Origin of the sequence: Pseudomonas sediminis (genome assembly GCF_039555755.1) — a bacterium.
In the GTDB taxonomy this organism is placed as follows: domain Bacteria; phylum Pseudomonadota; class Gammaproteobacteria; order Pseudomonadales; family Pseudomonadaceae; genus Aquipseudomonas; species Aquipseudomonas mendocina_D.
Genome location: NZ_CP154631.1, coordinates 4525881 through 4615908 on the forward strand (window position 1 = coordinate 4525881; position 90028 = coordinate 4615908).

The 90028-nt window shown below is 63.2% G+C and carries 83 protein-coding genes, 7 tRNA genes and 4 pseudogenes (1 of these 94 running past the window's edge); 26 read left to right on the forward strand and 68 right to left on the reverse strand.

What is annotated here, in order from left to right:
• Positions 1–57, forward strand: partial view of an META domain-containing protein gene (locus tag AAEQ75_RS21385; protein ID WP_343350414.1) — the 3' portion only. It extends 342 nt beyond the left edge of the window; 57 of the gene's 399 nt are visible here — the last part of the coding sequence; its start codon lies beyond the left edge, outside the window; the stop codon is at positions 55–57.
• A gap of 231 nt (positions 58–288) precedes the next feature.
• Here AAEQ75_RS21385 and dinB read toward each other — a convergent pair whose 3' ends face one another.
• Positions 289–1341 (reverse strand): DNA polymerase IV, encoded by a 1053-nt coding sequence (gene dinB, locus AAEQ75_RS21390; RefSeq protein ID WP_343350415.1) that lies wholly within the window; start codon positions 1339–1341, stop codon positions 289–291.
• Between the two features lie 136 nt (positions 1342–1477).
• Here dinB and AAEQ75_RS21395 point away from each other — a divergent pair.
• The 9 genes from AAEQ75_RS21395 to AAEQ75_RS21435 all read left to right on the forward strand — a co-directional run bounded on the left by AAEQ75_RS21395 (position 1478) and on the right by AAEQ75_RS21435 (position 6773).
• Positions 1478–1554 (forward strand) — tRNA-Met (locus tag AAEQ75_RS21395).
• A gap of 114 nt (positions 1555–1668) precedes the next feature.
• A tRNA-Met gene (locus AAEQ75_RS21400) sits at positions 1669–1745 on the forward strand.
• Positions 1746–1858: 113 nt separating this feature from the next.
• Positions 1859–1935 (forward strand) — tRNA-Met (locus AAEQ75_RS21405).
• A 135-nt stretch (positions 1936–2070) separates the two neighbouring features.
• Entirely contained in the window at positions 2071–2619 is a 549-nt protein-coding gene (locus tag AAEQ75_RS21410) for a cytochrome b (protein ID WP_273254000.1), read from the forward strand.
• A 97-nt stretch (positions 2620–2716) separates the two neighbouring features.
• Positions 2717–4039, forward strand: coding sequence for a 30S ribosomal protein S12 methylthiotransferase RimO (gene rimO, locus AAEQ75_RS21415; RefSeq protein WP_343350416.1), 1323 nt, complete (start codon positions 2717–2719; stop codon positions 4037–4039).
• Between the two features lie 102 nt (positions 4040–4141).
• Positions 4142–4852, forward strand: a complete 711-nt coding sequence (locus tag AAEQ75_RS21420; protein WP_343350417.1) for an rRNA pseudouridine synthase — start codon at positions 4142–4144, stop codon at positions 4850–4852.
• A 43-nt stretch (positions 4853–4895) separates the two neighbouring features.
• On the forward strand, positions 4896–5102 hold the full coding sequence (locus tag AAEQ75_RS21425; RefSeq protein WP_099525251.1) for a hypothetical protein: 207 nt from the start codon (positions 4896–4898) through the stop codon (positions 5100–5102).
• Positions 5103–5111: 9 nt separating this feature from the next.
• Positions 5112–5813, forward strand: a complete 702-nt coding sequence (gene tsaA, locus AAEQ75_RS21430; RefSeq protein ID WP_343350418.1) for a tRNA (N6-threonylcarbamoyladenosine(37)-N6)-methyltransferase TrmO — start codon at positions 5112–5114, stop codon at positions 5811–5813.
• A 186-nt stretch (positions 5814–5999) separates the two neighbouring features.
• Entirely contained in the window at positions 6000–6773 is a 774-nt protein-coding gene (locus tag AAEQ75_RS21435) for an SDR family oxidoreductase (protein ID WP_256834525.1), read from the forward strand.
• A 296-nt stretch (positions 6774–7069) separates the two neighbouring features.
• Here the strand turns inward: AAEQ75_RS21435 and AAEQ75_RS22090 are convergent, their stop codons facing one another.
• The 9 genes and pseudogenes from AAEQ75_RS22090 to AAEQ75_RS21475 form a co-directional block, all read right to left on the reverse strand.
• Positions 7070–7942 carry a methyl-accepting chemotaxis protein gene (locus tag AAEQ75_RS22090; RefSeq protein ID WP_372857949.1) on the reverse strand — a complete coding sequence of 291 codons (873 nt, stop codon included), beginning with the start codon at positions 7940–7942 and terminating at the stop codon, positions 7070–7072.
• Between the two features lie 33 nt (positions 7943–7975).
• Positions 7976–9019: pseudogene (locus AAEQ75_RS22095) on the reverse strand (methyl-accepting chemotaxis protein); the annotation flags it as partial.
• 304 nt (positions 9020–9323) lie between these two features.
• Positions 9324–10784 (reverse strand): sodium-dependent transporter, encoded by a 1461-nt coding sequence (locus AAEQ75_RS21445; protein WP_343350419.1) that lies wholly within the window; start codon positions 10782–10784, stop codon positions 9324–9326.
• A gap of 91 nt (positions 10785–10875) precedes the next feature.
• Positions 10876–11526 carry a maleylacetoacetate isomerase gene (gene maiA / locus AAEQ75_RS21450; protein WP_343350420.1) on the reverse strand — a complete coding sequence of 217 codons (651 nt, stop codon included), beginning with the start codon at positions 11524–11526 and terminating at the stop codon, positions 10876–10878.
• 82 nt (positions 11527–11608) lie between these two features.
• Positions 11609–12595, reverse strand: a complete 987-nt coding sequence (locus tag AAEQ75_RS21455) for a fumarylacetoacetate hydrolase family protein (RefSeq protein WP_343350421.1) — start codon at positions 12593–12595, stop codon at positions 11609–11611.
• A gap of 90 nt (positions 12596–12685) precedes the next feature.
• Positions 12686–13819 carry a homogentisate 1,2-dioxygenase gene (locus AAEQ75_RS21460; protein ID WP_343350422.1) on the reverse strand — a complete coding sequence of 378 codons (1134 nt, stop codon included), beginning with the start codon at positions 13817–13819 and terminating at the stop codon, positions 12686–12688.
• A 4-nt stretch (positions 13820–13823) separates the two neighbouring features.
• Positions 13824–14906, reverse strand: coding sequence for a 4-hydroxyphenylpyruvate dioxygenase (gene hppD / locus AAEQ75_RS21465; RefSeq protein ID WP_343350423.1), 1083 nt, complete (start codon positions 14904–14906; stop codon positions 13824–13826).
• Between the two features lie 224 nt (positions 14907–15130).
• Entirely contained in the window at positions 15131–15457 is a 327-nt protein-coding gene (locus AAEQ75_RS21470; protein WP_125834650.1) for an antibiotic biosynthesis monooxygenase family protein, read from the reverse strand.
• Positions 15454–16191: a CTP synthase C-terminal region-related (seleno)protein gene (locus AAEQ75_RS21475; protein ID WP_343350424.1), complete on the reverse strand. Its 738-nt coding sequence runs from the start codon at positions 16189–16191 to the stop codon at positions 15454–15456. The genes AAEQ75_RS21470 and AAEQ75_RS21475 overlap by 4 nt, the downstream gene beginning before the upstream one ends.
• A 94-nt stretch (positions 16192–16285) precedes the next feature.
• Between AAEQ75_RS21475 and AAEQ75_RS21480 the strand changes: the two genes are divergently transcribed.
• Positions 16286–17149: a LysR family transcriptional regulator gene (locus AAEQ75_RS21480; protein ID WP_343350425.1), complete on the forward strand. Its 864-nt coding sequence runs from the start codon at positions 16286–16288 to the stop codon at positions 17147–17149.
• A gap of 361 nt (positions 17150–17510) precedes the next feature.
• Here the strand turns inward: AAEQ75_RS21480 and AAEQ75_RS21485 are convergent, their stop codons facing one another.
• The 5 genes from AAEQ75_RS21485 to AAEQ75_RS21505 all read right to left on the reverse strand — a co-directional run bounded on the left by AAEQ75_RS21485 (position 17511) and on the right by AAEQ75_RS21505 (position 21857).
• The gene (locus tag AAEQ75_RS21485; protein WP_343350426.1) at positions 17511–19292 is read right to left on the reverse strand and encodes an ABC transporter ATP-binding protein; all 1782 of its coding nucleotides are present in this window, start codon (positions 19290–19292) and stop codon (positions 17511–17513) included.
• The gene (locus AAEQ75_RS21490) at positions 19285–19917 is read right to left on the reverse strand and encodes a DsbA family protein (protein WP_343350427.1); all 633 of its coding nucleotides are present in this window, start codon (positions 19915–19917) and stop codon (positions 19285–19287) included. Before AAEQ75_RS21490 ends, AAEQ75_RS21485 begins: the two co-directional genes overlap by 8 nt.
• A 2-nt stretch (positions 19918–19919) precedes the next feature.
• Positions 19920–20858 carry a rhodanese-related sulfurtransferase gene (locus AAEQ75_RS21495; protein ID WP_179576193.1) on the reverse strand — a complete coding sequence of 313 codons (939 nt, stop codon included), beginning with the start codon at positions 20856–20858 and terminating at the stop codon, positions 19920–19922.
• 196 nt (positions 20859–21054) lie between these two features.
• Positions 21055–21348 carry a BolA family protein gene (locus AAEQ75_RS21500; RefSeq protein ID WP_075746680.1) on the reverse strand — a complete coding sequence of 98 codons (294 nt, stop codon included), beginning with the start codon at positions 21346–21348 and terminating at the stop codon, positions 21055–21057.
• Between the two features lie 11 nt (positions 21349–21359).
• Positions 21360–21857, reverse strand: coding sequence for a DUF2059 domain-containing protein (locus tag AAEQ75_RS21505; protein WP_017677514.1), 498 nt, complete (start codon positions 21855–21857; stop codon positions 21360–21362).
• A gap of 275 nt (positions 21858–22132) precedes the next feature.
• Between AAEQ75_RS21505 and AAEQ75_RS21510 the strand changes: the two genes are divergently transcribed.
• The 3 genes from AAEQ75_RS21510 to AAEQ75_RS21520 all read left to right on the forward strand — a co-directional run bounded on the left by AAEQ75_RS21510 (position 22133) and on the right by AAEQ75_RS21520 (position 25254).
• A complete protein-coding gene (locus AAEQ75_RS21510) occupies positions 22133–23143 on the forward strand; it encodes a DUF2804 domain-containing protein (protein ID WP_343350429.1) in 1011 nt (336 codons plus the stop codon).
• A gap of 106 nt (positions 23144–23249) precedes the next feature.
• Positions 23250–24644, forward strand: a complete 1395-nt coding sequence (locus AAEQ75_RS21515) for a class II fumarate hydratase (RefSeq protein ID WP_343350430.1) — start codon at positions 23250–23252, stop codon at positions 24642–24644.
• Complete coding sequence (locus AAEQ75_RS21520; RefSeq protein WP_099525231.1) at positions 24637–25254, forward strand: NAD(P)H-dependent oxidoreductase; 618 nt, start codon at positions 24637–24639, stop codon at positions 25252–25254. The genes AAEQ75_RS21515 and AAEQ75_RS21520 overlap by 8 nt, the downstream gene beginning before the upstream one ends.
• Before the next feature lie 30 nt (positions 25255–25284).
• Here the strand turns inward: AAEQ75_RS21520 and AAEQ75_RS21525 are convergent, their stop codons facing one another.
• The 14 genes and pseudogenes from AAEQ75_RS21525 to phnC all read right to left on the reverse strand — a co-directional run bounded on the left by AAEQ75_RS21525 (position 25285) and on the right by phnC (position 37240).
• Positions 25285–26484, reverse strand: a complete 1200-nt coding sequence (locus tag AAEQ75_RS21525; protein ID WP_343350431.1) for an MFS transporter — start codon at positions 26482–26484, stop codon at positions 25285–25287.
• A 98-nt stretch (positions 26485–26582) separates the two neighbouring features.
• Positions 26583–27332 carry a phosphonate metabolism protein PhnP gene (phnP, locus tag AAEQ75_RS21530; protein WP_343350432.1) on the reverse strand — a complete coding sequence of 250 codons (750 nt, stop codon included), beginning with the start codon at positions 27330–27332 and terminating at the stop codon, positions 26583–26585.
• Positions 27323–27904, reverse strand: coding sequence for a phosphonate metabolism protein/1,5-bisphosphokinase (PRPP-forming) PhnN (gene phnN, locus AAEQ75_RS21535; RefSeq protein ID WP_343350433.1), 582 nt, complete (start codon positions 27902–27904; stop codon positions 27323–27325). Before phnN ends, phnP begins: the two co-directional genes overlap by 10 nt.
• Complete coding sequence (locus AAEQ75_RS21540) at positions 27904–29049, reverse strand: alpha-D-ribose 1-methylphosphonate 5-triphosphate diphosphatase (protein ID WP_343350435.1); 1146 nt, start codon at positions 29047–29049, stop codon at positions 27904–27906. The genes phnN and AAEQ75_RS21540 overlap by 1 nt, the downstream gene beginning before the upstream one ends.
• On the reverse strand, positions 29039–29755 hold the full coding sequence (gene phnL, locus AAEQ75_RS21545; protein WP_343350437.1) for a phosphonate C-P lyase system protein PhnL: 717 nt from the start codon (positions 29753–29755) through the stop codon (positions 29039–29041). The genes AAEQ75_RS21540 and phnL overlap by 11 nt, the downstream gene beginning before the upstream one ends.
• Before the next feature lie 164 nt (positions 29756–29919).
• Complete coding sequence (phnK, locus tag AAEQ75_RS21550; RefSeq protein WP_179576184.1) at positions 29920–30729, reverse strand: phosphonate C-P lyase system protein PhnK; 810 nt, start codon at positions 30727–30729, stop codon at positions 29920–29922.
• Positions 30726–31591: pseudogene (locus AAEQ75_RS21555) on the reverse strand (alpha-D-ribose 1-methylphosphonate 5-phosphate C-P-lyase PhnJ); the annotation flags it as partial. The gene phnK and the pseudogene AAEQ75_RS21555, both read right to left, overlap by 4 nt.
• Before the next feature lie 3 nt (positions 31592–31594).
• Complete coding sequence (locus AAEQ75_RS21560; RefSeq protein ID WP_343350439.1) at positions 31595–32671, reverse strand: carbon-phosphorus lyase complex subunit PhnI; 1077 nt, start codon at positions 32669–32671, stop codon at positions 31595–31597.
• Complete coding sequence (phnH, locus tag AAEQ75_RS21565; RefSeq protein WP_343350440.1) at positions 32671–33282, reverse strand: phosphonate C-P lyase system protein PhnH; 612 nt, start codon at positions 33280–33282, stop codon at positions 32671–32673. The genes AAEQ75_RS21560 and phnH overlap by 1 nt, the downstream gene beginning before the upstream one ends.
• Entirely contained in the window at positions 33282–33731 is a 450-nt protein-coding gene (phnG, locus tag AAEQ75_RS21570) for a phosphonate C-P lyase system protein PhnG (RefSeq protein WP_125878750.1), read from the reverse strand. Before phnG ends, phnH begins: the two co-directional genes overlap by 1 nt.
• Before the next feature lie 11 nt (positions 33732–33742).
• Positions 33743–34465 carry a phosphonate metabolism transcriptional regulator PhnF gene (phnF, locus tag AAEQ75_RS21575; protein WP_343350441.1) on the reverse strand — a complete coding sequence of 241 codons (723 nt, stop codon included), beginning with the start codon at positions 34463–34465 and terminating at the stop codon, positions 33743–33745.
• A gap of 20 nt (positions 34466–34485) precedes the next feature.
• Positions 34486–35277, reverse strand: coding sequence for a phosphonate ABC transporter, permease protein PhnE (gene phnE, locus AAEQ75_RS21580; RefSeq protein ID WP_343350442.1), 792 nt, complete (start codon positions 35275–35277; stop codon positions 34486–34488).
• A gap of 82 nt (positions 35278–35359) precedes the next feature.
• The gene (gene phnD, locus AAEQ75_RS21585; protein WP_343350444.1) at positions 35360–36361 is read right to left on the reverse strand and encodes a phosphonate ABC transporter substrate-binding protein; all 1002 of its coding nucleotides are present in this window, start codon (positions 36359–36361) and stop codon (positions 35360–35362) included.
• Positions 36362–36415: 54 nt separating this feature from the next.
• On the reverse strand, positions 36416–37240 hold the full coding sequence (gene phnC, locus AAEQ75_RS21590) for a phosphonate ABC transporter ATP-binding protein (protein WP_099525218.1): 825 nt from the start codon (positions 37238–37240) through the stop codon (positions 36416–36418).
• Positions 37241–37622: 382 nt separating this feature from the next.
• On the opposite strand from phnC, the gene AAEQ75_RS21595 reads away from it, so the two are divergent.
• On the forward strand, positions 37623–37949 hold the full coding sequence (locus AAEQ75_RS21595; RefSeq protein WP_003461866.1) for an Arc family DNA-binding protein: 327 nt from the start codon (positions 37623–37625) through the stop codon (positions 37947–37949).
• A 131-nt stretch (positions 37950–38080) separates the two neighbouring features.
• Here AAEQ75_RS21595 and AAEQ75_RS21600 read toward each other — a convergent pair whose 3' ends face one another.
• The 5 genes from AAEQ75_RS21600 to AAEQ75_RS21620 form a co-directional block, all read right to left on the reverse strand.
• The gene (locus tag AAEQ75_RS21600; RefSeq protein WP_343350445.1) at positions 38081–39505 is read right to left on the reverse strand and encodes an IS1182 family transposase; all 1425 of its coding nucleotides are present in this window, start codon (positions 39503–39505) and stop codon (positions 38081–38083) included.
• 134 nt (positions 39506–39639) lie between these two features.
• The gene (locus AAEQ75_RS21605; protein ID WP_256834560.1) at positions 39640–40776 is read right to left on the reverse strand and encodes a sodium ion-translocating decarboxylase subunit beta; all 1137 of its coding nucleotides are present in this window, start codon (positions 40774–40776) and stop codon (positions 39640–39642) included.
• A gap of 10 nt (positions 40777–40786) precedes the next feature.
• Positions 40787–42565, reverse strand: coding sequence for a sodium-extruding oxaloacetate decarboxylase subunit alpha (gene oadA / locus AAEQ75_RS21610; protein WP_343350446.1), 1779 nt, complete (start codon positions 42563–42565; stop codon positions 40787–40789).
• A 23-nt stretch (positions 42566–42588) separates the two neighbouring features.
• The gene (locus tag AAEQ75_RS21615) at positions 42589–42846 is read right to left on the reverse strand and encodes an OadG family protein (RefSeq protein WP_166432408.1); all 258 of its coding nucleotides are present in this window, start codon (positions 42844–42846) and stop codon (positions 42589–42591) included.
• A 245-nt stretch (positions 42847–43091) separates the two neighbouring features.
• Positions 43092–43499: an AraC family transcriptional regulator N-terminal domain-containing protein gene (locus AAEQ75_RS21620; RefSeq protein ID WP_343350447.1), complete on the reverse strand. Its 408-nt coding sequence runs from the start codon at positions 43497–43499 to the stop codon at positions 43092–43094.
• 130 nt (positions 43500–43629) lie between these two features.
• On the opposite strand from AAEQ75_RS21620, the pseudogene AAEQ75_RS21625 reads away from it, so the two are divergent.
• The 3 genes and pseudogenes from AAEQ75_RS21625 to AAEQ75_RS21635 all read left to right on the forward strand — a co-directional run bounded on the left by AAEQ75_RS21625 (position 43630) and on the right by AAEQ75_RS21635 (position 45180).
• A pseudogene (locus tag AAEQ75_RS21625) lies at positions 43630–44350 on the forward strand (SDR family oxidoreductase).
• A gap of 74 nt (positions 44351–44424) precedes the next feature.
• Complete coding sequence (locus tag AAEQ75_RS21630; protein ID WP_343352461.1) at positions 44425–44691, forward strand: Atu4866 domain-containing protein; 267 nt, start codon at positions 44425–44427, stop codon at positions 44689–44691.
• A 27-nt stretch (positions 44692–44718) separates the two neighbouring features.
• A complete protein-coding gene (locus AAEQ75_RS21635) occupies positions 44719–45180 on the forward strand; it encodes a nuclear transport factor 2 family protein (RefSeq protein WP_343350448.1) in 462 nt (153 codons plus the stop codon).
• Here the strand turns inward: AAEQ75_RS21635 and mgtE are convergent, their stop codons facing one another.
• The gene (gene mgtE, locus AAEQ75_RS21640; protein WP_099525211.1) at positions 45181–46623 is read right to left on the reverse strand and encodes a magnesium transporter; all 1443 of its coding nucleotides are present in this window, start codon (positions 46621–46623) and stop codon (positions 45181–45183) included. It lies immediately after the preceding gene.
• A 323-nt stretch (positions 46624–46946) separates the two neighbouring features.
• Here mgtE and bamE point away from each other — a divergent pair, with 323 nt between their 5' ends.
• Positions 46947–47441 (forward strand): outer membrane protein assembly factor BamE domain-containing protein, encoded by a 495-nt coding sequence (gene bamE / locus AAEQ75_RS21645; RefSeq protein WP_143504311.1) that lies wholly within the window; start codon positions 46947–46949, stop codon positions 47439–47441.
• A gap of 44 nt (positions 47442–47485) precedes the next feature.
• Here bamE and AAEQ75_RS21650 read toward each other — a convergent pair.
• The 29 genes from AAEQ75_RS21650 to gspE all read right to left on the reverse strand — a co-directional run bounded on the left by AAEQ75_RS21650 (position 47486) and on the right by gspE (position 74183).
• Positions 47486–47562: transfer RNA gene (locus tag AAEQ75_RS21650), tRNA-Arg, on the reverse strand.
• A 70-nt stretch (positions 47563–47632) separates the two neighbouring features.
• Positions 47633–47709 (reverse strand) — tRNA-Arg (locus AAEQ75_RS21655).
• Between the two features lie 74 nt (positions 47710–47783).
• Positions 47784–47860, reverse strand: a tRNA-Arg gene (locus AAEQ75_RS21660).
• A gap of 74 nt (positions 47861–47934) precedes the next feature.
• Positions 47935–48025 (reverse strand) — tRNA-Ser (locus AAEQ75_RS21665).
• A gap of 61 nt (positions 48026–48086) precedes the next feature.
• Positions 48087–48272, reverse strand: a complete 186-nt coding sequence (gene csrA, locus AAEQ75_RS21670) for a carbon storage regulator CsrA (RefSeq protein ID WP_003244478.1) — start codon at positions 48270–48272, stop codon at positions 48087–48089.
• 191 nt (positions 48273–48463) lie between these two features.
• On the reverse strand, positions 48464–49702 hold the full coding sequence (locus AAEQ75_RS21675; RefSeq protein WP_343350449.1) for an aspartate kinase: 1239 nt from the start codon (positions 49700–49702) through the stop codon (positions 48464–48466).
• A gap of 102 nt (positions 49703–49804) precedes the next feature.
• Positions 49805–52429: an alanine--tRNA ligase gene (alaS, locus tag AAEQ75_RS21680; protein ID WP_343350450.1), complete on the reverse strand. Its 2625-nt coding sequence runs from the start codon at positions 52427–52429 to the stop codon at positions 49805–49807.
• A 124-nt stretch (positions 52430–52553) separates the two neighbouring features.
• Complete coding sequence (gene ltaE / locus AAEQ75_RS21685) at positions 52554–53558, reverse strand: low-specificity L-threonine aldolase (RefSeq protein ID WP_343350451.1); 1005 nt, start codon at positions 53556–53558, stop codon at positions 52554–52556.
• Between the two features lie 159 nt (positions 53559–53717).
• Entirely contained in the window at positions 53718–54731 is a 1014-nt protein-coding gene (gene astE / locus AAEQ75_RS21690; RefSeq protein WP_343350452.1) for a succinylglutamate desuccinylase, read from the reverse strand.
• A gap of 92 nt (positions 54732–54823) precedes the next feature.
• On the reverse strand, positions 54824–55102 hold the full coding sequence (locus AAEQ75_RS21695) for a hypothetical protein (RefSeq protein WP_003461883.1): 279 nt from the start codon (positions 55100–55102) through the stop codon (positions 54824–54826).
• A gap of 26 nt (positions 55103–55128) precedes the next feature.
• Positions 55129–56475 carry an N-succinylarginine dihydrolase gene (astB, locus tag AAEQ75_RS21700; protein WP_343350453.1) on the reverse strand — a complete coding sequence of 449 codons (1347 nt, stop codon included), beginning with the start codon at positions 56473–56475 and terminating at the stop codon, positions 55129–55131.
• Positions 56475–57938: a succinylglutamate-semialdehyde dehydrogenase gene (gene astD / locus AAEQ75_RS21705; protein ID WP_343350454.1), complete on the reverse strand. Its 1464-nt coding sequence runs from the start codon at positions 57936–57938 to the stop codon at positions 56475–56477. The genes astB and astD overlap by 1 nt, the downstream gene beginning before the upstream one ends.
• A 63-nt stretch (positions 57939–58001) precedes the next feature.
• The gene (gene astA / locus AAEQ75_RS21710; RefSeq protein WP_343350455.1) at positions 58002–59018 is read right to left on the reverse strand and encodes an arginine N-succinyltransferase; all 1017 of its coding nucleotides are present in this window, start codon (positions 59016–59018) and stop codon (positions 58002–58004) included.
• 83 nt (positions 59019–59101) lie between these two features.
• Positions 59102–60118, reverse strand: a complete 1017-nt coding sequence (gene aruF, locus AAEQ75_RS21715) for an arginine/ornithine succinyltransferase subunit alpha (RefSeq protein WP_343350456.1) — start codon at positions 60116–60118, stop codon at positions 59102–59104.
• 172 nt (positions 60119–60290) lie between these two features.
• Positions 60291–61511, reverse strand: a complete 1221-nt coding sequence (locus AAEQ75_RS21720; RefSeq protein ID WP_343350457.1) for an aspartate aminotransferase family protein — start codon at positions 61509–61511, stop codon at positions 60291–60293.
• Between the two features lie 419 nt (positions 61512–61930).
• The gene (gene argR / locus AAEQ75_RS21725; protein ID WP_343350458.1) at positions 61931–62911 is read right to left on the reverse strand and encodes a transcriptional regulator ArgR; all 981 of its coding nucleotides are present in this window, start codon (positions 62909–62911) and stop codon (positions 61931–61933) included.
• 54 nt (positions 62912–62965) lie between these two features.
• A complete protein-coding gene (locus AAEQ75_RS21730; protein ID WP_099525199.1) occupies positions 62966–63730 on the reverse strand; it encodes an ABC transporter ATP-binding protein in 765 nt (254 codons plus the stop codon).
• 28 nt (positions 63731–63758) lie between these two features.
• Complete coding sequence (locus AAEQ75_RS21735) at positions 63759–64457, reverse strand: ABC transporter permease (protein ID WP_106733826.1); 699 nt, start codon at positions 64455–64457, stop codon at positions 63759–63761.
• A complete protein-coding gene (locus AAEQ75_RS21740; RefSeq protein ID WP_106733825.1) occupies positions 64454–65143 on the reverse strand; it encodes an ABC transporter permease in 690 nt (229 codons plus the stop codon). Before AAEQ75_RS21740 ends, AAEQ75_RS21735 begins: the two co-directional genes overlap by 4 nt.
• A 178-nt stretch (positions 65144–65321) precedes the next feature.
• Positions 65322–66095: an ABC transporter substrate-binding protein gene (locus tag AAEQ75_RS21745; protein WP_099525196.1), complete on the reverse strand. Its 774-nt coding sequence runs from the start codon at positions 66093–66095 to the stop codon at positions 65322–65324.
• A 546-nt stretch (positions 66096–66641) separates the two neighbouring features.
• Complete coding sequence (locus AAEQ75_RS21750) at positions 66642–67163, reverse strand: type II secretion system protein M (protein WP_343350459.1); 522 nt, start codon at positions 67161–67163, stop codon at positions 66642–66644.
• Between the two features lie 5 nt (positions 67164–67168).
• Complete coding sequence (gene gspL, locus AAEQ75_RS21755) at positions 67169–68308, reverse strand: type II secretion system protein GspL (protein WP_343350460.1); 1140 nt, start codon at positions 68306–68308, stop codon at positions 67169–67171.
• Positions 68305–69279 (reverse strand): type II secretion system minor pseudopilin GspK, encoded by a 975-nt coding sequence (gspK, locus tag AAEQ75_RS21760; RefSeq protein ID WP_343350462.1) that lies wholly within the window; start codon positions 69277–69279, stop codon positions 68305–68307. Before gspK ends, gspL begins: the two co-directional genes overlap by 4 nt.
• Positions 69276–69944, reverse strand: a complete 669-nt coding sequence (gspJ, locus tag AAEQ75_RS21765) for a type II secretion system minor pseudopilin GspJ (protein WP_343350463.1) — start codon at positions 69942–69944, stop codon at positions 69276–69278. The genes gspK and gspJ overlap by 4 nt, the downstream gene beginning before the upstream one ends.
• Positions 69941–70327: a type II secretion system minor pseudopilin GspI gene (gspI, locus tag AAEQ75_RS21770; protein WP_343350464.1), complete on the reverse strand. Its 387-nt coding sequence runs from the start codon at positions 70325–70327 to the stop codon at positions 69941–69943. The genes gspJ and gspI overlap by 4 nt, the downstream gene beginning before the upstream one ends.
• The gene (gspH, locus tag AAEQ75_RS21775) at positions 70324–70833 is read right to left on the reverse strand and encodes a type II secretion system minor pseudopilin GspH (RefSeq protein WP_343350465.1); all 510 of its coding nucleotides are present in this window, start codon (positions 70831–70833) and stop codon (positions 70324–70326) included. Before gspH ends, gspI begins: the two co-directional genes overlap by 4 nt.
• A gap of 91 nt (positions 70834–70924) precedes the next feature.
• The gene (gene gspG, locus AAEQ75_RS21780) at positions 70925–71311 is read right to left on the reverse strand and encodes a type II secretion system major pseudopilin GspG (protein ID WP_343352465.1); all 387 of its coding nucleotides are present in this window, start codon (positions 71309–71311) and stop codon (positions 70925–70927) included.
• A 43-nt stretch (positions 71312–71354) separates the two neighbouring features.
• Entirely contained in the window at positions 71355–72572 is a 1218-nt protein-coding gene (gene xcpS / locus AAEQ75_RS21785) for a GspF family T2SS innner membrane protein variant XcpS (protein ID WP_343350466.1), read from the reverse strand.
• Between the two features lie 123 nt (positions 72573–72695).
• Positions 72696–74183 carry a type II secretion system ATPase GspE gene (gene gspE / locus AAEQ75_RS21790; protein WP_343350467.1) on the reverse strand — a complete coding sequence of 496 codons (1488 nt, stop codon included), beginning with the start codon at positions 74181–74183 and terminating at the stop codon, positions 72696–72698.
• A 243-nt stretch (positions 74184–74426) separates the two neighbouring features.
• Here gspE and AAEQ75_RS21795 point away from each other — a divergent pair, with 243 nt between their 5' ends.
• Entirely contained in the window at positions 74427–75062 is a 636-nt protein-coding gene (locus AAEQ75_RS21795; protein WP_343350468.1) for a type II secretion system protein N, read from the forward strand.
• A 4-nt stretch (positions 75063–75066) separates the two neighbouring features.
• Entirely contained in the window at positions 75067–77004 is a 1938-nt protein-coding gene (gene gspD / locus AAEQ75_RS21800) for a type II secretion system secretin GspD (RefSeq protein ID WP_343350469.1), read from the forward strand.
• Between the two features lie 125 nt (positions 77005–77129).
• On the opposite strand, the gene AAEQ75_RS21805 is transcribed toward gspD, so the two are convergent.
• Positions 77130–78830 carry an amidase gene (locus tag AAEQ75_RS21805; RefSeq protein WP_343350470.1) on the reverse strand — a complete coding sequence of 567 codons (1701 nt, stop codon included), beginning with the start codon at positions 78828–78830 and terminating at the stop codon, positions 77130–77132.
• A gap of 215 nt (positions 78831–79045) precedes the next feature.
• On the opposite strand from AAEQ75_RS21805, the gene AAEQ75_RS21810 reads away from it, so the two are divergent.
• Entirely contained in the window at positions 79046–79411 is a 366-nt protein-coding gene (locus tag AAEQ75_RS21810; RefSeq protein ID WP_343350471.1) for a DUF7079 family protein, read from the forward strand.
• Between the two features lie 111 nt (positions 79412–79522).
• Positions 79523–79912 carry a GFA family protein gene (locus AAEQ75_RS21815; protein WP_343350472.1) on the forward strand — a complete coding sequence of 130 codons (390 nt, stop codon included), beginning with the start codon at positions 79523–79525 and terminating at the stop codon, positions 79910–79912.
• Positions 79913–79918: 6 nt separating this feature from the next.
• Here the strand turns inward: AAEQ75_RS21815 and AAEQ75_RS21820 are convergent, their stop codons facing one another.
• Positions 79919–80623, reverse strand: coding sequence for a class I SAM-dependent methyltransferase (locus tag AAEQ75_RS21820; protein WP_343350473.1), 705 nt, complete (start codon positions 80621–80623; stop codon positions 79919–79921).
• Positions 80624–80779: 156 nt separating this feature from the next.
• Between AAEQ75_RS21820 and AAEQ75_RS21825 the strand changes: the two genes are divergently transcribed.
• Both AAEQ75_RS21825 and AAEQ75_RS21830 read left to right on the forward strand, forming a co-directional pair.
• Positions 80780–81841: an AI-2E family transporter gene (locus AAEQ75_RS21825; RefSeq protein ID WP_343352468.1), complete on the forward strand. Its 1062-nt coding sequence runs from the start codon at positions 80780–80782 to the stop codon at positions 81839–81841.
• 1302 nt (positions 81842–83143) lie between these two features.
• Positions 83144–84244, forward strand: a pseudogene (locus AAEQ75_RS21830) (diguanylate cyclase domain-containing protein).
• A 165-nt stretch (positions 84245–84409) separates the two neighbouring features.
• On the opposite strand, the gene AAEQ75_RS21835 reads toward AAEQ75_RS21830, so the two are convergent.
• Positions 84410–86083 (reverse strand): sensor domain-containing diguanylate cyclase, encoded by a 1674-nt coding sequence (locus AAEQ75_RS21835; RefSeq protein ID WP_343350474.1) that lies wholly within the window; start codon positions 86081–86083, stop codon positions 84410–84412.
• A gap of 328 nt (positions 86084–86411) precedes the next feature.
• Between AAEQ75_RS21835 and AAEQ75_RS21840 the strand changes: the two genes are divergently transcribed.
• The gene (locus AAEQ75_RS21840) at positions 86412–88463 is read left to right on the forward strand and encodes a TonB-dependent receptor (RefSeq protein WP_343350475.1); all 2052 of its coding nucleotides are present in this window, start codon (positions 86412–86414) and stop codon (positions 88461–88463) included.
• A 256-nt stretch (positions 88464–88719) separates the two neighbouring features.
• Here the strand turns inward: AAEQ75_RS21840 and AAEQ75_RS21845 are convergent, their stop codons facing one another.
• The gene (locus tag AAEQ75_RS21845) at positions 88720–89859 is read right to left on the reverse strand and encodes a DUF1624 domain-containing protein (RefSeq protein WP_343350476.1); all 1140 of its coding nucleotides are present in this window, start codon (positions 89857–89859) and stop codon (positions 88720–88722) included.
• Positions 89860–90028: the final 169 nt, after the last annotated feature.

Genomic DNA, 90028 nt, shown 5'->3' on the forward strand with positions numbered 1-90028 from the left:
GGCCAACTGCAACTGTGGCCGGCCAGCGGCAAACCGATTCGCCTCTGGCCGCAATAATCGAGCCGCATGGATACTCTGTGGGAGGCGCTTCAGCGGCGACGTCTTTATCGATGATCGCGGCTAAAAGGCCGTTGAAAAACGTAGGCGAGGCAGCCAGTGCAAGGCAAAAACAGGCGAAAAAGCGGAGTTTACGATCTGTAAATGAGCATTTTGAGCCTGTTTTTAACGCAGCAGTGGCAACGCAGGTAGTTTTTCAACAGCCTGCTAAAGCCCCTCCCACAACAGCACCTACGCAAACAGCTCCAACTGCTCCTGCCGCCCGCGCAGATCATGCAACCTGACGCCCACCCCGAGCAGCCGCACCGGCTTGCCGCCCCGGGCGAAGGCGTTGCTCAGCAACAGGCGATAGCTTTCCAGATCCCGACTGGCCCCCGCCTGCTCCAGGGTGGTCTGGGTAAAGTCGTGAAATTTGACTTTGACGAAGGGTTTGTCCGGTCGATAGCTGGCGTCCAGCCGCTGCAAACGACCGTTCATCTCCTCGAGCAGCGCCGGCAGCTTCTCCAGGCAGGCCTCCAGGTCGGGCAGGTCCTGATCGTAGGTATTCTCGACGCTCAGTGATTGGCGACGGCTATCCACCTGCACGGCGCGCTCGTCTATGCCATGTGCCAAACGCCACAAGCGCTCACCAAAACTGCCGAATTCGCGCACCAGCGCCAGCTTGTTCCACTCTCGCAGATCCAGACAGGTGCGAATCCCTAAGCGCGTCAGCTTGTCGGCCGTGACCTTGCCGACGCCGTGCAGCTTGTTCACCGGCAACTCGGCAACGAAATCGTCGACCTGATCCGGGGTGATCACGAACAACCCGTTGGGCTTGCGCCAGTCGCTGGCGATCTTGGCCAGGAACTTGTTCGGCGCCACCCCGGCCGACACGGTGATGTGCAGCTCCTGCACCACGCGACGGCGAATTTCCTGGGCAATGCGCGTGGCGCTGCCAGCAAAATGTGCCGACTCGCTGACATCCAGATAGGCTTCGTCGAGCGACAACGGTTCGATCAAGTCGGTGAACTGGCGAAAAATGCCGTGAATCTCGCGGGAAACCGAGCGGTATACCTCGAAGCGTGGCTTGACGATCAACAGGTCCGGGCACAGCTTCAGCGCATGCCGCGAGGACATCGCCGAACGCACGCCATAGGCACGTGCCTCGTAATTGCAGGTGGCGATCACCCCACGGCGGTCAGCCGAACCGCCAACGGCCAGCGGACGATTGGTCAGGCTCGGGTCGTCACGCATCTCGATGGCGGCGTAAAAGCAGTCGCAGTCAACGTGGATTATCTTGCGCACAACACCCTCGAAAGCCTTACCAGGTCTGGTCGAACTCGCTGAAGTCTAACAGTTGTTTGAGGCTAACCATCTGAGTTGAAAACAGTTTTTTGAAGATAATAGTTGACGCAAAGCTATCTACCGGTAGAATGGCCGCCGCGGGATGGAGCAGTCTGGTAGCTCGTCGGGCTCATAACCCGAAGGTCGTAGGTTCAAATCCTGCTCCCGCAACCACCTTCCGAAAAGGCCACTCTAACGAGTGGCCTTTTTGTTTGCCTGTCGATTAGTATTTTCGATCAAAAGCAAGAAACCGATTGACAACACTCTCTCCCTGAGTAGAATGGCTGCCGCGGGATGGAGCAGTCTGGTAGCTCGTCGGGCTCATAACCCGAAGGTCGTAGGTTCAAATCCTGCTCCCGCAACCACCTTCCGAAAGGCCACTCTAACGAGTGGCCTTTTTGTTTGCCTGTCGATTAGTATTTTCGATCAAAAGCAAGAAACCGATTGACAACACTCTCTCCCTGAGTAGAATGGCTGCCGCGGGATGGAGCAGTCTGGTAGCTCGTCGGGCTCATAACCCGAAGGTCGTAGGTTCAAATCCTGCTCCCGCAACCACCTTCAGATAAAGGCCACTCAAACGAGTGGCCTTTTTCGTTTCCGAGTATTGATCTTCCTCAGCTTCACATAAGCCAAGCGGGCCTATGCTGGAGACACCTGCCACAGATGCAGGACATTACCGAGGAAGCCTGTATGAACTGGAAGAACACCCCACCACGTTATGGAAGCCTGTCCATTGGCCTGCACTGGCTGATGCTGATTCTGATAGCCGCCGTCTACGCCTGCATCGAACTCAAGGGCAATTTCCCCAAAGGTAGTGATACCCGCGAGCTGCTCAAGCAATGGCACTTCATGCTCGGTCTGAGCGTCTTCGCCCTGGTCTGGTTGCGCCTGCTCGCTCGTGCGCTGAGCCCTACCCCGGCCATCCAGCCCGCGCCACCGAGCTGGCAAAACCTGCTCGCCAAGCTGATGCACCTGGCCCTGTACGCCCTGATGATCGGCGCGCCGCTGGCTGGCTGGTTGATTCTCAGCGCCGCCGACAAGCCCATTCCCTTCTTCGGCCTGGAGCTGCCAGCACTGGTCGGCCCGGACAAGGCACTGGCCGGGCAGATCAAGGAACTGCACGAACTGGCTGGCAGCGCCGGCTACTGGCTGATCGGCCTGCACGCGGTCGCTGGTCTGTATCACCATTACGTGGTGCGCGATAACACCCTGACGCGCATGCTGCCGGGGCGCAATTGAGGTGAAGACGCCTCTGGTCAAGTGCCCGATCCGCCGCTAGAATTGCGCACTTTTTGATCAGAGGCGCCCACAAGGCGCCCGTTAGAGGTTAGCCCGCATGTCCACCGCCACCCCGAAAGTCGGCTTCGTCTCGCTCGGCTGCCCGAAAGCGACTGTCGACTCCGAACGCATCCTGACCCAACTGCGCATGGAAGGTTACGAGATCGTGCCGACCTACCAGGATGCCGACGTGGTGGTGGTCAACACCTGTGGCTTCATCGACAGCGCCAAGGCCGAGTCGCTAGACGCCATCGGCGAGGCGCTGGCCGAGAACGGCAAGGTAATTGTCACCGGTTGCATGGGCGTGGCCGAGGACAGCATCCGCGACGTGCACCCGAGCGTGCTGGCCGTCACCGGCCCGCAGCAATACGAGCAGGTGGTCAATGCCGTGCACGAAGTCATCCCGCCGAAGACCGAGCACAACCCGCTGATCGACCTGGTGCCGCCGCAGGGCATCAAGCTGACCCCGCGTCACTACGCTTATTTGAAGATTTCCGAAGGCTGCAACCACAACTGCAGCTTCTGCATCATCCCGTCGATGCGCGGTAAGCTGGTCAGCCGCCCGGTGGGCGATGTGCTCAGCGAAGCCGAGCGCCTGGTCAAGGCCGGCGTGAAAGAGCTGCTGGTGATCAGCCAGGACACCAGCGCCTACGGCGTCGACATGAAGTACAAGTTGGACTTCTGGAACGGCCAGCCGGTGAAGACGCGCATGCTCGAACTGTGCGAAGCGCTGTCGTCGATGGGGGTGTGGGTGCGCCTGCACTACGTCTACCCCTACCCCAACGTCGATGACGTGATCCCGCTGATGGCCGCCGGCAAGCTGTTGCCGTACCTGGACATCCCCTTCCAGCACGCCAGCCCGAAAGTGCTCAAGTCGATGAAGCGCCCAGCCTTCGAAGACAAAACTCTGGCGCGCATCAAGAAGTGGCGCGAGATCTGTCCCGAGCTGACCATCCGTTCCACCTTCATCGTCGGCTTCCCTGGCGAGACCGAGGAAGACTTCCAGTACCTGCTGGACTGGCTGACCGAAGCCCAGCTCGACCGCGTCGGCTGCTTCCAGTATTCCCCGGTCGAAGGCGCTCCCGCCAACGACATGGGCCTGGAAGTAGTACCTGACGACGTCAAGAAGGAGCGTTGGGAGCGCTTCATGGCCCATCAGCAGGCGATCAGCTCGGCGCGTCTGCAGGCCAAGATCGGCCTGGAGATGGACGTACTGGTCGACGAAGTGGATGGCGAAGGCGCCGTGGCGCGCTCCTGGGCCGACGCCCCGGAGATCGATGGCAGCGTGTTCATTGACTCCCCCAACGTCAAGCCGGGCGACAAGGTGCGTGTGCGCATCGTCGATGCCGACGAGTACGATATGTGGGGCGAGCTGGTCTGAGCCAGATCCCTGCATGACGGGCCCCGCAGCATGCGGGGCTTTTTCTTTCCGGCAGCGCAACGCCTTGTCGGTACAATGACCTTCTTTTTGTCGAGCGCCGTCATGAGCGAAGCCACCCGTCTGTCCAAGCGCGTCATCGAGCTGTTCGGTTGCTCGCGCCGTGAAGCCGATCTGTACATCACTGGCGGCTGGGTAACGGTGGACGGCCAGGTGGTCGAGGCACCGCAATTCAAAATCGAAGATCAGCGCATCGAGCTGCATCCGGATGCCACGCTTGAACCGGTAGAGCCCGTCACCTTGTTGGTGCATGGTGCGGCTGGCTGTAACGCCGCGCAGTTGCAACACCTGCTGGTGCGCGAACGACACTGGGAACAAGACCCACACGCCCAGCGCATCCTGCATGGCCACTTCCTGCGCCAGGAGCAGAGCCTGCCATTGCAGACCGGCGCCAGCGGCCTGATGGTGCTCAGTCAGGATTGGCGCACACAGCGCAAGCTGCGCGAGGATGCCGCCAAACTGGAGCAGGAATACCTGGTCGAGGTCGCCGGCGAGGCGCCCGCCAGCGCGCTGGAACGCTTGAAGAAAGGCTGGTTGTACAAGGGCACGCAATTCCCATCGTGCAAGGCCAGTTGGCAGAGCGAACAGCGCCTGCGCTTCGCCTTGAAGAATCCGGCTCCTGACCTGCTGCGGCAGATCTGCACGGCGCTGGGCCTGAAAGTGCTGAGCATGAAGCGCATCCGTATCGGCGGCGTACCCATGGCCAAGCTGCCTTCCGGGCAGTGGCGCTATCTGGGTGAGAAGGAACGTTTCTGAGGCCGTGTTAGGCTGTGTCCGTCACGCTCTGGAGACCACCCTCATGCGTACCCTGTTACTCACCGCCCTACTTGCCCTGAGCCTGCCCGCCCTGGCCGCGCCAGCACCCTTCTTCCTCTGGCAGAGCAAGGTCGACGGCCACCTGACCTGCGCCCAGGTCAGCCCTGGTGACGGCTGGATTCGTTTCACTGGCCCCTTCCGCGATGCCGGCTGCCGGGTAGCGCACGACGCGCCTGTGCGCAGCCGCTAAGAGGACGCCATGCAGCATCTGGTTTCGCCTGTCGGTATCGTGCGTTCCTGCTTCAAGGAAAAATTCGCCATCCCCCGTCAGCCGCAACTGGCGCCTGCCGCGCGCGGGGTACTGGAAATGCTGCCGCCCTTCGATCAGGGCGAAGCCGTGCAGGGCCTGGAGCAGGTCAGCCATGTCTGGCTGCTGTTTCTGTTTCACCAGGCGCTGGAGGACAAGCCACGGCTGAAGGTGCGCCCACCACGCCTGGGCGGTAATCAGTCGGTGGGCGTATTCAGTACCCGTGCAACCCATCGCCCCAATGGCATCGGCCAATCGGTGGTACGCCTGAACAAGGTCGAGCCGGGCCGGCTGTACCTGTCCGGCATCGATCTGCTCGACGGCACGCCCGTGCTGGACATCAAACCCTACGTACCCTACGCCGACTGCGTGAGCGATGCGCACAACGCCATGGCCGATGGCGCGCCAAGGCTGATCCCGGTGGAATGGCATGCCGATGCATTGCCGTCGGCGCGCCAGCATGCGCTGCGCCTGAACGAACCGCTGGTGGAGCTGATCGAGCAATGCCTGGCGCAAGACCCACGTCCGGCCTACCAACAGCCAGAGCCGGAACGCCGCTATGGCGCGCGCTTCTGGGATCTTGACGTGCACTGGCACTACCCCGAGCCGGGGCGCATCCGGGTGCTGGATGTGCAGATGGCGAGTCGCGGCTAAAGCCCCACCCACAAATGCGCGAGAGCCTCTGCATGAGCAAAGCCCACACAGGGCGCTGATTCCCTGGGAGGGCTTCAACCGCAACCAGACAAAACGCATGAAGCGTCATTTCGGCCGGCAATGATGCCTGCATTCCCCGCTGCCAGGCCCTAGGGTGAAGCCCTCACCATCTCGCGAGGCCTTTCCATGCATCCTTACTTCTCCCTTGCCGGGCGCACTGCCCTGGTCACTGGCGGCACCCGCGGTATTGGCCTGATGATCGCCAAGGCCTTCGTCGAAGCCGGCGCCCATGCCTATGTTTGTGCCCGTGACGGCGAAGCCTGCGCGCAAACCGCCGCTGAACTCTCGGCGCTGGGCCAGTGCACCGGCATCGCCGCCAACCTGGCCAGCGAGGAAGGCGTGCAGGCGCTGGCGCGCGAGCTAGGCGAACGTATCGAGCGCCTGGACATTCTGGTCAACAACGCCGGTACCACCTGGGGCGCGCCGCTGGAGAACTACCCGGCCAAGGGCTGGGAGAAGGTCATGCAGCTCAACGTCACCTCGGTGTTCGGCTGCATCCAGCAACTGCTGCCTCTGCTGCGCAGGGCCGGCTCGGCAGACTGCCCGGCGCGGGTGATCAATATTGGCTCGGTGGCCGGCATCAGCGCCATGGGTGAACAGGCCTACGCCTACGGGCCGAGCAAGGCCGCGCTGCATCAGCTGTCGCGCATGCTGGCCAAGGAACTGGTGGGCGATCACATCAACGTCAACGTGATCGCCCCGGGGCGCTTCCCGAGCAAGATGACCCGTTTCATCGCCGAGGATGAAGCGGCGCTGGCCGCCGATACCGCAGTGATCCCGATGAAGCGCTGGGGGCGTGAGGAAGAGATGGCCGCACTGGCGCTGAGCCTGGCCGGCAGCGCCGGTGCCTACATGACCGGCGCCATCATCCCCATCGACGGCGGTTTTCACCTGGGCTGAGGGGCAGCGCTGTAGGGCGTATTCGCTAAGCAGTACGCCGTCAGGACTTTTGCCACACCGAAGACGGCGGACTGTTCGCTGACGCTCCTGAGTCCGCCCTACGCCCGTCCGCAGCCGCGTACCGGCTCGCCCTAATCAGGTGCGGAACTGTCGCACCAACTCCCACAGCACTGTAGGACGCACTCGCTAAGCAGTACGCCGTCAGGACTTTTGCCGCGCCGAAGACGGCGGACTGTTCGCTGGCGCTCCTGAGTCCGCCCTACGCCCGTCCACAGCCGTGTATCGGTCCGCCAGCGTCAGGTGCGGAACTGTCGCACCATCCCCTGCAGTTCCACTCCCAGGCGAGCCAGCTCGGCGCTGGACGTAGCGGTCTGCTCGCTGGCAGTGGCGCTCTGCTCACCGATATCGCGCACGCGGGTGACGCTTTCGTTGATCGCCTCGGCCACCGCACTCTGCTCCTCGGCAGCGGCAGCGATCTGCTGGTTCATCTGCTCGATGGTGCTCACCGCCTGGGTGATACGACTCAGGGCATCGCCGGCTTCACCGGCCAGCTCGACAGTACGCCGGGTCAGATCGCGGCTGCTGTCCATCTGCTGCACCGCGCCTTTGGCCATGCGTTGCAGGCCGGCGATCAGGCTTTCGATCTCCTCGGTGCTCTCCTGAGCACGCTTGGCCAGCGCCCGCACCTCATCGGCGACCACGGCGAAACCACGGCCCTGCTCGCCGGCGCGCGCCGCTTCGATGGCCGCGTTGAGTGCCAGCAGATTGGTCTGCTCGGCGACGTTGCGAATCACCTCCAGCACACTGCCGATACGCGCGCTTTCCTGATTCAGGTCGGCGATGGCCTTGGCCGACTGTTCCACTTCGCTGGCCAGGCTGTCGATCTGATCCACCGCCTGCTGCACCACGCGATTGCCCTGCTGCGCCTCCAGGTCGGCATCGCGCGCGGCCAGTGAAGCCTGCTCGGCGTTCTGCGCCACTTCCTGCACGGTGGCGGCCATCTGGTGCATGGCGGTAGCGGTCTGTTCGGTTTCCAGTTTCTGCGTCTGCACCCCGGCGCTGGTTTGCGCGGTGATTGCAGACAGTTGCTCGGCAGCCGCAGCGATCTGCCCGACACCACCGCCAATACGGCCAACCAGATTGCGCAGGCTGACGGTCATGTCCTGCATGGCGGCAAGCAACTGGCCCACTTCGTCACCGCGGTCCTGCGGGATGTCCTGGCTGAGGTCACCGGCGGCGATACGCTGGGCGAAGGTCACGGTCTGGCGCAGCGGCGCGACGATCAGACGAGTAATCAGCAGCGAGGCACACAGGCCCAGCACCACGGCAGCCAAGCCCATGATGCCGAGCATCACCAGTGCGCGCTGAGTGTCGGCGAGCATCCGGGTCTCGGCGCCGGCCTGGGCCGACTCGGCCAGGTCGACGACCGAGCGTGCACGCTCGATCATGGCCTTCTCGGTGGCCTGGTTCTGCTCACGCAGCTGTTGGTAGTAGAGGAAGGAGCGCTGGTAGAGAGTCAACGCCTGCAGGGCAGTTTCGATGGAGGCTTTCTGATCATCGTTGAGCCAGACGGTCAGGCTGCGGGCAACGGTCTGCAAGTCTTCGCTGACGTACTCCCACTCTTCCAGCGCTTCGGGCGAGCCATCGATGATGTACAGGCTTTCCTGGCCGCGCAGGTCGAGCATGCGTTTGCTCAGGCCGGATGCGGTTTCCGCCAGGGTCAGGGGGTCGCTACCCCGCAGACGATCACCCTGCAGGCGCAGCTCACGCACGGCGTCATACATGTCCAGCTCGATCACCTCGAACTGGTCACGGGTTTCTCCAGCAGCAGTGCGCATGTCCTGGCGAGCCTCACGGGCCTTACCCTGCTGCTCGACATAGTTGTCGAACTGCTTCAGGTACTCGGCAGTGGCCTGCTGCATGGTCTGCACACGCGTGCTTTCGGTTGCATCCTTGCCCAGGTGCTCCAGCATACCCTGTACCTTGAGCAAGCTTTCGCGCACACGCTCTGCGCTCTCCTGGGTCTGTTCGATGGCGAAACTGCGTTCCAGACGACGCGCCTGGAGAATCTCCTGGTTTACCTGCGCCAACTGCCCAACCTGCTCATGCCCATGTAGTACCGCTTGAACCGCCAGATAGCCACTGACCGTCATGGCAGCGGTAAGCAACAGCACGAGGCCGAAACCGATAAAGAGTTTCTTGCCGACGGCAAGATTGGCGAAAAAGCGTGCGGCAGGCTTGAACATAACGGCGACTCCAGATTCTTCTTATACAGCCGCGCATCGTGGGCGCGACCTGGTCGACTGACTACGCAACTGCTGTGCCATGTCGAGTCCGGTTTATCGGCAAAGAGTGCCGCCGCTTGAGTGCTGGCAATTAGCCAACCCATGGTTATCAGCATAGCCAATGAAATGGCCAAGACAGGCAACTATCCGCTTATTGACGCCGAATAAATGGCGAAATACCGCCTGCTGAGGCGCCGTTTCTGGCTTATCGCAATAAAAAAGGCGCAGCTTCTGCCGAAGCTGCGCCTCTGGATTCGAGCCGCGATCAGCGCCCGGCAAGCGCCGGTACTACCCTCGGCCGCAGAACCTCCCCTGCCACAGCCAGCAGCCCGATGGCACCGGCAATCCAGTACCACTGCGCCACCGGGTCGAACATCAACCAGCCCAGCGCATGCAGAAACACCACCAGGATCAGCACAGGACTGACGTAGCGCACCATGAACAGCCACAGCGCATACCCCGCAGGCGGTAGATCCAGCTCGTCACGCATGATCTCGCCGCGCAGTGCGTAGCCTGCGAGTACGACCATGAAGATGCCACCCAGCGGCATCATCCAGCGCGAGGTGAGGTAATCCAGCCAGTCGAAGAAGTTCTTGCCCAGCGGCGTCCAGCCCGCCAGCAGGTTGAACGACAGCATTGCCAGCAGGCTGATCACCAGCAGCACCGCGCCGGCCCCGATGGCAGCGCGCAGGCGGCTGATGCCGTGCTTTTCGTTCAGGTAGGCCACGCTGGCCTCGATCATCGAAATCGCCGAGGTCAGTGCGGCGATCGATACCATGGCGAAGAACAAGACCCCGAACGCGGTGCCGAATGGCATCTGCTGGAAGGCCAGCGGCAGACTCATGAAGATCAGCCCCGGCCCGGCACTGGGGCTCATGCCGTTGGCGAAGATGATTGGGAAGATCGCCAGACCGGCCAGCAACGCCACGCAGGTATCGCAGAGTGCGACGATGAACGTGGTCCGCGCGATGGATTGACCTTCCGGGATGTAGGAGCCGTAGGTGAGAATGGCGCCCGAGGCCAGGCTCAGGGTGAAGAAGGCGTGCCCCAGTGCCGCCAACAGTGCCTCACCGGTGATCTTCGAGGCATCGAAGTGGAAGAGGAAGCCGAAGCCTGCACTGAAACTGCCACTGGTGAACGCATAGCCAACCAGCGCCACCAGCATCAGCGCCAAACCCGGCATCATCCAGCGTACGGCATTCTCGATGCCTTTCTGCACGCCCTTGGCGACGATCCACAACGTCAGCAGCGCCACCAATACACTCCAGCCACCGAGTTGCCAGGGATTGGCATTGTGCGCTTCGAACACCCCGCCCAATGCTTCGACGCTGGTGGCCGCCAGCGAACCGTCGAGCATTTTCCACGTATAGGCGAAGGCCCAGCCAGCAACGACCACGTAGAAGCACAGAATCATGAAGCCGGCGAGCATGGCCATACCGCCAACCGCCTTCCACAGCGGGTTACCACCGTTCTCGCGGACCACGCGGCCGATGGCGTCGATGGGGCTGCCACGGCCACGGCGGCCGATGGCGATCTCAGTCATCATCACCGGAATGCCGATGGCCAGGATGCACGCCAGGTACATCAGCACGAAGGCGCCGCCGCCGTACTCGCCAGTGATGTAAGGGAATTTCCAGATATTGCCCAGGCCGACGGCCGAGCCGGTTGCAGCGAGGATGAAACCCCAGCGCGAGAGCCAGAGGTTCTTCGGTTTTTCACGGGTCATGCGTCACCTGTTTGTTCTTATCTGTGACGGAATCGGACCCGCCGCGCTTATGGCGCAGCGGAATGCAAGGCTTGGGTGGAAGCCAAAGGTGTCAATGAGCGTCGGCTTGTGCCTCCGGCAAGGCCAGTTGGAAGGCCTCCAGGGGTTCACAGCGCGCCGCCATGGCGACAATGCGTGGGTACGCGGCAAGGTCACAGTTAAAACGCCGCGCATTATACAGCTGCGGAATCAGGCAGGCTTCCAGATATCCAGGCCGGTCGCCGAGCGACAGGCGACCGTCGAATGCAGCCAGGCCCTCCTCCACGGCGGTCAGACCGAGCGCGACCCAGTGCCGGTACCAGGCGTTCTTCGCCTCGTCGCCGGCACCCAGTTCGCTGGACAGGTACTGCAGCACGCGCAGGTTGTTCAGCGGGTGCACGTCGCAGGCAAGGTGCAGCGCCAGCGCACGCACCTGCGCACGCTCGGCCGGATCAGCCGGCAGCAGCGCCGGCACCGGGAAGATTTCTTCGAGGTACTCAATGATCGCCAGCGACTGGGCAATGCGCACGCCGCCGTCTTCTTCATCCACCAGTAGCGGCAACAGGCCCTGCGGGTTCAGCGCGCGATAGTCGGCGCCGTGCTGCTGGCCGCCGTCCTTGACCAGGTGCACTGGCACCTGCTGGTAAGCCAGGCCCTTCAGGTTGAGGGCGATACGCACACGGTAGGCAGCGCTGGAGCGCCAGTAGCCGTAGAGTTTCAACATTGCGGATTCCTTTCGAAACGCGGTAGGAGCGGCTTCAGCCGCGATCAGCTGACAACATCGCGGCTAAAGCCGCTCCTACGAATCAGCGGGCGTCGTAGTGCTCCACCACCTGATCGATGGCGCCGAAGATGCTCTGCCCGGCAACGTCGAACATCTCGATGCGCACCCGATCACCGAACTTGAGGAACGGCGTCTTCGCCTCGCCCTGCTCGACGATTTCCAGCATGCGCTTTTCCGCCAGGCAGGAAGAGCCCGCGCTGCGCTCGTAGTTCGACACGGTGCCCGAGCCGATGATGGTGCCCGCGCCCAGCGGTCGGGTCTTGGCTGCGTGAGCCACCAGAGTCGGGAAGTTGAAGGTCATGTCCACACCGGCGTTCGGCTGGCCGAACAGCGCGCCGTTGATATGCGACACCAGCGGCCGATGCACCTTGCCGTCCTTCCAGCTCTCGCCCAGTTCGTCCGGGGTGATGGCAATCGGCGAGAAGCTCGATGACGGCTTGCTCTGGTAGAAACCAAAGCCCTTGGCCAGCTCGCCGGGGATCAGGTTGCGCAGCGAGACATCGTTGACCAGCATCAGCAGACGGATATGGCCGCCCGCTTCGGCCGGTGTGGCGCCCATCGGCACGTCGTCGGTGATCACCGCCAGCTCGGCCTCCAGGTCGATGCCCCAGGCCTCATCGGCCAGGCTGATCGGACTGTGCGGCGGGACGAAGGCATCGGCGCCGCCCTGGTACATCAGTGGATCATGCCAGAAGGATTCAGGCATCTCGGCGCCGCGCGCCTTACGCACCAGCTCCACGTGATTGACGTAAGCGCTACCGTCGGCCCAGTGGTAGGCGCGTGGCAAGGGGCTGTGGCAGGCGGCCTGATCGAAGGCGAAGGCGCCCTCTTCCAAGCCGTCGTTGAGGCGCTGATAGACCGCTTCGAGCTTGGGCCGGGCCACAGCCCAGTCGTCCAGCGCAGCCTGCAGGGTGAAAGCGATCTGCGGCACAACAACGGCACGGGTGAGGTCGCGGGAAACGACGATCAGCACGCCATCGCGGCCTTGGTTCAGTGATGCGAGTTTCATCGGTAATCCTTCGAAATCTGAGGTAGGAGCGAACCCTGACCGAACAAAAAGCTTCGCGAGCAGAGCTCGCTCCCACAGCTTCGTTTAATCCTACAAACCCGGCGCACGCCAGGAATTGACGTACTCGGCCACGTCCACCGCAGCAGCGGCATCGCTCACTTCCAGGGCGCGGCGAGTGTCGATCATCACCGCCACCTCATCGATAAAGGTGGCCGGATCTTCCTGGCTCTTCTTCAGCGCCTTGGGGTGCGGCCCATGGGGGAAGCCGCACGGGTGCAGGGTGACCATGCCCTGCTCGATGTTGTCGCGGCTGAAGAAGTTGCCACGGTGGTAGAACAGCACTTCGTCGTAGTCATCGTTGTTGTGGAAGAACGGCACCTTGAGCGCGCCGGGGTCGGACTCCACCGGGCGCGGGGTAAAGGTGCAGATCACGAAGCCATTGGCGACGAAGGTGGTGTGCACCGACGGCGGCAGGTGGTAGCGATGGCTGACCAGCGGACGGATGTCGCGCCAGTTCAGGCGCACCACGGTGTTGTCGCCGTGCCAGCCGACCACGTCCAGCGGGTTGTAGGGGTAGGTCACGGTGCTGATCTGGCCGCGCCGCTTGATGCGGATCTGCCAGGTATTCTCGTCCTGCTGCGCCTTGAAGGCATCGTCGATATGCGGGTGCTCCAGCACCGCCAGGTCGAAGATCGCCTGCGGGCCGAGCAGGCCCTTGTCCGGCAACTGATACGCACCGTCGGTGTTCTCGATCAGCAGGAAGTAGCTCGGTGTGCTGGCTTCGATGCGCCAGGCAGTGCCGCGGGGTATCAGCAGGTAGTCGCCGTCGCGGTACTCCAGATGACCGAAATCGCAGTAGAAATGCCCGCTGCCTTCATGCACGAACAGCAGCTCGTCGCCATCGGCATTGCGCACCAGATGGCGCATGGCGCCGTGAGTGCGCCATACGCGCAGCTTGACGTCGGCGTTGTGCAGGGTCAGCGGCGCCGCCAGCGGGCAGTCGCGCTCGCTGGGAATGTCGTTGAAGTTGAAGGCATGCGGGCGCAGCGGGCCTTCCCAGTCGATCCAGCCGGTGGGCGGATGCTTGTGGTGCAGGTGCGCGGCGGGGCCGAAGAAGCCCTCACGGCCCATCTCGCGCTCGTAGGTGCCCTGCGGCAGGTCGCAGTGCGCCTGACGCGAGCACTCGCCTTCGCGCAGGGGAAAGCGGATCCATTGACGGCTCATGGCATCACTCCTCGGCGATCACACCGCGACGCAGCTGGTCTTCCTCGATGGATTCGAACAGCGCCTTGAAGTTGCCCTCGCCGAAGCCCTGATTGCCCTTGCGCTGGATGATCTCGAAGAAGATCGGGCCGATCACCGTGTTGGTGAAGATCTGCAGCAGGATGCCGTCATCCCCCGGCGCACCATCGATCAGGATGTTCAGCTCGCGCAATACGTCGGTCGGCTCGCCATGGCCGGCGACGCGGGTATCGACCTTCTCGTAGTAGGTGTCCGGGGTGGTCATGAAGTCGACGCCATTGGCGCGTAGTTGGCGCACGGTGGCGTAGATGTCGTCGGTGCTCAGGGCGATGTGCTGGATGCCTTCGCCGTGGTATTCGCGGATGAATTCCTCTATCTGCGACTTGTCATCGGCCGACTCGTTGATCGGGATGCGGATCTTGCCGCAGGGCGCGGTCATGGCCCGGGAGAACAGACCGGTGAGCTTGCCTTCGATATCGAAGTAGCGGATCTCGCGAAAATTGGCGATGCGCTCGTAGAAGCCGGACCAGACGTCCATCTGCCCACGGCGCACGTTGTGGGTCAGGTGGTCGATGCACTGCAGACCGACGGAGTTGTCATTAGCGCTGCGGCCTGCGATGTACTCGAAGTCGACGTCGTAAATGCTCTTGTCGCCATAGCGGTCGACCAGATACAGCAGCGAGCCGCCGATGCCCTCGACGCAGGGAATGTTCAGCTCGCCAAAGTTGGCATGGCTGCCCACCAGCGTGGCGCCCTGCTGCTCGACGTAGGCAGCTGCCTGGGCCGCATTCTTGACCCGAAAGGCCATGGCGCAGGCACTGGGCCCATGCTTCTCGCCGAAGGCGCGCACATGCCCGGTGGGGCTGCCGTTGAGCACGATGTTGATGTCGTTCTGCTGGAACAGCCACACCTCTTTGGAGCGGTGCTTGGCGGTTTCGGTGAAGCCCATGGCGGTGAACAACTGGCGCAGTTGCTCGATACCTTCGGCACTCGGTGCGGTGAATTCGACGAACTCGAAACCGTCGGTCCCGATGGGGTTGTGCTGCTCGATCTTGGCCACGGCGGTCATCTCGCCTCCTGATTGTCATTGTTATGGCAGCCGCACGAATGCGTTGCGGACAACCTCATGACAACCGAGCGCAGACGCGCTCTCAAGATGGCTTGCGACACTTAGACACGTTAGCCGCGCTCAGCAGTGGCAAATTTTCCTTACGCCTTTCAGGCAAGGCACGCGAAGCCCTGACAACCGTAAAATAATCCTTACACGACGGTCAGCCGGCTTGCCACTATCACTCAGCTTGGGCGCGAGAATGTGTAGGCCCGTTCCACCTTGGCCACGCGAGTGGTGAAGGCGGCGTACCAGTCGGTGCGTCCCTGCTCGCGAACGGCGCTGTGCTCGGCATGCTCGCGCCAGCCGCGAATGGCCTCCTCACTCTGCCAGTAGGACAAGGTGATGCCCAGGCCGTCGCTGCGCGCCGACTCCACGCCGAGAAAGCCGGGCTGTTGTGCGGCCAACGCCAGCATGCGCTGTGCCGCCTCGGCATAACCGGTGTCCACGTCGGTACGCTCCGAGGTAAACATCACCACGTAATAGGGTGGCTCCGGCGTGGCCGCGATCACGCGACCGCTTCCTGCTGCGCCTCATGCACCGACTGCACCGCACAGGCGCCGACCAGGCCAGCGACCAGCGGCGGCAGGCGCCCTTGCAGTGCAGCGCGTTCGGGCTGGAACAGGGTGGCGATGAAGAACGGATGATCTTCCAGCTCGATGGCGCGCACGGCACCCGCCTCGTCATGCCCGGAAGCCTTCAGCGCCTGCGCCATCAGCGGCTCGACGAAGGCATCGGAAAGGCCGTAGCGACACAGGTACTGCTCGCTGATCTCGCGTACACCGTAGAGCTCGGCGATACGCGAACCGGAAACCAGGTGCACATGCTCGCTGACATCCAGCAAGGCGCAGCTCAGCGGCGCGATCAGAGGGTTCTGCGCTTGCGACGACAGCTCGGCGTGTTCGGCATCCTGCCACCCCAGCTGATTGCGTGCGTATTCCAGCAGCGCGTGCTGGAAGCCACCGCAGGTGCCGAGAAATGGCACGCCCTGCTCGCGGGCGAAACGGATCGCGCGCAGCGCACCCTCGGTAGCAGCATACGGGCTGCCCGGCACGCACCAGATGCCGTCATAGGCCTGCAAGGTTGCGTCATCGAGAATGCGCTCAGTGGCCAGCCAGTCATATTCGACCGCCACTCCCAGCGCGTCACCAACCAGGCGTAGCGCCTCTGGAATGGCACGGTGCGCGGTAACTGCCGCACTGTAATCACCTACCAGGGCGACCTTGACTCGACACTTGCTGTACATACGCCTATCCCCTCTTGCATGACCGTCTCCCTGCCACTATAAGATGGCGCTCGCGCAATAATAATTGGCGAATAGACAAGCAGAGATTGCAGCCATGCAATATCAGATCGACCATACCGACCTCTCTCTGGTGCTCGCCCTGGTGCGTGGTCGCTCCCTGGCGCGGGCGGCAGAATTGATGCAGGTCGACGTGTCCACAGTGTTCCGTGCCGTGCGCCGTCTGGAAGCCGCCCTGGGGGTGGCGCTGTTCGAGAAGAGTCGACGCGGCTATGAGCCCAGCGAAACCGCTCGGGCCCTGGCCGAGCAGGCCGAGCGCGCCGAACAGGCACTGGATGCCGCCCGTGTGGCGCTGGAGCTGGGCAAGCAGGTGGTCAGCGGCACGGTACGCCTGACTTGCACCGATGCTGTATTGAGCAGCCTGCTGCTACCGGCAATGGCGCGTTTCATGCCCAATTACCCGGCCCTGGCGCTGGAGTTGGTGACCTCCAACGACTTCGCCAACCTCAGCCGCCGCGACGCCGACCTGGCCCTGCGCCTGACCAACCAGCCGCCGGAGCATCTGGTCGGCCGCCGTCTGGCCAAGGTGTCCTACGTGGTTTGCGCACGCGACGATGGCCAGGATCGCAGCGACCTGGCGCGACAGAGCTGGATCGCCCCGGACGAGTCGATGCCGGATCACGCCACGGTGCTCTGGCGTCTGCGCGAATTGCCGAGCGTCACTCCCAACTATCGCTGCAGCAGCATGTATGCCGTGGCGCAACTGGCACGCGCCGGATTGGGCGTCGCCGCCCTGCCCGACTTCATCCTGCGCAGCCAGCCGGACCTACGTGCTCTGAGCGCCCCCTTGCCCGGCTGCGACACCGAACTCTGGCTGCTGACCCGCCCCGACTGTCGCGCCCTGCGCTCGGTGCAGACCCTGTTCGAGGAATTGAGCGAAGCCTTGATGAGCAGCGATTGAGATAAAGCGTCGCCGCTGAAGCGCTTCCCACAGAACGGGGGGCAGCCTGTCAGTGCAGCAGCGAAACCTTGTGGGAGGGGCTTTAGCCGCGACAGCCCAGGAAGCTGAGCCCGGATGCAATCCGGGAACATTGGTTGCGCAAAAGAGCATCGCGGCTGAAGCCGCTCCTACCTATCCCATAAAGGCGGCTTCTGATTCGTAGGGCGGGTGCAACCCGCCACCCTTTTATGGCGGGTTGCACCCGCCCTACACATTACATATGCCCAACTGCCTCGTAGGAGCGGCTGGGCGGCGTTACGCTTCAGCAGCGAAGAATTTCCCGAAAATCCTGATCGCTGCGGTGCGCACGGCGCACCACGACTCAGCCTTGCTGCAAATGCCCGTAAAGCTTGGCGTACAGGCCACCTTCTGCGATCAGTTGCTGGTGGTCACCATCCTCGGCCACGCTGCCGCCGTCGAACACCAGTACCCGATCGGCCTGCTTCACCGCGCTCAGGCGGTGGGCGATGATCAGCGTGGTGCGGCCTTCAAGGAACTGCGCCAGCGCTTCGTGCAAGGCGTACTCAGTGGCGGCATCCAGTGCCGAAGTGGCTTCGTCGAGGATCACCACCTTGGGCTCGGCCAGCACCATACGGGCAATGGCCAGGCGCTGGCGCTGGCCGCCGGACAAACGCACACCGCTACGCCCGACCACGCTGTCCAGCCCTTGCGGCAGTTGCGCAATGGTGTCGTGCAGCTGGGCGATGCGCAGCGCCTGCCAGCAGGCCTCATCGCTGCGCTCGCGGCCCATGGTCAGGTTGGCGCGCACCGTGTCGTTGAACAGTGCCGGGTGCTGCAACACTACCGCGACGTTGTCACGCACACAGTCCAGGCCGATCTCCTCCAGCGCGCTGCCACCGAAGCGAATGCTCCCGGCCTGCGGCGTGTACAGGCCCAGCAGCAACTGCACCAGAGTGCTCTTGCCTCCGCCCGAGGCGCCAACGATGGCCACCTTCTCGCCCGGGCCGATGGACAGATCGAGCCGATCCAGCACCGGCTCGTCGCCATAGCCGAAGGTCAATCCGCGCACCTCGATACCGACCGTGTCGCGCCCCTTGAAAGGGTCGACGCGCCCTTCGTACTGCGGCTCGTCCTTGCGTGCCAGCAGCTCGTTGATCCGCGTCAGCGCGCCACCGGCAGCGTAGAAGGCGTACTGCAGGCTGAGCAGTTGCTCCACCGGGCCGATCATGAACCACAGGTAGCTGAACACCGCGAGCATCTGGCCGATGGACAGGTCGGAGAACAGCACAGTGAGCATCGCCGCCGCGCGGAACACGTCGATACCGAACTGGAACAGCAGGCCGCTGGCACGGTTCGACGCGTCGCTCTTCCATTGCGAGGCCACGGCATAGTCACGCACCTCGCGCGCCCGCCCGCCGAGGCGGCCGAGGAAGTAGCCCTGGCGGTTGCCGGCGCGCACTTCCTGAATCGCTTCCAGAGTCTCGGTCAGCGCCTGGGTGAAACGCGAGGTGCTGTCGTTCTCCAGCTTCTTCAGGTGCTTGACCTTCTTGCCCAGCAGCACGGTGGCGTAGATCACCAGCGGGTTGAACAGCAGAATCAGCAAAGCCAGCTGCCAGTGCATCCAGATCAGGATGGCCGAGGTGCCAACCAGGGTCAGGATCGCCACCAGAAAGCGGCTCAGGGTCTCGCCGACGAACTTGTCCAGGGTATCCAGATCGGTGACCAGGTGGGTGGTCACGGTGCCGCCGCCGAGGCTCTCGTACTCGCCGAGTGAGATGCGTTTGAGCCGCTCGATCAGGCGCATGCGGATGCGGTAGACGATGTCCTTCGACAACCTGGCGAACAGGCGCGCCTGCAAGACGTTGAAGATCAGCGCCGAGCCTCGCAGCAGCAGGGTCAGCACCAGCATCAGGCCGATATAGCCGGCTGCCGTTTCCCACTCGGTCGGGAGGAAGTTGTCCATCACCTTGAGCGCGGCATCACCGTCATGCAGCAGCACTTCGTCCACCAGCAGCGGCAATAGCAACGGAATCGGTACGCTGCACAGGGTCGCCAGCACGGCGACCAGGTTGGCCAGGATCAGCGCTTTCTTGTGATGCAGGGCCAGGCGACGGATTTCTGCCCAGCTCAACCGATCAGGCATTGACAGCGCGCTCCAGCCAGCGCCCCAGCAGCGGCGATAACACCTCGAGCGGCTGATAGCCGTTGGTCAGCAGCGCCAGTTGGCCATCACGCTCGGCCAGCAGCGTCGGGAAGCCGGCGATGCCCAGGTCCTGCACCCAGGTGAAATCGGCGGCGGTCGCGTCCTCCATGGCCCGGCTGTCGAAGGCCTCGGCAAACTCGATGCGCGGGATGCCCGCCTGCTCGGCCAGTTGCACCAACACGCTGGCCTGGGTGACGTCGGCCCCTTCGGTGTAGAAGGCTTGCTGAATCAGCTTGAGCAGTGTCCAGGCGCTCTGCGCATCGAGATTACGTGCAGTGACCAACGCGCGGCAGGCAGGTTCGGTGTCATACACCATCCCTTCCGGCAGGCCGCGCTCGAAGTCGAACAGTTGTCCGGTGTTGGCATTAACCGCCTGCCAGTAGCCCAGGTAACGCACCCGTGCGGCGGCATCGACAGCCACCTGATCACGGCGCAAGCCGCCTACAACGATCTGCAGCGGCACATCGGCAGCGGCCGCCTGCTCGACGAGGATTTCGATTACTGGTGCAAAACCCCAGCACCAGGAGCACATCGGATCCATCACGTAGAGCAGGCGGCTAGCCATGGTCAGGCCTCGTTCAGTTGGCGGGGGTCGCGGCCGATGGGGTGCGGTTGATTGCGCGCACGGGCCAGTTCGATCTGTTTCTGCCGTTCGCGGGCGCCTTCACGGGTCTTCTCCGGCAGCGAATCCCAGCAATGCGGGCAACTGACGCCAGGGCTGTAGAACTCGGATTGGCGCTCTTCCACGGAGATCGGCGTGCGGCAGGCGTGACACTGATCGTAATCGCCTTCAGACAGGTCATGGCGTACGGTCACGCGATTGTCGAAGACGAAGCAGTCGCCCTGCCACTTGGTCTCTTCCTGCGGCACCTCCTCGAGGTATTTGAGAATGCCGCCCTTGAGGTGATAGACCTCTTCGAAACCCTCGCCGAGCATGTAGCTGGAGGCCTTCTCGCAGCGAATACCGCCGGTGCAGAACATCGCCACCTTCTTGTGCTTGCTCGGGTCGAAGTGCTCGCGGATGTACTCGGGAAATTCGCGGAACGACTTGGTCTTCGGGTCGATGGCGCCCTCGAAGGTGCCGATGGCCACTTCGTAGTCGTTGCGGGTATCGATCAACAGCACTTCAGGGTCGCTGATCAGGGCGTTCCAGTCCTGCGGCTCGACGTAGGTACCGACGCGCTGATTGGGGTCGACGCCAGGTACGCCGAGAGTGACGATTTCTTTCTTCAGTTTGACCTTGGTGCGATAGAACGGCTGCTCATCGCAATAGGATTCCTTGTGGTCGATATCGGCCAGACGGGCATCCAGGCGGAACCAGGCGAGCAGTGCATCGATAGCGGCACGGGTACCGGAAACGGTGCCGTTGATACCCTCCTCGGCGAGCAACAGGGTGCCCTTGATGTCGTTATCGATGAGGGTTTGCAGCAGGGGTTCGCGCAGCGCCTGATAGTCCGGCAGGGAGACGAATTTATACAGCGCCGCGACGACGATCTTGTCGGTCATGAACAGTTCTCTCAGTAGTCACCCACGTAAAGGGCGGACTGGCGGGACATGAAAAACGCCGGCTCAGCAGGCCGGCGCGAAGGGCGATTGTAGCAAAGAGGACAATTGCCGGGGCATGTTGGCGACAGGGCGCGACAGCCTGTCGCGTAGTCCGGATGCAATCCGGGAAATGATCGTTGCCGCGGATTGGGCTACATCAATGACCGCCGCGGCAGGTCGGCGAAGCCGGCGCCACGCCCTGCGCCGCCCACTCCTCCGGGGTGTAGGTGTGCAGCGCCAGCGCGTGGATCTGCCCCATCAGCTCGCCGACCGTCGCATACACCTTCTGATGCCGCTTGACCGCATTCAGGCCGGCAAACGCCGGGCTGACGATCACCGCCTTGTAGTGGGTCTCCAGACCGCGGCTGTGCATATGGCTCTCATCCAGCACATCGAGATACTCGGGTTGCAGCGCGGCCAGGGCGGTGACGATCAGGTCTTGCTTGGACATCTCGGGCTCCATCAGGGCTGTTTCGGCAGGCCGAGCTCGTTGCTCATGTCGGCCAGCAGCTTGTTCACCTCGGGCACGGCGGTTTCCAGCTTGCTCTGGGTGATCTGTGCGGATTGTGCGGTGAGGGTCGGCATCTTCTGCAGCACCTTCTGTCCCAGCGGCGACTCGTAGAAGGCGATCAGGTCCTTGAGCTCCTGCTCGTTGAAGTTGCTGGTGTAGAGCTTGACCATGTCCGGCTTGAGCTTGTCCCAGCCGACGGCTTTGTCCAGCGCGGTGTTGGCCTTGGCCTGATAACTCTCGAGCACTGCCTTCTTGCCGTTCGGGGCCTCGGCGAAACGCTGGGCGAACATCTGCTGCACCTGGCCGTACACCGGCACGGTCAGCTTGTCGGCGTGGGCCAGCTTGAGAAAACGCTCGGCATCGGCGGCGTGACTGGCAGCATCGGCCATGGCCAGGGATGCGCTCGCGCTGAGCAGAACGGCGGTGCAGAGTTTGGAAAAACGGAGCATGGAGAGCGTCCAGAGGTTGTGAATGAGTCTGGGTAGACTACGAAGGCGGCATTTTGTGCCCTGCGCGGAAATCCCTCAAGCGGAGCGCGTTGTGCGCTGGCTCACACCCGTCATGTTGACCGGCGCACCCACTGGTCAGTTGCCAAAATGCCAGTACTTGCTCATGCTCGGGTGGGCTCGGCATTCTTTGCGACCTCCTCATTATTCAACAAGGCGTGCGCACCTCAAGAGCCGGCAATTGATCGCCAGCCCGCGCACACACACGGACGTGCCCGATGACCAGCCTCACCTCACACGCGCCCCTTCCGCTCCAGCCGCTTTGCGACAGCAAAGGTCGACTGCTGGACGAGGCCATTGGTTGGTCCAATCGACCGCAGGTGGACTGTACCCTGCATGGTCACGCCGGGCGGCGCAAGCGCTGGAATCACTGGTGCATCACCACTCCGCAGTGGATGCTCTCGCTGACCCTCGCCGATCTCGATTACCTGGGCTACGGCGCCGCCTACTTTCTCGATCTGGAATCCGGTCAGGCCGTCGCCCATGCCCAGTTCCGCCCCTTCGCTCTGGGCTGCCAACTGCCCGACCTGCCACTGGAGAGTCACTCCTTCAGCCACTCTCGCCTGCAACTGCGCATAGACGAGCACCCCGGACGCCTGCGCCTCACCGCTGCCGCCCCGGATATCGGCGGCCAGCCCCTACAGGTTGCCCTGGACATTCAGCGCCCTGCCCATCTGCAATCGGTCAATCTGGTCGCACCCCTGCAGAATGGCGGCTTTCATGCCACCAGTCGGCAACTCGGCCTGCCCACCGCCGGCAGCCTGCAGTTGGGCGGCCAGCATTACAGCTGCGTGCCGGGCCAGAGCTTCGCCGCACTGGACTTCGGTCGCGGTGTCTGGCCGCTAAACACTTACTGGCAGCGCGCGGCCTTCGCTGCAGCGGGCGGCATCGCCGGTAACTTCGGTGCTGGCTGGCTCGATCACAGCGGCCTGTCGGAAAATTCCCTGTGGTTCGGCGGTGAAGTGCAATTGCTCGACAGCCCCCTGCATATCGAGCGCAGCTCGCAGGCGCCGCTGGCTCCTTGGCGTCTGGACAGTGAAGATGATCGTGTGGCCCTGCGTTTCACCCCCTGCCAACTGCACAAGGCCTGCCCCAAACTCGGCCCCTTCCACGCCAACACCGTACAGCGTTTCGGTCATTACGACGGCGTGCTGCGCGGCCCTAAAGGCGAGCGCGTGCCAGTGGACGGAGCACTGGGCTGGCTGGGTGAAACCCACGCCCGCTGGTAGTCGCTCATTCAACGGCTCCAATCAACCTGATAGATAAGTTGTGGAACCAGTCTCCAGCGGCGCGACCTAAACTGCCAGCAATCTTGCACTTGCCCCGGAGAACGCCATGAGCCGCACCGAAACCGACAGCATCGGTCCCATCGAAGTCCCTAACGACGCCTACTGGGGCGCGCAGACCCAGCGCTCGCTGATCAACTTCGCCATCGGCCAGGAGCGCATGCCGCTGGCCGTGTTGCATGCTTTGGCGCTGATCAAGAAAGCCGCAGCACGGGTCAACAGCCGCAGCGGCGAGCTGCCGGCGGATATCGCCCGGCTGATCGAACAGGCTGCCGATGAAGTGCTCGAAGGCCAGCACGACACGCAATTCCCCCTGGTGGTCTGGCAAACCGGCAGCGGCACGCAGAGCAACATGAACGTCAACGAGGTGATCGCCGGCCGAGCCAACGAACTGGCCGGCGGCCAACGCGGCGGCAAGACCCCGGTGCACCCCAACGACCATGTCAACCGCGCGCAAAGCTCCAACGACTGCTTCCCCACTGCCATGCACATCGCCGCTGTGCAGGGCGTTCGCCACGCCCTGCTGCCGGCTCTGGCCGAACTGCGTGACGGCCTGCAGGAACAGGCGCAGCGCCACGCCAACCTGGTCAAGACCGGGCGCACTCATATGATGGACGCCACCCCCATCACCTTCGGCCAGGAGCTGTCGGCCTTCGTCGCCCAACTCGGCCATGCCGAGGCCGCGATTCGCGCTGCCCTGCCCGCCGTCTGCGAGCTGGCCCAGGGCGGTACTGCCGTCGGCACCGGGCTGAACGCACCAGCCGGTTTCGCCGAAGCCATCGCTGCTGAACTGGCCGCACTCTCCGGCCTGCCGCTGACCAGCGCCCCGAACAAGTTCGCCGCGCTGTCCGGCCACGAGCCGCTGGTGCAGCTCTCCGGCGCGCTGAAGACTCTGGCCGTGGCCCTGATGAAGCTGGCCAACGACCTGCGCCTGCTCGGCTCCGGCCCGCGCGCCGGCTTCGCCGAAGTGCGCCTGCCAGCCAACGAGCCGGGCAGTTCGATCATGCCTGGCAAGGTCAATCCGACCCAGTGCGAAGCGCTGTCGATGCTGGCCTGCCAGGTGCTGGGCAACGACGCGACCATCAGCTTCGCCGCCAGCCAGGGCCACCTGCAGCTCAACGTGTTCAAGCCGGTGATCATCCACAACCTGCTGCAATCGATCCGCCTGCTCGCCGATGGCTGCCGCAACTTCCAGCAGCATTGCATCGCCGACCTGCAGCCGGATGCCGCGCAAATGGCTGCGCACCTGGAAAACGGCCTGATGCTGGTGACAGCGCTCAACCCCCACATCGGCTACGACAAAGCCGCCGAAATCGCCAAGAAGGCCTACGCCGAAGGCAGCACTCTGCGCCAGGCCGCACTGCAGCTCGGCTACCTGAACGAAGAGGAGTTCGACCAATGGGTACGACCGCAGGACATGCTCGGAGCCGGGCGGCATGACTGAAGGCAAGAGTGGCGCCACACCGCTGGAAGGCGATGGCAAACGCATCCTGCTGATTCTCGGCAACCCCAAGAAGGACAGCCTCTGCCACGCCCTGGCCGAGGCCTACAGCCTGGGAGCACGTAGCAAGGGGCACGTGGTGCGCCAGCTCAGACTGGGCGAAATGCAGTTCGACCCAATCCTGCGTGAAGGTTACGAGCAGAGCCAGAATCTGGAGCCGGACCTGCTCGAAGCTCAGCGTCTGATTCACTGGGCCGAGCACCTGGTGTTCGTCTACCCCGTCTGGTGGGGCGGCATTCCTGCGCTGCTAAAGGGTTTCTTCGACCGGGTGTTCCTGCCCGGCTTCGCCTTCAAGTACCGCAACCGCTCGCAACTCTGGGACAAGCTGCTCAGCGGGCGCAGCGCTGACCTGCTGGTGACCATGGACACGCCACGCTGGTATTTCCGCTGGATCTACGGAGCCCCGGCGCATCGGCAGATGGTGCGTACCATCCTCGGTTTCTGCGGGATCAAAACGCGGCGTCTGAGCGAGTTCGCCCCGGTGCGCCCGTCCAGCGAAGAACAACGCCAGAGCTGGCTGCGCAAGGCCGAGACGCTGGGCAGCAAAGCGTAAAATCCACCACACAGGCCCGGTAGACCTGACTCAGAGGCGCGAGCGTTCCTCGCGCCCTCTACCCGCCCACCACAACGCCAGCGGCCCGAGCGTCAGCAACAGGCCCATCAGCGCGAACGCCGCCCACCAGCCGAGCAACTGCTGATCGCCCAAAGCATCCAGAGTCATGCCGAACAGCAACGGACCGAGGAACGCGCCGGTAAAGCCGGTACAGGAATACAGCGCCATCGCCGCGCCACGGTGGCTGGCCGGGGCGACGCTGACCAGTCCGGCGGTCAACGAAGCCGAGTCGGCGGTGACGGTCACTGCGTAGATCAGAATCAGCCCCAGCATCGCCCAGAACGGCAGCGCCGCGCCCAGGCCGACCACGGCGGCCAGCAGCGCGGAGCTGAGCATCACACCGATCAGCCAGCGCTGACGCCCGAAACGCAGCGCCAGTTCGTTGCCGAGGATGCTCGACGGCATGCCGATGAGCGTCGCCAGCATCGCCACCCAGGTGCCCGACAGCCAGGGATCGACGCCCTGCAGATGTCCGGAGAACACCACGAAGGCCACCAGCCAGGCGCGCAGGGCGAACAGCTCCAGGTTGTGCATCGCATAGGCCAGGCAGTAAGCCAGCACCGCGCGATTTCTCAGCGGCGCCAGATCCAGCAGATTGCGCGGCGCGTGTGCCTCTACCGCTTTCGGCGCCAGCCCCCAGTACACCAACGCCCAGGCCAGCAACGCACAGGCACCACTGAGCAACGCCGGCAGTTGCCAGCCGCCGAGCTTGGCCAGCTCGCCAGACAGCGTGAACGACAGCGCCGTGCCCAATCCGAAGCTGGCGGTGTAGAAGGCGATGGCACGCGACTGCGAGGCACCGTCGATACGTTCCGACAGGGCTTTGAGCCCCGGCATGTAGGTGCCCGCTAGACCAATACCGGCGAGCACGCGCCAGAGCAATGCGGACCAGAAACCATCGGCGAAAACGAAACCCGCGCTGGCCACGGCCGTCAGCAACATGGCCGCCAGGTAGATAAGCCGGGCGTCGTGCCGATCGGTCAGGCCGGTGAGCACAGGCACGGCGAGCATGTAACCAAGAAAGAAGCCGCCGCCGATCCAGCCGGCCTCGGTATTACTCAAACCCCAGAGTGCCTGGAATTGCGGTAGCAGCGCGGCGAACAGGGCGAAACCGGCCATGCCGAGGGTTTCGGCCGTACACAGCAACAGGGTAATGCGGCGGGCGTTCATGCAACCTCTCTGCTGGCGGCGAACACGTTGGAAGGCCCAGCACTGTAACGGCAAGCCCGGCCAATCTGAAATCTTTGGTTACAGATAGCGGCCTGGACTCACAACACCAGGCCATCGCTTGCCAGCGTCACGCCTGGCGGTAAGGCGTCGGGATGCTCCAGCAGCCAGGCATCGAAGCTGTGGCCGATATGGGTCAGCACTGCCTGTGTCGGTTGCAGGCGCTCGACGACCTCCAGCGCACGGGTCAGATCGTTGTGGTTACGCGGTGCGACGGGTTGCGGCGCGGTGGAGCAATCGAGCACCAGCAGATCCAGTGGCGCGCGCTGCAGCTCGGCGCAACTCGCTTCCGGCACGCCGACGGTATCGGTGAGGTAGGCGATGCGCCTGTCCTGCCCCTTTAGTAGGTAGCCGAAGGTCGGCTTGGAGTGGGTCAGCGGTAGTGCGGTAACGCTCAGCTCACCCAGTTGGCGACGCTCGAAAGCGGCGAATGGCTGGCTGAAGTCGAGAATGCCCGGATGCTTGTACAGATCGGCCAAGCCCTCCGGGTCGTCCGGGCCATGCACGGGGATGATCAGCCCCTGCCCCCAGCGTAGGTGCAGCAGGCCCTGGGCGTGATCGGCATGGTAGTGGGTCTGCAGGATGCCGCTGAGGCTGTGTGGCGCAAAGCGCTCGGTAAGATCGGTGAGGCCACTGTCGATCAACCAGCGCTGTGCCCCACATTCGATCAGCGCGCAACAGGGGCCACGGCGACGCGCCGGATAGACACGGGACGCATCGCAGGCCGGGCAACTGCAGTTATAGACCGGCACCTGGCGGGCATCACCGGTGCCGAGCAGGGTCAGGCGCATCGGAGGGTCTCGTCGAGCAGGTGCAGCAGGCAATTCACGGTCTGTTGCAGTGGGCCGGAGTTGTCCAGAACGCAAATGTGCTCCTGCGCAACAGTCGCCGCTGAAGCGCCTCCCACAACAGCGAAACTGCGACTGCGAGCGAGGCGCTGCTCGATCTGCTCCGGCGTCTCGCGACCGCGGGCCAACAGACGCTGACGCAGCACCGCTTCGTCGACCTGCAGGAGAATCGCCAGCAGATCCGGGTAGCGTTGCCGCGCTGTGTCGAGATGACCGCGCGAACCGTTGATCAGCACATCCTGCCCGGCGTTCAACCAGTCATCGACCTCGCGCGGGATGCCGTAGGCCAGACCATTGGCGCGCCAGCTCAGGGCGAAGGCGCCCTCGCCCTCCAGGCGCTCGAATTCGGCCGGGGTCACCCCCAGCGCATCCTCCCCCACCGATTCGGCGCTGCGGGTGATCACCCGCCGGGCGAAACGGCAGCCGTGCGCCTCCAGCGGCGCACGTGCGGCTTGTAACAGGCTGTCCTTGCCCGAGCCCGAGGGCCCCATCAGATAGATCAACCTGCCCTGCATCAGAACACCCTTCGTGCTTGGCGCCACACCTGCTGGATCACCGGCTGCTGACCATGGGCCCTGGCCTGGACCAGGTCGGCGCGCAGGCCGACGCGAATCTCGCCGCGATCGTCCATCCCCGCCGCCCTGGCCGGTGCGCGGCTCACGGTGGCGATGGCCGCAGGCAAATCATAGTCGTTGTCCTGCCCGGCGAGCAGCCAGGCCGCATGCAGCAGGCTGGCCGGGTAGTAGTCGCTGGAAAGGATATCCAGCACGCCGTGGCGCGCCAGCTCGGCGGCGGCGATATTGCCCGAATGCGAGCCGCCACGCACCACGTTCGGAGCGCCCATCAGCACCTTCAGCCCCAGCTCGTGGCTGGCCCTGGCTGCCTCGAGGGTGGTGGGGAACTCGGCGATGGCCATACCGAAGCCGGCAGACTCCTGTACGTGGGCCAGGGTCGCGTCGTCGTGGCTGGCCACCGAGATGCCCCGGCTGTGGCAATCCTCGACTATGGCGCGACGCTGGCGGTCGCTGTACTGGCGCGAGTTGGCGATCTGTTCCTGGAGAAACTCCTCCATCTCCGCCGGGCTCAGGTGGTACTTGCCCATGTAGTACTCGCGGTACTTCTCCACCTTGGCGAACTGGCGCTGGCCGGGCGAGTGATCCATCACCGACACCAGCGCCACCAGCGGGTGCTCCACCAGGTCGCGGTAGATCGTCAGCGCATCGGGATGGCACAGCTCGCAGCGCAGGTGCAGGCGGTGCTCTGCGCGAGTCTGCCCGGCTGCCTCGCTGGAGGCGATGGCTTCGATCATCGCCGGCAATTGCTGCATGCGCCGGCCACGCGGGTTGATGTCGCCGATGGACAGCGCATCGAACACCGTGGTGATGCCAGCGGCGACGATCTGCGCATCGTGGGTCAGCACCGCCGAGGTCGACGGCCAGTCAACCCCGGGGCGCGGGCTCATGTGTTTTTCCAGGTTGTCGGTGTGCAGCTCCACCAGCCCCGGTAGCAGGTAATCGCCGCCCAGATTCTGGGCTTGCGGCAGGCGGCTGGCGCCCTCATCCACGGCGGCGATCAGCCCGTCACGCAGTAGCAGGGTGCCGAGGAACTCGCGCTCGGCAGTGACGATACGGGCGTTGTTGAGAATCTGTTCAGACGACATAGACGTACTCCGGTTGCGCCGCGGCGGCGCTCATGTCGAGGTAACGGTCGGCCACCGCCTCGCGGGCGATGCGGTCGTGGAAGATGCCGATCAGCGCGCTGCCCGCGGCCTTGGCCTCATTGATCAGCGCCAACACCACCTGGCGGTTGGCGTCATCCAGCGAGGCTGTGGGTTCGTCGAGCAGCAGCACCGGCCACTCGACCATGAAGCCGCGGGCAATATTGACGCGCTGCTGCTCGCCGCCGGAAAAGGTGCCCGGCGCCAGTTGCCAGAGCGCCTCAGGAACATTCAGCCGGCCTAGCAGCGCCTTGGCCCGCGCCTCGGCATCGCTACGCGTCCAGCCACGCGACAGCGCCGGTTCCATCACCACGTCCAGGGTCGACACGCGCGGGATGACCCGTAGGAACTGGCTGACGTAACCCAGACTCTGCCGACGCACCGCCAGCACCTGGCGCGGCTCGGCGCCGACCAGGTCAACTGGCTCGCCCTGGTGACGGATGCGGATGCTGCCGCCGGCCGCCAGGTAGTTGCCGTACAGAGTGCGCAGCAGGGTCGACTTGCCGGCGCCGGACTGGCCGTGCAGCACCAGGCACTCGCCGCCGCGCACGGCGAAATTCAGGTCACGCAGCACCTGCAGGACGACGCCGTTCTGCTGGTGCAGGGTGAAGGTCTTGCTGAGGCCGCTGACCTCGATCGGGTTGTTCATACACACCTCGAATACAGTAGGCACGATCTGCCCCCTCTCCCATTTATTGGGGGCACGCCGAGTGGAGAGGGCTGGGGAGAGGGTGGTACAGGCGACTCGATGCAAGCGAAGCCCCTCTCCCCCGGCCCCTCTCCCGCAAGCGGGAGAGGGGAGACAAGCGCTCATCAGGGTTGCAAGACGGACGAAACCAGCAGCTGCGAATACGGATGCTGCGGGTCGTCGAGAATCTGGTCGGTCAGCCCCGCCTCAACCACGCGCGAGCGGCGCATCACCATCAGCCGGTCGGCCAGCAGCCGCGCCACCGCCAGGTCGTGGGTGACGATCACCACCGCCAGGTCCAGCTCGCGCACCAGGCCGCGCAGCAGGTCGAGCAGGCGCGCCTGCACCGAGACGTCCAACCCGCCGGTCGGCTCGTCCATGAACACCAGACGCGGCGCCGAGACCAGGTTGCGGGCGATCTGCAGGCGCTGCTGCATGCCGCCGGAGAAGGTGCGCGGCAGGTCATCGATACGCGCCGGGTCGATCTCCACCTGGCTCAGCCAGTCGAGCCCGGCGGCGCGCAGCTCGCCGTAGTGACGCACGCCCTGGGCCATCAGCCGCTCGCCGATATTGGCGCCGGCTGATACCGCCATGCGCAGGCCGTCGCGAGGGTTCTGCTCGACGAAGCCCCATTCGGTGCGCAGCAGCGTGCGCCGCTCGGCCTCGCTGACGCTGTACAGGTCGAGCCACTGGCCGTCGCGGCCGCGATAACTGACCGCGCCGCGATCCGGCGGGCAACGCCCGGAGAGCAGGCTGAGCAAGGTGGACTTGCCCGAGCCGGACTCGCCGACGATGCCCAGCACTTCACCGGGATAGAGGTCGAAACTCACGCCCTGGCAGCCCTTGTCCGGGCCGTACAGGCGGGTCAGATCACGCACCGAGAACAGTGGCTCAGCCGCTGCCACGGCAGGTTGCAGACGTTCGGCGGCGCTCATTGCAGGTTCTCCTCGGTGCGCTGACGGCAGTAGTCGGTGTCGGAGCAGACGAAGCGCTTGCTGCCGGCGTCATCGACGATCAGCTCGTCAAGGAAGGAATCGCTGCTGCCACAGAACGCGCAGCACTCGTCCCAGCGCTGCACGGCGAAGGGGTGATCCTCGAAGTCCAGGCTGACCACCCGGGTAAAGGGCGGCACCGCATACAGGCGCTTCTCGCGGCCGGCACCGAACAGCATCAGCGCCGGGCTCATGTCCAGTTTGGGGTTGTCGAATTTGGGAATCGGCGACGGGTCCATCACGTAGCGCTCATCCACCGTCACCGGGTAGGCGTAGGCGGTGGCGATATGGCCGAAGGTGGCGATGTCCTCGTACAGCTTCACGTGCATCACGCCGTAGTCCTCCAGCGCATGCATGGTGCGCGTCTCGCTCTCGGACGGTTCGATAAAACGCAGCGGCTCGGGAATCGGCACCTGATAGACCATGATCTGCCCGGCCGACAGCGGTGTTTCCGGAATACGGTGGCGGGTCTGGATCACGCTGGCCTCAAGCGTGCGCTCGGTGGTGGCGACACCTGCGGTACGGGCGAAGAAGCGGCGAATCGACACCGCATTGGTGGTGTCGTCGGCACCCTGGTCGATCACCTTGAGCACATCGTCTGCACCGAGAATGGCGGCAGTCAGCTGCATGCCGCCGGTGCCCCAGCCATAGGGAAGCGGCATTTCTCGACCGCCGAAGGGCACCTGATAGCCAGGGATCGCTACCGCCTTGAGCAAGCCACGGCGGATCATGCGTTTGGTCTGCTCATCCAGATAGGCGAAGTTGTAGGCCGACGCCTCGCGGGCGCCGCTTGCGGTGAAAGCGTTCATCAGCGGTTCTCCTCTGCCGGCGCCTGGCGGCGCAGCTTGCGGATCAGTTCCAGTTCGGCCTGGAAGTCGACGTAGTGCGGCAACTTGAGGTGCGAGACGAAGCCGGCGGCTTCGACGTTGTCGCAGTGCATCAGCACGAACTCCTCTTCCTGCGCCGGGCCCTGTACCTCCTCGCCGTACTCGGCGGCGCGCAGCGCGCGGTCTACCAGCGCCATGCCCATGGCCTTGCGCTCGGCGTAACCGAAGGCCAAGCCATAGCCGCGGGTAAACTGCGCCTGCTCGGCGCTGTCACCGACGAACTGGTTGACCATCTCGCACTCGGTGATCTCGATGTCGCCCAGCGGCACGGCGAAGCCCAGTTCGGCGGGCGTCATCCACACCTCGACATCGCCGATGCGGATCTCCCCGGCGAAGGGGTGATTACGCCCGTAGCCGCGCTGGGTCGAGTAGCCGAGCGCCAGGAGGAAGCCTTCATCACCACGGGCCAGCGCCTGCAGGCGCTCGGCGCGGCTCGCGGGAAAAGCCAGCGGCTTGCGGGTGATGTCCGGCACCGGTGCGCCGTCGTCCTGCTCGCGGGCCATCAGCCCCTCCTCGGCGAGAAAATCCAGCACCCGAGGACCGGGCTTGGGCTCGTCTGCGAGCGCGGTTTCCGGCGCCGGATACTCGCCCTCGGCCAGCAAGGTGAAATCCAGCAGACGGTGGGTGTAATCGAACGTAGGGCCGAGCAACTGACCACCGGGCAGATCCTTGAAGGTCGCGGAGATACGCCGCTCCAGCTGCATCTGCGTGGTGTCCAGCGGCTCGCTGGCACCGAAACGTGGCAGCGTGGTGCGGTAGGCGCGCAAGAGGAAGATGGCCTCCATCAGATCACCGGCCGCCTGCTTGATCGCCAGTGCGGCCAGCTCCTCGTCGTACAGCGAGCCTTCGCTCATGACCCGAGCCACGGCCAGCGGCAGTTGCTGGCGGATCTGTTCAACGCCCAGTTCAGCGATCGTGGTATCGCCACGCCGACGGCTGGCCAGCAGTTGATGGGCATTGTCGATGGCGCGTTCGCCACCCTTGACGGCGACATACATCAGGCAGCCTCCTCGGTTTCGATCAGCACGCGGGTGCTGCGCGGCAGGCCAATGACTTCGCCGGCAGCGGCAAAGAAGCAATCCAGGCCACGGGGAAAGGCGCTGCGCGCCTGACGCTGCTGCCAGAACGAGGCCGGCAGCGGCAGGTTGACGCCGCGCACGTCCTTGATGCCCGGCCCGCGCCAGCGCAGAGGGACACCGGCGCGCAGATCGTCGAGCTGGATCAGCAGCGTGCAGGACTGGTCCGGGTAGCGTTCGCTGCCATTGTCGAAGTCCGACAGATCGCTCAACTCGCCCTCATCAAGCAGGGCGAACAAAGCGATCTCACGCTCGGCGACAATCGGGCAGCCGCAGTGGAACGCCAGGTTGGCGCGAATCAGCGGCGTGTCGAAACGCGGCGCCAGCCACAGAGGCGTATCGCTGTCGAGGAAGGCCAGACACAAGCCATAGGTAGCCGGGGCCAGATCGCCCAGGGCATGGGCACGGTCCATGGCGCGTGGCAGCCCCGGTTCGGCCAGGGCTCCGAGGGCGGCGCGGAAGCTGACCTGGGCGTCCAGCACCGGGTCGTCAAAAGCCGGTTGCAGCCAGTGCGAGCTGTGCGGCGTAGTCATCAGTCCTCTCCTCTGACCAGGGTGAAAAATTCCACCTGAGTGGTGGCGGTACGGGCGGCCCGGTTCAGGCGCTGTTCGCGCTGCTCGCGGGCCAGGGGTTCGATCAGGTCATCCAACCAGCGCGCCTGGTCGTTGCCCTGCAGGTGCGCGTCGGCCAGGGCGGCCAGCTCGGCGCGGCGCTTGTCACGGCCTGCCAGATAGCTGTAACCGGTTCGGCCGTCGGCAAGACGCACTACACAGCGGGTCACGGTCATCTCGCCGAGGTTGAAGGCGCTACCGGTGCCGCCCATGCGCCCGCGCACCAGGGTCATGCCCACCTCGGGGGAGCGGATCAGTTGGTAGGCGCTGTCTTTCAGCGCCGCCTCATGGCTATCGAGAGCGCTGCCGGCGCGGGCCAGGACGCCCATCCAGCGCTGACGCGCGGCGATGTTCGGATCGGTTTCGTTCATGCGGGTCTCCATCAGGTCGCTACCTGGTACTGGAAGCGGTCGGCGCGGCTGCTGGACTGCGCCAGCTCCACCGCCCGGCCAGCGGGATCGCGGGACAAAGTGAGTACGCTGAGCAGCGGCGCATGGCGCGGCATCAGCAGGTGCGCAGCCTCCTCGCGACTGGGTAGGCGCGCGCCGATCAGGCTGAAGGTGCGTGTCAGCGGCAGATCGCGCTCGGCCAGGTACTGGCGCAGCGAGCCGCCCTGATAGTCAGCCAGCAGCGGCGCCAGGCTGATGCAGAAGCGATGACGAATCAGACTCAGCGGCTGGCCGTCGAGCAGGCGCAGGGTGACCAGCTCGAGCAGTTCGCTGCCATCGGGCAGTTGCAGGTGGCGGCACTCCTCGTTGCTGCCGCTGCGACGCAGACGTTCGATCAGTTGCGCCTCGACGCGGTGACCAAGCGCAGACAGCGACTGGCTGAACGCACTACCCGCCTCTACCGGATACACCAGCGGCTTGGCCAGCACCTGTGTGCCCTTACCCTGGCGGCGCAGCAAGCGGCCTTCGAGCACCAGCTCGTCGACAGCGCGGCGCAGGGTGTGACGGTTGACGGAAAAGCGCGCGGCCAGTTGCATCTCGCCTGGCAGGTAATCGCCCGGGCTCATGTGCTGCACGTCTTCGCGCAGCACGGCGGCCAGCTCGCGGTACAGCGGTTCGCTTTGTCTAGACAAGTTCATCGTTTGAAAAGGGCGCACGCAGGCGCCCTCCCTCTCCTTCAGATAAAGAGCTTGCGCAGGCGTTGGGACAGGATGTCGATGGCGCTCACCACCAGGATGATCACGATCAGCAGCGCGCAGGTCTGGGCGAACTGGAAGCCGCGTATGGCCTCCCAGAGGATCACGCCGATGCCGCCGGCGCCGACCATGCCGACCACCGTGGCCGAACGCACGTTGGACTCGAAGCGGTACAGCGAGTAGGAAATCCACAGCGGCAGCACTTGCGGGATGACACCGAAGATGACCTCCTGCAGGGCACTGGCGCCGGTGGCACACACGCCTTCGACCGGACCTGGATCGATGGCCTCGACCGCCTCGGCGAACAATTTGGCCAGCACCCCGGTGGTGCTGATGAACAACGCCAGCACGCCGGCGAAGGGGCCGAGGCCTACCGCGACGACGAAGAGCATGGCGAAGACCATTTCGTTGATCGAACGGCAGGCATCCATCACCCGGCGTACCGGCTGGTACACCCACCAGGGCACGATGTTCTCGGAACAGAGAATGCCCAGCGGAATGGCGCAGACGATGGCCAGCACCGTGCCCCAAAGAGCGATCTGAACGGTGACGACCATCTCCTTGAGGTAATGCTGCCAATTGCTGAAATCCGGCGGGAAGAAGTCGGCGGCGAAGGTGGCCATGTTGCCGGCATCGCGCACCAGCGCCAGCGGGTTCATTTCCGCACCCTGCCAGGACCAGGCGAGTACGGCGAAGAACAGGCCCCAGCCGATCAATTGCAGCCAGCTGCGCTTGCCCTCGGCGACCGGGGTGGCGGTGGTCAGTGTGGTCATGGGTAACTCTCGTTCCTGTGGGAGGCGCTTCAGCGGCGAGCTTTTCATGAACCGCCCCACTTTCGCGGGGCGGCTCCGAGGCTCAGCCGGCGCTGGCGCCGTTTTGCTTCTCACGCTCGGCCATGCGCTGCTCCAGCTTGGCCAGCTCGGCGTCCAGCGCCTTGAGTTGCGCCTGCTTGTCGGCGTCCTTGAGTGCGGCGTTGTTGGCCACTTCGCTGCGCTTCTTGAACAGTTCGAGCTGACGAATCGGCAGCAATTGATCGTTGTCCGACGGCTTGAACTGGCCCCACTGCAGGCCTTCGAGCACCTTCTTCTCTTCCGGCTTGGCGCCGTAGGTCATGAAGAAGTTGCGCAGCTTGTCGCGGGTTTCCTGCGGCAGGTTCTTGCGCCAGACGATGGGGTCGGAAGGGATCAGCGGCGAAGTCCAGATCACCTTGAGCTGCGCCGCCTTGTCCGGCGCGGTCACTTCCAGGCGTTCCATGCCTTCGCTGTTGAAGGTGCCGACATCGACCTGCTTGTTGGCCACCGACAGCGCGTTGACCTCATGGCTGCCATTGAGCGAGCGCTTGAATACCTTGCCGGCGTCGACGTTGTTCTGGGCGAACACGTAATAGCCCGGTACCAGGTAGCCGGAGGTGGAGTTGGGGTCGCCGTTGGCGAAGGTCAGGCTCGAAGCGTTCTTGAGCATGTCCTCGACCGAGTTGATCGAGCTGTCCTTGTGCGCCACCAGCAGGCTGTAGTAACCCTGCGCGCCGTTGGCCGCCACGGTCTGGGCGAAGATCTCACCGCCGGCGCGATCAACCGCCTCCATCGCCGACTTGTTGCCATACCAGGCCACGTCGACCTTGTCGAAGCGCATGCCCTGGATGATCCCGGCGTAGTCAGGGGCGAAGAAGGCGTTGATCTTCACCCCGGTCTGCTTGCTCATGTCAGCCAGGAACGGATCCCACATGGCCTTGAGGTTCTGCGAAGACTCGGTGGAAATGATGCCGAAGTTGAGTTCCTCGGCGGCCTGGACCGAGCCCAGCAGGGAACCGGTGACGAGCGCGGAAGCAGCCAGCACCTGGCCGATGCGTTTGAACATGGAGCACACTCCTGTTGCTAGTTGGCGTTGTTGTTTCGAATGAGGGTGCTGAGATCAGGCCTTGGCCAGTGTCAGCGGACGTTCCACGGCTCGTGGGCGCTGCCCTTGCGGCAGCAGCAGGCTGATATCGAGATCGCCGCCGTAGAGGTCATTGAGGAAATCTGGGTTGAAGCCCGCCGTCGGGCCGTCGAAATGAATGCGCCCACCCTTGAGCGCCACGGCGCGCTGGCAATAGCGCACCGCGTAATCGACCTGATGCAGGGTCACCACCACCGTTTTGCCGTCGCGACGGTTGATGTCGGCGAGGATCTCCATCACCTTGCGCGCCGACTCCGGGTCGAGCGAGGCGATGGGCTCATCGGCGAGAATCACCTCGGCCTGCTGGCACAACGCACGGGCGATGGCCACGCGCTGCTGCTGGCCACCGGACAGGGTCGAGGCACGCTGCGCGGCGAACTCGGCCAGCCCTACCCGCTCCAACGCCTGCAGCGCACGCTGCTTCTCTTCGGGATTGAACAGGCTGAGGCTGCCACGCCAACGCGGCATGCGCCCGAGGCCGCCGAGCAGCACGTTCTGCAGCACGCTAAGACGGCCGACCAGATTGAACTGCTGAAAGATGTAGCCGATATCGGCGCGCTGGCGGCGCACATCGCCATTCAGGCGCCCGTCGCTCTGCACCTGACGCCCAAGCACTTCGATGCTACCGGCGTCACCGCGCGCCAGGCCGGCCAGATGCCGCAGCAGGGTCGACTTGCCCGAGCCCGAGGCGCCGATCAGCGCCACCATCTCGCCCGGCTGTACGGATAGCGCCAGATCGAACAGCGCCTGCTTGCGGCCGAAACTTTTATTCAGACGATCGACTCGAATAGCTACGCTCATGTGCTGGCCCTCTACTATCATTTCGATAAGAAGGCCGCTAGCCGGCGCCTTCTGGTGTAGACCAAGGTAGGCGCACGCTGTGTCAGACCCGTGAACCGGGGATGACGATTGAGTGAATGAAACTTGAAACTTTTATGCTCGAGCGAAGCAACAGGATGAGTTCTGCCGAGTACCACGCATTTCAGACAATCGGTGCTGGCATAAAGCCGCTACCTGAATCACAATGTGACACGCATTTGGCGTCAAGGAACTGTTCATCTGACCTTATGGTCATACGACGCAGAACGCGGTACCGGTTGAACGGCTAGTGCGAAACACTGTCAAACCGGTGACAATCTCGACACTGACTACCAGTATCGCTCCCTGAACTAACCGGTAATGTATGCGCCCTATGAAACAGGCTATTTATTCCAGCCGCACGGCTGACAAGTTTGTCGTTCGCTTGCCAGATGGCATGCGTGAGCGTATCGCTGACGTAGCACGCAACCATCACCGCAGCATGAACTCGGAAATCATCGCCCGTCTGGAGCAAAGCATGCTTCAGGAAGGTGCTCTGGATGACGATCTCAGCCTGCGCCTCGACAGCCCCGAACTGAGCCTCCATGAGCGTGAATTGCTGCAGCGTTTTCGTCAGTTGTCGCGCCGCCAGCAGAATGCACTGGTCGCTCTGATTGCCCACGACGTGGAAATGGCCGCCGAAGAAGCCTGAAGCGAGCCCATAAAAAAACCGGCCTTGCAGACTGTGTGAAAACGTTCTGAACTGAACCGGTTCAATACAAACGCCTCGATTGATTCGGGGCGTTTGTGTTTTTACTGGTGCAATGATGCAAAGTGCAGCGCTCAGGTCAGCAGCTCGATCATGCGGCGTGCCCCGAGTACCGAAATAGCACGTTTGAGGTTGTAGGCTTGCACGGCCATCGCCATCTCAGCTCTCACCCCGCTGAAATGGCGCACTAGAAAACGACCGTTGCCCAGAATCCATTGTTTGAGATTGCCAAAAGGGTGCTCGACGATTGCTCGTCGCCGTCCCATCATCTCAGGGTGAGTTTCGAGTCGTTTCTCCATCCGCGCGAACGCCTCTTCGTTGGGATGGCGGCTGATATGACGCCGTTGGGCCTGTGTGCACTTGGCTTTTAATGGGCAGTTCCCGCAGTCCTTGGCACGGGCTGCGTAAAGGCGAGTGCCACGATTGAGCTGTTTGAGCGACAGGGTCTTGCCCGCAGGACATTGGAAGCTGTCGGTCGCAGGATCGTAAGTGAAGTCCTGACGCGCAAACAGTGTGCCGCCGCCCTGGTTGTTGGGCGCGCGATTCACGGGGACGAAAGCCGTAATGCCCGCTTCTTCGCAGGCCTGAAACTGCGCCCCGTTGGAATAACCTGCATCAGCCGTGACGGTCAGCTCAGGCTGCTGCAGAACCGCCTGAGTCGCTTTGGCCATCGGCTCCAACTGCTGGTTGTCGGTGCAGTCATTGGTCACTTCGTGATGCACGATCAGGCCATGCTCGGCATCGACAGCGCTCTGCACGTTGTAGGCCGCGCAAGGACTCTTGCCTGAGCAGCGCATCTTCTTGGCATCCGCTTCGCCTTCGACGAACTGTTCCAGGCCCTGCGCCTCCATCAGCGCTTTTACAGTCAAGTTATCGGCATGGCGATCCTGTAGCTGGCGTAGCGCCTGTTTCACCGCTGCCCGGTCAATCGTCTCTTGCGCGTCTTGTGCATCACCCTCATCAAGCTGGGCCAGGTACTGGGCAATGTGTTTTTCCAGCTTCGCTTGTTGACGCTTGAGCTTCTCCACGCTCAGGTGCTTGCGCAGCGAAGCTACCGCTTGGAACTTGCTGCCATCGATGGCCACCAGCTCCCCACTGATCAAGCTCGCCTGGCGACAGAACTGGACGAAAGCCTTGCAAGTCGCCTGAAAGGCCACGCTGTTGTCTTTGCGAAAATCCGCGATGGTCTTGAAGTCCGGCGCCAGACGACCCAGCAACCACATCACCTCGATATTGCGCTGGCACTCCGCCTCCAATCGACGAGAGGAGCGAATGCGCTGGAAGTAGCCATATAGGTATAGCTTGAGCAAATCAGCTGGATCGTAGCCAGGGCGCCCAGTCTTGAGCGGCTCAGCCTTGCTGAACCCCAGTACCTTCAGATCCAGACGAGCCACATAGGCCTCGATGACTCGAACTAGATGATCCTCAGGAACCAGCTCTTCCAATGTCGGCGGAAACAGGCTGCTTTGTTGCCGATCTTCACCTTGGATATAGCCCATAAACGACAATGCCCCTATCGACCGATAGAGGCATTGTCTTCAGCTTGCTCTCAGACTGCTAGGTTTTCACACAGTCTGCTTGAGCCGGTTTTTTATTGCCTGCCATTGCTGGCGGCGGTCATGACATCCCTTGCTCAGCCAACGAAGCTGAGCAGCACCCCCGCCGCCACGGCCGAGCCGATCACCCCAGCCACGTTCGGGCCCATGGCATGCATCAGCAGGAAGTTCTGTGGGTTGGCCTCCAGGCCGACCTTGTTCGATACCCGAGCGGCCATTGGCACTGCCGACACACCCGCCGAGCCGATCAACGGATTGACCTTGTTGCTGCTGAACAGGTTCATCAGCTTGGCCATCAATACACCGGCCGCCGTACCCGCGCAAAACGCCACCATGCCCAGCATCAGAATGCCCAGGGTCTTGAGCTGCAGGAAGGCCTCGGCCGACAGCTTCGAGCCCACGGTCAGACCGAGGAAGATGGTGACGATATTGATCAGTGCATTGCGCGAGGTATCAGCCAGACGCTCGACCACCCCAGCCTCACGCAGCAGGTTGCCGAGGGCGAACATACCGATCAGCGGCGCGGCGTCAGGCAGCAGCATCCCGATCAGAATGCATAGCACGATGGGGAAAATGATTTTCTCGGTCTGCCCCACCGGACGCAGCTGCTGCATGACGATGGCGCGCTCTTCCTTGGTGGTCAGGGCGCGCATGATCGGCGGCTGAATCAAGGGCACCAACGCCATGTAGGCATAGGCCGCAACTGCAATAGGACCAAGTAGATGCGGCGCCAGCTTGGAGGTCACGAAGATCGAGGTCGGGCCGTCAGCACCGCCAATGATGGCGATGGAGGCAGCCTCCTTGAGGGTGAACTCCATACCGGGAATACCCAACGCAGTCAGTGCCAAGGCGCCGAGCAGCGTACCGAAAATACCGAACTGCGCAGCAGCACCCAACAGCAGTGTTTTGGGGTTGGCTAGCATCGGACCGAAATCGGTCATGGCGCCGACGCCCAAAAAAATCAGCAGCGGGAAGATACTGGTGGGCAGGCCTACCTCGTAGATCAGGTGCAGAAAACCCGCACCCTCCGCCATGTTGGCCACCGGAATGTTCGACATCAGCCCGCCGAAGCCGATAGGAATCAACAGCAAAGGCTCGAAGCCTTTCTTGATCGCCAGGTAGATCAGCAGTATGCACACCGCGATCATGAACGCCTGACCGGGTTCCAGGTGATACAGGCCGGTGCTCTGCCAGAGCTTGAGCAGCTTTTCCATTATGCGCCCCTCAGCCGATGGTCAGCAGGCTAGCGCCCACTACCACGGTATCGCCGACCTTGACGTTGACGGCACCGACAGTACCGGCCTTGAAGGCGCGGATCTCGGTTTCCATCTTCATCGCCTCAAGAATGATCACCAACTCGCCTTCCTCCACGGCCTGGCCTGACTGCACCAGCACCTTGAAGATATTGCCAGCCAGCGGTGCCGCCTGCGGCTCGCCGCCATCCACTGCAGCCGGAGTAGCCGCCGGTGCAGCGCTCGCCGCGCCACCGACGGGCTTGATTCCCTCGATATCACCGCCGTCGCTCACCTGCACGACGAACGACTTGCCATTGACCTCGACGGTGTAGACCTCAGGCTTGCCAGCCTCGTGAGCAGGCATTTCCTTACCAGTCGGAGCGGGTTCGAAGACCGCCGGATTGCCGCGGTTCTCCAGGAATTTCAAGCCGATCTGCGGGAATAGCGCGTAGGTCAGGACGTCGTCGATTTCGTCGGCGGCCAACTTGATGCCTTTCTCCTGAGCGATGCCCTTGAGTTCGGCGGTCAGCTTGTCCATCTCGGCTTCGAGCAGGTCGGCCGGACGACAGGTGATAGCCTCGGCACCATCGAGCACACGGGCCTGCAGTTCGGCATTGAAGGGAGCAGGAGCTGCGCCATACTCGCCCTTGAGTACGCCGGCGGTTTCCTTGGTGATCGACTTGTAACGCTCGCCGGTGAGCACGTTGATCACTGCCTGGGTACCAACGATCTGCGAAGTGGGCGTCACCAGCGGAATGAAACCCAGGTCTTCGCGCACGCGTGGAATCTCGGCCAGCACCTGGTCGAACTTGTCCTGAGCGCCCTGCTCTTTCAGCTGGCTTTCCATGTTGGTGAGCATACCGCCCGGCACCTGGGCGACCAGGATGCGCGAGTCGACGCCCTTGAGGTTGCCTTCGAACTTCGCGTACTTCTTGCGCACCTCGCGAAAGTACGCGGCGATTTCTTCCAGCAGCTCCAGGTTGAGCCCGGTGTCGCGCTCGGTGTTCTGGAACATCGCCACCACCGACTCGGTCGGCGAATGACCGTAGGTCATCGACAGAGAAGAAATTGCGGTGTCGACGTTGTCGATGCCCGCTTCCACCGCCTTCAGGATGGCCACCGACGACAGCCCAGCCGTGGCGTGGCACTGCATATGAATCGGAATGGCCAGGCTGGCCTTCAGACGTGAGACCAGCTCGAACGCCGTGTAAGGCGTAAGAATCCCGGCCATGTCCTTGATCGCCACCGAATCGGCGCCCATGTCTTCGATCTGCTTGGCCAGATCGACCCACATATCCAGCGTATGCACCGGGCTGGTGGTGTAGGAGATGGTGCCCTGGGCGTGCTTGCCCTGCTGTTTGACGGCCTTGAGCGCCGTTTCCAGATTGCGCGGATCGTTCATCGCGTCGAATACGCGAAACACATCGACGCCGTTGACGGCGGCACGCTCGACGAATTTTTCCACTACGTCATCTGCGTAGTGGCGGTAGCCCAACAGGTTCTGCCCGCGCAACAGCATCTGCTGGCGGGTATTGGGCATGGCCTTCTTCAGCTCGCGTATACGCTCCCAGGGATCTTCGCCGAGATAACGAATGCAGGCATCGAAGGTCGCGCCACCCCAGGACTCCACCGACCAGAAGCCCACCTGATCGAGCTTGGGCGCGATCGGCAGCATGTCTTCAAGACGAACACGCGTCGCCAGGATCGACTGATGCGCATCACGCAGCACCACATCGGTGATTCCGAGTGCTTGTTTCACGGCAGTCATGCAGGTACTCCCTCTGAACCTGATCAACCGCGGCGTGCGCGGTGCTGGGCAATGGCGGATTGGATGGCGGCCAGTGTTGCTGCGTCCGGCTCATGGCTGGCCGACCTGGCACTAGGTGCTGGAGAAGAAATGGCCGGGCTCGGCGCGGGCGGTGCGAAGGTCGCGATCAGCCGTGACATCAGACTGACCACACCCACCAGCAACACCAGAAAGACAAAGACGAAGCCCATGCCGAACAGCATGAGTTCGACACCCTCGAGCAGCAGTTCACTGGGGGTCATCTTGGCTCCTTTGGCCAGCAGCTCGCGGGCTGCGTTCATTATTGAATAGGAGCGCCCAGCGTCAGCGCCTGGGCAAAGCTGGCGAACCTTAGCGTGAAACGAGCGTTTGAAGCAAACGCCAAAAGGGCCGGACGGGCTATTTATGTAGTGGTTTATCGGCATCCACTACCAAAGAAGCAGAAAGGCCCTGCGAGGGAAGTATCAGGATGCGGAGCGCGCCACGCCAGCAACGGCAGGAGCAAGCCTCAGCAGGGTCTTGAAGTGACGCGTCTCATCGCCAGGGTACGCCCGAACAGGCGCTTGAACTCTCGACTGAACTGCGACGGACTTTCATACCCGACACGCAGCGCCACACCCAGCATCGGCTCTTCGGCGCTGGCCTCGGTCTCGATGGAAAATGGCAAAGGCAGCGCCAGCACCAGATAGTGCTGCGCGTCGTATACGTACAGGTTGCCGTCGTGCAGCCCGCTCTTGCGCCCCTGGATCACGATCACGATGCTCGGCTCATACAGTGCCGGGGTAATCGGTAGCGAGCGATTGGAGCGCATCAAGGTAACGCCGTCGAGCTGCGCCGCGGTGTACCCCTCCTCGGGGGCCAAGCGCAGCATCAGCTCGACCATACGCTGCTTGATGCGCTCAGGACTCATGCTCATGCGCTGCTTTCGACTCGTTATCAATACCCGGACATTGTAGGAAGCATTCAATAGAAACAGGCAATATCGAAAGAGTAACGGGACTTAGCAGCCGGCCGCCCCCTGCCTAGCATGGACTCTCCAGAACGCAATGGAGATCGACATGAGCAAAGTCATCCTCGTCACCAGTGCCAGTAGCGGTATCGGCGAAGCCATCGCCAGACACCTGGCAAGCCTGGACCATCACGTGGTACTCGGCGCCCGGCGCATCGAGCGCCTGCAGGTGCTGGTAGAAGAACTGCAAGCACAAGGTCAGCACGCCTCCTGCCTCACCCTCGACGCCAGCCAACTGCATGAGATGCAGGCCTTCGTCGAATATGCCGAAGCGCAGCACGGCCCCGTCGACGTGATCATCAACAATGCCGGAGTCATGCCGCTGTCGCCGCTCAACGCCCTGAAGGTGGACGAGTGGAATCGCATGATCGACATCAACATCCGGGGCGTGTTGCATGGTATTGCCGCCGTACTACCAGGCATGGAAGAGCGCGGGCGCGGCCAGGTCATCAATATCGCCTCCATCGGCGCCCACGCCGTATCGCCGACAGCAGCGGTCTACTGCGCCACCAAGTATGCCGTCTGGCCTGCGCCAGGAAAGCGAGCGTATACGCGTCACTACCATCTGCCCCGGCGTGGTCGAGTCCGAACTGGCCGACAGCATCTCCGATGCCAGTGCGCGCGAGGCGATGAAAGCTTTCCGTCGCGTCGCCATCACGCCAGACGCCATCGCCCGCGCCGTGGCCTATGCAGTCGAACAACCCGCTGACGTCGACGTCAGCGAGCTGATCGTGCGCCCAACCGCCAGCCCTTATTGATGGAGAACACCATGCCAGCGAAGAACACCGTCGCGGCAATGCTGATCAGCGGCGCCCTGCTACCCGACGCGGTAATGGCAGCATCCGAGCCTTTACATCCTTATGTAGGCATGTGGGTAACGGACGACGGCCATGTCCGCCATGAGCTATTGGCCAACGGCCGCTATGACGAGGCACGCGGGAATCGCGAGAGCGCCTACCAGGGCAACTACCACGTCACCGGCAACCACATCGACTACGTCGACGACACCGGCTTTACCGCCGACGGGGAATTCATCGACGACGTGCTCTATCACGGCAGCATGGTGCTGCGCCGCAAGAACACTTCAACTGACGAGTAACGCCACCCATCAGCCAAGGAAAAAACCATGAACACGCAAAAAATCATCATCGCACTGCTGCTGAGCGCCTCACTCTGCCTCCCGGCCTGGGCAAACGACAGCACCGCGGCCAATCAGGCCCTGATTCAGAAAGCCTTCGATGATTGGCGCTCCGGCCAGGGCGGTATCTTCCAGTTGCTCGCCGATGACGCCGTCTGGGTCGTGGCCGGTAGCAGCCCGTCCTCCGGGACTTACCGCACGCGTGAGGCGTTCATGGAAGATGCGGTCAAACCCATCACTGACAAACTGGCCACGCCCATCATACCCACCGTCCGCCAGATCGTGGCGCAAGGGCCTTACGTGGTCGTGCACATGGATGGCGAGGCGACTGCCAAGGACGGCAGCCGCTACGAGAACAGTTATTCCTGGCACATGCAGCTGGAGAATGGCCGGATCACTCAGGTCACGGTCTTTCTCGATACCTGGCGGCTGGTCGAGCTGATGAACTGATTACAGCAGGAAGATCGACGCCAGCCCCAGGAAGATGAAGAAACCACCGCTGTCGGTCATGGCGGTGATCATCACACTGGCCCCCATGGCCGGGTCACGCCCCAGGCGTGCCAGCGTCATGGGGATCAGCACGCCCATCAACGCCGCCAGCAACAGGTTGAGGGTCATTGCCGCGGTCATCACCACGCCCAGCGACCAACTACCGTAGAGCCCATAGGCAACGGCGCCGATCACACCACCCCAGAGGATGCCGTTGATCAGGGAAACACCCAGTTCCTTGCGTACCAGACGCTTGGTATTGCCAGTGCTGACCTGATCCAGCGCCATGGCGCGTACGATCATGGTGATGGTCTGGTTACCCGAGTTGCCACCGATACCGGCAACGATGGGCATCAGCGCCGCCAGCGCCACCAGCTTTTCGATCGAGCCTTCGAACAGGCCGATCACACGCGACGCCAGGAACGCGGTGACCAGGTTGATCGCCAGCCAGGCCCAGCGGTTGCGAACCGACTTCCACACCGAGGCGAAGATGTCTTCCTCCTCGCGCAGACCGGCCATGTTCAGCACTTCGCTTTCACTTTCCTCACGGATCAGGTCGACCATCTCGTCGATGGTCAGGCGACCGATCAGCTTGCCGTTCTTGTCCACCACCGGGGCGGAAATCAGGTCGTAACGCTCGAACGCCTGAGCGGCGTCGTAACCGTCCTCGTCCGGGTGGAAACTCACCGGATCGTCGGCCATGACTTCGCCGACCTGCTTCTCCGGATCATTGACCAGCAAACGCTTGATCGGCAGCACACCCTTGAGCACGCCGTCGTAATCGACCACGAACAGCTTGTCGGTATGGCCCGGCAGCTCCTTCAGGCGGCGCAGATAACGCAGAACCACTTCCAGGCTGACGTCTTCGCGGATGGTGACCATCTCGAAGTCCATCAGCGCGCCGACCTGATCTTCCTCGTAGGACAGGGCCGAACGCACACGCTCACGCTGCTGAGCGTCGAGCGACTCCATCAGCTCATGAACGACGTCGCGCGGCAGTTCCGGGGCCAGGTCAGCGAGCTCGTCGGCGTCCATGTCCTTGGCTGCAGCGAGAATCTCGTGATCGTCCATGTCGGCGATCAGGGTTTCTCGTACCGCGTCGGAGACTTCCAGCAGGATGTCGCCATCGCGCTCGGCCTTGACCAGTTGCCAGACGGTCAGACGCTCATCGAGCGGCAGGGCTTCGAGGATGTGGGCGATATCCGCAGGGTGCAGATCTTCGAGCTTGCGCTGCAGCTCGACGAGATTCTGACGATGCACCAGGTTCTCGACCCGGTCGTGATGCTGGCCTTCCTGACGGTGAGTCAGGTCTTCGACCAGTTTGTGCCGATGCAGCAGTTCGATCACCTGGGCCAGGCGATCCTGCAAGCTCTCTTGCGGCTTTTTGGCTTCTACTTCTGTCATAGCGCGCTCCACCCCCAGCTGGCGGGCACGCCAAAGGGGATCAATCAGGTCTTACACGATTGTGCGAGGGGAGTATTGAGTAACTACTGGGTAAGTCCATGGTGGTATTCCACAAGCCCCGGCGGGGCTGACGCGGCGAATCATAACACCGCAAAACAGCTTTGTACGTGACAAAAGCACGGCAAGAACAATTGCTTGCATCACAAACTTCGATCTCGCATGAAAACCTAGTTATGCGACGCCAGCCATCCGCACCAGGACACCCTGGCGAGTACGAAAAAACGGTCTAACCTGAAGCAGGCAAACGTCAGGGAGGACGACTCATGCGAGGACTGCACTTCGCAGCGCTATTGGCCGCTGCATTTCTCTACCCTATTGCAGACAGCTCAGCGGCCAGTGTGTTCCGCTGCGTGAGTGCAAATGGCCATGTCACCTTCACCCGCCACGGCTGCGCCGACGATCAAGAGCTGCACCTGCAGGATACGCGCAACCACACCCCCAGCAGCGGCAAGGCAATCCCTCTTGCGGACCCAGGCCGGCGCGCAGCAACCACCTCGACCGGCAGTGGCGAGCTGGTCATCGTTGGCCAACAGGACGATGGTTGCGACAACCTGCTGACCAGCCGCGAGAGACGCCAGGCGATCATCCGCAAGGAAGTCCGCCCCGGCATGAGCCGCGCCGACGTGGAAAGCAGCCTGGGCAAGCCAGATAGAGTCACCAGCAGCAATGGGCAGCAGCGCTACCATTACCGAGAGAAACGCAAAGGCGGGAACAGCCGACAGATCAGCTTCGACGAAGCCGGCTGCGTGAAGAAATAACGCACAAAGAAAAAGGGCCTGCATTGCTGCAGGCCCTTTCGGTATGGCGGACTCAGGAGGATTCGAACCTCCGACCGCTCGGTTCGTAGCCGAGTACTCTATCCAGCTGAGCTATGAGTCCATTTGGCGCTTTTTGACCAGATCACCGCTGGCTGAAACATGACCTTGCATCGCTGCAGTGCCATTTAATATGGCGGACTCAGGAGGATTCGAACCTCCGACCGCTCGGTTCGTAGCCGAGTACTCTATCCAGCTGAGCTATGAGTCCACTTTTGGCGCTTTTAGACCAGATCACCGCTGGTTGAAACAAAATGGCTTGCAGCGATGCAAGCCATTTGAATATGGCGGACTCAGGAGGATTCGAACCTCCGACCGCTCGGTTCGTAGCCGAGTACTCTATCCAGCTGAGCTATGAGTCCACTTACTTGGTGCTTTTATACCAGATCACCTCTGGTGATTCGCCAGCCCGACTTACGCCCGACTCGCTGAATAATGGCGGAGAAGGGGGGATTCGAACCCCCGACACCCTTTTGAGGTGTACTCCCTTAGCAGGGGAGCGCCTTCGGCCACTCGGCCACCTCTCCGCAACACGGGGCGCATGATAAACATGTTTTCCCCGTTTGCAAACAAAAATTTGTAGAAAAATTAGTGGCTTGGTTCGTCACCCTTCTCTTTCTGGATGCGCTGGTAGATTTCTTCACGGTGCACGGCAACCTCCTTCGGCGCATTGACACCAATGCGCACCTGGTTACCTTTCACACCCAACACGGTGACAGTCACATCATCACCGACCATCAGGGTCTCTCCGACCCGGCGAGTCAGAATCAGCATTCCTTTCTCCTCAACGGATTACATTTCTCAGGACAACAGTCTGCAAAAAGAAAATGGTGCCGGCTTCCTGCTAAATCAAGCATGAAAGCCTCCACCCAAGTATTGACCAGCCTGCGTAGAAAGAAAGTTCCCGCATGCCAGTCAAAAAGACGAAAGGCGCGGAACCAGCCGCGCCTTTCAAATCAGTGGAATTACTCGCCCTGCCGGGCTGGAGCATCCAGCTCGAAGGCGGTATGCAGTGCGCGTACCGCCAGCTCCAGGTACTTCTCTTCGATCACCACGGACACCTTGATCTCGGAGGTGGAGATCATCTGGATATTGATGGTCTCCTTGGCCAGGGCCTCGAACATACGACTGGCAACACCGGCGTGGGAACGCATACCGACACCGACGATGGACACCTTGGCAATGTTGGTGTCGCCGACCACTTCACGCGCACCCAGTTCGTCTGCGGTCTTTTGCAGCACGTTCAGGGCGTTGTTGTAGTCGTTGCGGTGCACGGTGAAGGTGAAGTCGGTGGTGTTATCGTGCGAGACGTTCTGCACGATCATGTCCACTTCGATATTGCCGGCGCTGATCGGGCCGAGAATCTTGAAGGCGATGCCTGGGATATCCGGCACCCCACGGATGGTCAGCTTGGCTTCGTCGCGATTGAAAGCGATGCCGGAAATGATCGGCTGTTCCATGGATTCCTCTTCATCAAGGGTAATGAGGGTGCCCGGGCCCTCCTGGAAGCTGTGCAGAACGCGCAGCGGGACGTTGTACTTGCCGGCGAATTCCACCGAACGAATCTGCAGCACCTTGGAACCTAGGCTGGCCATTTCCAGCATTTCTTCGAAGGTGATCTTTTCCAGACGCTGGGCCTTGGGCACCACGCGCGGGTCGGTGGTGTAGACACCATCGACGTCGGTGTAGATCTGGCACTCCTCGGCTTTCAGCGCTGCGGCCAGAGCCACACCGGTGGTATCGGAGCCGCCACGACCCAGGGTAGTGATGTTGCCGTGCTCGTCGACGCCCTGGAAACCCGCGACCACGACGACGCGGCCGGCCTTGAGGTCGGCACGAATCTTCTGGTCATCGATCTGCAGAATACGCGCCTTGTTGTGCGCGCTGTCGGTGAGGATGCGCACCTGGTTGCCGGTGTAGGACACCGCCGGCACGCCGCGCTTGATCAGCGCCATGGCCAACAGGGCAATGGTCACCTGCTCACCGGTGGACACCATCACATCCAGCTCACGCGCAACCGGCTCGCCATCGGTGATCTGTTTGGCCAGATCGATCAGGCGGTTGGTTTCGCCGCTCATGGCGGAAACCACGACGACGATGTCGTCACCGTTCTCGCGGAACTTCTTCACCTTGTCGGCCACCTGCGCGATACGCTCGATGGTGCCGACGGAGGTGCCCCCAAACTTCTGTACGATCAAAGCCATTTCAAAAAGCCGCCTGATTCCTCGAAGGGCGCCCATTAAACCCGCATCGGGTCATACTGCCAAGGCCCGCCGGACGCACTGCGGGCCCCGCTTTCTCGCTCGTTACGAAGCCTGCTCGACCAGGGTTGCGGCCAGGGCCAGGGCTTCATCCAGCTTGCCGGCATCGACGCCGCCACCCTGGGCCATGTCTGGGCGACCACCACCCTTGCCGCCCACTGCTGCGGCGGCCTGCTTCATCAGGTCACCGGCCTTGAGCTTGGCAGTCAGGTCCTGGGTCACACCGGCGACCAGTACCACCTTCTCGTCGAACACGCCGCCGAGCAGGATCACAGCGCTGCCCAGCTTGTTCTTCAGTTGGTCGACCAGCGCCAGCAGCGCCTTGCCGTCCAGACCATCGAGACGCGCAGCCAGCACCTTGGTGCCCTTCACGTCCACGGCCGAACCAGCCAGGTCATTGCCAGCAGCGCTGGCGGCCTTGGCCTTGAGCTGCTCCAGCTCCTTTTCCAGCTGACGGTTGCGCTCGATCAGGGCCGAGAGTTTGTCCAGCACGTTGTCGCGGCTGCCCTTGACCAGGGAGGCGGCTTCCTTGAGCTGTTCCTCGGCACCGTTGAGCCAGGCCAGCGCGGCGGCACCAGTGACCGCTTCGATACGACGCACGCCAGCGGCCACGCCGCCTTCGCTGGTGATCTTGAACAGACCGATGTCGCCGGTGCGCGATACGTGAGTACCGCCACACAGCTCGACGGAGAAATCGCCGCCCATACTCAGCACACGTACCTGATCACCGTACTTCTCGCCGAACAGCGCCATGGCGCCCTTGGACTTGGCGGTCTCGATGTCGGTTTCTTCGGTCTCGACCTCGGAGTTCTTGCGAATCTCAGCGTTGACGATGTCTTCCAGCTGCTTGATCTGCTCGGGCTTGATCGCCTCGAAGTGGCTGAAGTCGAAACGCAGGCGCTGACTGTCGACCAGCGAACCTTTCTGCTGCACGTGATCGCCCAACACCTGACGCAGCGCGGCGTGCAGCAGGTGGGTCGCGGAGTGGTTCAGCGCGGTGGCCTGACGCACACCCGCTTCGGCTTCGGCCTTGACGCTGGTGCCGACACTCAGGCCGCCTTTGGCCACCACACCGTGGTGCAGGAAGGCACCTCCAGCCTTGGTGGTGTCGCGCACGTCGAAGCGTACGCCAGCACTTTCTAGATAGCCGCAGTCGCCGATCTGGCCACCGGACTCGGCGTAGAACGGGGTCTGATCCAGCACCACCACGCCCTCTTCGCCTTCGGCGAGGCTGTCGACTGCAGCACCGCCCTTGAACAGGGCAATGATCTTGCCGCTGCCGCTGGTGCCTTCGTAACCGAGGAAGCGGGTGTCGCTATCAACCTTGACCAGGGCGTTGTAGTCCATGCCGAAGGCGCTGGCGGAACGGGCGCGCTCACGCTGCGCTTCCATTTCACGCTCGAAGCCCTCTTCGTCCACCGACAGCTCGCGCTCACGGGCGATGTCGGCGGTCAGGTCAACCGGGAAACCGTAGGTGTCATACAGCTTGAACACCACGTCGCCCGGGATTACCGAGCCCTGCAGGCCGGCCAGATCCTGCTCAAGGATCTTCAGGCCCTGCTCCAGGGTCTTGGCGAACTGCTCTTCTTCGGTCTTGAGCACGCGCTCGATATGCGCCTGCTGCTGTTTGAGTTCGGGGAAGGCTTCGCCCATCTCAGCCACCAGCGCAGCGACGATCTGGTAGAAGAAGCTGCCCTTGGCGCCCAGCTTGTTACCGTGACGGCAGGCGCGACGCACGATGCGGCGCAGCACGTAGCCACGGCCTTCGTTGGACGGAGTCACGCCGTCGGCAATCAGGAAGCTGCAGGAACGGATGTGGTCAGCCACCACTTTCAGCGAGGCCTGGCCTTCGTTGCTGCAGCCGATGGCCTTGGCCGAGGCGGCCAACAGGTTCTGGAACAGGTCGATCTCGTAGTTCGAGTTGACGTGCTGCAGCACGGCGCTGATGCGCTCGAGGCCCATGCCGGTGTCCACACTCGGCGCCGGCAGCGGGTGCAGCACGCCATCTGCAGTGCGGTTGAACTGCATGAACACGTTGTTCCAGATCTCGATGTAGCGGTCGCCATCTTCTTCCGGGCTGCCGGGTGGGCCGCCCCAGATGTGCTCGCCGTGGTCGAAGAAGATCTCGGTGCACGGGCCGCACGGCCCGGTATCACCCATTGCCCAGAAGTTGTCGGAGGCGTACGGCGCACCCTTGTTGTCGCCGATGCGGATCATGCGCTCGGTGGGGATGCCAACTTCCTTGGTCCAGATCTCGTAGGCTTCGTCATCGGTGGCGTAGACAGTGACCCAGAGCTTTTCCTTGGGCAGGTTCAGCCACTTGTCGGAGGTCAGGAATTCCCAGGCGTAATGAATGGCATCGCGCTTGAAATAGTCGCCGAAGCTGAAGTTGCCCAGCATTTCGAAGAAGGTGTGGTGACGCGCGGTGTAGCCGACGTTTTCCAGGTCGTTGTGCTTACCGCCGGCACGCACGCACTTCTGGCTGGTGGTGGCGCGAGTGTAGGCGCGTTTTTCCAGACCTAGGAAGCAGTCCTTGAACTGGTTCATACCCGCGTTGGTGAACAGCAGGGTTGGGTCGTTCGCCGGAATCAGCGAGCTGGAAGCGACACGAGTGTGCCCTTTTTCTTCGAAGAAGCTCAGGAAGGCTTCACGGATTTCTGCGCTTTTCATAGGGATATCCACGGAATCAGGCGGCCACGGCAAAGCCGGCAAAGGGACGCATTATATCGGCCCCATCGCCCGCGGCTAGTGCCTTGTTGATAGCGTGCGCCTATCGGCAGCGCACGCCTGACGCTTAATGCGAACGGAAAGCAGCAAATGCCCTGATCACCCGCTCGATTTGTTCGGCGCTGACGTCCAGATGAGTGACCAGACGCAGGCGTGGCGCGGCACTGACGGCGATGCCGTGTTCGGCCATGAAGGCCTTAACTTGCCCGGCACGCTCGCCAAGTTGCACATAGACCATATTGGTCTGCACCGGCTCGACGCTATAACCCAGCTCGGTCAACGCCTCGCCCAGGTGTGCGGCCTTGGCGTGATCCTCGGCCAGACGCTGAACCTGATGCTGCAGCGCATACAAGCCTGCTGCCGCCAGCACGCCGGCCTGACGCATGCCACCACCGACCATCTTTCGCAAACGGCGTGCTTTGGCGATCAACGCCGTACTGCCACAGAGCACCGAACCGACCGGCGCACCGAGCCCCTTGGACAGGCACACCGAGACCGAATCGAAGTGCTGGGTGATCTCGCGCGCCGGCACACCGAGCTTGACCGCCGCGTTATACAGGCGGGCGCCATCGAGGTGCAGGCTCAAACCACGACGGCGAGTCAGTTCGCGGGCGGCAGCCAAATAATAGAGCGGCAGCACCTTGCCCTGCATGGTGTTTTCCAGGGCCAGCAGGCGAGTGCGGGCGAAGTGGAAGTCGTCTTGCTTGATCGCCGCCTCGACCCTGCTCAGATCCAGCGAGCCGTCGGCTTCACCCTCGATCGGTTGCGGCTGGATGGAGCCGAGCACGGCGGCGCCGCCACCCTCGTACTTATAGGTGTGCGCCTGCTGGCCGACGATGTACTCGTCACCGCGTTCGCAATGAGCCATCAGGCCGAGCAGGTTGCTCATGGTGCCGGTGGGGACGAACAGCGCCGCCTCGAAGCCCAGTTCATTGGCCAGCCAGACCTCCAGGCGATTAACCGTGGGGTCTTCGCCATACACGTCATCGCCCAGCTCGGCAGCCATCATGGCTTCGCGCATGGCAGCAGTGGGTTGGGTAACGGTGTCGCTACGCAGGTCGATCAGGGGCATGACAGGCTTTCCCGGCAATTGGCGAAAGGCCCATGCTAAAGAGGTCGCTCGGACGGTGGAAGATACAGTTGAAGGCAAAATCGCGGGATGCCGTGGGAGGCGCTTTAGCGGCGATCAATACGACGCAACGTCGCGGCTAAAGCCCTGCAACATACGCCGCTATGCCAAACCGGCGCCATCGTCGGGGACGATCAGGATGGCGGCGCGGTGGCCATTCTTGACCTTGGGATTGGGGAAGATGATGCGCGCGCCCTGCTCTTCCACGATCCAGCGGATATCGGCGATATCCTCGGCAAGCAGGTAGCCGGGCTCCAGCTCGGTGAAGTTCTCGATATCCGCAGGCACATGCAGTTGAAAACTATCGCTGTGCTTGATCACCTCGCGCGACACGGCGAACAGCTGCATGCCATCGAGGGTCGGCTCGCCAGTGATTACCTCGGGCCCTTCGATCAGCGCGTGCAGCGCGTTCTCCAGCAGATCGAGGTTGACCAGTTCGTTCTGACCGAAAGCACGCGCCTTGCCCAGCTCCAGGGTGAAGGCCTCGGCGCCGAGTTGCGCGTAGGTATAGGCGCTGAAGGTAATCGACGACTTGTTCTGCAGCAGTACCGCCTCGATGCCGGCAGCACGCAGACGCTCCAGCTCGCGACGGGAATGTGCACGCCCCTCCTGCCACGGATAGAGGGCGAACTGCTCGATTTTGGACGCGCGGATGGCGGTATGCAGGTCGTAGTGCAGGCGCGTACGACCGGTGTCCTTGCCGAAGAAATTGACGGCCAGGTGCTCAAGGTCGCAGGCCCTGATGGCCTCGAAGCCACTGGACTGCTCGTGACGGCCGCTGAACAGACGATTGAGGTCCTGCTCGACGTAACGCTCGCCACGGCGCATGGCCTCGGGGTTACCGAACAGAAAGAGAATGCGCGCCGCCGGATGCAGCTCGTTGCGCGCGATGCCACGCAGCAGGCGGTCGAGCAGCTCGATCGGCGCTGTTTCGTTACCGTGGACGCCGGCCGACAGCAGCAGGTCGAGGCCATTGTCGCGCGCTGCAGGCGGAGTCACCTCCAGCGCACCTTCATCGAGCCAGCGCAGACGCGTGCCATCGGGCGTCAGTTGAATCTTCGCCGACGGCTCGTGGCCGGCCAGGGTCAGTTCAAGCAGTTTGCCGAGGGCAAGCATGGGGACTCCTTGGTTCGCAGCATTTTGGTAGAAGCGAGCGTCGCGAGCGAACAAGCGTTTTCGCGAGCAAAGCTCGCTCCTACAAGGTTCGATCAGTGATTGCAGTCCGGGCCATGAACATGATCGTCCTCATCGGCGATCATCGGCTCCATCTCCAACTGGAGGCTGACCAGGTTGGTGGCCTGCGGACGCAGCAGCAGGTTGACGTACTCGGTATCGCCCTCCTCCACGTCGACGCCGATCAGCAACTGATCGCCAACGGCCTGGACCCACAGCTCCTTGCCCTGCCAGACCACAGCAAAGCGGCTGCAGGAGGTCTCCAGCTGGGTGCCGTCGTTATCTTCAAGAATCAGTTGCAGAGCGTCGCTCATAAAATCTCCGGGAATCGAGGTCAGGTTCAGGCTATCTGAAAAGGATAGACCGAGCCCAGTTTAAGGATCTGCGTCAGTTCATCCAATGCCGCACGGCATTCGGTCAGCAATTGCGGGTCGGCCAGGTCGGCTTCGCTCAAGCGGTCGCGGTAATGCTTGTCGACCCAGGCCACCAGGGTATCGTGCAGCGCGTCGCTCATCACCACGCCAGGATTGACCGCTGCCAGTTCCTGCTCGTTGAGCGCCACGCGCAGGCGCAGGCACGCCGGGCCACCGCCATTCTGCATGCTCTGCTTGAGGTCGAACACGCGCACCTCGCGGATCGGCCCGCCGCTGGCCGTCAGCTGCTGCAGATAGCGCCAGACGCTGGCATTGTTCCGGCATTCCTCCGGCACCACCAGCAGCATGCTGCCGTCGGCACGGCTCAGCAGTTGACTGTTGAACAGGTAGGAGCGCACCGCGTCCTGCACGCTGACGGCAGAACCAGGCACGCATACGGCCTGGAAGTTGCCGCCACGACGAGCCAGCTTGTCGCCCAGCTCGGCCAGCACCTTGTCTGTTTCGAGGAAAGCATCCTGGTGATAGAACAGCACCTCGCCGTTACCCACGGCGATCACGTCATTGTGGAACACGCCCTGATCGATCACCGCCGGATTCTGCTGGGCGTAGACCACACCCGCCTCGCTTAGCCCATGCAGACGGGCCACCGCCTGGCTGGCCTCAAGGGTCTGTCGCGCCGGATAGCGCGCCGGCGCCGGATAGCGAGCGTCGAAGGCGCTGCGCCCGTAGACGAAGAACTCCACCCCGGCGTCGCCATAACCCTTGCAGAAGCGCGTGTGGTTGGCTGCGCCCTCGTCACCGAACTGCGCCACTGCCGGCAGCGCCGGGTGGTGAGCGAAGTGCGCCGGGTTGGCGAACATCGCCTGCAGCACGCGACTGGTGGTCGGGTGCTCGATGCTACGGTGGAACTTGCAGTTGAGGTTGGCCGCGGTGAAGTGCACGCGCCCGTCCGCCGTGTCGGCACTAGGGCTGACGGTGCAGGCATTGGCCGTCCACATGCTCGAGGCCGAGCAGCTCGCCACCAGCAGTGGCATGGCCTCGCGTGCCGCACGCTGGATCACCTCGACATCGCTGCCGGTAAAGCCCAGGCGGCGTAACGCCGCGACATCCGGACGCTCCTGCGGGGCCAGTACGCCCTGCTTGAAGCCCATGTCCATCAGCGCCTTCATCTTCGCCAGGCCCTGCTTGGCAGCCTCCTTGGGGTTGGATGCCGCCTGACTGTTGCTCTGCGAAGCCACGTTGCCGTAGGACAGCCCGCCGTAGTTGTGAGTCGGCCCGACCAGGCCGTCAAAGTTCATCTCATAGGCAGCCATTACAGGGTCACTCCCGGAGTCAGGGTCGCGGGCAGGCTCAGGCTGTCGCTTTCCAGCCCGGCCACCGGGTAGGCGCAGTAATCTGCCGCGTAGTAGGCACTGGCTCGGTGGTTGCCCGACGCCCCGATACCACCGAACGGCGCGGTGCTGGCGGCACCGGTGAGCTGCTTGTTCCAGTTGACGATGCCGGCGCGGCTATGCAGCCAGAACTGCTCGAAGCGTGCACGCGAGTCGGACAGCAGGCCAGCGGCCAAACCATAAGCCGTGGCATTGGCCTCGGCGATGGCCGATTCGAAGCTGTCGTAGCGGATCACCTGCAACAGCGGGCCGAAGAGTTCTTCGTCAGGACGGTCGCTCACGGCCGTGACATCGAGGATGCCGGGCGTCAGCAGTGCGGCATCGGCTTGTGGCTGGGTCATCGCCAGCAATGCCGTGGCGCCGCCCGCCAGCAGGTGCTGCTGCGCCTGCATCAGTTGTGCGGCGGCCTGCAGGGATATCACCGAACCCATGAACGGCGCCGGCTGCTCGTCGAAGCGACCGACCTTGATCTGCCCGACGACCTGCACCAGGCGCGCCAGCAGCGCATCGCCCCACTCCCCTTGCGGCACCAGCAGACGGCGCGCGCAGGTGCAGCGCTGGCCGGCAGAGATGAACGCGGACTGGACGATGGTGTAGACCGCTGCATCGACATCCGTGACCTGATCGACGATCAGTGGGTTGTTGCCGCCCATCTCCAGCGCCAGGATCTTGTCCGGGCGCCCGGCGAACTGGGCGTGCAGCAGATTGCCGGTGCGGCTGGAGCCGGTGAAGAACAGCCCGTCGATACCGGGGTGGCCAGCCAGGGCAACACCGGTTTCGCGACCACCCTGTAACAGGTTGAGCACACCCTCGGGCAGCCCGGCCTCGATCCAGCATTGCACGGTCAGCTCGGCCACCTTCGGCGCCAGCTCGCTGGGCTTGAACAGCACGCAGTTACCGGCCAGCAGCGCCGGCACGATATGCCCATTGGGCAGGTGACCCGGGAAGTTGTAGGGACCGAACACCGCCACCACCCCATGTGGCTTATGCCGCAACACCGCGGTGGCGTCGCCCAGCGGGCCGCTCTTCTCGCCAGTGCGCTCACAGTAGCTCTGAATGGAAATGGCGACCTTGCCCACCATGCTGTTCACTTCGGTGGCGGCTTCCCACAGCGGCTTGCCGGTCTCCTCACCAATCGCTCGGGCGACTTCGTCGGCGCGTGACTTCAAACAGGCGGCGAAGCGCTCCAGCACGGCGATGCGGCCGTCCAGCGAGTGCGCGGCCCACAGCGAGAACGCGCCCCGTGCAGCGCTAACGGCGGCATCGACCTGCGCCGCCGTGGCGCCCTGACCCTGCCACAGCACGGCCTGGCTGACCGGGTCGAGCGATTGCAGCGACTCGCCCTGACCGGGCTGCCACTGACCTGCAATGTAATGAGTGTTCATCTTGTTTTACCACTCCCAGCATTTTCCGGCGGCCGGCTTGGGCCGCCGCGCAAAACCAATAACTCAGCGGTGCGCCGACAGCGTCACAGCACGCACCTGATCACCCGCGGAAAGGCGCAGACGCTTGGCGGTCAGCGGATCGACCACCAGGGTGCCGGCAGCCAGGCGTGCAGGCGCAGCGGTGATGCGGCAATCCTGGCGCTTGCGGTTGTGTATCAGGAAAGGCTCGGCGTCATCGCCTGGCGTGCCGATGGCCAGCACCAGGTTCTGGCTGCCGTGCACGGCGCGGATCTTCGCGGTTTCTGCCTCGATAGCCGGGCCGGCATCGAAGATGTCGACATAGCCCTGGTAGCTGAAGCCCTCGGCCTTGAGCATGGCCAGCGCCGGCTCGGTATCCGGATGTACCCGACCGATCACGGCGCACGCATCTTCGGACAGGAAGCAGGTATAGAGCGGAAACTTGGGCATCAGCTCGGCGATGAAAGCCTTGTTGCCAACGCCGGTGAGGTAGTCCGCCTGGGAGAACTCCATCTTGAAGAAATGCCGACCAAGACTTTCCCAGAACGGCGAACGCCCGCGGTCATCGGACATGCCGCGCATCTCGGCGATCACCTTGTCGCCGAACAGCTCGCGAAACTCGGCGATGAACAGAAAGCGCGCCTTCGACAGCAGGCGGCCGTTGAGGCCGCTGCGGTGATCGGCATGCAGGAACAGCGAGCACAACTCGGAATTGCCGGTCAGGTCGTTGGCCATGAACAGCGTCGGCACCTGGCGATGGATGTTCAGCTCCTGCGAAGCACTGACCGTGAGGCCGACGCGGTAGTTGTACCAAGGCTCACGCAGGCCGACAGCACCGGCCACCGCAGAAATGCCCACCACCTTGCCGGCATCGTCTTCGAGTACGAACAGGTAGTCGGCATCGGCACGTTCGGCCTCGCCGCGAAAGGCCTTCTCCGCCCAGCCGACCCGATGCGCCAGGCGCTCCTCGTTGGCCGGCAGCGTGGTCAGGCCGGCGCCGGTACTGCGAGCCAGGTCGATCAGGGCCGGCAAGTCGGCGCTGCGCACGGGACGAACGATCATAAATCCTCCAGATTCCTCAAGAGTACCGTCGGCACTCTCATCCGCCCTCGAAGGGGCGCCCGCTCCAGCCGGAGCAGAGCCTGTTAAACAGCGACCAACCTGACGCTGGCACCTTCCCCAACCCCCAGCACCTCGGCCGCCTGCACACTGAGCACCACGGGCTTGCCCGGCACCCAGTCGAGGTCGGCGACGATGGCGCGGAAGTCCTGCAGTTGGCCATTGCTGACCAGATACTGGCGGCCACCGGCCTCGGCGTCGCCGATCTTCACCGGCACCAGGCGGCTCTGCGCGATGCTGCGAATGCCCGACGTGCGCGCATGCAGGGTCGGGCCACCGTCGAAGATGTCGATGTAATGGTCGGTCTCGAAGCCTTCGCGCATGAGGATGTCGAAGGTGATCTGCGCACGCGGATGCACCTGGCCCATGGCCTCCTGCGCCTCGTCCGAGAGCAGCGGCACATAGATCGGATAATGCGGCATCAGCTCGGCGAGAAAGGTGCGGCTTTTGAGGCCGCACAGGCGCTCGGCCTCGGCGTAGGTCATGTCGAAGAAATTGCGCCCCAGCGCGTCCCAGAACGGCGAATCACCGTTCTCGTCGCTGTGGCCGACGATCTCCACCACCACGGCATCGGCGAAGCGCTCCGGGTGCCCCGCCATGAACAGCAGGCGCCCGCGCGAATTGAGCTCGGCGTACACGCTGCTGACCAGCGGGCGCTCGACGTAGAAGCTGGTGAGCAGGCTGTTGCCGGTCAGGTCGTGACACAGCGACAGCACGTGGATCTTGTTGTGGATCTTCAGCTCGCGCGAGTTGTGCACGAAGGTTTCGTTGCGAAAGCTGTAGAAGGGTTCGGAGTAGCCCGCCGAGGCAACGATGCCGGAACAGCCGACCAGGCGGCCGCTCTCGGTGTCCTCGAGGACGAAGAAGTAGCTCTCCTCGCCATTGAAACTGACTTCGGCGGCGAACGACGCATCCGAGGCGGCGATCTTGTCGCCCAACCGGCCTGCATCGTCCGGCAAGGAAGTGACACCCACCGGGCTGTCAGCAGCCAGTCGCTGCACATCCGCCAGGTCCGCCATTTGCGCAGGGCGCATCACCAGCATGGGTCACTCCTTCTAAAACACGGGATCTATAGGACTCGCAGCCAGGGTCAGGCGGACAACCGTGGGAGGTGCTTCGGCTCTGGCATCCTGCTTCGCTCTAGCTCCTGCATCCATGCCGTCGCAGCCGCGATTGTCGCGGCTAAAGCTCCACCCACAGCAAGTCAGCGAAGACTCAGGCTGCCGTCAGTTTGCTCAGCGCACGCTCGAAACGGGCCAGGCCTTCTTCGATATCGGCATCTTCGACCACCAGGCTCGGGGCGAAGCGCACCACGTCCGGACCGGCCTGCAGAATCATCAGGCCTTCGGCTGTGGCGGCATCGAGCACCTGCTTGGCCTTGCCCTGCCACGCGTCATTCAACACGCAACCAAGGAGAAGCCCCATGCCGCGCACCTGCTCGAACAGGCCGTACTGTTTGCCCAGCGCCAGCAGACGGGTCTTGAACTGTTCGCTCTTGGCCTTGACGCCGTCCAGCGTCTGACGGGTGTTGACGATGTCCAGCACTGCCTCACCAACAGCACAGGCCAGCGGGTTACCACCGTAGGTGGTGCCGTGGGTGCCGGGCGAGAAATGCTTGGCCAGATCGGTGGTGGTGAGCATCGCCGCGATGGGGAAGCCACCGCCCAGGCTCTTGGCGCTGGAGAGAATGTCCGGCACCACGCCGTAATTCATGTAGGCGAACAGCTCGCCAGTGCGGCCCATACCGCTCTGCACTTCATCGAATACCAGCAGCGCGTTGTGCGCGTTGCACAGTTCGCGGGCACCTTCCAGATAAGCCTTGTCCGCCGGCAGCACGCCGCCCTCACCCTGGATCGGCTCCAGCACCACCGCGCAGGTCTTGTCGGAGATGGCGGCTTTCAACGCCTCCAGATCGTTGTACGGCACATGGGTGATGCCCTGGATCTTCGGCCCGAAACCGTCGGAGTACTTCGGCTGGCCACCGACGCTGACGGTGAACAGGGTACGACCGTGGAAACTGTTGGTCGCCGCGATGATCTCGTGCTTCTCCGGCCCGAAACGGTCATGAGCGACACGCCGCGCCAGCTTGAACGCAGCCTCGTTGGCCTCGGCGCCGGAGTTGCAGAAGAACACGCGCTCGGCGAAGGTCGCTTCGACCAGCTTCTTGCCCAGACGCAGGGTCGGCTCGTTGGTGAACACGTTGGAGATGTGCCACAGGGTATGGGCCTGCTCGGTCAGCGCCGCGACCAGCGCCGGGTGGCAATGGCCAAGCACGTTGACGGCGATGCCGCCAGCGAAGTCGATCAGCTCTCGACCGCTCTGATCCCAGACTCGCGAACCCAGGCCGCGCACGGGTACGAAGGCAGCTGGGGCGTAGTTGGGGACCATGAACTGATCGAAATCGGCGCGTTGCACCGCATCGTGCTGAACGGACATCAAAGCTCTCCTGATGAGAAATACCGGCCGCTGGCAGGCGGCAAAGCGCCCGAAACGACAGGGAATGCAAGGATTGTAGGGACTGAATCGGGGCCGGCATTGTCGCCATGCGACAACTTCTTACAGCGCCACCCCAGGTTTTCCGCGGGTTTTCGTCCAAGCGACAGAAAGCGTCGGAAAGGCGCAGTTTAATCGCAGATCGCCGCTTGGAGCACGCTGCCAGAAAAAATCTCCGCAGGCTGACTGGCCGGTATCGAAAGTCCTGCTTGCGTAACCATGCACGACCTACTCCCTCTCCCATTTATGGGAGAGGGCTGGGGAGAGGGTGGCTCAGGCAACTCGGAGTGTCGGACAGCCCCTCTCCCCCGCCCCTCTCCCGCAAGCGGGAGAGGGGAGACAAGCTTGTAGAAGACGCCGCCTCAGCCCCGCTCGACCGGCGTCGACGTCAGCTCGAAGGGGCTGTTGCTGCGACGCTGGTTGCGATCATCGCGCGGCGTGGCGCCGAAGAAGTTGCGGTAGGCACTGGAGAAATGCGGCCCCGAGGAAAATCCGCAGGACAGGCCGATTTGGATGATCGACTTGCTGGTCTGCATCAGCAGCTGGCGCGCCTTGCTCAAGCGCAACTCCAGGTAATACTGGCTGGGCACGCGATTGAGGTACTGTTTGAAGATGCGCTCGAGCTGACGACGCGACACACACACATGCTGGGCAATCTCGTCGGTGGTCAGCGGCTCCTCGATGTTGGCTTCCATCAGCAGCACGGCCTGGGTCAGCTTGGGATGGCTGGAGCCGAGGCGATTCTGCAGCGGAATACGCTGACGCTCACCACCCTCGCGAATGCGCTCGACCACCAGTTCCTCGCTCACCGCACCGGCCAGCTCGGCACCGTGATCGCGCGCCAGCACTGCCAGCAGCAGATCGAGCACGGCCAAGCCACCACAGGCGGTCAGGCGATCGCGATCCCAGTCGAACAGATGGCTGGTGGCGATGACCTTGGGGAAACGCTCGGAGAAATCGTCCTGCCAGCGCCAGTGCACTGCCGCACGATAACCATCGAGCAAACCGAGCTGAGCCAGCGGATAGACCCCGGCAGACAGCCCGCCGATCACGCAACCGCTGCGCACCTGCTGCTTGAGCGCCGCCGCCAGGCCCGCGGACACCTGCGCCGGCGGCGTATCGGCGAGCAGAAACAGCTTGTCCAACCCTTCCAGATGCCCGGCCCAGGGCTCGCCCGGCAGACGCCAGTCACCCGCAGCCAGCGGCTCGGCCTGGAGGAACACCAGCTCGTACACCACGTCCGGATGCACGCGCTGGGCAACACGCAGGGCTTCCTCCGCCAGAGACAAGGTCAGGGCTTTGGTGCCAGGCCAATACAAAAAGCCGATTCGATGAGGCGTCATTAGTGTCTGTTCAGGTCCGCTGTGCACCGGTTCAGTGCGCAGTCTAGCTTCTTATTATTTGAGACTGCCGGAAAGAAACTGCTGCAGTCGTTCGGATTGCGGATTGGCCAGCACTTCCTTCGGGCAACCGCGCTCTTCAACCAGCCCCTTGTGCAGGAATACCAGCTGGTTCGACACCTCGCGGGCAAAACCCATTTCGTGGGTCACCACCACCATGGTGCGACCTTCGGTGGCCAGGTCCTGCATCACCTTGAGCACTTCGCCGACCAGTTCCGGGTCGAGCGCCGAAGTCGGCTCGTCGAACAGCATCACCTCCGGCTCCATGGCCAGGGCACGGGCGATGGCCACGCGCTGCTGCTCACCACCGCTCATGTGCGCCGGGTAGGCATCCTTGCGGTGCGCCACACCGACCTTGGCCAGGTAGTGCTCGGCCTTGTCGCGGGCCTCGGCCTTGCTCACGCCGAGCACATGCACCGGCGCTTCCATGACGTTTTCCAGGGCGCTCATGTGCGACCACAGGTTGAAGTGCTGGAACACCATGGCCAGGCGCGAGCGCATGCGCTGCAGTTGCTTGGCGTCGGCGGCACGCAGCGAACCATCCTTGGCCGGCACCAGCTTCAGCTCTTCGTTGTTAAGCAGAATCTTGCCGGCATGCGGCTGTTCGAGCAGGTTCAGGCAGCGCAGGAAGGTACTCTTGCCCGAGCCGCTGGAGCCGATGATGCTGATCACGTCGCCCGCCTTGGCTGCCATCGACACGCCCTTGATCACCTCATGGCTGCCGTAGCGCTTGTGCAGGTCCTGAACTTCGAGTTTGTACATGTTCGGGTTCTCTTGAATCGTCATGGCATCAGCCCTTGCGCGGGGCCATGTAGGCCAACCAGCGACGTTCGGCCAGCTTGAACAGGCGCACCAGGATGAAGGTCAGCGCCAAGTAGAACAGGCCGGCGGTGATGAAGGCTTCGAACGGCATGTAGTACTGCGAACTGACGGTACGCGCCGCGCCAGTGATGTCGATCAGGGTCACGATCGACGCCAGCGACGTGGTGTGCAGCATCATGATCACTTCGTTGCTGTACTGCGGCAGCGCACGGCGCAGCGCCGACGGCAGCAGGATGCGCCGGTACAGCTTGGCTCGCGACATGCCCATGGCCTTGGCCGCCTCGATCTCACCCGGCGGCGTGGCCTTGAGGCTGCCGGCGAGGATTTCCGCCGTGTAGGCGCTAGTATTGATGGCAAACGCCAGGCAGGCGCAGAAGGTGGCGCTGGAGAAATACGGCCACATGAAGCTGTCACGGATGAACTCGAACTGAGCCAGGCCGTAATAGATCAGAAACAGCTGTACCAGCATCGGCGTGCCGCGAATCACGTAGGTGTAGAGCCAGGCCGGGAAGTTGACCCAGGGCGATTTCGACACCCGCATCAGCGCCAACGGCAGCGCCAGGCTGAGGCCGACCGCCAGGGAGATCAGCAGGATTTTCACGGTGACCAGCACGCCGCCCCAGTACAGCGGCAGGTTCTCCCAGATCATTTGATAGTCGAAGATCATAGGTCAGCCGCCTTGGTACCTACCGAGTAGCGTTTCTCGAGGAACCGCAACGCCAGCAGGGACACGCTGGTCAGCACCAGGTACAGCCCCGCTACCGCCAGGTAGAAGGTGAACGGCTCACGCGTCGCGTCAGCCGCGCTCTTGGCCTTGAACATCATGTCCTGCAGGCCGACCACGGAAATCAGCGCGGTGGCCTTGGTCAGCACCAGCCAGTTGTTGGTGAAACCGGGAATGGCGAAACGGATCATCTGCGGCACGAGAATGCGGAAGAACACCTGCATCCCGCTCATGCCATAGGCCGCGCCGGCTTCCGCCTGCCCCTTGGGGATCGCCATGAAGGCGCCACGGAAGGTCTCCGACAGGTAGGCCCCGAAGATGAAGCCCATGGTGAACACGCCGGCGACGAAGGGGTTGATGTCGATGTAATCGTCATAGCCGACCATGGGCGCGATGCGGTTCACCATGTCCTGGCCGCCGTAGAAGATCAGCAGAATCAGCACCAGATCGGGGATGCCGCGAATCACCGTGGCATAGGTATCGCCCAACGCCGCCAGCCAACGCACCGGTGACAAGCGAAAGGCCGCACCCAGCAGGCCGAGGAAGATCGCCACTGCCATCGACGTCAGCGCCAGAAGCAGAGTGAGCCAGGCACCATCGAGAATGGTCGAGCCGTAGCCTTGAAGCATGCGCTAATACCTCTCAGGCACCCCAGGCGCCGCCTAGCACAAAGAAAATTCATGTCGCTCACGCGACGGGTCGCACGGTTGGCATTCAGCCAAAGCCAGCAAGAACCAACTCCGCAGAACCAAGAAAAAAGTGGCACCAACCCTTTTCAGGTTGTGCCACTTTTTTTGCCTGGGACGCTTACTCGCCGTAAACGTCGAAGTCGAAGTACTTGTCCTGCACTTCCTTGTACTTGCCGTTGGCGCGGATGGCCAGGATGGCAGCACTGATCTTGTCGGCCAGCGCCTGGTCACCCTTGCGCACGGCAATGCCCTGACCTTCGCCGAAGTACTTCACCTCGGTGAAGTCCGGGCCGGCGAATGCGAAGCCCTTGCCAGCGTCGGTCTTGAGGAAACCGTCGTCGATGTTCACCGAGTCAGCCAGGGTGGCGTCCAGACGGCCGGACTGCATGTCCAGGAACACTTCGTTCTGCGAGCTGTAACGGACGATCTCGGCGCCGGCCGGAGCGAAGATGTCGGTGGCGTAACGGTCATACACGGACGAACGCTGCACGCCGATCTTCTTGCCTTTCAGGTCGACCAGCGGGTCCTTGATCTCGGTACCGGCTTTCATCGCCAGCTTGGCGGGGGTGGCGTAGTACTTGCCGGTGAAGTCCACGGACTTCTTGCGGTCTTCGGTGATCGACATGGACGACAGCACGGCGTCGAACTTGCGCACTTTCAGGGCCGGGATCAGACCGTCGAACTCCTGCTCGATCCACTTGCACTCGACCTTCATCTCTTCGCACAGGGCGTTGCCGATGTCGTAGTCGAAGCCGGAAATCTGACCATCGGGAGTCTTGAATGCGAAGGGCGGGTAGGCCGCCTCGATGCCAATGCGCAGCGGCTTCTCGGCCATGGCCAAGGGCGACATCAGGGACAGCGCCAGGGCGCCAAGCAGTGCGATCTTCTTCATTCTTTGCTCCTTCGAATTGGGTATGACATCGATGGCAGTGAGGGGCCCGGGCCTTTTATGGATTGTAGAAGGCGGTGCTGCGCTGTCGTGGTGGACAAGCGACAAAGGGGCCTTGGCTGGGTGTGCGGCATTCTAGCGGCAGGCAATGAGGCGATATTTCCTCAATGCGACAACTAATTACAGAAGCACCAGAAGCGCCGGGCGCAGATATTGACAGCCCGCAAAAGGAGTGATCAAGCAGAAAAGGGTAAACGGATATCTACAGCAATACTCAGGCCATCAATCAGCAAAAGCCCGTTTCATGGGCTTTAACGCCGCTTTCGCGTGTCATTCAGCGTTGTAAATGGCACCGTATCGGCGCACCAACGTTCCCTAACCGCCCAATCGGGTGCGCGCTGTTACCGTGGCGCTATGCAAACCGTAGGGTGCGCATCGGTACACGACCACGCACTGGAGTAGCCGTCATTCCCGCGAAGGCGGGAAACCAGGCGTTACGCAACACCTGGGCTCCCGCCTTCGCGGGAGTGACGATCAATAGCGCACGAGTCACTCACCCACACGCAAGCCAAGCCGCGCTATCACGCGGTTTTCCTCGGCGCGGTCCAGCCCGGCTTCCTCGACGCGCACGCCCTGCTCTTCCAGCGCCTGAATCCAGCGCAGCAACTGAGCGAACGCCACCGGCTGCAGGTTGACCTGCACCGCACCAAAACCCTCGGTATCCAGGCGCTCGATCACCAGCCCCTGCTGCGCCGCACTCGCCGTGACCACGCCCTGCAGGCGCGCCGGGTCGAGGCTGGCGCGCGGCTGCAGGTCACGCCCCTGCACCTGCGGCGCACGGCTTTGCAGATAGGTATAAAGCGCGCGCTGCTCCTCGAACGTGGCGCGCGCGGCCTGGGCATGGCGCTGCGCCGGTTGCCACAACGCCAGGTAGAACACCACCAGCAGCAGGAAGACGCTCAGCGCCGCCAGCGCCAGGCGATCACGCGCCGGCAGCGCCTGCCAGCGTTGCGCCAGCGGCGAACGCTGCCAGTGCAGTTGCAGACTCTCGCTCAACCCTGTTCTCGACATGCTGCTCATCCTCCTATTACCACGCGCGCGCTGACGCCTTCGGCCTCGCGGCTGGCCGAACCCATTTGCACCGACAATCCTGCCGCCTCCAGGCGCTCACGCAAACGCTCCAGCTCGGCGAAGCCCGGTGCCTGCAACTGCAGCGACATATCGGTACGGGTCGCGCTGTAGTCGAGCTGATTGACCTGTACCTGCGGCGCGCCCTCGGCATGTAGCGCCGCTGCCACCTCGGCCAGCAGGCCGAGCACCGGGCTGGCGCTGCCCGAAGACTGCGCCAGATGCTGATCGAACTGCGCGCGGAGATTGATCAGCTTGCTGTCCTGCGGAAACAGCTCGCGGTACAGCGCCTCGCTGGACGCGGCATAGGCATCGGCCTCACGCTGCAAGTACCAGCCCTGCGCGAGATTGAAGCCCCACTGCAACACAAGACACAGCGCCAGCACCCCGGCCAGCGGCCGCCAACGCAGCCAGCCGTCACCGCTCTGGCGCAGGGCGAACTCCCCTTGCGCGAAGTCGACACTCGCGTGCTGACGCACCAGCCACTGATGCGCATCTTCCAACAGGTGCACTTCATCGACCGATTCGGGCAGCGCCTGCCCCGTCGGCGCACTGGCGATATGCGGCGTGGGGCAGCGCCCTGCCAGCACCGGCCAATCCTCGCGCTGCAAGGCCAGACGCCAAGGCGCCTCGCCACCGAGCAGCCACCGCGAGTGCAGCCAGAGCAGTTGACTGCCCTGGGGCGGCAACAGATCGGCATCGACCCGGATCGCCTGCGGCGGCTGCGCCGCGAACAGCGCCAGACACTCGCGTAACCAGCTGGCGCGCAGCGCGTAGACACGGTGACGGCCATCGGCCAGTTGCTCACCCAGGGCCAGATGCATCAGTTCGACATCCTCGGCCAGTAGCTCCTCCACCGCGAACGGCAGCGCCTGGCGCATCCAGCGCGCCTTCTGCGTCGGCAATTGCACGGCGCACGCGGTGACCGCCTCAACCGGCAGCACCAGCTCCCAGTGTGCCGGCAGATCGGCCAGTGCCTCGGCCAGGCTCAAGGCGCGACTGTCATCTGCCGTAACGCGCATGACGGGCAGGTCCGCTGACAGGTCGTGGCACGCCTCGGGCGGCAGGAATATCCATGTCGAGTTCATTCTTGTTCTTCCTCAATAGGACGTGGCGGCATACCGCCCTGCCCCAGATCACGCGCCAGGACACTGACCTGGCCATCATTGCTGCGCTGCAACAGGCTGCGCAATACCACCCGGCGTTCACCCAGGCTCACTTCGCTGAACACCTCGAAATACTGGCTGCCGACCGCCAGCCCCTGCACCACCTGCTCACCCAGGCCAGCAAGCGCAGGCTGGGCAGCGAAGGCCGCAGCGCTGGGATAGCCTTCGGCGCCGCGCCCGGCAATCAGCGACACGGCCGCATCCGGGCTCAAGCCGTCGGACAGACTGGAGAGCACCATCGCACTGGCCGTGTTGACATTGAGCAGCGCCTCGCTCGGCAGCGCGCTGACGAAGGGTCGCAGGCGGCGGTAGTCGGCCTCCTCCATCTCCAGCAGCAGGCGCAGTTCGGACACATCAGTGATCTCGCGATTGGCAGTGCGGTAAGGTGGTGTCGCCAACAGGTACTGGCCATCCTCCGCGCCATTGCCGCCCTGCAGTTCGCTGTCGCTATCGAGCCAGTCCAGCAGGCGCTCGGCATAAGGTTTGTCGATTCCCAGGCGCAGCAGCAGGCGACGCAAACGCAGCACCGCCAGCTCGTTGGGTCGGCCCTGGCGCACCAGGCTATTGAGATTGAAACGACCGCTGGGGTCGACGATACGCACACGCAGCTCGCCACCCTCATCCAGCGGGAACGGCGCCAGTGGCCGGGCCCAGGGCTCCAGCGGATGATCCACCGGCTGGCGCGGATCACCCTGACGCAGATCGCGTTCGAGAATCGCCTTGGCCAGGGTCTCGCCGCCCAGTGCGTAGTGCCAGGCTTGGGTCACGTGCAACTGGTTGGCGCTGCTGCGGATCGACAGCTGCTGACGAGCGATCAAACCAGCGCAGACCACCGTCACCACGGCGACCACCAGCAGCACGGTAATAAGCGCCACCCCACTCTGCCGCCTCATGTCTGCGGCACCTCATTCGGCTCGTCCGGCGACCCGCCAGCACGGTTCTCTGCCGGCAAATCCGGCAAGCGCAGCAGGCGACGCAATTCGCCATAACGGCGATGCTGCAGGCGCAGCTCGATGGCGCGCGGCAAGTCGGTGAGCAGGCCATCGCCAGAGGCATTGGCCGGCGGCCAGTCGGGCTGCCACTGCCCGTCCTTGTCCAGATAGCGCAAGCTCAGCGATTCGACGCCATCGAGTGCCTGCTGGATTTGCGGTGCGCTGTCCTGCGCGCGGTCCAGCACACGCCAATAACGGCGCTGCCATTGCTCGCCACTGAGCTGCCAGCGCACTCGCTGCACCTCCGCTCGCGGTTGGCCCAGCGGATTGCGCCAGCCAGCGCGGGTCAGCTCCAGCGCCGTGGCATCGGTCAGGTCGCTGTGCAGCGCTGGCTGAGCATCGCCGAAACCATCGCGAATCGGCCGCACCGTCACCTGGCGCAGGTCGCGCTCGAAGGCAGACAGGGCACGGGTCAGCTCGCGCAACTGGCGTTCGTGCTCGCGGGTAACGGCATCGGCGCTGAGCACGCTGTCGAGCATGCGGTAGGTGGCCAACCCCAGCAGGGCGAAGATGGCGATGGCGATCAGCAGCTCCAGCAGGGTGAAGCCGCGCTGCGGACGATTCACTGCGGCGCCCCCAGAAAACCGCTGAGCGTGACCTGCGCGCGCTCACGCAGATCGCCACTGGCGCCGCGCTCTTCGGCGGCGACCCACAGCGTCACACGGCGCATGGCAGGCTCGCTGGTGGCCTGGATTTCGCTCTGCCAAGACCAACGGCGCCCAGCGAACTCCACCTGGCCCTGGTCGCGGCCATCGGCGGGCGGGGTCTCGGCCAGTTGCAATTCCGCCATGCGGTTATCGGCCACCCACATGGCCAGGGTCTTGTCTTCCAGCTGGCTGGCGGTACGCACGCTACGTGCACTGGCGGTCAGCACACTGGCGGCGACCAGGGCAAAGATCGCCAGTGCCACCATCACCTCGAGCAGCGTAAAACCGCGCGCGCCCTTCATCCGGCACGCCCCGCACCCAACTCCTCGACACGCGGCAGGCCGAAGCCATCACTGGACAATTGCAGGCGCAGGCCGTCGCGGCGGCGCTCGGCCAGGCGCAGGCGAAACGGCGTCAGCTCGCCGCTTGAGAGAATCAGCAACTGCGGCGTATCAGCACCAGCCTCGGTCGTCAGGCTCAGGGCCTCGCCCTCCACTTCAAAGGCCAGCTCGGCCCACTCCGGCAGGCGATGAACCTGACGATCCAGCGCCTGCCACTCGGCGCGCTGCGGGTCATAGCGCAGGACTCGATAGCCTTCACGGGTGAAGCTCAAGCCGTACTCGCGGTTGTCCAGCACCGCCTCGTCGAGCAGCACGCCGATCAGGCCACTGAGGCGTTCGGCCTCGCTGCGCAGCTCGCGCCCCGGCCCGGCGATGCCGGTGCTGAATACAGCCAGGCCGATCAGGCTGCCGAGTATGACCAGCACCACCAGCAGTTCGATAAGGGTGAAGCCGCGTTGCGCCTTCAATGTAGGAGCGAGCTCTGCTCGCGAACATGGACGATGTCGAACGCTTCGCGAGCAGAGCTCGCTCCTACAGGCGAACGGCGGCATGGTCGAGTCAGATATCCCAGTTGCCGATATCGGCGTTCAGGTCGCTGCCGCCCTGCTTGCCGTCCGCGCCAAGCGAATACAGGTCGAATGCGCCCTTGGTACCAGGTGCAAGGTATTGGTAAGGGTTGCCCCACGGATCGATGGGCAGGCGCTTGAGGTAGCCGTCCTTGTTCCAGTTCTTCGCCGGCGGGTTGCCGCTCGGCTTGCTCACCAGCGCTTCCAGGCCCTGCTGAGTGCTGGGGTAGTTGTGGTTGTCGAGCTTGTACATATCCAGCGCCGCACCGATGGCCCGGATGTCGTTCTGCGCGGCGGTGACCTTGGCCTGATCCGGCCGGCTCATCACCTGCGGCACCACCAGCGCTGCCAGAATGCCCAGAATCACCACCACGACCATGATTTCGATGAGCGTGAAACCTGCTTGTCTGCGTATCACCTAATTACCCCACCATTTGGTTCAAAGAAAGAATCGGCAACAGGATGGCCAGCACGATCACCAGCACCACTGCCCCCATGAAGACCAGCATGAACGGCTCGAACAGCCCGACCAGCAGGGCGATCTGCGCGCTGAGGTCGTTTTCCTGGTTCTTCGCCGTACGTGCCAACATCTGATCCAGCTCGCCGGAGCGTTCGCCGCTGGCGATCATGTGCAACATCATCGGCGGGAACTGCCCGGTGGCCTCCAGCGAACGGGTCAGGCTGCCGCCCTCGCGCACCTTCTGCGCCGCCACCAGCACCTCGCCACGGATCACCCGATTGCCGATCACCTCACCAGCAATCGCCAGCGCCTCCACCAGCGGCACGCCACTGCGAGTGAGGATGGCCAGGGTCGAGGCGAAACGCGCGCAATCGGTGGCGCGACCCAGCCGGCCTATCAGCGGGATACGCAACAGAAAACGATGCCAGCGCAGGCGGAAGGCCTCGTCACGCAGCGCGGCGCGCAAGGCGATCACCGCCAGTACCAGCGCCACCAATGCAACCAGCCCCCAGGCCTTGACCCAATCACTCAGGGCGATCAGCCCGCGCGTGAGCGCCGGCAGGGTCTGCCCGGAATCGACGAACACCTTGACCACATCCGGCACCACGTAGCCAAGCAGAAAGCCGACGATCAGCAGCGACGCGCACATCAGAATCACCGGGTAAAGCAGCGCCAACTGCACCTTCTGCCGCGACTGCTGGCGCTGATCGGTGTAATCGGCCAACTGCTCCAGCACCGGGCCGAGATGCCCGGCATGCTCACCCGCCGCCACCGTGGCGCGATACAGCTCAGGAAAAGCGGCCGGAAATTCCTTGAGGCTGCCGGCCAGGCTGTGCCCCTCCAGCACGCGAGCGCGCACCGCCAGCAACATGCCCTGGATACGCGAATTGGTGGATTGCGCAGCTGCTGCGCGCAGCGCTTCCTCGATCGGCAACGCCGCCTGGATCAATGTCGCCAACTGGCGGGTGACCAGCGCCAGATCTCGCGCCGACAGGCCGCGGGCAAACCCCAGGCGCGCCTGGCCACTGCCCTGCTCGCGGCTGCGCGTGGCCTTGACCTCCAGCGGCGCCAACTGGCGATCGCGCAGCAACTGGCGTACCTGGCGCGCGCTATCGGCCTCCAGCACGCCCTTTTGCTGACGGCCACGCCCATCCAGGGCGATGTATTCAAAGGCCGCCATCGACAAATCGCTCCGGTTGTTCCTGTAGGAGCGGCTTCAGCCGCGATGTACACCGCCTCGCGGCTGCAACGGCATGCCGCCCAGCCGCGCCCACAAGAGCCATTGCCAACGCCCCTATCGCCATCATTCTTCTCGCGTCACGCGCAGCACTTCCTCGACCGTGGTCACCCCTTCCAACACCTTGCGCCGACCATCGTCACGGATGCTCGGGCCCAGCGTGCGGGCGTGGCGGGTCATGTCCTGCTCGGAAGCGCGGCTGTGCACCAGGGTGCGCATGGTTTCGTCGAACACCACCAGCTCATAGATGCCGGTACGCCCGCGATAGCCCTGCTGATGGCAATGGGCGCAGCCGCGTGCATGGTAGAGCGTCGGCGGCGAGCTGGCCGGCACGCCGAGCAACGCGCATTCGGCCGCATCGGCGGCATAGGGTTCCTTGCACGACGGGCACAGCACGCGCACCAGGCGCTGGGCCAGCACGCCGAGCAGCGATGACGACAGCAGGAACGGCTCCACGCCCATATCCACCAGGCGAGTGATGGCGCCGATGGCGCTGTTGGTGTGCAGCGTGGACAGCACCAGGTGGCCGGTCAGCGAGGCCTGTACGGCGATCTCTGCGGTTTCCTTGTCACGGATCTCGCCCACCATCACCACGTCCGGGTCCTGGCGCAGAATGGCGCGCAGGCCCCGGGCAAAGGTCATGTCCACCTTGGTGTTGACCTGGGTCTGGCCGATGCCTTCGAGGTGGTACTCGATGGGGTCTTCGACGGTAAGAATGTTGCGCGTGTGATCGTTGAGGCTGACCAGGCTGGCGTACAGCGTGGTGGTCTTGCCCGAACCAGTGGGGCCGGTGACCAGCAGGATGCCGTGCGGCTTGCGCACGGTGTCTTCCATCAGCGCACGATCCTCGGCACGCATGCCCAGGTGCTGCAGAGACAGGCGCCCGGCCTGTTTGTCGAGCAATCGCAGCACCACCCGCTCGCCGTTGGCCGAGGGCAGTGTCGATACACGAATGTCCACCTCGCGCCCGCCGACCTTGAGCGAGATGCGCCCGTCCTGCGGCACGCGCTTCTCGGCGATATCCAGGCGCGCCATGACCTTGACCCGTGACACCAGCAAGGCGGCCAGCTCGCGCTTGGGCTCGAGCACCTCACGCAGGATGCCATCGACGCGAAAGCGCACGACAAGACGTTTCTCGAAGGTTTCCAGGTGAATGTCGGAGGCGTTTTCCTTGATCGCTTCGCCGAGAATGGCGTTGATCAGGCGAATGATAGGCGCATCGTCTTCCTGCTCCAGCAGGTCTTCAGTTTCCGGTACCTGATCGGCCAGCGAGGCCAGGTCGAAGCTGCCGCCGATATCCTCGGCCAGTTGCATGGAAGCGGAGTCGTGCTGATAGGCAGCGCCCAGCGCCTGGGCGAACGCCTGGGTATCGAGCACCTGCAGCGGCAGGCTGCGCCCGGCGAAACGCTGAGCCTCGGCCAGGGCAGCCAGGTCGCAGTCGGCGCGATGGGCCAAACTGGCGTGCCCGTCATGCATGACGAACACCAGGCCATGACGCTTGGCGAAACTGAAGGGCAAGCGGCGCAATGGGGTTTCCAGCAGCGAAGCGTTCATGCGAGACCTTAGAACAGAACCTTATCCCGGTATTACAGCCTAACCTGGCCGTTTTGGCCCAATGGGCCACCTCTGGGACGGTCTTCTTGTATGTTTATGCGATTATCTTTAACACATTGCCAGGAACAGCACACCCACCCTATTTGGGGGATGCCAAGCGCGTGCAGGCTGCTATGATCAGCGCGCGACGCCCCGCACATAAGAAGAACTAGAACGTCGTTTTCCGGAGTGATGCTTTTGCCCATGTCGGCCCTTTCCCAGCGGCTCAAGGACAATGCCCCGAGCCTGATCGGCATGCTCGTGCTGATCGCCCTGAGCGTCAGCCTGGCCTGGCAGAGCGCCGAACTGCTGCGCCTGGTGCGCGGCCCCGTGCAGCAAGCGCCCAGCCAGAGCAAGCCCAGCCCCGAACAACGCGCGCAGGCGCCCATCGACCAGCTGTTCGGCACGCCACGCCAGGCCGACAGCGGCCCGCCGCCGGCCACCAACCTGCAACTGACGTTACTTGGCAGCTTCGTGCACAGCGACCCGCAACGCTCCAGCGCGATGATCCAGCGTCAGGGCCAGAGCGCCCAGCGTTTTGCCGTAGGCGCGGACGTGGACAACGGCGTGCGCCTGGATGCCGTCTACGCCGACCGCGTAGAGCTGGTGCGCAACGGCCGCCGCGAAAGCCTCACGTTCCCGCGCCCGAGCAGCAGCCAATACAGCTACACCCCGCCGGTTGAAACTGCAGCGCCAGACTCGCTGCAACAGCTCGATCAACTCGACCAGGACAACCTCGAACAACTGCGCCAGCGCATGCAGGCGCTGCGCGAGCAGATGGAAGCCTCCGGCACCCAGCCTGTGGAAACGCCCCCTGATCAGCCCATGGAAAGCGACTGAACCGATGCATTTCTTCCGTAGCCGACTGACCCTCGCCCTCCTCGCCGCCGGCCTGGCCACCGCACCGCTGCCCCTGCTCGCGCAGATCCAGCAGGTGCCGGCCAGCGCCAACCAGCAGGAAGAAAGCTGGACCATCAACCTCAAGGGCGCGGACATCCGCGAGTTCGTCGACCAGATCGCCAGCATCACCGGGCAGACGTTCGTCGTCGACCCACGCGTGAAAGGCCAGGTCAACGTGGTGTCGAGCACGCCGCTGGGGCTGTCCGAGGTCTACCAGCTGTTCCTCTCGGTCATGGCCACCCACGGTTTCAGCGTGCTGACCCAAGGCGACCAGGCGCGCATCGTGCCCAACGCCGAGGCCAAGGCTGAAGCCGATGCCGGCCGTCCGGCGCCGGATCGCCTGGAAACCCGCCTGATCCAGGTGCAGCACGCGCCCGTGGCGGAGCTGATCCCGCTGATTCGCCCGCTGGTGCCGCAATACGGCCACCTGGCCGCCGTCACCTCGGCCAACGCGCTGATCATCAGCGACCGCAGCGCCAACATCGCCCGCATCGAAGACCTGATGCGCCAGCTCGACCAGAGCGGCGCGCAGGACTTCAGTGTGGTCACCCTGCAGAACGCCTGGGTGATGGACGCAGCCGAGGTGCTCAACACCGCCATCGCCCGTGGCCAGGCCAAGGGAACCAGCGCTACCCAGGTGGTGGCCGATGCGCGCACCAACCGCTTGATCCTGCTCGGCCCGCCGGACGCCCGCGCCAAGCTCGCCGACCTCGCCCGGTCACTGGATACGCCCACCAGCCGCTCGGCCAACACACGGGTGATTCGCCTGCGTCACAACGACGCCAAGTCCCTGGCCGAAACCCTCGGAGAAATCTCCGAAGGCCTGAAGAACCAGCAGAACGGCGAAACCACCGGCAAGCAGTCGAACATCCTCATCCGCGCCGACGAGAGCCTCAACGCCCTGGTGCTGCTGGCCGAACCAGACCTGGTGGCCACTCTCGAAGACATCGTGCGTCAGCTCGATGTACCGCGTGCGCAGGTGATGGTCGAGGCGGCCATCGTCGAGATTTCCGGCGACATCACCGATGCTGTCGGCGTGCAGTGGGCAGTAGACGCACGCGGCAGTACCGGTGGCCTGGGTGGAGTGAATTTCGGTGGCACCGGCCTGTCGGTCGGCACCGTGCTGCAGATTCTGCAGGATGGCGAAATTCCCGACGGCACCACCCTGCCCGACGGCGCCATCATCGGCATCGGCAGCGACCGCTTCGGCGCGCTGATCACTGCTTTGTCGGCCAACAGCAAGAGCAACCTGCTGTCCACGCCGAGCCTGCTGACCCTGGACAACCAGAAGGCGGAAATCCTCGTCGGCCAGAACGTGCCGTTCCAGACCGGCTCTTACACCACCGACGCCTCCGGTGCCGGCAACCCCTTCACCACCATCGAGCGCCAGGACATCGGCGTTACCCTCAAGGTCACGCCGCACATCAATGAAGGCGCCACCCTGCGCCTGGAGATCGAGCAGGAAATCTCCTCCCTCGCTCCCAGCACCGGGCTCAACGCCCAGGCGGTCGACCTGGTGACCAACAAGCGCTCGATCAAGAGCACCATCCTCGCCGACGACGGCCAGGTGATCGTGCTCGGTGGCCTGATTCAGGACGACGTCACCCAGGCCACCTCCAAGGTCCCGCTGCTCGGTGACATTCCGCTGATTGGCGGGCTGTTCCGCTCGACCCGTGACTCGCACATCAAGCGCAACCTGATGGTGTTCCTGCGGCCCACCGTGGTACGTGACGGCGCCGGCCTGGCTGCGCTGTCCGGCAAGAAGTACAGCGACATCCGCATCCTCGGCGATGGCAGCAACGGCCGTCCAAGCATCCTGCCCAGCACCCCGGACCAGCTGTTCGACGGCCAAGGCGCACCGGCGGTGGATTTGCGAGAGTAAAGATCGGGCGCTGGGTGCAACACGCTGAATCGTGGAGCGCCACAAACTGTGGGAGGCGCCTTAGCGGCGACGATCTCTGCACTAGTCGCGGCTAAAGCCCCTCCCACGGGGGCCGCTGGGTCACCTCACAACGCTGGCGTACGCGGTGGCACCAGGCGTTTGCTGCCGGTCGCCTCATAGGCTGCCGCCAGTTGCAGCAACACCGAGTCGTCATAGGCACGGCCGGCGAAAGTCAGGCCCACTGGCATGCCGATATCGGCCATCACGCCCATCGGCACGGTGACGGTCGGCACGCCCAGGTGACGGATCGCCAGGTTGCCGTTGGCCACCCACACACCGTTGCTCCAGGCAATATCGGCGGAGGCCGGGTTCACATCGGCATCCGCCGGGCCAACGTCGGCCACGGTGGGGAACAGCACAGCGTCCAGCCCCAGTTGATCCATCCAATCTTCCAGATCGATCTTGCGAGTGTGCTCCAGGCCGCGCAGGCCGTCGGGCAGCGTGGCGATCTGGTCCCAAGGTTTGATGCCGCGCTTGGCCATGTTGACGTATTCGTCCATGCCCGCCGCCAGATCGCCCTCGCGATTCGGCAGCGTGCCGGGGTCGTGCGGGAAGATCTGCGGGCCATCGACATCGGCTAAACGATTGAGCTTGGGATCGCCATTGGCCTGCAGGAAATCGTCGAAGGCCCAGCCACTCAGTTCCCACAGCTCATCGTGCAGGAACTCTGGCGTGACAATGCCGCGATTGAACACGGTCGGCGCACCGGGGCGATCCCCCTCGCAGTTGGACACCAGCGGGAAGTCGACTTCCACCACCTCGGCGCCGGCCACTTCCAGCGCCTGGCGCGCTGCTTCCCACAGGGCGATCACCGTCGGCCGGGTGTGAATGCGCTGGCCGGTCGGGCCACCGATGCCCGGGTTCTCGCTGGTGCCGGCGGCTTCGTCCTTGTTGATGAACATCTTCGGCACACCCAGGCGCTTGCCCTTGAGCGTATCGGCCTTGGCCGCCAGCGCCAGGTAGGACGCGGGACGCACCTCGGAGGCTTTCGGGATCGGCACCCAGGGCTGCAAACGCCACAGGTCGCCACGGCTGTCGGCATCGTCGGCCACCACCACATCGAGCACTTCCAGCAGATCGGCCATGGTCCGGGCGTAAGGCACGACCACGTCCATGGTCGGTGTCAGCGGCCAGTTGCCGCGTACCGAGATCACCCCGCGCGACGGCGTGTAGGCGCACAGGCCGTTGTTCGACGCCGGACCACGCCCGCTAGACCAGGTTTCCTCGGCCAGGCCGAAGGCGGAGAAGCTGGCAGCGGTCGCCGTGCCGGCGCCGTTGGACGAGCCCGAGGCGAACGGCGCCGTCAGGTAATCGGCGTTGTACGGGCTTTCGGCACGGCCATAGACGCCGCGCTGTATGCCGCCATTGGCCATCGGCGGCATGTTGGTCTTGCCCAGGCAGATGGCGCCGGCCGCGCGCAGGCGCTCGACGGTGAAGGCATCACGCTGCGCCACCAGATCCTTGAACGCCGGGCTGCCAGAGGCCGCCGTCAGGCCCTTGACCAGGTAGCTGTCCTTGGCGGTGTAGGGAATGCCATCGAGCGGGCTCAGCGTCTCGCCGCGAGCGCGGCGTGCATCGGAGGCCTCGGCCTCTTTCAGTGCATCGGGGTTGCGCACCACCACCGCGTTGAGCCGGGTCGGCGTGTCCACGCCGTCATAGGCGTCGATACGTGCCAGGTAGGCCTTGACCAGTTCGACCGCCGTGGTGCGGCCGGACTCCAGCGCGGCGCGCAGCTCGGCAATGGAAACTTCGGTTACCTCGATCATGGTGTCATCACTCGCAGATAGCGGGCCGCGTCTACGGCCACGGATACGAAAACAGCGTGTGCACGGCCGACGCTCATGGGCAGATTCAGTCATGCAACCATGTGCCCGATGATACATCCCACCAGGCCTTCGCAGCAGCCCGCGCCAATGGCCAGGACGCGAGCCAGCCATTACAGTCTCGCCACCGATTACGCTGCATTGGGCAGAACAGGCTTATGACCCGCGAAGAACGCATTCATCTGTGGTCGGCGCTGTCGGACGTATTCGTCGACACCGAAGTCGACTACGGATACATCGCCCGCCAGGTGGCAGGTTTCGACCGCGCCACAGTACAAGCCGCCTTCTACCAGGACGTCGCGCCTGCGTGCTACTCCAACATGCTCGCGCCCACCCCACCGATCTGGACAGGCTTCGACAGCGCCTCGCTCAGCGCAACCATCGAGCAAACCCAGGCGGCGCGACAGAGCTCCACCCTGCGCCGCCTGCGCGACCGACTCTTCATCGCCTACCTGCGCCGCGCCCTGAAAACGGAATGGGCGAAGATCGAGCAGGAGCTGGATCGCAGCCTTACAAAACCGTAGGAGCTCGCTGGCGGGCGATGCTCTTCTCAGGATCGCCCGCCAGCGGACTCCTACAGAATAAGCCACCTGCTATGTTCTCAGTCCCTGCACACGAAACAGGAGAACATCGCCATGCCCAACCTCACCGGCGGCTGCCTCTGCGGCCAGGTGCGTTTCGAAACCAGCGGCCAGCCTTATCGGGTCGGCGTGTGCCACTGCATGGATTGCCGCAAACACCACGGCGCCCTCTTCCACACCTCGGCGATATTCCCGCAGGACGCGGTGACGGTAGAGGGCGAAACCGGCCAGTACGCCGGCCGCCACTTCTGCCCGCGCTGCGGCTCGCCGGTGTTCGCGCGCTCGGGGGATGAAGTCGAAGTGAACGTCGGCTCGCTGGATGAACCGAACCAGTTCACCCCCACCTACGAGCTCTGGACCATCCGCCGCGAAGCCTGGCTACCACCCTTACCCTTTGACCGCCACTACCCACGCGACCGCGACAGCAGCACACGCCACGAGTAGAGCCACTCAAGCATCGGCTTCTCGCCGGCTTACCCAGCCGTGCATCAGCCCGGCCTGGAAGAACTGCACCGGCGCCTCGAAACCAGCGGCCTGGATGATGCCCGCCACCTGCTGCGCCGGTAGCACCGCCACATCGCGAGCGTAGGCTGCACGCACACGCTCCAGCATCTGCGCATCGACCCCGGCCGCTGACATCAACGTCATCCAGCCTGGCAGCAATACCTCATAGGCCGGCGACTGGATATCCGCTGCCAGGTCGACACTGGCCAGTAGCCCGACGGGTTTCAGGCGCTGTGCGATCTGGCCGAAGAACCCGGTACGCACCGCGGGTTCGAGTAGGAACTGCGACACCAGAAAACAGGTAGCGCCGTCATAGACCGCCCCAGGCGCCAGCGTATCCAGATAGCCCTCGTGAAAGTCGCAGCGCTGGGCAAAGCCGCCGTGCTCCGCGCGCTGACGGCATACCTCGAGCATCGCCCCGGACGGGTCGAGCGCGGTGAATCGCCAGCCCGGAAAGCGCTCGGCCAGGTGCGCGATTTCCGCCCCCGTGCCGGTGCCCACGCACAGTATCCGCGCGTCGGCCGGCAGGTCGATGAACAGCGCATCGAGCAGCAAATACAGCGTCTCACGAATCGGCGCCATCCCCGCCCATTGCTTGTCGTAGCCCGCTGCCTGCTGATCGAACAGCGCCTTGATTTCCTCGTCACGCATGACCATGCCTCCGTCTCGAATGATCCCCTCACGCCTTCCAGTATCCCAGAGCTGTCAATCCCCCCAGCGCGCGACTACAAGCCCAATCCAACTTTGTGGGCACTTTGCCAGAACATCAGGGGACTAAGTGGCATGTCCCTTCCAAGCAAACCCAATATGCAGAGCCCGACCTTCGAACAGAAAGCCTTCATCCTCCTGCTCGTACTGGTGACCATCGCCTTCTTCTGGATACTGCTGCCGTTCTACGGCGCGGTGTTCTGGGCCATGGTCCTGGCCGTGGTGTTCGCACCGTTGCAGGAGCGCCTGCTGCGGCGCACTGGCGGCAGAGGCAACCTGGCCGCCCTGCTGACGCTGATCATCTGCTTGCTGGTGGCGATTCTGCCGGTGATCTTCATCACCTCCGCCGTGGTGGCCGAAGGCACCGCCCTGTACCAGAAGCTCGAATCGGGCGAGCTGGATACCGGCGCCTACGTCACCAGCTTCATCCAGATGCTGCCGCCGTCGATCCAGGAACAGCTCGACCGCGTCGGCATAAGCAACCTCGAAGGCCTGCGCGAACAGATCTCCAAGGGCGCCATGGCCGGCAGCCAATACCTGGCGACCAAGGTGTTCGCCATCGGCCAGGGCACCTTCGAGTTCTTCATCGGCTTCTTCGTGATGCTCTACCTGCTGTTCTTCCTGCTGCGTGACGGCAAGGATCTGGTGCATAGAATCCGAGGCGCCATCCCGCTGGCCGACACCACCAAACGCCGCCTGCAGATCAAATTCACCCGCGTGGTGCGCGCCACGGTGAAAGGCAACGTGGTGGTCGCTGCCGTACAGGGCGCGCTCGGTGGCTTCATCTTCTGGGCGCTGGGCCTCTATAGCCCACTGCTGTGGGGCGTGCTGATGGCGTTTCTATCACTGCTGCCGGCAGCCGGTGCTGGCATCATCTGGGCACCGGTGGCCATCTACCTGATGCTTAGTGGCAGCATGGTGCAAGGCATCATCCTCACCGCCTTCGGCGTGCTAGTGATCGGTCTGGTGGACAACATCCTGCGCCCCATTCTGGTCGGCAAGGACACCCGCATGCCCGACTACCTGATCCTCATCTCCACCCTCGGCGGTCTCTCGCTGCTGGGCCTCAACGGCTTCGTGATCGGCCCGCTGGTGGCGGCGCTGTTCGTGGCCAGCTGGAACCTGTTCGGGGCGAAGAAGAAGGTCAGGTTGCCGGCGTGAATCGAGCCCGGTTCATTCCGGGGCTCGAACCCAGAAGGCAATGCGGCAGTTCGCCCTGGCGCGTATTAAGCAAGGTGGTGATAAAAGACCGAGACGCCACTTTGCTATGTCGGCGTATCTGGCTGAGCGCTTCTCAAGCAACGCGCGTGTCGAGCGGATGGAGGGGCTTTCTCATTATTCCTGCCTGTATGCCGCAGCGCCCAGGATTAATCCCGTGACAGGGGGTGGCAATCCAAGCGCTAGCCTCTGTTCGAAAAGGTGATGCTGCGTTAGAAACAGACAGAGCGCCAACCCGGTCGAATGCCCATTTACAGTACGTAAACTCGAGCGCGAGCCCTCTCCGTTCTGCGCCTTTTTTTGCCTGGCTCGACACTTATTCGACGACTTTCCATGCATATACCAGCACGGCGGAGCGCTTCGGCCACTTCAGCTAGCGTAAGATCATCTTTGCCTTATGCACTAACGAATACATCGTTGCCCTGCGCAGAGCACTGGCGTACGTCAACCTGCGGTAGTTTGCCAAAGACGAAGTAGAGCTGTACGCCGAACGTATCTGCGACAAACAGCCGCTAGCCTGCACGCTCGGATTAACGCCCTGCTATGAGTAGAGGTACTCTTTACCAGCTGCGCAGGTTTGACCCCGGAATCAAAGGCTACGCGTCTGCCTATACTGGTTGCAGCGACCTGAGCAGCATCGCGCCATTGATCGCCTGCGCGCGGGATGAGGCACATAGACCCGGATTGTCGAACGACTGGTAAGCCATGCCGATCAGCACTGTACCTCACAAGCGCTTCACTACTTATCTCTACACCATGCTCGGCGTCGTGCTGCTGCTCGGCCTGGCTTTCGTAGTGCTTTTACGCGAACAACTCCGGTATCAGGAACCTATCCAGCAACGCGAGCTGTCCCTGCATCTGGCCGAGGAACTGCGCCAATCGTCGACAGACCTGGCACGTCTGGTGCGTAGTTATGTGATCACGGGCGATATTCACTATCGCGAATACTTCGACAGTGTCGTGGCCATTCGTGATGGCCTACAACCACGTCCTGCCGACTACCACCTAGCCTATTGGGAACTGAAAGTCCTGGAAAACAATGGCTTTATGCCAGCCCGCAAGGAAACGGGAGAAACCATCGCCCTGCTCGAGCTGATGCGCCGAACCGGTTTTACCGAAGTAGAGCTGAGCAAACTGGTGGAAGCCAAGCGGCATTCAGATGAGCTAGTCGCGATCGAGAGGCAGGCCATGCAGCTGGCTGATCGCGAACCACGCCAACCGAGCAACCGGGATAAAGCCCTGTGGATGCTGGCCGACTATAACTTCATCGAGCTCAAAGCGAAGGTTATGCAGCCGATCATCGACGCTCAGCAAATGGTCATCTCACGCACACAAAATGCGGTAGACATAGCCAAGCAGCGCCTGTCTATCGCGACCTCTTTCCTGTTCGTCATGAGCGGTACACTGGTGCTGCTCATTCTGCTGCTGGGCAGGGAGATTCGACGCCTGATCGGCTGCTCGGTGCAGGACCTGCAAAGCACCCTGACCCGCCTCGGTCAGGGTGATTTTCTGACGCCCATCAAAGCACAGGACCAGAACAGCGTACTTGGCTGGATCGCGCACACCCAGCGTCAACTGGCCTCGCTCAACCTCAAGCATTTCAAGGCCATCATCGAGTCTTCCGATGACGCCATCATCAGTAAGAACACAGAAAGCATCATCGCCAGTTGGAATACAGGGGCGGAACGCATGTTCGGTTACAACGCCGAAGATATGATCGGCACCTCCATTCGTCGCCTGATCCCGCAGGAGCGAGAGCTGGAGGAAGACGAGATTCTCGAGAAAATCACTCGTGGCCAGAAGGTTGAGCACTTTCATACCCAACGCCTGCATCGCGACGGTCATTTGATCGACCTGTCCGTGAGCATTTCTCCGATCTATAACGAACATGGCCATGTGATCGGCGCATCGAAGATCGCCCGCGACATCTCACGTGCCAAAGCGGCGGAAGCCGAAATTCATCGTCTGGCGTTTTACGACACGCTCGGCCATGAAGCGGGCGACACGCTGCTCGAAGAAGTCGCCAGACGCTTGCTGGAAGCCGTGCGCAAAACCGATATAGCGGCGCGCCTGGGAGGCGATGAGTTCGTCCTGCTGATCAACCTGCACCAATTGCCGCAAGCCAGCACGCAATGACTGCGCACAGTGGTGGAAAAACTCAGAAAGAGCATCGCGTCCCCCTACTCGATCCAGGGCACCTCGCACACCTGCACCACCAGTATCGGTGGCGTAATCTACAGCGGCCAGGATTGCTCGGCGGTGACGCTGCTAAGCCAAGCCGATCATGCGATGTATCAGGCCAAGCGCAAGGGTAAGAACCAGTTCTATCTCTATGATGGCAACTGATGTTGCGAGCTTTATGAATTTGCGTTGATGTTAAATGGGCCGGCGCCCCAAATTACCTACCTGCGCTGTAGTGAGGCGTGCGGGGGTGTTGGCATCACGACTGCCATCATCTGCACATCCATGATCCTCGAACGCATGTTCAGCGACAGCCTGAGCCAGCCCGCGTCAGTGATGCTCGATGCGATTGCGCCCGCCGCGCTTGGCGCAATACAGGGCGATATCGCTACGTGACAGCGCGGCCTCGACGCTGGCATCGCTGGCGTTGAGCGAGGAAATGCCAACGCTGACGGCGAGGAAGATCGGCTCCCCGGCGTGCATGATCGGCGCCTTGGCCAGTTCGTTCTGGATGCGCGTAGCGAAGTGCATGGCCTGGTCCAGATCCGCCTCGCTGAGCACCACGGCGAACTCTTCGCCACCCAGGCGCCCGGCGGTGTCGGTCTTGCGCAACTGGGTGCAGAGAATCGCCGCGAAGTGACGCAGGGCCTGGTCGCCGACGTTGTGGCCCCAGCGGTCGTTGATGGTCTTGAAGTAGTCCAGGTCGAACATCAGGATCGCCGCGCTCTGCTCGGGGCTGCGCTGCAGGCGCGCCAGTTCGGCTTCGAGCTGGCGCATGAAGTGCCGACGATTGGCGAGCTGGGTAAGGAAGTCGGTGGTGGCGAAGGCCTGCAGCTCGGCTTCGATCTGCTTGCGTTCGGTGACGTCAGTCATGAAGCCATGCCAGATCACGCTGCCGTCTTCTTCGCGGCGCGGGCAGGCTTCGCCCTGGCACCAGGCGATTTCACGCCCCGGTACCTGCACGCGAAACTCCAGATACCAGTCCGTCAGTTCTTCGGCCGATAGTTGCAGGGAGTCGATGAAGGCCATGCGGTCGTCCGGATGGACGATGGCCGTCAGCGCCTGAGCGTCCTGCATCAGTTGTATCGCACTGAGCCCGCAGATGGCTTGCGCGCCGGCGCTGACGTAGGTGAAGGCAGAGGTGCCGTCGGCCTGCCGGCGGAACTGGAAGACCATGCCGGGGATTTCATTGGTCAGGTCGGTCATCAGGGCCGCAGTCTGCTGCACCTGATCGGACAGGCGGCGCATGGCGGTGATGTCGGTGGTGGTGCCAATCATGCGCAGCGGTTTGCCGTGCATGTCGCGCTCGACCACCTTACCGCGGCTGCATACCCATTTGTACTGGCCGTCGCGGCAACGCAGGCGGTGCTCGACTTCATAGGCGTCAGTGCGCTGATCCAGATGCGCCTGGATGGTAGCGCGCACGTAGTTGAGGTCAGCCGGGTGCACGCGGGTATAGCTCTCTTCGATGCGATTGCCGATTTCGTGGTCGGCATAGCCGAGCAGCGCCTTCCAACTGCTGGAGTAATGGATGTCGCCAGTGGTGATGTTGCGGTCCCAAATGCCTGTACCGCTCCCGGCGATGGCCAGTGCCATGCGCCGCTCGCTGGCATGCAGGGCGGCGACTTCATGGCGCTGGCGGGCCTCTTGCGCTTCGCGCGCCAGCAGGTCGAGGGCCAGTGCGGCGAAGTCCTGCAGGGCTTCGTGCTGCTTGGCGTCGAGCGTGCGGGGCGGGTCGAAATGCAGGTAGAGCGTGCCGAGCCTGACGCCCTCTTGCATCAGCAAGGGCCAGACCAGGGAGGTGGGTGAGGTTTCGCGAGTGTCGATGAGCTTCGCCAGACGAGCGTCGCTCAGACCAGGGCTGGCCCATATATGCCGTGCAGCCCCAACGCCGGAGACCAGCGCGGCGGCCGAGTCGAAATAGCGGCTAAGCAGACGCACGAAGCCATCGAGCCGCTCATCATTGGCGCTGGTGGGCGCGTTGACCGAACACAGGGGCTGCATAGTGGTTCTGCTTGGATAGAAACGCGGAAGGCGCCTGATATTGATACGCCATTACTGAGCCGGCGTCTAATCGTTCGTGCACCTAAAGCCACTATTTATCAGCCTTTGCGCCGGATACTCAACCCCCGATCAGTCTGGCCAGGGCCTGCACTGGCTCTGGTTGCGGTTTTTCAGAGTAGCCGTGCGCCTTAAAATTGTTATGATATAACATCTTTAAGATAAATCATTTACCGATACATCCCGCGCTGCTGTCTGGACGTCGCCAGCCGCCCCAGTAGGCCAACGCACACCCCTCCCTCACTTAGAAAACGCAACGCTAGGAATACCCATGAAAGCCACTTCGGCCTCCCTCGCCGTCATGACCGCCCTGGTCACGCCTCAGATTCACGCTGCCTCGTCCGGCAACTCCACCGTTTCGCTCGGGTCGGTCTACGTCACCCCGGAGGCCAGCGGCACGCTACGCACCGACAGCATTCTGTCCTCGGTCGACATCATGAGCAGCGACAAGATCGAGGATAAGAACGTGATGAACAGCTGGGAGCTGGTGGGCCAGATGCCCGGCATCCAGCTGACCGAGACGCGCATGGGCGCCGAGTCCGGCAAGGTGACCTTCCGTGCGTTCAACGGCGAGGGCTACATCAATGGCATCAAGACCCTGATCGATGGCGTGCCGAGCAACGTCAACAGCGGCAACCAGCGCTTCATCGACATGGTCTTCCCGCTGGATCTGGAATACATCGAGGTGGTGCGCGGCACCAATGATCCGCGCTACGGCCTGCATAACATCGGCGGCAACATCAATTTCGTCACCCGCCAGGGCGGCAACTACACCGACGGCCGCCTGACCTACGGCAGCTTCAATACCCGCGAATTCCAGTTGGCCGTAGGCCACGAAGAAGGCAACTTCGCGCAGAACTACTTTCTGGCCAAGCAGGATTCCGACGGTTTCCGCGACAACAGCAACTCCAACAAATATTCCCTGGGCGGCAAATGGTTCGTCACTGATGACGAGCAGACCATGAAGCTCGGCATAGTCGCCCGCCTCTATCACCACCAGGCCGAGGAGCCGGGTTTTCTCACCGCACAGGAGCTGGCCGCGAGCCGCACCCAGTCACCGGAAAAGAACGCCAACGACGGCGACGACCGCGACATGAAGCATCTCAGCGCGCATGCCGATTTCCAGCTCAGCGATGACCTGAGCCTGAGCAACAAGCTGTACTACAACAGCTACGACGATGACCGCACCGTCACCTTCACCAGCTACCCGGTCGGCAATGCCCCGCGTCAGCGCCGCCAGTGGGAAGAGCGCCAGACCGGCGTGCTGAGCAACCTGACCTGGCGCGCCCACGAGATGCTGACCCTCGACGGCGGCATCAACTATGAGCAGCAGAACAACGAATACAGCCGCTACCGCTACAACTTCGGCATCCCCACCGATTTCGACGCGCCGCCGGCGCGTACGCAGAACGACGACAGCTACACGCTGTACAACACCGGCGCCTATGCCCAGGCGATCATCCAGCCCATCGAGCAGCTGAAGATCATCCCGGCGTACCGCGTCGACAAGTTCTCCGGTAATACCGAGCTGATGAACGGCGAGAAGGCCGAGCTGCAGGACTACGGCTGGATCGAACAGCCCAAGCTCAGCGTGGTGTACAGCATCACCCCGGACATCAACGTCTACGCCAACTGGGGGCGTACCTTCCAGATCCTTACCGGCTCCACCGCACCGGCCTACATGACCGCCGGCCAGGCCTCGTACAAACCGTCGATCAACACCGGCAAGGAAGTGGGGGTGAAGTTCAAGCCGTTCGCCGGCTCGGAAGCGCGCATCGCCGTGTGGCAACAGGAGGCCACCGACGAAGTGGCCAACATGCCCAGCACCGGCACCACCGTCGGCCTGGGTGAAACCAAGCGTCGTGGCATCGACATGCAGCTCACCGCACAGCTGAACGATCAGTGGACGGTGTGGGGTTCGCACGCCATCCAGGAAGCCAAGGTGGTCAGCGCCTTCACCGCTGGCGGGCAGTCGCTGGCGGGCAAGGAGGTGTTCTCCACGCCGCGCTACATCAGCAATGCCGGGGTCGACTACCAGTTCAACGACGCCTGGCGCTTCGGCCTGTCGGCCCGCGCCCAGGGCGACTACTACATCGACGAGCTGAACCAGCAAGGCAAGTACGGCGGCTTCGCGGTGCTCGATGCCAACGTGCGCTATCAGGTATCGGCCACCACCAGCCTCGACCTGCAGATGAAGAACCTGACCGACCGCGACTACGAGTACGTATGGTTCGACAACTTCTTCTGGGGCGGCGATGACCAGCCGATGTTCTCCCCTGCTCCAGGCCGCTCGGCCTATCTGTCGGTGAACATGAAACTCTAAGCCGCCCGGCTGCAACCTGGCCTGCAGGAGCTCGAAAACGGACTCCTGCACGCACAACATGGTGTGACCAGCGAACGTAGGGTGCGCCGTGCGCACCGCCAGGGCACCTCGACAGCATCGGTTGCACACGGCGCAAATCATCAATGAAAAGGCCAGGGACGAACCCTGGCCTTTTTGCGTTCAAGGGGCTGACGGTCAGCACCGGCGTGGTGACGGCTTGCCCCGGTGCGCGCGGCGCACCCTACGACAGAGGTTCCTAGAGGTACTTCAACCAGCGAATGTCGCGGCGCCGCGCCTTCAGCCGGGCGAACCACTGCGTGGGCGCAAACAGCACGAGCGTCAGCAGCACGGTCGCAGCCCAGACCCACCCCATCGAATCGAAGCCGAAGTAGTGCCCCTGGTTCGCGCCCCAGATAGCCAGGGCGGCGATGTAGAGCAGCTTCAGCACGTACAGGTGCAGCAGGTAGAAGAACATCGGCGCACTACCGAATACCGCCAGGGTAGGCACCAGGCGCCCGTCGTTGCGGCGCTCGAAGGCTGCCAGCAGCAGCAGGCCGATACCCAGCGTCAACGCCAGGAACAGCAGCGAAGGCGGATACTTGGAGATATTGAACAAGCCCATCAGCGTTTGCAGCGCGGTTTCTTCAACGACCCAGGGCTTCTCGCCATAGCCGTTGAGCAGGCGCAGCAGAACGAACAGCGCCAGCGCAGCGAAACCAACTCGACGCAGCCATTGCAGGCGTTGCTCGGGCGCGCTCGCGCCGCGAAACCACGGGCCGATCACATAACCCAGGGCGATCACCCCGATCCACGGCAGCACCGGGTACGACGTGCGCAGCCGCAACGTGTCGGAAAACTCAAGCCAGCCGCGGTCATGCAGGATCGCCCAGGGAATGTGCAGCGCCGACTCTGGGCCGAAGTGCAGCCCATCGAGCAGATTGTGCCCCGCCACCAACGCCAGACCCAGCACGGCCAACAGCGTGCGCGGCAGCCATAGAAGCGCAGCGAGCGCCAGCATGCTCAGGCCGATAGCCCAGATCACCTGCAGGTAGATCACCGTGGGCGGGAACTGGAAGGTCCAGGCGAAGTTGACCAGGGTGAACTCCAGCACCACCAGGAACAGCCCGCGCTTGAACAGAAAGGCGCTGGTCGCCGCACGGCTCATCTGCTTCTCGCCATAGAGAAACGCCGAAAGCCCGGTGAGCAGAATGAATACCGGCGCGCACAGATGCGCCAAGGTACGGCTGAAGAACAGCGCAGGCTCGGTGACGGTCACATCCATCGGGTCGCCGACCTGCTGATGCAGGTAGAAGGTTTCGCGAACGTGATCGAGCAGCATGAAGAGGATGACCAAGCCGCGCAGGGCATCGATCGAAAGCAGACGATTGGAGGGCATGTAAGGCTTCGAGTAGTACGTGATTGAAACGTAATACTATAACTAATATCAGGCACAACGGCGCCACGGCCACAAGGATTCACAGCGACCGAGCGCACGCACCCAAGCTGAACGAAGGCGGCCGAAAAAAGTCGGAAAAGCTGAACACTCGCCACGGAGGCCCCGCCCC

Bases quoted from the DNA above. Each gene is read 5' to 3' on its own strand.
- AAEQ75_RS21495 (WP_179576193.1), bottom strand. From the start codon at position 20,858: ATGACCGACAAGATCGTCGTCGCGGCGCTGTATAAATTCGTCTCCCTG.
- xcpS (WP_343350466.1), bottom strand. From the start codon at position 72,572: ATGGCGGCCTTTGAATACATCGCCCTGGATGGGCGTGGCCGTCAGCAA.
- phnL (WP_343350437.1), bottom strand. From the start codon at position 29,755: ATGAACAACCCGATCGAGGTCAGCGGCCTCAGCAAGACCTTCACCCTG.
- AAEQ75_RS21835 (WP_343350474.1), bottom strand. From the start codon at position 86,083: ATGCAGCCCCTGTGTTCGGTCAACGCGCCCACCAGCGCCAATGATGAG.
- AAEQ75_RS21620 (WP_343350447.1), bottom strand. From the start codon at position 43,499: ATGAGCATGAGTCCTGAGCGCATCAAGCAGCGTATGGTCGAGCTGATG.
- AAEQ75_RS21750 (WP_343350459.1), bottom strand. From the start codon at position 67,163: ATGTCGAGAACAGGGTTGAGCGAGAGTCTGCAACTGCACTGGCAGCGT.
- AAEQ75_RS21745 (WP_099525196.1), bottom strand. From the start codon at position 66,095: ATGAAGAAGATCGCACTGCTTGGCGCCCTGGCGCTGTCCCTGATGTCG.
- AAEQ75_RS21475 (WP_343350424.1), bottom strand. From the start codon at position 16,191: ATGTACAGCAAGTGTCGAGTCAAGGTCGCCCTGGTAGGTGATTACAGT.
- astE (WP_343350452.1), bottom strand. From the start codon at position 54,731: ATGCTTGCCCTCGGCAAACTGCTTGAACTGACCCTGGCCGGCCACGAG.
- AAEQ75_RS21595 (WP_003461866.1), top strand. From the start codon at position 37,623: ATGCGCCCTATGAAACAGGCTATTTATTCCAGCCGCACGGCTGACAAG.
- AAEQ75_RS21455 (WP_343350421.1), bottom strand. From the start codon at position 12,595: ATGAAACTCGCATCACTGAACCAAGGCCGCGATGGCGTGCTGATCGTC.
- AAEQ75_RS21810 (WP_343350471.1), top strand. From the start codon at position 79,046: ATGACCCGCGAAGAACGCATTCATCTGTGGTCGGCGCTGTCGGACGTA.
- gspI (WP_343350464.1), bottom strand. From the start codon at position 70,327: ATGAAGGGCGCGCGCGGTTTTACGCTGCTCGAGGTGATGGTGGCACTG.
- AAEQ75_RS21840 (WP_343350475.1), top strand. From the start codon at position 86,412: ATGAAAGCCACTTCGGCCTCCCTCGCCGTCATGACCGCCCTGGTCACG.
- maiA (WP_343350420.1), bottom strand. From the start codon at position 11,526: ATGTTGAAACTCTACGGCTACTGGCGCTCCAGCGCTGCCTACCGTGTG.
- gspL (WP_343350460.1), bottom strand. From the start codon at position 68,308: ATGAACTCGACATGGATATTCCTGCCGCCCGAGGCGTGCCACGACCTG.
- gspK (WP_343350462.1), bottom strand. From the start codon at position 69,279: ATGAGGCGGCAGAGTGGGGTGGCGCTTATTACCGTGCTGCTGGTGGTC.
- phnN (WP_343350433.1), bottom strand. From the start codon at position 27,904: ATGCAGGGCAGGTTGATCTATCTGATGGGGCCCTCGGGCTCGGGCAAG.
- phnC (WP_099525218.1), bottom strand. From the start codon at position 37,240: ATGAGCGTAGCTATTCGAGTCGATCGTCTGAATAAAAGTTTCGGCCGC.
- mgtE (WP_099525211.1), bottom strand. From the start codon at position 46,623: ATGACAGAAGTAGAAGCCAAAAAGCCGCAAGAGAGCTTGCAGGATCGC.
- oadA (WP_343350446.1), bottom strand. From the start codon at position 42,565: ATGACTGCCGTGAAACAAGCACTCGGAATCACCGATGTGGTGCTGCGT.
- AAEQ75_RS21480 (WP_343350425.1), top strand. From the start codon at position 16,286: ATGCAATATCAGATCGACCATACCGACCTCTCTCTGGTGCTCGCCCTG.
- phnE (WP_343350442.1), bottom strand. From the start codon at position 35,277: ATGACCACACTGACCACCGCCACCCCGGTCGCCGAGGGCAAGCGCAGC.
- AAEQ75_RS21845 (WP_343350476.1), bottom strand. From the start codon at position 89,859: ATGCCCTCCAATCGTCTGCTTTCGATCGATGCCCTGCGCGGCTTGGTC.
- phnP (WP_343350432.1), bottom strand. From the start codon at position 27,332: ATGCGCCTGACCCTGCTCGGCACCGGTGATGCCCGCCAGGTGCCGGTC.
- argR (WP_343350458.1), bottom strand. From the start codon at position 62,911: ATGACGCCTCATCGAATCGGCTTTTTGTATTGGCCTGGCACCAAAGCC.
- gspE (WP_343350467.1), bottom strand. From the start codon at position 74,183: ATGAACGCTTCGCTGCTGGAAACCCCATTGCGCCGCTTGCCCTTCAGT.
- hppD (WP_343350423.1), bottom strand. From the start codon at position 14,906: ATGACCGCCGTGGCCAAGATCGAGCAGCACAACCCCATCGGGACCGAC.
- AAEQ75_RS21490 (WP_343350427.1), bottom strand. From the start codon at position 19,917: ATGGCTAGCCGCCTGCTCTACGTGATGGATCCGATGTGCTCCTGGTGC.
- AAEQ75_RS21520 (WP_099525231.1), top strand. From the start codon at position 24,637: ATGACTGAAGGCAAGAGTGGCGCCACACCGCTGGAAGGCGATGGCAAA.
- phnG (WP_125878750.1), bottom strand. From the start codon at position 33,731: ATGAACGAAACCGATCCGAACATCGCCGCGCGTCAGCGCTGGATGGGC.
- rimO (WP_343350416.1), top strand. From the start codon at position 2,717: ATGTCCACCGCCACCCCGAAAGTCGGCTTCGTCTCGCTCGGCTGCCCG.
- AAEQ75_RS21420 (WP_343350417.1), top strand. From the start codon at position 4,142: ATGAGCGAAGCCACCCGTCTGTCCAAGCGCGTCATCGAGCTGTTCGGT.
- AAEQ75_RS21675 (WP_343350449.1), bottom strand. From the start codon at position 49,702: ATGGCTTTGATCGTACAGAAGTTTGGGGGCACCTCCGTCGGCACCATC.
- aruF (WP_343350456.1), bottom strand. From the start codon at position 60,118: ATGCTGGTGATGCGCCCTGCGCAAATGGCGGACCTGGCGGATGTGCAG.
- AAEQ75_RS21525 (WP_343350431.1), bottom strand. From the start codon at position 26,484: ATGAACGCCCGCCGCATTACCCTGTTGCTGTGTACGGCCGAAACCCTC.
- AAEQ75_RS21485 (WP_343350426.1), bottom strand. From the start codon at position 19,292: ATGCCTGATCGGTTGAGCTGGGCAGAAATCCGTCGCCTGGCCCTGCAT.
- AAEQ75_RS21410 (WP_273254000.1), top strand. From the start codon at position 2,071: ATGAACTGGAAGAACACCCCACCACGTTATGGAAGCCTGTCCATTGGC.
- AAEQ75_RS21825 (WP_343352468.1), top strand. From the start codon at position 80,780: ATGCAGAGCCCGACCTTCGAACAGAAAGCCTTCATCCTCCTGCTCGTA.
- phnD (WP_343350444.1), bottom strand. From the start codon at position 36,361: ATGTTCAAACGCATCGGCCAGGTGCTGGCTGCTTCCGCGCTCGTCACC.
- alaS (WP_343350450.1), bottom strand. From the start codon at position 52,429: ATGAAAAGCGCAGAAATCCGTGAAGCCTTCCTGAGCTTCTTCGAAGAA.
- AAEQ75_RS21820 (WP_343350473.1), bottom strand. From the start codon at position 80,623: ATGCGTGACGAGGAAATCAAGGCGCTGTTCGATCAGCAGGCAGCGGGC.
- csrA (WP_003244478.1), bottom strand. From the start codon at position 48,272: ATGCTGATTCTGACTCGCCGGGTCGGAGAGACCCTGATGGTCGGTGAT.
- AAEQ75_RS22090 (WP_372857949.1), bottom strand. From the start codon at position 7,942: ATGCAGGACATGACCGTCAGCCTGCGCAATCTGGTTGGCCGTATTGGC.
- AAEQ75_RS21460 (WP_343350422.1), bottom strand. From the start codon at position 13,819: ATGAGCCGTCAATGGATCCGCTTTCCCCTGCGCGAAGGCGAGTGCTCG.
- AAEQ75_RS21730 (WP_099525199.1), bottom strand. From the start codon at position 63,730: ATGTACAAACTCGAAGTTCAGGACCTGCACAAGCGCTACGGCAGCCAT.
- astD (WP_343350454.1), bottom strand. From the start codon at position 57,938: ATGAACACTCATTACATTGCAGGTCAGTGGCAGCCCGGTCAGGGCGAG.
- astB (WP_343350453.1), bottom strand. From the start codon at position 56,475: ATGGCTGCCTATGAGATGAACTTTGACGGCCTGGTCGGGCCGACTCAC.
- AAEQ75_RS21600 (WP_343350445.1), bottom strand. From the start codon at position 39,505: ATGGGCTATATCCAAGGTGAAGATCGGCAACAAAGCAGCCTGTTTCCG.
- ltaE (WP_343350451.1), bottom strand. From the start codon at position 53,558: ATGCCCCTGATCGACCTGCGTAGCGACACCGTTACCCAACCCACTGCT.
- AAEQ75_RS21615 (WP_166432408.1), bottom strand. From the start codon at position 42,846: ATGACCCCCAGTGAACTGCTGCTCGAGGGTGTCGAACTCATGCTGTTC.
- AAEQ75_RS21560 (WP_343350439.1), bottom strand. From the start codon at position 32,671: ATGTATGTCGCCGTCAAGGGTGGCGAACGCGCCATCGACAATGCCCAT.
- phnH (WP_343350440.1), bottom strand. From the start codon at position 33,282: ATGACTACGCCGCACAGCTCGCACTGGCTGCAACCGGCTTTTGACGAC.
- AAEQ75_RS21425 (WP_099525251.1), top strand. From the start codon at position 4,896: ATGCGTACCCTGTTACTCACCGCCCTACTTGCCCTGAGCCTGCCCGCC.
- AAEQ75_RS21695 (WP_003461883.1), bottom strand. From the start codon at position 55,102: ATGAGCGACGCTCTGCAACTGATTCTTGAAGATAACGACGGCACCCAG.
- AAEQ75_RS21510 (WP_343350429.1), top strand. From the start codon at position 22,133: ATGACCAGCCTCACCTCACACGCGCCCCTTCCGCTCCAGCCGCTTTGC.
- phnK (WP_179576184.1), bottom strand. From the start codon at position 30,729: ATGAGCGCCGCCGAACGTCTGCAACCTGCCGTGGCAGCGGCTGAGCCA.
- AAEQ75_RS21815 (WP_343350472.1), top strand. From the start codon at position 79,523: ATGCCCAACCTCACCGGCGGCTGCCTCTGCGGCCAGGTGCGTTTCGAA.
- astA (WP_343350455.1), bottom strand. From the start codon at position 59,018: ATGATCGTTCGTCCCGTGCGCAGCGCCGACTTGCCGGCCCTGATCGAC.
- AAEQ75_RS21540 (WP_343350435.1), bottom strand. From the start codon at position 29,049: ATGTCGTCTGAACAGATTCTCAACAACGCCCGTATCGTCACTGCCGAG.
- AAEQ75_RS21505 (WP_017677514.1), bottom strand. From the start codon at position 21,857: ATGCTCCGTTTTTCCAAACTCTGCACCGCCGTTCTGCTCAGCGCGAGC.
- AAEQ75_RS21435 (WP_256834525.1), top strand. From the start codon at position 6,000: ATGCATCCTTACTTCTCCCTTGCCGGGCGCACTGCCCTGGTCACTGGC.
- AAEQ75_RS21635 (WP_343350448.1), top strand. From the start codon at position 44,719: ATGAACACGCAAAAAATCATCATCGCACTGCTGCTGAGCGCCTCACTC.
- tsaA (WP_343350418.1), top strand. From the start codon at position 5,112: ATGCAGCATCTGGTTTCGCCTGTCGGTATCGTGCGTTCCTGCTTCAAG.
- AAEQ75_RS21740 (WP_106733825.1), bottom strand. From the start codon at position 65,143: ATGCTTCAAGGCTACGGCTCGACCATTCTCGATGGTGCCTGGCTCACT.
- gspD (WP_343350469.1), top strand. From the start codon at position 75,067: ATGCATTTCTTCCGTAGCCGACTGACCCTCGCCCTCCTCGCCGCCGGC.
- gspG (WP_343352465.1), bottom strand. From the start codon at position 71,311: ATGGTCGTGGTGGTGATTCTGGGCATTCTGGCAGCGCTGGTGGTGCCG.
- AAEQ75_RS21500 (WP_075746680.1), bottom strand. From the start codon at position 21,348: ATGTCCAAGCAAGACCTGATCGTCACCGCCCTGGCCGCGCTGCAACCC.
- AAEQ75_RS21605 (WP_256834560.1), bottom strand. From the start codon at position 40,776: ATGGAAAAGCTGCTCAAGCTCTGGCAGAGCACCGGCCTGTATCACCTG.
- AAEQ75_RS21735 (WP_106733826.1), bottom strand. From the start codon at position 64,457: ATGATCTTCGACTATCAAATGATCTGGGAGAACCTGCCGCTGTACTGG.
- AAEQ75_RS21805 (WP_343350470.1), bottom strand. From the start codon at position 78,830: ATGATCGAGGTAACCGAAGTTTCCATTGCCGAGCTGCGCGCCGCGCTG.
- bamE (WP_143504311.1), top strand. From the start codon at position 46,947: ATGCGAGGACTGCACTTCGCAGCGCTATTGGCCGCTGCATTTCTCTAC.
- AAEQ75_RS21515 (WP_343350430.1), top strand. From the start codon at position 23,250: ATGAGCCGCACCGAAACCGACAGCATCGGTCCCATCGAAGTCCCTAAC.
- AAEQ75_RS21630 (WP_343352461.1), top strand. From the start codon at position 44,425: ATGGCAGCATCCGAGCCTTTACATCCTTATGTAGGCATGTGGGTAACG.
- AAEQ75_RS21720 (WP_343350457.1), bottom strand. From the start codon at position 61,511: ATGTCCGTTCAGCACGATGCGGTGCAACGCGCCGATTTCGATCAGTTC.
- AAEQ75_RS21445 (WP_343350419.1), bottom strand. From the start codon at position 10,784: ATGACCCGTGAAAAACCGAAGAACCTCTGGCTCTCGCGCTGGGGTTTC.
- AAEQ75_RS21795 (WP_343350468.1), top strand. From the start codon at position 74,427: ATGTCGGCCCTTTCCCAGCGGCTCAAGGACAATGCCCCGAGCCTGATC.